Source organism: Streptomyces sp. NPDC002619 (assembly GCF_042889305.1).
Taxonomy (GTDB): Bacteria; Actinomycetota; Actinomycetes; order Streptomycetales; family Streptomycetaceae; genus Streptomyces.
Window position 1 is genome coordinate 57,672 of sequence record NZ_JBIAQV010000007.1, and the last position, 110,240, is coordinate 167,911.

Genomic DNA, 110,240 nt, shown 5'->3' on the forward strand with positions numbered 1-110,240 from the left:
CGCAGCCCCCGCCCCGATCGCGTGGCGACCATCTGCGGCACCACGGCGAGGCCCAGCCCCGCCCGCACAAACCCGAGCACCGCGTCCATCTCGCCCCCCTCCACCGCGAGCGTCGGCTCGAAGCCCTCCGCACGGCAGGCCGCCACGGTCAGCTCCCGCAGGTCGTAGCCGTGCCGGAACATCACCAGGCGCTCACCCTCCAGGTCGGCGATCCGCACGTGCCGCCCGCCCCGGCCGGGCGGCTGCGCCTCCGGTGACGACACCACCACCAGGTCCTCGCGCAGCAGTTCCACCGTGGTCAGGGCGGGGGACGGGGTCGGCAGAGGCAGGACGATCAGGGCGAGGTCGAGGGCACCGCGAGCGAGTTCCCGTACGAGGTCGTGGGAGCCGCCCTCCTCGATCAGCAGCCGGATGCCCGGATAGCGGTCGTGGAAGGCGCGCAGCACATCGGGCAGCAGGCCGGTGCACAGACTCGGCGTGGCGCCCAGCCGGATCCGGCCGCTGCGCAGCTGCACCAGCTCCTGCACCTCCTGCCGGGCCGTGTCCGCGTCGGCCAGGATCCGCCGGGCCAGCGGCAGCAGCGCCTCGCCCGCGTCGGTGAGCGTGATGTTGCCCCGCGCCCGCAGGAAGAGATCCGCCCCGAGCTCCCGCTCCAGCGCCTTGATCTGCTGGGACAGCGACGGCTGCGCGACATGGACCAGTTCGGCGGCCCGGGTGAAGTGCCGGGTCTCGGCGACCGCCACGAAGTACTGGAGCTGATGGAAGTGCACCAAGCCACCATAGCTCTGGCCTATGGAAACGAGGGATTCCATGTCTTGGACCGATGGGGCCGTTCGGCCCTAGCGTGCTGAGTCATGGCACTGGCAACGCGGACGGACCGACGGCCGTCCATGGCGCGCACGATGTGGGACAGCTCCGTCGGCAAGAAGGCCGTGATGGCGGTCAGCGGGCTGATCATGCTGCTCTACCTGGTCGTCCACATGATCGGCAACCTGAAGATCTACTTCGGGGCGGGCGACTTCAACTACTACGCCCACTGGCTGCGCACCATCGGCGAGCCGTTCATGCACTATGAGTGGACGCTGTGGATCATCCGCGTCGTCCTGGTGGTCGCCGTGGTCGCCCACGCCACGTCCGCGTACCAGCTCAGCAGGCGTGACATCAAGGCGCGCCCCACCAAGTACGTGCACAAGAAGCCGAGCGCGAGTTACGCCACGCGCACCATGCGCTGGGGCGGGATCATCCTCGGCCTGTTCATCGTCTGGCACATCCTGGACCTGACCACCGGCACCGTGCACTCCGGCGGCTTCCAGGAGGGGCACCCGTACCAGAATGTCGTGGACACCTTCTCCACCTGGTACGGCAACGTGATCTACATCGTCGCGATGCTCGCGCTCGGCCTGCACATCCGGCACGGCTTCTGGAGCGCCGCCCAGACCCTCGGCGCCAGCAGCCGCACCCGCGCCCTGAAGACCGTCGCCGACGTTCTCGCGCTGCTGCTCACGGCCGGCTTCATCGCCGTACCCGTGGGCGTCATGACCGGAGTGGTGAGCTGACATGACTACCTACGTGGACTACGAGACCGGCGCGCCCGTCACCGACGGCAAGGCGCCCTCAGGACCGATCAACGAGCGCTGGGACACACGCCGTTTCGAGGCCAAGCTGGTCAACCCGGCCAACCGGCGCAAGCACACGGTGATCGTCGTCGGTACCGGCCTCGCGGGCGGCTCCGCCGGTGCCACCCTTGCCGAACAGGGCTACCACGTCGTCCAGTTCTGCTACCAGGACTCCCCGCGCCGCGCCCACTCGATCGCTGCGCAGGGCGGCATCAACGCCGCGAAGAACTACCGCAACGACGGCGACTCCGTCCACCGCCTCTTCTACGACACCGTCAAGGGCGGCGACTTCAGGGCGCGCGAGTCCAACGTCCATCGCCTGGCCCAGATCTCGGTCGAGATCATCGACCAGTGCGTGGCGCAGGGCGTGCCGTTCGCCCGGGAGTACGGCGGTCTGCTCGACACCCGCTCCTTCGGCGGCGTCCAGGTGTCGCGCACGTTCTACGCCCGCGGCCAGACGGGCCAGCAGTTGCTGCTGGGCGCCTACCAGGCGCTGTCCCGGCAGATCGCCGCCGGCAACGTGGAGATCCACCCGCGCACCGAGATGCTCGACCTGATCGTCATCGACGGCCGGGCCCGCGGCATCGTCGCCCGCGACCTGATCACCGGGAAGATCGACACGTACTTCGCGGACGCGGTCGTCCTGGCGAGCGGCGGCTACGGCAACGTCTTCTATCTGTCGACGAACGCCATGAACTCCAACGCCACCGCCATCTGGCGGGCACACCGGCGCGGCGCCTACTTCGCCAACCCGTGCTTCACCCAGATCCATCCGACCTGCATCCCGCGCACCGGCGACCACCAGTCCAAGCTGACGCTGATGAGCGAGTCGCTGCGCAACGACGGCCGGATCTGGGTGCCCGAGGCCAAGGGCGACACCCGGCCGCCGAACCAGATCCCCGAGGAGGAGCGCGACTACTACCTGGAGCGCATCTACCCGTCCTTCGGCAACCTGGTCCCGCGCGACATCGCCTCCCGCGCCGCGAAGAACGTCTGCGACGAGGGCAGGGGAGTGGGCCCCGGCGGCCAGGGCGTCTACCTGGACTTCGCGGACGCGATCAGGCGCATGGGCCGTAAGGCCGTCGAGGCCAAGTACGGCAACCTCTTCGACATGTACCAGCGGATCACCGACGAGGATCCGTACGAGGTGCCGATGCGCATCTACCCCGCCGTGCACTACACGATGGGCGGCCTGTGGGTCGACTACGACCTGCAGACCACGATCCCGGGCCTGTTCGCGATCGGCGAGGCCAACTTCTCCGACCACGGCGCCAACCGCCTCGGCGCCTCCGCCCTGATGCAGGGCCTGGCGGACGGCTACTTCGTCCTCCCGGCCACCATCAACGACTACCTGGCCCGCAACCCGCACCAGGAAGCGGTCACCGCCGAACACCCCGCCGTACGCGAGGTCGTGGCCGAGACCGAGGGGCGGGTCGAGAAGCTGCTCGCCGTCGACGGCGACCGCACTCCCGACTCCTTCCACCGCGAACTCGGCGAACTCATGTGGGAGTTCTGCGGCATGGCGCGCACCGACTCCGGACTGCGCAAGGCGCTGGAGCGCATCCCGCAGATCCGCGAGGAGTTCTGGCGGCGCATCAAGGTGCCCGGCACCGGCGAGGAGTTCAACCAGTCGCTGGAGAAGGCCAACCGCATCGTCGACTACCTCGAGCTCGCCGAGCTGATGTGCCTCGACGCACTGCACCGCGCCGAGTCCTGCGGCGGCCACTTCCGCGAGGAGTCGCAGACCCCCGACGGGGAGGCCGCCCGCAAGGACGACGAGTTCTCGTACGCGGCCGCCTGGGAGTTCACGGGTACGGGCGAGGCCCCGACCCTGCACAAGGAAGACCTGGTCTTCGAGTACGTCCACCCCACTCAGCGGAGCTACGCATGAAGCTCACCCTGCGCGTCTGGCGGCAGCCGAACGCCGACGCCGACGGCGCCATGTCCACGTACGAGGTGGACGGCATCTCCTCCGACATGTCCTTCCTGGAGATGCTCGACACGCTCAACGAGGAGCTCATCCTCAAGGGCGAGGACCCGGTCGCCTTCGACCACGACTGCCGCGAGGGCATCTGCGGCGCGTGCTCGCTCGTCATCAACGGCGACGCGCACGGACCCGAGCGCACCACCACCTGCCAGCTGCACATGCGGTCCTTCAAGGACGGCGACACGATCGACATCGAGCCGTGGCGGGCGTCCGCGTTCCCGGTGATCAAGGACCTGGTCGTGGACCGGTCCGCGTTCGACCGGATCATCCAGGCCGGCGGCTACATCACAGCGCCGACGGGTGCCGCGCCCGAGGCCCACTCCACGCCGGTGCCGAAGCCGGACGCCGACTTCGCCTTCGAGCACGCCGAGTGCATCGGCTGCGGGGCGTGTGTGGCCGCGTGTCCCAACGGGGCGGCGATGCTGTTCACGTCTGCGAAGATCAACCACCTCAACGTGCTGCCGCAGGGTGCGCCCGAGCGGGAGACCCGCGTCCTCGACATGGTGGCGCAGATGGACGAGGAGGGCTTCGGAGGCTGCACGCTCACCGGCGAGTGCGCCACCGCGTGCCCGAAGGGGATTCCGCTCATGTCCATCACCAGCATGAACAAGGAGTGGCTGCGGGCCACCCGGAAGGTCGCCAAGCGTTAGACGCGATCCACAGACGTTCGCCGACACCGTGCGGACGGGCGGGGCCGGGGTGGTGCTCCCCGGCCCCGTCTCGCATTCCCGCGGCGGTTTTCCACGGCGGTTCACCGCTGGGAGTCGCGCCGGATCAGGGTGCTGCCCAGCGCCGCGGCCGCCGCGCGTACTGCCGTCGCCTGGCCCCCGGGGCGGAACCTGCTGGTGGGTCCGGCCACGCTGATCGCGGCCAGTGGCTCGTCCCGGCGGCCCAGCACCGGTGCGGCCACGCACACCAGCCCAACCGCCGACTCCTCCCGCTGGAACGCCACCCCCGTCTCGGTCACCCGCTGCAACTGCCGGCGCAGGATGCCCGGCGCCACCACCGTGTGCGGGCGTCCCATTCGAGAACTCGCTCTACCTGCCGGCGAACATCCGCGACACCCGGCTGGTGCTGCTCAACCACTGCGGCCACTGGGTGATGATCGAGCACGCCGACGAATTCAACCGGTTGGTCGTAGACTTCGTGGCGAACAACTGACCTGGAGTTCCCCGGACCCCACCCGTTCAACAACCGCACATCCGCTCTCCTGGCACAGGTCACGTGCCCGCCAACCGGCGTCGGAAGAACTGGGGTTGTCCCCGACGTCGCCGCACCGGCCCGTGACCAGGAGAGAGCCATGACCGGCGTTTCCACCCTCGACCGTCCCCCGCAGCCCGCGGCGCCCACCCGCTACACCGTCACGCTCGCCCGTGACGAGGCAGACGTGCGGGCCGCCCAGCGGCTGCGGCACGACGTCTTCGCCGGTGAGATGGGCGCCCTGCTGTCCACCCCGCAGCCGGGCCACGACATCGACCCCTTCGACGCGTACTGCGACCATCTGCTCGTGAACGACACCGTGACCGGGCAGGTCGTCGGCACCTACCGGCTGCTGCCGCCGGAGCGCGCCGCGGTCGCCGGGCGACTCTACTCCGAGGGCGAGTTCGACCTGAGCGCGCTCGACGGGATCCGGCCAGGCCTGGTCGAGGTCGGCCGCTCCTGCGTGCACCCCGACCACCGCGACGGCACCGTCATCGGCCTGATCTGGGCCGGCATAGCCCGCTACATGGTGGACCGCGGCCACGAGTGGCTGGCGGGCTGCTGTTCCGTCCCGCTCGCCGACGGCGGCGCGCTGGCCACCGGCACCTGGGAGCGTGTGAAGGACAAGCACCTGGCTCCGGAGGAGTTCCGGGTGCGGCCGCTGCTGCCCTGGATCCCGAACGCCGAGGCCCCGGCCGGCCGCACCGAGCTCCCCGCCCTTCTGCGCGGCTATGTGCGCCTGGGCGCCTGGGTCTGCGGCGAACCCGCGCACGACCCGGACTTCGGGGTCGCCGACCTGTACGTGCTGCTGTCGATGCGCCGGGTCAACCCGCGCTATCTGAAGCACTTCCTCTCGCTCGTGCCCTCCTGATGAGCGTCTGGCTGCCCAGCGCGCCCTGCACCCCCAGGGCGTGCGTGGAACCGACCGCGTCCGTCACGGCCGTACCGCGTGCCGTGCTGCGGCTCACCGGGGTCGTGCTCCTGGTCCTCGCCGGGGTCGTGCTGACGCCGTTCGGCGGGCGCATCCCCGCCGATCTCGTCGGGCGCTGGTGCCGGGCGATCGTGCGGGCCACCGGAGTCCGGGTCACCGTCACCGGCGCCGCGGCACCCACGGGCGGGCTGCTCCTGGTGGCCAACCACATCTCCTGGCTGGACATCCCGCTGCTGGGCGCCGTGCGCCCGGCGCGGATGCTCGCCAAGACGGAGATACGGCAGTGGCCCGTGGCCGGTGCGCTGGCGGCCCGCAGCGGTGTCCTGTTCATCGAGCGGGACCGGCTGCGGGCGCTTCCGGAGACGGTCGCCCGCATCGCCGGGGCCTTGCGGGACGGCGCGGCAGTCGTCGCCTTCCCCGAGGGCAGCACCTGGTGCGGGCGCGCGCACGGCCGCTTCCACCGGGCCGTCTTCCAGGCCGCGCTCGACGCCGGTGTCCCCGTCCAGCCCGTCCGGCTGCACTACCGGGTCGACGGGGGACCGGCCACCACCGCGCCCGCATTCGTGGGCGAGGACACCCTGTTGGCCTCGATGTGGCGGGTGGCCACGGCGCGCGGCCTGGTGGCCGAGGTGGAGGTACTGCCGGAGATCACGCCGGGCAGCCACCCCGACCGTCGCGCCCTGGCCCGCGCCGCGCAACCGACCGGGGGCGAGCCGGACTGGACCCATACGGCCCTGGTCAGCTCCCCGTCGCCGATCGGCGAGCCCGCACCGGAAGCCGCCTGAGCACGTCGGCACCGTGGTCGCCGCGTGTCCCCGGCCTGAGGAGTCTCAGCCCAGGACACGGGCCAGATACGGTGCCGTCGCGCTGCCTTCCGTCCGGGCCACCTCGGCCGGAGGCCCCGCCGCCACGATCCGCCCGCCCTGGTCGCCGCCGCCCGGACCGAGGTCGACCACCCAGTCGGCGCCCGCCACCACGGTCATGTCGTGCTCGACCACCACGACGGTGTGCCCGGCGTCGACCAGCCCGTGCAGCTGGCGCATCAGCACCTCCACGTCGGCCGGGTGCAGTCCGGTCGTCGGCTCGTCGAGCAGATAGAGGGTGTGCGCGCGCCGCCCCCGCTGCAACTCGCTCGCCAGCTTGATGCGCTGGGCCTCACCGCCGGACAGCTCGGTCGCGGGCTGCCCGAGTCGCAGATAGCCGAGCCCCACGTCGAGCAGCGTGCCGAGGCTTCGGGCCACCGCCGGGGTGTCCGCGAAGAACTCCGCGGCACCCTCCACCGTCAGGTCCAGGACCTGCGCGATGTTCCGCCCCCGGTACGTCACTTGAAGCGTCTCGGGGTTGTAGCGCGCCCCGCCGCAGTCCGGGCACGGCGCGTAGGTGCTCGGCAGGAACAGCAGCTCCACGCTGACGAAACCCTCGCCCTGACAGGTCTCGCAGCGCCCTCCCGCCACGTTGAAGGAGAACCGCCCGACGCCGTAACCGCGCTTCCGCGCGTCGTCGGTGGCCGCGAACACCTTCCGTACGACGTCGAACAGCCCTGTGTACGTCGCCAGGTTGGAGCGCGGGGTGCGTCCGATCGGCCGCTGGTCGACGGACACGAGCCGATCGACCCCTTGCCGTTCCTCGGTGATCTCGCCGATGAGCGTGGACTTCCCCGACCCGGACACGCCCGTGACCGCGGTGAACGCGCCGAGCGGGAACTCGGCGGTCACCTCGCGCAGGTTGTGCCGCGTCACCGGGCCGACCTTCAACCAGCCACGCGGCGTGCGCGGTTCGCGCACCGGGGCAGGGGCGCGGTCGAAGAGGAATCGGGCGGTCGCCGACTCCGGGACCGCCGCCAGGCCCGGTACCGGGCCGCTGTGCAGCACCTCGCCGCCGTGCTCGCCCGCGCGGGGGCCCACGTCCACCACCCAGTCGGCGCCGCGCACCACGTCCAGGTGGTGCTCGACCACGAACACCGAGTTGCCCGCCGCCTTCAGCCGCGCCAGCACCGTCAGCAGCGCAGCGGTGTCCGCCGGGTGCAGCCCGGCCGACGGCTCGTCCAGGACGTACACCACACCGAACAGACCGGAACGCAACTGCGTGGCCAGACGCAGCCGTTGCAGCTCGCCCGCCGAGAGGGTCGGGGTCGCCCGGTCGAGACTCAGATAGCCGAGGCCGAGTTCGACGACCGGCGCGATCCGCGACTTCAGGTCCTCGGTGAGGACGCGCGTGGTCTCGGGCCCGCCGTCGAGCCGGCCCGCCAGGTCCGCCAGCGGCAGCGCGGCCAGCTCGGCGATCGTACGGCCCGCGAAGGTGACGGCGAGGGCCTCGGGCCGTAGCCTGCTGCCCCCGCACACCGGACAGGGCGCGCTCGTCAGGAAGCGCTCGGCCTTCGCCCGCAGGGCCGGGCTCTTGGAGTCCGAGAACGTCTTGATCACGTATCGGTGCGCGCTCATGTACGTGCCCTGGTACGGCCGTTGGATGCGGTCGGCGTCCCGCACCGGATGCACGGTGACGACGGGCTGCTGCTCCGTGAACAGGATCCACTCCCGCTCCTCGGCGGGCAGTTCGCCCCACGGACGGTCCACGTCGTATCCGAGCGCGTCGAGGATGTCGCGCAGGTTCTTGCCCTGCCAGGCGCCCGGCCAGGCGGCGATCGCGCCGTCCCGGATCGACAGGGACGGGTCGGGGACCAGCAACTCCTCGGACGTCCGGTGCACTTGACCGAGCCCGTGGCACTCCGGGCAGGCACCCGCGGCCGTATTGGGGGAGAAGGCGTCGGAGTCGAGCCGCTCGGCGCCGGGCGGATAGTCACCGGCGCGCGAGAACAGCATGCGCAGGGAGTTCGACAGGTTGGTGACCGTGCCGACGGAGGAGCGCGAGGTGGGGGCCGAGCGGCGCTGCTGGAGCGAGACCGCGGGCGGCAGCCCGGTGATCTCCCCGACCTTCGGCGCGCCCACCTGGTGGATGAGCCTGCGGGCGTACGGCGCCACCGACTCGAAGTAGCGCCGCTGGGCCTCGGCGTAGATCGTGCCGAAGGCGAGCGACGACTTGCCCGAGCCGGACACCCCGGTGAACACGGCCAGCACGTCCCGCGGAATGTCCACGTCGACGCCCTTGAGGTTGTGCTCGCGGGCGCCCCGGACGCGGACGTAGGGGTCGTGGGGGCTGTGCATCAGGGGGAACTCCACAGGGGCCGGCCGGGCGGGACAAACCCTGCGATTCTAGCCCCTCGTCCCGCCCGCAGCCCCGCTGACCTGGTGGTTACGGATGCGGAGGGGTGTCCCGCTCCGAGCCGCCGAGTTCGTCCTTGAGCTTCTGCTGGGCGGTGTCGACCTGCGACTGGTACTTGTTGCCGGTCTTCTGGTCGCCGTAGTCGCCCGCCTTGTCGATGCCCTTGCCGGCCTGGTCCTCGTGGCCCTTGAGCATGCCCTTGATCTTGTCCATGAAGGACATGGCAACCCTCCTCACTGAGATAGAGGCTCCGTATCCCAGGGTCACCGTCTCCGCCCCGGTCCGCATCTCGGAGGGCATCGGCTTCAGGCGGTGGTGGGCTCCAGGCGCGCGATCCGGGCGAGCCGCCGGTAGGAGTCGATCAGGGCCGTGCGGTCGTACGTGCTGGTGGTGACGAGGACCTCCTGGGCGTCCGTCTCCTTCAGCACCGCCTCCAGTTCGTCGGCGACCTGCTCCTCCGTGCCTGCGAGCTGTCCGGCGAGACCTGACTCGTAGAGGCCGCGCTCCTTGGCGGTCATGGCGCGGGCCTCGACGTCCTCGGCTGGCGGCAGCGGCGGGAACGTGCCGTGCGTGCGCGAGTACGCCATCGACCAGGCCTCCGGGACCAGCAGCCGACGGGCCTCCTCGGGAGTGGCGGCCACCGCGATCGTGCCCGAGATGACCACATACGGCTCCGGCGCCCAGGGGGAGGGGCGGAAGCGGGAGCGGTAGTGGTCGATGCCGCGCCGCATCTTCTCGCGGTTCCTGAGGTCGCCGATGACCATCGGCAGCCCGGCGCGGGCCGCGATCTCGGCGCCCTCGCCCATGGCCAGCACGAACGGCGGGACGTACAGGCCCTCCGCCGGGCGGGCGTGCACCCCGGTCGGCGAGGTGCCCCGGAACCAGCCGAGGAGTTCGTCGAGCTGGGCCGCGAAGTCCTCGGCGTCGTCCTTGTCCCGGCCCAGCGCCTTGCGCACCCCCTCGGTGAAGCCCACGGAACGCCCGAGACCCATGTCGATCCGCCCCGGGAACAGTGCCTCCAACACCCCGAACTGCTCGGCCACCACCAAGGGTTGGTGATTGGGCAGCATGACCCCACCGGTGCCGACCCGGATCGACCGGGTCGCCCCGGCCACGGCGGCGGCGAGCACCGTCGGCGCGGACCCGGCGACCCCGGGCACCCCGTGGTGCTCGGAGACCCACACGCGGTGGTAGCCGAGCGCCTCCAGCTCCCGCCCCAGCACGACGGTGTCCCGCAGCGCTTCGGCGTGCGGGTACCCCTCGCGGGTGCGGGAACGGTCGAGGACGGAGAACCGGGTCCGATCGATCAGCGAGCTCACCCAAGGTTCAACACCCGCGCGGGCCCGGGATTCCCGCGGTCACCCGGCGTCCGTCCCCGGACACCGTGCGTGCCCTGCTTCTTCCAGCCGGACCGGTGGCCACAGCTAGTTCGTTGGAGTGCCGAATTTGCGATCGTGGCCCGGCACTTGATCGATCCTGCGTAGGATCCGGGCTGCGCGCAGACACAGAAGGAGGAGGTGCGGATGGCCACCTGCCGTGGCATCGACGTGTCCGCCTACCAGGGAACCCAGGACTGGGCCGCCCACAAGTCCGACGGTGTGGTGTTCGCCTTCGCCAAGGCGACCGAGGGACAGCACAGCCGGGACACCAAGTTCGACACGCACATCTCGGGAATCATCAAGGCCGGGCTGGTGCCCGGCGCCTACCACTTCGCATGGCCCAACCAGGACGTCGACCTCGAGGCCGCGAACTACATCGGCGCCGTCAAGCCGCACGCGGGCAAGGGGTTCACGCACTGGCTGGACCTCGAGCGCTACAGCGACGGCCGCAACTACAACGGCCGCAGCGCCGCCCAGATCAAGGCCTGGGCCACCGCCTGGATCAAGGCGGTCCGGGCCGCGTTCCCCGGCCAGCGCGTCGGCGTCTACACCAGCGCGTCCGACATCGCCGCCGGACACATGCCCTCCGCCGTGCCGCTCTGGTATCCCGCCTACCCCTGGGGCGCCGCCGACTTCAGCAGGGCCGAGGCCGCCGCCCGGCCCGCGCCCAGCGGAGTGGCCCCGCTCATCTGGCAGTTCACCAGCCAGCCCATGGACCGATCCATCGCCTATCTGTCCGCGTCCGGGCTGCGCGCCTGGGCCGCGGGCGACACCGAGGAGGACGACATGCCCCAGTACGTGAACCTCGGGCTGGCCAAGCCCTACACCCTCAACCCCGGCGGCTGGGACTCGATCGAGTACACCAAGGAGTGGACCGACGAGACCGGCGACCACGTCACCGGCGGCAGCGTCTTCGTACACGGCGCGTCCCGCTTCACCGGCAGCATCAGCCTGTCCATCACGGGGCTCCCGGTCGGCGCGGTCGTCCAGGCTCGTATGTCCGAGTACGAGGGCGACACCCACAAGGCCGACCACCCCATCCACGAGATCATCGGCACGCCCGGCGGCGCCTTCGCCGTCCTGCCCCTGACGAAGCGCCTCGCACGGGGCCACGGCATGCGGGTGAGGCTCCTGAACCAGTCCAGCGCCAAGGTGACCGTCGCCAGCGCCGTCCTGACCGCACTGGTCTGGAAGGAGAGCTGAACCCCTCGGCCACTCGTGATTCGGTGCGCTCACTAGGGTGAGCCGGGTGACAGACAGCAGCGGGCGGCCGGTCGTCGTGTTCGATCTCGACAACACCCTTGCCGACACGGCGCACCGTCAGCGGTTCCTGGAGCGCCAGCCGCGGGACTGGGACGGCTTCTTCGCCGCCGCCCCGCAGGACCCGCCGCTGGCCGAGGGTCTGGCGCTGGCCAAGGAGAGCGCGCGGGAGTGCGAGGTCGTCTACCTCACCGGCCGGCCCGAGCGCTGCCGGCGCGACACCCTCGACTGGCTGGCGGCGCAGCGGCTGCCCCACGGCCGCGTGTTCATGCGGCGGGACGCCGACAGGAGGCCCGCACGGCACAGCAAGCTGGAGACCCTGCGCCGGCTGGCGCGCGACCGGGAGGTCCGGCTGCTCGTGGACGACGACGAGCTGGTGTGCGATGCGGCCGAGCGGGCAGGTTTCACCGTCCTGCGGGCCCGCTGGGCCGACCGGTCCGCGGCGCTGGAGGACGCGCAGGAGCGGGAGGGGCGCACCTGAACCGCCCCGTCCTATCTGAGCCGTCGGCCGTATCTGAGCCGCAGCGGCGTCAGGACGCGTCCTCGATGCGGAAGCCCAGCTTCAGACACACCTGGTAGTGCTCGATCTGCCCGTTCTCGATCTGGCCCCTGACCTGGGTCACCTCGAACCAGTCCAGGTTGCGCAGCGTCTGGCCGGCGCGGGTGATGCCGTTGCGGATGGCCTGGTCGATGCCCTCGTGCGAGGTGCCGACGATCTCCGTGACCCGGTAGGTGTGGTCGGTCATGCGGGTGCTCCTCTCCGTACGCGACGGATGTGTCACGCGTCACTCCACGGTGCCGTATGCATGGGCGGACCGCGAGGCGTCGTAGACGATCCGCCGACAGCCCTTGACCCTCCGCATTGGTCCATACCAAAATCCAGACACCCGTGCGAGCGCTCGCTCGTCCCCCCACGTCGGGCCCCTTCCGCTGTCCGTCAGACAGAACAGGACCCCTCGTGAGACAGGTACTCGTACGACGTCGTCTGCTCGTCCTCGGCTGTGTGTCCGCCGTCCTCGCCGCCGGGTGCGGCGTCCTGCCGGGCGGGACGGAACGGCACACGGTGACCGTGTGGCTGATGAAGGACAGCGCGTCGCAGGAGTTCCTGCGCCGGTTCACCGAGGACTTCGAGCGCACCCACGACGACATCCGCCTCGACATCCGGATCCAGCAGTGGACCGGCATCGTCGACAAGGTGCAGAACGCGCTCAAGGCCGACCCGGACAACGCCCCAGACGTGATCGAGGTCGGCAACACCCAGGTCCCGCAGTACGTCGAGGACGGCCGGCTCACCGACCTCACCCTGGAGTCGCTGCGCGACTGGGACATGGACAAGTGGCTGCCCGGCCTCGCCGACCCCGGCCGCTGGGGCACACAGCAGTACGGCGTCCCCTGGTACGCCGCGAACCGCGTCGTCATCTACCGCAAGGACCTCTTCGAGAAGGCCGGCATCACCTCCCCGCCGAAGACCCGTGAGCGGTGGCTCGCCGACACCGAGAAGCTCAACTCCGGCGGCAACCAGGGCATCTACCTGGCCGGACAGGACTGGTACACCCTCTCCGGGTTCATCTGGGACGAGGGCGGCGACCTCGCCGAGGAGTCCGGCGGCCTCTGGAAGGGCACCATGGACAGTCCGGCCGCGCTGCGCGGCATGGACTACTACCGGCAACTGCAGGCCCTGGGCGAGGGTCCGGTCGGTGCCGACGAGGAACACCCGCCCCAGTCGGGCGTGTTCGCGGAGGGCCGGGTCGCGCAGATCGTGGCCGTGCCCGGTCTCGCCCAGGCCATCGTGGAGAAGAACCCCGAACTCAAGGACAAGCTCGGCTTCTTCCCTGTGCCGGGCCGGACCGCCGATCGGCCCTGTGCCGTCTTCACCGGCGGCTCCGACCTGATCGTCCCGCGCAACACCGACCAGCGGTACCGGGCCGTCGCCGTCGTCGCGGCGCTCACCGGCGCCAAGTGGGACACCGACCTGGCCCGCACCATGAGCTACGTCCCCAACAAGACGACCCTGGCGAGCGCCGTCGCCGGCGAGGAGGGGGCCGCCGCCATGGCGGCCGGAGCCGCGCACGGCCGGGCGACCCCCAGCACACCTCAGTGGACGGCGGTCGAGGCCGACAACCCCATCAAGGAGTACATGTCCAAGGTGCTCGGCGGCGCCGACCCGGTGGCCGAGGCCCGCCGCGCCTCGCAGCGGATCACCGAGGCGCTGGACCCGAACGTCGCGTGAGGCGGCGGCACTCGACCACCAGTCATCGGACCGCGCTCAGCGACAGCGCGAACCTGCCCTGCGCGTCGGTCCACCAGTGGGTCAACTCCAGCCCGGCGGCGGCCAGTTCCGCCGCCACTCCCTCCTTCCGGAACTTCGCGGACACCTCGGTGCGCAGTTCCTCGCCCGCCGCGAAGTCCACGGCCAGGTCGAGCGCGGGCACCTTCACGGTCTGCGCCGTACGGGAGCGCAGCCGCATCTCGATCCACTCGTTGCCGGCGTCCCACAGGGCGACGTGGTCGAAGGCGCCGGGATCGAAGTCGGCGCCCAGCTCACGGTTGACGACGGCCAGGACGTTCTTGTTGAACTCGGCCGTGACCCCGGCCGCGTCGTCGTACGCCCGGACCAGGACCTGCTCGTCCTTGACCAGGTCCGTGCCGAGCAGCAGGGTGTCGCCGGGCGTCAGCAGCGCCCGGACCGAGGCGAGGAACACGGCCCGCTCCGGCGGCAGCAGATTGCCGATCGTGCCGCCCAGGAAGACCAGCAGTCGGGGACCCGGTGTCTCGGGCAGCGACAGCCGGGCCGTGAAGTCGGCGATCAGGGCGTGCACGGACAGGCCCGGCCGCTCCTCGATGAGGGCCTGCCCGGCCTGGGTGAGCGCGCTCTCGCTGACGTCGACCGGGACGTAGGTGTCCAGGTCGGTGAACGCGTCGAGCAGGTAACGGGTCTTCTCGGAGGAGCCGGAGCCCAGCTCGACCAGGGTGCGGGCCCCGGCCGCGGCCGCGATCTCACCGGCCCGGTCGGCGAGAATCTCGCGCTCGGCCCGCGTCGGGTAGTACTCGGGCAGTTCGGTGATCTGCTCGAACAGCTCGCTGCCCCGGGCGTCGTAGAACCACTTCGGCGGCAGCGTCTTGGGGGTTGCGGTGAGGCCGTCGTGGACGTCGGCGCGCAGCGCGGCCTCCGTGGCGTCCTCGGGGAGTGTGCGGGTGACGTGCAGGGGACTCACGTACAAGGCTCCTTCGGTGCGGGTGCCTGGTCCTTCAGCGGAGTGAGCAGGACGCCGGTGCGGTCGGCGGTCAGCAGGGTGCGGTCGGGGACCTCCTGCCAGCGCGGATCGTCGTCGTACGGCTCGGAGGCGACGACCGCGCTGCGGCCGGGCTCCGCCAGGTACCAGAGGGTGTCGCCCCAGGTGGTGGCGGCGATGGTCTCGCCGTCGGTGAGCAGCAGGTTGAGCCGGGAGGCGGGCGCCGCCTCCGCGAGCTCGCGGACCGTCTCGCCCAGCGCGCGCCCGGCGTCGTCGCCCGCGCGCAGCCGGTGCAGGACCAGGGCCCAGACGAACGCCGAGTCGGTGCGCGCCTCCATCGACAGCAGCTCGACCGGGGGCAGCCCCGGGACGAGCGGCGCCGCCGACTGCGGCCAGCCCGCCACGGCGCCGTTGTGGCTGAACAGCCACCGGTCCGCGGTGAACGGCGCGGCCGCGGCCTCCCCGTCGGCACCCGGCACGGTCGCGTCCCGTACGGCGGCGAGCAGCGCACCGGTCCGTACGACGCGGGCCAGGTCCACGAAGGACACGTCCGCCCAGATCGGCCCGGCCCGCCGGTAACGGGCAGGTGCCGGGTCGCCCGGCGCGTACCAGCCCACCCCGAAACCGTCGGCGTTGACCGTCCCGTGTTGTTGCCGCCGAGGCGCCCACGACTGGCGGTACAGCGCGTGCGGGGGCTCCACGAGGAGTCGGCCGAGCGGCTCCTCGGGTCCCAGATACGCCAGATGCCGGCACATCAGACGTCCGCCGAGCGGGCCGTGCGGAACCCGGAGAAGATCTGCCGCCGGATCGGATAGTCCCAGTTACGGAACGTGCCCCGGCAGGCCACCGCGTCCACGGCGAACGAACCGCCGCGCAGCACCTTGTACTCGGACCCGAAGAACACCTCCGAGTACTCCTTGTACGGGAATGCGGTGAACCCCGGGTACGGCAGGAAGTCGCTCGCCGTCCACTCCCACACGTCGCCGATCAACTGCCGTACGCCCAGCGGTGATTCACCCGCCGGATAGCTGCCGGCCGGCGCCGGACGCAGATGCCGCTGTCCCAGGTTGGCGTGCTCCGGCGCCGGGTCGGCGTCGCCCCACGGGTAGCGCGTCGAGCGGTCCTGGTCGGGGTCGTGCCGGGCCGCCTTCTCCCACTCGGCCTCGGTGGGCAGCCGCCGCCCGGCCCAGCGGGCGTACGCGTCCGCCTCGTACCAGCACACATGCACCACCGGCTCCTCGGGCGGTACGACCTCGGTGACCCCGAAGCGCCGCCTGAGCCACTGCCCGCCCTCGCGGCGCCAGAACAGCGGCGCGGTGATGCCGTTCTGCCGGATGTGCGCCCAGCCTTCGGGTGTCCACCAGCGTTCGTCGTCGTAGCCGCCGTCCTCGAGGAACGCCTGGTACGCGCCGTTCGTCACCGGGGTCGTGTCGATGTGGAACGGCGCCACCTCGCGCCGGTGCGCCGGGCGTTCGTTGTCCAGCGCCCACGGCTCGGTGGAGGTGCCCATGGTGAACGGGCCGCCGGGGACCAGGACTTCGGCCGGGCCGGTGAACGGCGGCACCGGGTCCGGGTCCGGGGCGGTCAGTGCCTGCGGCCCCTTGCGGAGCTGATGGGTGATCAGCATGGTCTCGTCGTGCTGCTGTTCGTGCTGCGCGATCATCCCGAAGGCGAAGCCCGCCTCGGTCAGGCGCGCGCCGTGGAACGCGGAGCTCTCCAGCAGGTCGAGGACGTGCCCGCGCACCTGAGCCGCGTACCTGCGGGCCTCCTCGGGCGGCAGCAGCGGCAGCCTGGGCCGTTCGGCGCGCGGGTGCTCGAAGGCGTCGTACAGGTTGTCGATCTCGGGCCGCATCGCCTCGCGCCCGCCGACCGCCCTGAGGAGCCACAGCTCCTCCTGGTTGCCGATATGGGCGAGGTCCCACACCAGCGGCGACATCAGCGGCGAGTGCTGCGCGGTGAGGTCGGGCTCCTCGACGCAGCTGGTCAGCAGCGTGGTGCGGGCGCGGGCGGTGACGAGCGAGGACAGGGCGCGCTCGCGGACGGCCTCGACGTCCATCTCGGCGGCGGTCATGTTCGGGTGTCCTTCCCGTGGGTGCTGGCGCTTCCTCCGGCCGGGTGAATCCGGGATCGGAGGTGGACCGGGTCGCGCAGGTTGTCGAGCAGGTCGTCGGCGGGGCAACGGCCTTGGATGACGTAGCGGTCCAGATACGCCGCGACGGCGTCCGTGACCTCGGTGGTGGCGCCGATCCGGGGCAGAGCCTCCAGAGCCGCCCGGAAACACAGCTCGGCCGCCTCGCGCAACTCCGTGTCGCCCATGCCGCTGCGGGCCGCGTCGGCCCACAGCGGATTGTGCGGCGCGGGCAGCGAGAGCGCGCGCTCGGCCAGCGGTTTCATGGCCCGGTAGGCGGTCTCGGCGGCCTGCGGGTCGTCGAACAGCGCGGCCGTCACGGCGAGCGGCACGATCCAGCCGTCCTCGCCGGGCTGTGCGTCGATCATGCGCAGTTCGAGATGGCCACGCGGTCTGACCGGCGGGAACAGCGTCGTCAGGTGGTAGTCGAGATCCTCCCGGGTGGGCGGCCGGGGCGCCCCAGACCGGGCCCACTCGCGGAACGTCAGCCCGTCGGGTACGTCCCACGGGCCGGTGTCGCGCCGTATGCACATGACCGGGGCGTCCATGACGTGCTGGGCCCAGGCGGCGCGCGGATCCCCGTCCAGCGGGGGAGCGCCGGCCCGGCCGGTGCCGATCTCCATCCAGAACAGCTGCCGGGTGGACGCCCAGCCCGTCGGGCGCCCTCCCACCAGCGGGGAATTGGCGAACGCGGCCACCAGGACCGGGCCCAGTCGGTGCGCCAGCCACCAGCGCCGGACGTGGCCCAGCGGTCCCGGCGCCTCGTACCCGGCGTCCAGGCTCACCTGGACGGAGGCCGAGGCGCACATCATGTGGCGGCCGGCGCTGCCGGTGCGGTCCAGGCAGGTCTCCAGGGCGTCGTAGCGCGGCTCGCGCAGGAACCGGCGTGGCGCGTGCCAGGGATCGTGGCCGACGCCGACGAGGCCGAGGCCGTCGTCGGCCAGGACGGCGCGTACGGCGTCCAGGTCGGCGGAGACGGTACCGATGCACTCCATCAGAGAGTCGGCGGGCGGGGAGCTCAGCTCCAGCTGACCGCCGGGTTCGACGGTGAGCGCCGACTGCAGGGGCACGGTACGGAGTGCGGCGTAGGCCGCTTCGAGTCGTTCGGTTGTCACGGGGAGCCGCGGCCGGCGCAGCTCATGAATGAGCCATTCCACTTCCACCCCGAGGGTGCGGGGCGGTCCTGTCTTGAAGCAGATGCCGTGGACCAAGGCCTCCAGCTCTGCTGCGGCGAGCGAGGTACGGGGGTCCGTACAGTCGCTCGCCCCGGTACTTGAGGAATCAGACATGTCGGGATCCTCCTGAGATTCCACCATGCCACCCGATTTGTCGTCGGGCCGGGCACACACTCGTCCCACCCAAAACCCTCGGACCGATTCGCACAAGGGTGCGCAACGGCACGTTCCGGATCGGCAATCTCCGTTTTCATATGTGTTTCCGGAACGTTCCGGGGCCGGGAAACTCCGTTGCACCGCCTCACCAGCATCGCTCAGGATTCCTGCATGAGCACGACGGGGGAGAACGCGCGGCGCGCGTGCACGGCGTCCACGGGGGTGGCGCCGTGAGCGCGCGCCTGCGCGGCATCGCACAGGAGACGGAACTGATCGTCGCTGCGGGCGTCTATCGCGCACCCGGTGGACGCGAGGTGTCACTCGCGGCGGCGATCGAGGCCGCGCGCGCCGGAACACGCATGTACGGTCCGGGTCCGGTCGAGGTGCCCACGGTCGCGCCCGCGGACATGTCCGTGGAGGTCACGGGCGAGAGCAGCCTCGAAGCCGCCCGCCGCCTGGCCGCCACGGGACCGGTGGCCGTCCTGAACTTCGCCTCGGCCCGCAATCCTGGCGGCGGCTATCTCAATGGCGCCCAGGCCCAGGAAGAGGCCCTGTGCCGCGGCTCCGCCCTGTACACCTGTCTGCTGCGGGCCCCGGAGTTCTACGACCATCACCGCGCCCACCGAGACCCGTTCTACACCGACCGGGTCATCCACTCACCGGCCGTGCCGGTCTTCCGCGACGACAAGGGCCGCCTCCTCGACGAGCCCCACCCGGCCGGATTCCTCACGGCGGCGGCCCCCAACGCGGGAGTCGTGCTGCGTACGGCCCCGGACCGCGCCCCCGAACTGCCGGGCGCCCTCGCCGTACGCGCGCAGCGGGTCCTGGAGACCGCCGCCGCGCACGGCTACCGGCGACTGGTGCTGGGCGCCTGGGGCTGCGGGGTGTTCCGCAACGACCCGGCGCAGGTGGCGGGCGCCTTCCGGACCCTGCTGGGCCCCGGCGGACGGTTCGCGCGGTCCTTCGAGCACGTGGTGTTCGGGGTGCTGGACCGTACGTCGGGAAGGGTGGTCAGGGAGGCGTTCGTACGGGCGTTCCCGGCGCCTGGGCAGCGGCCGTGACCAAGCGGCCTTGGCTCCGGTGCGCTGCCGCGCCCCCAAGGGGCGCGGCATCGTCGATATGCGGCTCCGCCGCGGGGCGCGACCAGCCCTCACCGGCCCGAGAGTTCGTCACCGCGATTCCAGCGGAGCGCTCAGCGCCAGCCGTAGCGCTCCCGGAGCCGGTGCACGACCAGGTTGAACCGCATCCGGTCCAGCGCGCACGCCTCCCGGCGCATGCCCTCCTCGTGCAGCCGCAGCACCCGGTCCACGTCCACCCAGGAGTCGCGTCCCGAGCGGTCCCACGGCCCGCTGCCGATCGCCACCCACTCCCGGTCCCCGTCGTGCCGCTTGCTGGACAGCTGAACGGCGAGGAAGGTGCCCGCGGCCTCCCGGGCGACGACGAGGACCGGCCGGTCCTTACCCCTTCCGTCGTTCTCCTCGAACGGCACCCAGGTCCACACGATCTCCCCGGGGTCCGGGTCGCCGTCGTGCGCGGGCGAGTACTCGGTGCGCACCCGGCCCACCTCGCGCGGCTCGGCCTCGGTGGTGGCGGTGGGCCCGAAGCGACCGGGGATGTCTTCATCGGTAAAGGCAGTCACGTGGGGCACCTTAGAGCCTGGCCGCGCGGGGGCCGACGGCGGGCACCGGGGCGTCAACTGTCTTGTGCGGTCCAGGTGATCGCCGGTGGTACGACCCTTGCGCACAGCGGATGGCCGCACGGGTCGGTCAGCCCGAGCCGGCCGACCAGCAGCCCGGTACGTACGGCCGCGTCGAGCACGTCGGCGGGCACGGCACCGAGCATCAGCTTGGCGCGCCGGAACATCGTGAAGGCACCCGACGCCTCGACCGTGCCCCACGACAGATAGAGGAACCGCTCGCCCGGCCGGCCCTGCACATACGGGCCCTTCACATCGCCACCGGCACTGGAGCACTCCAGCGTCCAGCTCGCGGACGGGGCGTCGCCGGGCTGCGGATCGAGGAGTTCGGCCGGCCGGTTGCGCCGCTGGACGGCCACGTGGATGTTCTCGTACGCCCCACCGCCCGGCGCGGGCGCGCAGCTGAGGCCGGGCAGGTCGACGCCGTCGATGCGGATGCGCATGCCGACCATCATGGCCCCCTGCGCACGGAGCGGCACCGGGACCCTCGAAGCCGGGGATCCCGGTGCCGTCCTGTCAGGTGATCACTCCCCGTTGTTGTCCACCGGCACCTTCTGCGCCGGCGGGTTCGCGATCCCGTTGAGGGACGGTGAAGTCCCGTTCGGGCTCTGGCCGTTCTGGCCCATCGAGGCGAGCAGCTGCCGGGCCAGGCCGAGACCGGTGCCGCCCATCGTGAGCGCCTTGGCGAACATGTCCGCCATGCCGTCCGCGCCGTTGAGCAGCACCATGTTGTCCACGTTGCCGAACGCGGACGCACCAGCCTTCACGATCTCCGGCCAGTTCTCGGCGAGTTGCTGCGCGACCACGGCCTCCTGGTTCTCGGCGAGGGCGGCGGCCCGCGCCTTGATGGCCTCCGCCTCCGCGAGGCCCTTGGCCTTGGCCGCCTCGGCGTCCGCCAGGCCCTTCGCCTGGGCGGCCGCCGCCTCCGCCTCACCCGTGGCCCGGGTCGCCGCCGCCATGGCCGCACCCCGGGTTTTCGTCGCCTCGGCCTCGGCACCCGCGGCCGCCTTGACCCGGGTCGCCTCGGCCGCCGCCGCGAGCTCCGTCTCCTTGGCCTTGGCCTGCGCCGCGGAGATACGCGCGTCACGCTCGGCCTCGGCCAGCGTCCGCTTCTCGTACGCCTGGGCGTCGGCCGGCTTGCGCACATCGGCCTGGAGCTGCTGCTCACGGCGGTGGGCCTCGAGCTCGGCGACCCGTGTCTCCTGGACGACGACCTCCTGCCGGGCGGCCGCGTCGGCGAGCGGACCGGCCTGGCGGGCCTTGGCCCCGGCCTTGTCCCGCTCGGCCTGGTAGCCGGCCTGCAGGATCTCGCTGTCCCGGGTGGCCTCCGCCATCCGCGCGTACGACTGCTGCTCCGCCTCGGTGGCGAGACGGTTCGCCTCCGCCTGCGCGATCCGCGCGTCCCGCTGGACGGCGGCCGCGTGCGGCATCGCCAGGTTCTGGATGTACCCGGTCGGATCCTCGATCTCGTGGATCTGCAGCGAGTCGACGATCAGGCCGAGCTTCTCCATCTCCGTACCGCAGGCGGCGCGGGTCTGCCCCGTGAGCTTTTCGCGGTCGCGGATCATGTCCTCGACCGTCAACCCGCCCACGATGGACCGCAGATGACCGGCGAACACGTTGTGCACGCGCTCCGACATCATCCGCTGCTGGTCCAGGAACCGGCGGCCCGCGTTGGCGATCGACACGAAGTCGTCGCCCACCTTGAAGATGACCACACCCCGAACCTTCAACGGAATGCCCTGATGGGTCACGCAGTCCACCGACAACTCGGTCTCGTTCAGGTCGAGGGAGAGCTTGCGCACCGCCTGCACACCGGGCAGCACCAGCGTGCCGCGACCGGTGACGATGCGGAATCCCATGCCCTCCTCGAGGCCCTCGGTCCGGTGCTTCGAACCGGAGATGATGAGCGCCTCGTTCGGTTCGGCGACCCGCCACATCATCTTGAAGAGACCGATCAACACGAGAGCGGCCACGACCGCCGCACCCGCAACGACGCCGACAACCATCGGCATACGCCCCCTTTGCATGGTGCCCTATCGGCACCGAACGAAGGGAGTGTGCTCCTGCGCAACCCCACGGTGAAGACGCTGACGGATCCTTGTTGCAATCTTGACGCGTACGGCTCTCACCTGGGGCGGAGCATGCTCAACTGTCGTATGCGGGCGCCACGTAGACGGTTCTGGGCGGGAGGTATTCCACCACCATCACCACCGTGCCCGGCGTGATCCGGCCGGTCCCGTCGGCGGCGTACGCGAGGAAGTGCTCGGCGCCCCCGCGCACCCGGACGATCACCTCGCCGACGAGTCCGGGCCCGATCGTTCCGGTGACCCGCCCCATCAGCCCGACCATCGACGCATCGTCCATGGTCACAGGGTACGGGCGGAACGGGCTCACGCGGCCGGGCAGTCCACGGCCTCATACTCCGGCGGCCACCGCTCGTGCCAGCGCAGCTCCGCCTCCAACTGGGCGGCCAGGGAGATCAGCAGTGCCTCGCTGTTCGCCGGGCCGAGCAGCTGGGCGCCGACCGGGAGGCCACCGGCCACGAATCCGGCCGGCACGTTGACACCCGGCCAGCCCAACACGTTCCACGGCCAGGCGTAGGGACAGGCCGCGATCATGGCCCGGTCGGTGGCCGCCCCGCCGAGCGGCAGCAGCGCGCCGATCAGGGGCGGGGGAGCGGCCGTTGTCGGGGCGAGGACCACGTCGTACGACGTGAAGAACGCGCCGATGCGCCGGTGCAGCGCCGACTCCGCGCGCCGAGCCGCACGCAGCGGAGCCCCGTCGAGGAGCCGGCCCAGGCGGGCGGCGTCCCGGGTGCGCCGGTCGAGCAGGGCGGGGTCGGGTGCCTCGCGGACCCACTCGGCGATGCCGACGGTGGCGCGTGGGACGAAGGTCAGCCCGATCTGGCCGTAGGGCGGGTCGGCCTCCTCCACCGTGTGCCCCAACTCGGCGAGTTTCCCGGCGAGTTCAACGGTCCGGTCCCGTACCTCCGGCTCCAGACGGGCGGGGAGCGCGGTGAACGGAGGCTTCAGCGACAGGGCGATGCGCAGCCGCCCGGGCTCGCGGCGGGCCGCGTCCGCGGCGTTCAACCGCGGGGGCTGGTACGGATCGTCGGCGTGGTTGCCTGCGGCCGAGTCCAGCAGGAGGGCGGCGTCGGCGACGGTCCGGGCCAGTGTGCCGTTGACCGTGATCCCCTGGAAGGCCTCACCGCGCGGCCAGGTGGAGATGCGTCCGCGCTGCGGCTTGATGCCGACGAGATGGGTCCACGCGGCCGGGATACGAACGGAACCCGCACCGTCGGAACCGAGCGCGGCCGGCACCAGACCGGCGGCGACCGCGGCCGCCGAACCCCCGGACGAGCCGCCCGGGGTGTGGCTGGTGCTCCACGGATTGCGGGTGTCGCCGAATGCGGGCCCTTCAGTGAACGGCCACTGCCCCAGCTCGCAGGTGTTGGTCTTGCCGACGATCACCGCCCCGGCCGCGCGCAGCCGGCGTACCGCCTCGGAGTCCGCCGCCACCGGCGGGAAGTCGCCCCGGCAGCCGAAGGCGGTCGGCTCGCCCGCCACGTCCATGTCGTCCTTCACCGCGAGAGGCACCCCGAGCAGCGGGCGGCGCGCTCCAGCCGCCAACTCGGCGTCGGCGGCGTCCGCTTCGGCGAGCGCGGCCTCGGCCCGTACGAGCCGGAAGGCGTTCAGGGTGCCCTGCGTGGCCTCGATCCGGGCCAGGGTCCGCTCGACGAGCGCGCGCGAGGTCACCTCGCCGTCGGCGAGCGCGCGAGCGGTCTCAGCCAGGCCTGCGGCACGGTCGAGCGTCATTGCGGGGCACCTCCGGAAACACGTGGTCTACCGAACGGTAACGTCAGTGCGCACGAGGTGCACGTGTCGTGCGGCTGCAACCTGACCGTTGTTGTTCCCGCCGGTGGCGGCCGGGACCTGAGCGGGCGTCGTCACGGCTGTGGCGGGTAGTCGGTCGACCTGCTGCTCCGCGCCGCGCATGCGAACCAGCGCAGATGCTCCACCGTCCGTCCGATCACCGGTTGCCCTGGCCAAAACTCGCTCGACTCGCTCATCAGGGGACTCCTTCACGCGGGTGCGACCGCCATGGGGTACCCATCCGAAATCCGGACGAGCATCCGCCACGCGGTCAGACGTTGACGGGTGGCACTCTGGGGAGGGCCGGGGTTGCTGTCAAAGAGGTGCGCGGGGCCCGATCTGCCGACCGGATCCACTGCCCGCGCAGATGTGCGTCCGTATCCCGGCCACTTGTCGTACCGGTGAGTGATCCCGGAGCTGGGCGGAGGTCCGGGCAGTTGGCTGTGGCTTCCCTTCTCATATGGCTTGAGCTGGGATTATCCTGAGCTGGAGGTGTTGCGTGTGGCATCTGTACCTTCGTCCGGCAGGCGGACAGGTGCAGTAGGGTGACGCCGCCGCAGTCACCACACCCTTCGAAGGAGAAGCCATGGCGCGCGAGGGCACCGGACCGGATTTCATCGAGGCGCTGGCCCGTGGCCTGGAGGTGATCACCTCCTTCGCACCGCACCGGCCCGCCATGTCCCTGAGCGACGTCGCCGCCGCGACCGGTCTGGCCCGGCCCACGGTGCGCAGGATCCTGCTCACGCTCCAGGACTTGGGGTACGTGCGGGCCGACGGGCCGGGTTTCGCGCTCACCCCGCGCGTGCTGGATCTGGGGGTGGCCTATGTGCGGTCCATGGGGCTGTGGGACGTCGCCCGGCCCCACATGGAGACGCTGTCCCGGCAGACGAACGAGTCCGTGTCCGTCGCCCAGCTCGACGGCTCGGACATCGTGTACGTGGCGCGTGTCTCCGTGCCGAAGATCGTCGCCCTCGCCGTACAGATCGGCACCCGGTTCCCGGCCCTGCCGACGTCCCTCGGCAAGGTGCTGCTCGCGGCACTCGACCCCGGCGAGGTGGACGTCGTCCTGGCCGAGCCCAGCCGGTCCGGACTGACGCCGCTGTGGCAGCCGGAGCGCGCGGAGCGCGACGCGGAGCTGCGCGACGTCCGGGCGCGCGGCTGGGCGCTCACCGACGAGCAGCTCACCCGCGGCATCCGCTCGGTCGCCGTGCCGCTGCGCAACGGCTCGGGGCGGGTCATCGCGGCGCTGAACGTCAACGCCCACGCCGCCGAGACCTCCGTGGAGCACCTCCTCGACCGCCATCTGCCGCTGCTGCTCCAGGCGGCCGGCGAGATCAGCGCCGACTTCGCCCGGCTGGAGACCGTCCCGCACGTCGTGCGGAGCTGACCCGCGAGGCGCTGCCGTCCGGCAGGCCCTTGACGCACGGCGTGATCGTGCCGGAATCGGCCAACGGACAGTCGTCCGCACAGCGGACGAGCTGGTAAGGAGGCGGTCCCTGATGACAGCTGGCACCGGATCGGATCAGGCAGTCGGAGGCGGCCCCCTGTCAGGCGTGCTGGTGGCCGACTTCTCCCGGATCCTGGCAGGTCCCTACGCCACCATGCTCCTGGCGGACATGGGCGCCGATGCCCTACCCGGACATCGCCACCTGACGGCAGCGGCCCGTAAGGGCCGTCTTCCGGTCGGCGGCCATGGCGTTCCGAACCCTGGCTGTAGTAGAACCACGTGACCCAGCCGTCCTCATCGTTCACCGTTGCGCTCACGCAGCCAGCTCTCGAACTCGGCGGCGACGATCCGCTCGTCGTGCACCCCGGTCGCCGCGTCGGACGCCAGCCAGACGATGGGCGGGCCCATGATCGACGGCTCCAGGAACGTGACGCCCTCGGGCACGGAGTCGAGGGGCAGCATGCCAGTGACGGTTGCGCCGCCCGGCAGCAGCAGGTTGACGTTGACGCCGGTGCCCTGGAGGTCGGCGGCCATGATCCGGGACAGCGACTCGCTGCCGGCGCGCGACGGGCCGTACGGGACGAAGCCCGCTCTGCGCAGGGTCGTATCGCTCACGGAGATGTTGACGATACGGCCGCCGCCCGCGGCCAGCATCCGTGGCGTGACCTCGCGGGCCACCAGGAAGTAGCCGGTCAGGTTGGTGTCGATCACCGCGCGGAAGCCGTCGGGCGGCACCTCCCAGAAGCCCTGCGGTTCGGTCATGAAACGCGGGTTGACCGTGCGCATGCCGATCCCGGCGTTGTTCACCAGCATGTCGATACCGCCGAGCCGCGACCACGCCTGGTCGACCGCCCCGGCCACGGACGCCTCGTCCCGCACGTCCAACTCGATGCCCAGCGCCCCCGGCAACTCGGCGGCCATCGCCTGCGCACGGGCACCGGACCGCCCGGTCAGCGCGACCCTCGCACCCGCCGCGGCCAGCGCGGAGGCCATGGCAAGACCCAGCCCGCTCGTCCCCCCGGTCACCAGCACCTTCACCGGATCACGCTCCGGCGGCGTCGACGACGCATTCATGCCGACGACGCTAGGCCGTGGAGCGAACTCGAAGTCAAGCGACGACAGCCCGCCGGTACGCCGTTCGACGCGCGTGATCCGTTCGGAGCTGGTCTGCTGGTCTCTGGGGCCGTCGATATCTTTCGCGTGTTCGGAGAGACCCATGACCACCTATCGAGTCGCACAGGCGACCGCCACGGGCGGACCGTTCGAGATCGCCGAGCGTGAGGTGCCCCGGCCGGGGCCCGGGCATGTACGGATCGCCGTGGAGGCCTGCGGGATCTGCCACAGCGACGCCGCGTTCGTGAACGCCGGTGTACCGGGCATCCAGTTCCCCGTGGTGCCCGGGCACGAGATCGCCGGGCGCATCGAGGAACTGGGCGAGGGCGTGCAGGAGCGGGGCTGGCAGGTCGGTGACCGGGTGGCGGTGGGCTGGTTCGGCGGCAGCTGCGGCCACTGCACCCCTTGCCGCCAGGGCGACTTCATCGTGTGCGAGAACCTCAAGGTCCCCGGCTGGGCCTACGACGGCGGCTTCGCCGAGAAGGTGATCGCACCGGCCGACGCGCTGGCCCGGATCCCCGACGGGCTGACGGCCGTCGACGCGGGGCCCATGGCCTGTGCCGGCGTGACGACCTTCAACGGACTGCGGCGCAGCTCCGCCGAGCCGGGCGACCTGGTCGCCGTGCTCGGCATCGGCGGCCTCGGCCACCTCGGAGTGAAGTACGCGGTCGCGATGGGCTTCGAGACGGTGGCGATCGCCCGCGGCCAGGCGAAGGCCGACCTCGCCAAGCAGCTCGGTGCCCACCACTACATCGACAGCACGTCGGGCACCCCCGTCGCCGAGGCGCTGGGCTCCCTCGGCGGGGCCAGGGCGGTGCTGGCGACGGCGGGCAACTCCGAGGCCATCACAGCGGTCGTGGACGGACTGTCGCACCGCGGTGAGCTGGTGGTCATCGGGGCGGTCCCGGAACCGCTGGGGATCAACCCGGTCCAGCTCCTCATGAAGGGCAGGGTCGTCCGCGGTCACCCGTCCGGCACCTCGCAGGACGTCGAGGACACCATGGCCTTCAGCGCGTTGCACGGCATCCGCCCGATGACCGAGACCGTGCCGCTGGAGCAGGCCGGCGAGGCGTACGCGAAGATGATGTCGGGCGCCGCCCGCTTCCGGATGGTGCTCACGAACGGCTGACGCGCCACGGGGTGCGCACCGACTCCCGCCCGGTTGACTTGGAGCGCGCTCGAAGAGCTAGCGTCGCCGTCGTCGACGGAAAGTCGACGGAGATCCGGGCGAACGGAGACGGCCATGCGCGTCGGCGTGCACATCAACCGGTTCAACAACTCCGCGGGCGCGCCCGCGCTGGGCGCCGAACTGGCTGCCGCCGCTGCCGCGGCCGAGGCGGCGGGCGTGAGCTGGCTGTCGGTGATGGACCACTACTTCCAGATGGAGTTCAACGGCGGCGCCGAGGACCCCATGCTGGAGGCCTACACGACCCTCGGCTATCTCGCGGGCCGCACCTCCACCGTGCAGCTGGGTGCCCTGGTGACCGGAGTGACGTACCGCCACCCGGGTCTGCTCGCCAAGATCGCCACCACGCTCGACGTGGTCTCCGGCGGCCGGGCCACGCTCGGCATCGGGGCCGCCTGGTACGACCGCGAGCATCACGGGCTCGGTGTGCCCTACCCGCCGCTCGCCGAACGGTTCGAGCGGCTCGAGGAGACCCTGCGGATCTGCCGCCAGATGTGGGACCCGGAGAACAACGGCCCCTTCGAGGGCCGTTACTACCAACTCGCCGAGACGCTGTGCGTGCCGCCGCCGGTGAGCACCCCGCACCCGGAGATCATGATCGGCGGCGGGGGCGAGAAGAAGACCCTGCGGCTGGTCGCGCAGTACGCGGACGCCTGCAACCTGATCCCGTCGTCGCCCGAGGAGCTGCGGCACAAGCTCGACGTTCTGCGCGGCCACTGCGACACCGTGGGCCGTGACTACGACACGATCCGCAAGACGATCGCCTACACCGGGGACGCGGCCACGGACGGCGACCTCGACGCCTTCACACGCGACATCGAGGGGTACACGAAGCTCGGCGTCGACACGGTGATCGTCGGCCCGCGCCTGGGCGAGACGTCCGGGTGGATCGAGAGCTTCATCGCCCCGGCGGTCGAGCGGCTGGCCGGGCTGGACTGAGGCATACGCGAAAGGGGCCGGTGCCTGCGCGGCTCCGGCCCCTCCACTGGCCCGACGGTTCAGGCAGCCTGGCCCACGTTGCCGTGCACGCGGGCGACGACCTCGGTCAGCTGCGCGGCGACCTCGGCGTCGTCGGCCGGGTGGGTCTCGGCGAACCGCGTCAAGGAGCCCGGGATGGACAGCTTGACGTCCTCAAGCACCTTGCCGCCGGCGATGCCGATGGCCTTGCGGGTCTCGTCCTGCGCCCACACGCCGCCGTACTGGCCGAAGGCGGTGCCGACCACAGCGACCGGCTTGCCGCCGAAGGCGCTGTCGCCGTAAGGACGGGACAGCCAGTCGATGGCGTTCTTGAGGACGGCCGGGATCGTGCCGTTGTACTCGGGGGAGAAGAAGAGGAACGCGTCGGCGGCCTTGGCGGCCTCGCGCAGCTTCGCGGCGGCGGCCGGGACGCTGCCCGCGACGTCGATGTCCTCGTTGTAGAAAGGGATGTCGGCCAGGCCCTCGAACAGCTCGACCTCGGCACCCTCTGGAGCGAGCTTGACGGCCGCCTCGGCGAGCTGGCGGTTGTGCGAGCCAGCGCGCAGGCTGCCGACGAGCGCAAGGATACGAACGGACATGTGAACTCCAAAGTGCTGAAACATTGCTGTCACGAATCCGGACCGAGGTCCGCTTAGCTTTCTACCAGCCTAACCGGACCACGGTCCAGTTTTGTTCCTGATGCTTTACGCTGACTTCATGTCCAGCCCGCTGCCGCCCTTTCCGAAGCCCCAGGAACCCGTAGCCGCGCCCCAGTTGCTCGAACTCGGCGCCCGCGACGACGAGCCCTGCCTGCGCGCCGACGCCGCGCGCAACCGTGCCCGGCTGCTGGAGGCGGCGGCCCGGCTGGTGAAGGAGCAGGGCGCCGCGAACCTGACCATGGAGGCGGTGGCCGCCGCGGCCTCGGTGGGCAAGGGGACCGTTTTCCGCCGCTTCGGCGACCGCAACGGCCTGCTGACGGCACTCCTGGACCACTCGGAGAAGCAGTTTCAGGCCGCGTTCCTGAGCGGCCCGGCGCCGCTCGGTCCGGGAGCCGGCCCCGTGGAGCGGCTCGGCGCGTTCGGCGTCGAGATGGTGCGGCGGATGCACGACGAACTGGACCTGCAGCTGGCGGCCGAGCCGAACGCGGAGCGCCGGTTCTCCTCCCCGGCCCGCCGCGTCCTGTACAGCCATGTGGTCCTGCTGCTGCGGCAGGCGGTGCCGAACGCCGACAGCGAGCTCCTGGCGCAGACCCTGATGGGCTATCTCAACCCCGTCCTGATCCACCACCTGACACGGCAGTGCGGCATGACCCTGGAGCGGCTGGAGTCGGGCTGGCTCGACCTGGTCGCCCGCGTGGCCTGTACCGAGCCGCCCCGCTGAGCGCTGTGCACGCTCAGCCGTGGGCGGCGAACTGATCCACCAGTCCTTGCGGGGCGTCGGCACGCAGCAGCGTGGCGCCACTGAGCGCGGACGGGGCCGCGGACCACTCGCTCCGCGGGAACATCCGCTCCTTGTAGGCGGCCAGCGCGGCCTCGACGTCCCCCGGGTGCGCGGCGATCGCCAGCCCCAGTTCCGCGCCGTCGAGCAGCGCGAGGTTCGCGCCCTCGCCCGCGAACGGCGACATCACATGGGCGGCGTCACCGAGCAGCGTGACACCGGGGACCCGGTCCCAGCGGTGCCCGGTCGGCAGCGCGTGTATGCGCCGGGGCACCGGGGCGCCGTCCGCGTCCGCGACCAGCGCCCGCAGGCTCTTTTCCCAGTCCGCGAAGTGCGTGAGGACGGCCGCCTTCGCCGCCTCGGCGTCGGTGAAGTCGATGCCGTCCAGCCACTCCTCGGCGGCCTCCAGCGCCGCGTACACGTGCAGACTGCCGTCGGACTCGCGGTGCGCCAGGAATCCCCGGCCCGCACCGAGCGCGAACAGCATGCCGCCACCGACCACCTCCGCGCTCACCGGGTGGCGTACGTCGGCATCGAAGAGATCCACCTCGACGAACGACACGCCGGTGTCGGCGGGTTGGGCGGCGGACAGCAGTGGACGGATCCGTGACCAGGCGCCGTCCGCGCCCACCAGCAGATCGGTCGCGAAGCTTCCGCCGTCCGCGAGCGTCACCTCGTGACGGCCGTCGCCGAGCGGGCGCGCCCCGGTCACCTTGGCACCCCAGCGGACCGTGCCCTCGGGCAGCGAGCCGTGCAGCAGGTCGCGCAGCCGGCCGCGGTCGATCTCGGGCCGACCGCCGGTCCCGTCGTCGGCCGCCTCCATGCGGACCACGGCGTCCTTGTCGAGCATGTTCGTCGACTTCGCACCCGCCCCACGGACCCCCGCTCCGCCCTCACCGCAGCCGGACTCGTCGAACCGTGAACCACGTTCCCCCGGCCACTTTGCCGCCCCGGGCTTCTGCCAAGATGCGGTACGTCATGGTGCAGATACCGAACACGCCGTCGCCCGCGTCGCGCTCCGTTCCCACGAGTGCCGATGTAGCCCGTGTGGCCGGCGTCTCGCGCGCGACCGTCTCCTACGTCCTCAACAACACCAGCGCCGTGCGCATCAGCGAACCCACGCGCCGCCGCGTCCACGAGGCCGCCGAGGAACTCGGGTACGTCCCCCACGCGGCCGCCCGCAGCCTGCGCGCCGGACACAGCCGGATGGTCCTGATGCCCGCCCCGGCCGTCCCGGTCGGACCGCTCTACAGCCAGTTCATCAACGGGCTCCAGTGGGCCCTCGGCCGCCTCGACTACACGGTGGTGCAGTACGGCAGCGTCGGACTGCACGGCGACGAAGCCGCCCGCGCCTGGGCCGAGTTACGCCCTGTCGCCGTCCTCGTGCCCGGCGCGGGGCTCGGCCCCCAGGGCCTCGCCGTCCTCAAGCGTGCGGGTGCCCGGGCCGTGGTCACGTTCGGCCCCGGGCGCGTCGAGGGCGCCCATGCATTGCTGATGGACCACGGCAGTGTCGGCCACTGCGCCGGCGCCCACCTCTACGCCCGCGGCAGGCGCCGTATCGGCGTCGTCGTCCCCGACGAGCCCGGCCTGGAGGCCTTCTCCCGGCCACGCCTGGACGGCGTACGGCGGGCCCTGTTGGGCACGGACGCCTCCGTGGCCGAGCTGCCCCTCGCCTACGAGGAGCGGGCCGCAGCCGAACTCGCCACGCGCTGGCGGGAGTTGGACCTTGACGCGGTGTTCGCCTACAACGACGAGTACGCGATGCTGCTCATGCGCGCCCTCCAGGACGAGGGCATCCGCATCCCCGAGGACACGGCCGTGATGGGCGCCGACGACCTCATGCTCGGCCGGCTGCTGCGGCCCCGGCTCAGCACCATCCACATCGAACTGCCGTCCGGCCGCCACCTCGCCGAACTCGTCGACCGCGCGGTGCGCGACCCCGGTGCCACGCCCGAGGCCCACACGGTGCTGGGCGCGTCGGTGGTGCACCGGGACTCCACCTGAGCCGACCGGCCTACGCACCTCTGCGCGCATCGGCGCTCTTCCGGCGGCACGCACCTAGGATGTTGCACGCTCAATCAACGGCTCGCGGGTGCCGTGAGCCGTGCAGCCCCCGGTGACCGATCGGAGAGCCGTCATGCCGCTGCTCGACCCGAAGACCTGGCAGTCCCGCGCCCTGTCGGGCCCCGAGTACACCGTCACCGAGCCCGCCACCGGCGACACGCTCGGCGCCGTCACGCTCGCCACGCCCGAGGACGTCCATACCGCCGCAGGGGACGCCCGTACCGCCCAGCGGGAGTGGGCCCGCGCCCCGCACTTCGTCCGTGCCGCCGTGCTCCGCAGGGCCGGTGACCTGTTCATCGCGCACGGCGACGAACTGCGCGAGTGGCTCGTCCGCGAATCCGGCTCCATCCCCGGCAAGGCGGACTTCGAACTGCACGTCGCCGCCCAGGAGTGCTACGAGGCCGCCGCCCTCGCCTCCCGCCCGGCGGGTCAGGTCCTGCCGAGCGAGGCGCCCCGGCTGTCGTACACCCGCCGCGTCCCCGTGGGTGTGGTGGGCGTGATCTCGCCGTTCAACGCGCCGCTGATCCTGTCGATCCGCTCGGTCGCCCCGGCCCTGGCGCTGGGCAACGCGGTCGTCCTGAAGCCGGACCCGCGCACCGCGGTGTGCGGCGGGCTGTCCCTGGCCGCCGTCCTCGCGGAGGCGGGCCTGCCGGAGGGGCTGCTGCATGTGCTGCCGGGCGGTGCCGAGGTGGGACAGGAGCTCGTCACGGACCCGCAGGTGCCGGTCATCTCGTTCACCGGGTCCACCGCCGCGGGCCGCGCCGTCGGCGAGGCGGCCGGGCGTCACCTCAAGCGGGCGCACCTCGAACTGGGCGGCAACTCGGCGCTGGTCGTCCTCGAGGACGCCGACCTCGACGCGGTGATCTCCACGGCCGCCTGGGGTTCGTTCTTCCACCAGGGCCAGATCTGCATGACGACCGGCCGGCATCTGGTGCACGCCTCCCTGTACGAGGAGTACGTCGAACGGCTCGCCGCCAAAGCCGACTCCCTCGCCGTCGGCGATCCGCACCGCGCCCAGGTGCACCTCGGCCCGATCATCGACGAGGGCCAGCTGAGCAAGGTGCACGCCCTGGTCGGGGCGAGCACCACGCTCGGCGCCAAGCTGGTGGCGGGCGGCACCCACGACCGGCTGTTCTACCGGCCGACGGTCCTCGCCGGCGTCGACGAGCACACCCCCGCCTACGCGGAGGAGGTCTTCGGCCCGGTCGCGCCGGTGCGATCCTTCGCGACCGCCGACGAGGCGGCCGCGCTCGCGGCCGACAGCCCCTACGGACTGTCCCTGGGCATTGTCACCAGGGACACCGCCCGGGGCCTCGACCTCGCCGAACGCATCCCGACCGGCATCGTCCACGTCAACGACCAGACCGTGAACGACGAGGCCGTGGCACCCTTCGGCGGCGTCGCCGCGTCCGGCACCGGCGCCCGCTTCGGCGGCGAGGCCAATCTGGAGGCCTTCACCGACGTGCGCTGGACGACGGTGCGCGGCGACGTGGCGCCGTACCCCTTCTGAGGGAACGGCCGAAGGGCGCTGAGGGCCGGGCCTACTCGCCGCCCTCGGCCTGTGCCTGCTGGGCCGCGACCGCCTTGCGGACCTCGTCCATGTCGAGCTTCCGGGCCTGCCCGATGACGTCCGTCAGGGCGGTCTCGGGCAGGGCGCCCGGCTGTGCGAACACGGCGACCTGGTCACGGACGATCATCAGCGTCGGGATGGACTGGATGCCGAAGGCGGCCGCCAGTTCGGGCTGTGCCTCGGTGTCCACCTTGCCGAACACCAGGTCCGGGTTGTCCTGCGCGGCCTTCTCGTAGACCGGGGCGAACATACGGCACGGGCCGCACCAGGACGCCCAGAAGTCGATCAGGACGAACTCGTTCTCCGTGACCGTCTGGTCGAAGTTCTCCTTGGTGAGCTCCACGGTGCTGCTCATGGGTGATTTCCTCTTCCTGATGTGGGAGCGAAGCCGTCGGCACAACACGGTCGCCCGGGTACGTATTCCGCGCACGTACCCGTGTGGCCACCGGGCACACCACCCACCAGACTGATGCCATGACGGAAACGGAATCCATCGCGTACGACGTCGTGGTGCTCGGGGCCGGGCCCGTGGGGGAGAACGTGGCCGACCGCACCCGTGCCGCCGGTCTCACCACCGCGGTCGTGGAGAGCGAACTGGTCGGCGGCGAGTGCTCCTACTGGGCCTGCATGCCCAGCAAGGCCCTCCTGCGACCGGTCATCGCCCAGGCCGACGCACGCCGACTGCCGGGCCTGAGCCAGGCGGTGCAGGGCCCCCTCGACGCCGCCGCGGTGCTCGCACGCAGAAACTACTTCACCTCGAACTGGAAGGACGACGGCCAGGTTCAGTGGCTCGACGGCGTCGGCGCCGACCTGTACCGCGGCCACGGCCGCCTCGCCGGACCCCGCACGGTCACCGTGACGGGCCCCGACGGCGACCTCACGACCCTCACGGTTCGGCACGCCGTCGTCGTCGCCACGGGCAGCCGCGCGCTGCTGCCAGGCCTGCCCGGGCTCGCCGACGTCAAGCCCTGGACCAGCCGCGAGGCCACCAGCGCCCAGTCCGTCCCCGGCCGGCTGGCCGTGGTGGGCGGCGGCGTGGTCGCCACCGAGATGGCCACCGCCTGGCAGGCGCTGGGCTCGCAGGTCACGGTGCTCGTCCGCGGCAAGGGCCTGCTGTCCCGCATGGAGCCCTTCGCCGGCGAGCTGGTCGCCGAGGCGCTCACCGAGGCGGGCGCCGACGTACGCACCGGTACGTCCGTCGAGTCCGTGACCCGCGAGAACGGCAGCGTCGTGGTGGTCACCGACGCCGGTGACCGCGTTGAGGCCGACGAGATCCTCTTCGCCACCGGCCGTGCCCCGCGCACCGACGACCTCGGCCTCGAGACGATCGGGATGGAGCCGGGCTCCTGGCTGCCGGTCGACGACAGCCTGCGGGTCACCGGCAGCGAGTGGCTGTACGCCGTCGGCGACGTGAACCACCGCGCCCTGCTCACCCACCAGGGCAAGTACCAGGCACGCATCGCGGGCGCCGCCATCGCCGCCCGCGCCTCCGGCGTCCCGATCCTGGAGTCGGATCCGTGGGGCGCGCACGCCGCCACCGCCGACCATGACGCTGTACCCCAGGTCGTCTTCACCGACCCGGAGGCCGCCGCCGTCGGCCTCTCCCTCGCGGAGGCGGAACAGGCGGGCCACCGGGTTCGCGCGGTCGATGTCGAGTTCAGTTCGGTGGCGGGCGCCGGTCTCTACGCCGACGGCTACAAGGGCCGCGCCCGGATGGTCGTCGACCTCGAGGAAGAGATCCTGCGCGGGGTCACGTTCGTCGGCCCCGGAGTCGGCGAGATGATCCACTCCGCGACCGTCGCCGTTGCCGGGCAGGTCCCGATCAACCGACTGTGGCACGCGGTCCCGTCCTACCCGACGATCAGCGAGGTCTGGCTGCGGCTCCTGGAGGCGTACCGGGATCAGTGATCCCGACCGGTGCGTTCCCCGCGCGGGGAACGCACCGGCTGGTCAGTTTCCGTCGCTACGGCAGCTCGAAGTCCAGTGCCGCCGCGGCCTGTTCTGGCGTCGGCTGGGTCCAGCGCTCCGCCATCGCCGCGTTCGACGACAGCGAGCGCAGCTCCGCACGGTCCAGGTAGAGCATGCCGTCGAGATGGTCCGTCTCGTGCTGGACGATCCGCGCGGGCCAGCCCGTGAACACCTCGTCGACCCTGCGGCCGTGCTCGTCCTGGCAGCGCAGCCGTACCTCGGCGTGCCGGGCCACCACGGCCTGCCAACCGGGCACGCTCAGACAGCCCTCGAAGAACGCGGCCCGGCCGCCGCCGACCGGTTCGTACGACGGGTTGACCAGCACCCGGAAGGGCTGCGGCACTCGCCCGCGGGCCACGCGCACCTCGTCCGGCACGGTCGCCGGATCCTCGATCACCGCGATCCGCAGCCCCACCCCGACCTGGGGCGCGGCGAGTCCCACGCCCGGCGCCGCGTGCATGGTGCGGCGCATCGCCTCGACGAACCGGGCCAGCAGCGCGGGCTCCAACTGCCCGTCGAACGGCTCGATGCCGCGCCGCAGCACCGGGTCGCCGGCCGCGACAATGGGCAACGGGCCGTCACCGACGAGGAGTTCCTCGACACGCTCGGCCAGGGGCGCACGGTCACCGGGGGCACGATCACGGGGTGCGCGATCACTGGGGGATGCCATCTCGCCAGCATGACATGCCGGTTCGCACTCACCCGCGGACAGGGGAGCGGGACCGAGGTGAAGCAGGGTGTCCGGACACGCGACGCGTTCCTGGTCCTGTGCGCGGCGACGCCGCTGTGACCGGCATGCCAAGGGCCCGGTTCCTGCCGGAACCGGGCCCTTGGACCGTCGTACTCAGGCGTCCTGGAAGTCGCCCGCGAGCGCCGAGGCGAGCTTCAGGTGCGACTGGGCCTCCTCGTACCGGGCCTGCCGCTGGAGCGTGCGCCCCAGCATCAGCCGGGCGTAGTGCTCCACCGGGTCGCGCTCGACGATGACACGCAACTCGGCCTCGGCACGGCGCAGTTGGGCCGAGTGGTAGTAGGCCCGGGCCAGCAGCAGCCGGGGTCCGGTCTGCTCCGGCACCTCCTCGACCAGCCCGACCAGCACGCGCGCCGCGCCCGCATAGTCCTTGGCGTCGAAGAACTGCTGCGCGCGCTCCCAGCGCTCCGCCGCGGTTCCGTGGTCGTAGTACGTCATGTCCACTCGTGACCTCCTTCGACCCGATCAACGGAACCCATTGGTCGAATATTCCACTACCTCGGTCGGGCTTCCAGGGCCGCCAGTTCGGCGTCGGCGCGCTCGGTGATGAGGGTCAGGACGCGGCCCGTGACGGCCCGGTCCTGCTCGGAGATGCCCGCGTAGATCCGGGCGCTGACCGCCCCGGTCTCGGCGGTGACCTTGGCGTACAGCTCGCGCCCGGCGTCCGTGATGCCTGCGCCGGACGGCGCCTGAGGGGCCAGGAGCCCCGCCGTGATGAGTTCCTCGACGGTGTCCGCGACGTCGTCGGGGTCGGCCTTGAGGGCGGCGACGACCCCGGCGACGAGATGCGCGCGCTCGACCGGCCCGTCCGCGACGGCGGCGAGCCGCAGAGTGATCTGCTGCTGGAAGGTGAGGCCGTACGCGGCCAGGATGCGCTCCAGGACCGCGCGCGACGCGTAGTGGGCCAGGCCGATGACGCGGGGGTCGACGATGGGTGCGGTGGTGGTCATGACTGCTCCGTCTCGCTGTCGGATGTGCTGAACGGATCGAGTGGTGCGTCGAGCAGGGTCGTCAGCTCGCGGTTGAACGCGCGGGTCCGGTCGCTGTCGAGTCCGCCGAGCGGTGCCAGGAGTTGCTGGAGGAGCCCGTGGACGACCTTGATCGCCCGCCGCGTGACCTCACGGCCCTCCTCGGTGAGCGCGAGCTGCACGGCGCGGGGATCGCGTGGATCCTTGGCGCGCTCGACGAGCCCGGCGGACTCCAGACTGCGGGCCAGCTTGGAGACGTACAGGGCCTCGAGGCCGGTGTGGTCGGCGAGGCGGCGCTGGCTGGGCCGTTGGCCGGAGCGCTGCATGCCGTACAGCGACGCCACCAGCGAGTACTGCGCGTGCGTGAGCCCCAACGGGGCCACCGCGCGGTCGACGGCGACCCGCCACTTCATGGACAGCCGCCACACCAGGAATCCGGGCGTGGCTCCTTCGGAACCCTTGCTCATGACAGATACAGTACATGGCTACTATGTACATGGCTACTATTTCGGCAGATCCCCTCGGACGTCGGCCGGGGGGGGCAGGATGCGCGACGTGCGGCGGCCACTGTGGCTCGGGCCGCGGCCTTCGAGGCGTCGATGACGCTGCGGTCCTGCAGCAGTCGACCCGAGGCGAGCGCTCCGTCGATCAGGAGACGGAGGTGGCCGGCCAACGCTTCAGGGGCGTCGGCACCGGCCTTGCGGGCGAGCGAGGTGAGCCACTGTTGGCGGCGTTGTGTGTCCGCGATGGTCGCGGCGTGTGCGGGTGAGCCGGGTTCGGCTTCGACGGCCGCGCTGAGGAACGGACAGCCGAAGAAGCCGTGGCGGTCGAAGGATGCCATGAGCGCGTCGAACAGTCCCACCATCTGGTCGGCCGGGGCGGGTCCGGCGGCTGCGGACTGCGGCTGCTGCATCCATGAGCGGCGCCCTCCAGGTGCAGCGAGTGGCAGCGACGCCGGAGCTGGCAGAGGATGAGAGCGCTGCTCCCGCCCCGCTGAGGAGGCCCGGACATGCGCTGGTGGTCGTCGCTGGTCACGATCGGCCGTGAGGGGCTGCGCATTCAACGGGCATTCGCCGCGCCGTCGGTGATCGCACGAGCCGTACTGGCCGTGCTGCTCGCCACGGTCCTCGGCCTCCTGCTGGACGACCCGGTGGCCGGGGCCATGGCCAGCGTCGGTGCGTTCATCTGCGGCATAGGTACGCTGCTGAGCCCGCTGCGACACCCTGTGGTGAACGCGCTCGGGATGGCCGCGGCCTTCAGCGCAATGGCGGTGCTGGGGGCCCTGGTGCACGCCACCACCTGGCTGTTCCTGCTGCTCCTCGCGGTCGCGGCGTTCGCCACCGGGCTGTGGCGGACGATGGGCGTTGCGCCCGGCATCCGGGGTTGCCTCGCGGTCATCGGGCTGATGATCACGGCTGATCTCGCTCCCGACGTACATGGCGGCCTGGTGATGGCCCGCTGGATCGCGGTCGGGACCGGACTCGTCGTGGGGGTTCAACTGCTCCCGCCGTACGGTCCGCGGTTCGCCGCCCAGCGCCGTGCCCTTGCAGCCCTGTACCAGTCGCTCGCCGAGACTTCGGTCGCGGCCGACTCCGCCGCCCTGGGCGGGTCCGCTCCGTTCACGGCGGCCCGGCAGGCCCTGGAGCTGCTGCCGCAGTTCAGCCGACCGGCGGCAGCGGCCATGTTCGGACTGCTGGGAGAGGCCGAACGCATCGGCCGCGCGCTGCACGCTGTGCGGCTGACGGTACCCGCGGCAGCGGCCGGGAACCAGGAGGCACTGGCCGCCGCCGCGCAGGTGCTGGGCAACATCTCCCGTACGGTGGCCTCCGGCCGCGAGCACCGCACCCCCGAGGGGGTCCGCACCCTCCTGGAGTCGTGGGCTGCCGCCTCGCCCGTGCGCGGCCCGCGCGACCTGGCCGCGCGGCTGCCGCCGGCCGAGCAGCTGGCCCGGCGCTCGACCGACGACCGCCTCGGCGACGTACTGGAACCCCGCACCGAGGTGCCGGGCCTGTACGCGGGCACCCCCTCCGTAGCACGCACCGCCCGGCGGATCCGGGCACAGCTGCATCCCCAATCGCCGATCTTCCGCCATGCGGTGCGGCTCGCAGTGGGCGTGGTGGTCGCTGAGGTCATCGGCCGGTCGATCGGCGGATGGGGCGGGCTGGGCATCTCCGCGCACGGCTTCTGGGTGGCCCTGACCACCTTGCTGGTGCTCTTCCCCGAATACGGACACACCATCGCCCGCGGCTGGGGACGGGCGGCCGGGGCCATACTGGGCGGCCTCTTCGCCTGGGTGCTGTCCCTGCCGCACTGGTCACCCGTCGGCCTCGCGGTCCTGGCGGTGGTGCTGGCCGCCGCGTCGTTCGTGACCCTGCGGACCGGGCAGCTGATGCTCAACCTGTGGCTGACCACCTGGATCGTCTTCCTGATCCACCATGTCGGCGGGCTGCCCGGGCCCACGGCGTGGGCGCGCGCCGCCGACACTGTGGTCGGCGCCGCGCTCGCCGTGCTCATCTTCCTGGTCTGGCCGACCTGGTCCACCCGGCGGGTGCCGGGCCTGCTCGCGCAGTGGCTGCGGGTGCAGGACCGGCTGCTGCCCGAGCTGCTGACCGGCTACGCCGACGTCGGCGCGACCGACCCGGCAGCCGTCGACGCACTACGGGCGCGGTCACGGCAGGTCAGGGAGCACTTGGAGGCCGCGGTGGAGCAGTCGCACGCCGAGCCGGCCGAGCACCGCGGCCCCTGGTCGAGTGCGCAGCTGGAGAAGATCAGGACTCAGGTGTCCACGGTCGCCGGATGCGCCACCCTGCTGGGCGAACACCTGCCGCGTACCCCTCAGGAAACCGTGCCGGAGCTGACCGAACTGGTCGATCCGCTGCACGAACACCTCTCCGCCTTGGCCCGCGCCGCCGCCGGAGGCGAGACCGTGGCCCCGGGGGCATTGCGGTCGGTCTTCGACTCCTTCACGGCCCGCTCCGGCCTGCTGGCCGAGACGTCCGACGGCTCCGGCAGCGCCACGACCAGCCGCGCCGTCGCCCTGAGCACCGCAACCGTCGACGCCGTCGAGGCCCTGACCGCCACCATCGCCTCCCGCTACCGCCCCCGTCGCCACGCGGCAGCCTGACACTCCGCAGAGTCGCCGTCCGGCCTGACCATGGTCTCCCTGCCGGGACAGGGGCGAAGTCGGGTAGGCCGTGGTGATCGACGCCAGTGCACGGGCGGTGCGCTCACCTGCGGATGACGTGGTCCGACGGATACGGGGTTGTCGGCGTGACAGGTGGGCCTCCGGCCGCTGCCGCCATCGGTTGCGCGTAGAGATAGGGAACCGGAACCGGAGAGGTGGGAGGGAAGCCCGGCCTGGCGGCGTCGAGATGGGCATCCAGGCTCAGCGCGGCGGTGACGAGGGCGAGGTGGGTCAATGCTTGTGGGAAGTTGCCGAGTTGCTCGCCGGTCAGCCCGATTTCCTCGGAGTACAGGCCGAGATGGTTGGCGTAGGTGAGCATCTTCTCGAAGACGAGTCGCCCTTCACGCAGATGGCCGGCGCGAGCGAGGGCTTCGACATACCAGAAAGTACACGCAGAGAAGGTGCCTTCGGAACCGAGCAGTCCGTCGGGAGAGGCCGAGGGGTCGTACCGGTATACGAGGCCGTCCGACACGAGATCCTTCTTGATCGCGTCCAAAGTCGAGAGCCACCGCGGATCCTGCGGGGGGATGAACCCCACGGCGGGCATCCGGAGAAGCGCGGAGTCCAGAACGTCGCTGCCCAGGTACTGCGTGAACGCGGCACGCCCCGGACTCCACCCTCGCCGCATGATCTGCCAGTAGATGGCGTCGCGTTCCTTCGCCCAGCGCTGCACCTCGGCGGGGCGGCCGCTCCGGGCGGCCATGCGGGTGGCCCGATCCAACGCGATCCAGCTCATGAGCCGTCCATAGGTGAAGTCCTTGTCACCGCCCCGCGTTTCCCAGATACCGGCTTCGGGACGGTCCCAGTTCTCGCACACCCAGTCCACCGTGTTGATCAGCGCCTGCCAGATGCGGCAGGTTGTCGGCAGACCTCGCTCGTCGGCGAACTGGAGGCACTCCAGTGCCGATCCGTAGATGTCGAGCTGCAACTGGTCAGCGGCACCGTTGCCGACCCGCACCGGAGCGGAGCACCGGTAGCCTTCCCAGTGACCCAGGGTCTGCTCCGCCAGGTCGGAGGAGCCGTCGACGCGGTACATGACCTTCAGAGGGTGCTCGCTCGGACCGGTGTATTCCTGAACGCGGTCGCCCAGCCACTCGGCGAATGCCACGGCTTCCTCGGTGAATCCCAGCCCGAGCAGCGCGTGAAGGGACAAGGAGGCATCGCGTACCCACGAGTAGCGGTAGTCCCAGTTACGCTCACCTCCGACCTGTTCCGGCAGGCTGGTGGTCGGAGCCGCAACCATGGCCCCGGACGGGGCGTACGTCATGAGTTTGAGCGTCATGGCGGAGCGGTTGACCATCTCCCGCCACCGTCCGGTGTAGCGCGAATGCGCCAGCCAGTTGTGCCAGAAGGCGATGGTGTCCTCCAGAAGCCGCTCGCATTCCTCCGGCGGAACGATGCGTGGCGGACCGTCAGCGAACGTCTCCAGCACCAGGCCGCGGGTCATGCCGGCTCGCAGCCCTACGGTCATACGCACGTCACCGGCGCGAATCCTCCGGGCGCCCGCGCACTCATCGCCGAGTATGTCCACCACATGTACGGTCACATCTGTATCCCGGCCGACAAAATGCCAGCCGCCCACGCACGAGGTGACCTCATGCGGTTGCTGCGCGTAGTCGAACCGAGGGGCGATCTCGATGTCGAACGAGATCTCACCGCGAGTGCACCGCAGCATGCGGACCAATCGATGGTTGCTTGACGGATTGCGCGGCGAGGCAGGCGGCATGAAATCCACGACCGATCCGACGCCCTGCTCGGTCATGAATCTGGTGAGCAGCACACAGGTGTCCGGGTAGTAGAGCTGCCTGGTCGCATACGTCGGCGCTTGGGGAGCAATCGTCCAGTGGCCGCCGTTCTCACCGTCGAGCAGTGCTCCGAAGATACTCGGCGAGTCGAATCGCGGGCTGCAGAACCAGTCGATCGTTCCCTCGGTGGAGACCAGCGCGGCCGTCTGCAGGTCACCGATGAGTCCGTGGTCTTCGATCAGCGGATGTTCGTTCATGGGGCTCTTCCCATCTTGCCTGGCGTCAGCGGTGACATCGCTGCTACCGGCCGTGCCCGCCCCCACCTCCAGACTGCCCGGCATGCCCCGGGTTCGCATCACTCCCGGAAGCGGACCAACTGCGCGCCCGCACATACGCGCCTCGTCGCCGACGCGGCTCCCGCCTTCGGTCGACCGGGTCCCCTCGAAGCCGACCTCATCACCGGTCTGACCGCGCCCGGTGTTTTCGCAGGTCAGCGCACCCGTCCTCGGGGTTTCAGCGGCACTTGCGGCAGTTGTGGCGCGGGCAGCGGGTCCCCGTCGTAGCCCTTCACCTCGCCGAAACGGGTCCCCTTCATCCAGTCTTTTCGGGCCTGTACGACCTCCTCCTGAGACCGGCCGACGAAGTTCCACCACATGATGAGCTCCTCCTCGAACGGCTCGCCGCCGAGCAGCATCACGCCCGCGTCCGACTCGGCGCGCAGCGGCAGTTCGGTGCGGCCGCAGCCGAGGTAGAGCATCGAACCCGGCAGTACCGCCACCCCGTCGACGCGCACTTCGCCGGACATCGCGAGCACGCCGTACTCGAAGTCGGGGTCGAGGGGCAGCCGGACGTCCGCGCCGGAGGCGAGTGCGAGGTCGGCGCCGACGATCGGCGTGTACGTCGAGCCCGGCGAGACCGAGCCGTCGAGGGCGCCCAGGATCACGGTCGCCGTGAGGCCGGGTGCCGTGACCGTGGGCAGCTCGGCGTGGTGCTCGAACTTCGGCTCGGCGTGCCGGTGGGCGTCCGGCAGTGCGACCCAGAGCTGCGCGCCGTGCAGGAAGCGGGCGTGCGGCCGGGGGCTCTCCTCGGAGTGGCTGATCGCCCGGCCCGAGGTCATCAGGCCCAACTCTTTTGGCCGGATGGTCTGCAGGCTGCCGATCGAGTCGCGGTGCAGCACCTCGCCCTCGTGCAGCCAGCTGACCGTCTGCAGCCCCATGTGGGGGTGCGGTGGGACCTGCATGCCGGGTTCGTCGGCGATGTCGTCGGGGCCGTAGTGGTCGACGAAGGCCCAGGCGCCGATCATCCGGCGGCCCAGGTTCGGCAGCAGTCGGCGCACCTCGGTCGACTCGCCGAGTTTCACCTGGCGGGGGCTAAGCAGCTCGCGGACGGGTTCGGCGACAACGAATCCACGGCCGCCGCACACGCTCGGTACGGGCGCGCGGTCAAGGTTGCTCATACCGCCCAACTTAGCGGTCGCCGGTTCCGGTTGCCGGGTGCTCGGCCGGTCGTACGCCACGGGTTCGTGTGCCGGACTCTCCTTGCCTAAGTCAATCAACTGACTTACCGTCGGGGGGTCGTGCAGACCCGAGCACCCCCACGGAGGCCCGACCATGTCCCATGCACAACCCCGGCCCGCGTCTGCGGCGGAGGCAGGGGAGTCCGTGGTGCCGCGGACGAACCTCGTCGTCGCGGTGCTGGCCTTCGGCGGGATCGTGGTCTCGCTGATGCAGACCCTGGTGATCCCGATCGTGCCCGAACTGCCGCGCCTGCTCCATGCGCCGGCGTCGGACGCCGCCTGGGCGGTCACCGCCACCCTCCTCGCGGCCGCCGTCGCCACGCCCGTCATGGGGCGGCTCGGCGACATGTACGGCAAGCGGCTGATGCTGCTGACCAGCCTCGTGATGCTGGTCGCCGGGTCGGTCACGGCGGCCCTGAGCGACGCGCTCATCCCGATGATCGTGGGACGGGCGCTGCAGGGCCTGGCCGCCGGAGTCATCCCGCTCGGCATCAGCATCATGCGCGACGAACTGTCCGCCGAACGGCTCGGCTCCGCCACCGCCCTGATGAGCGCCTCCCTCGGTGTCGGCGGCGCCCTCGGGCTGCCCGCCGCGGCGCTCATCGCCGACCACTTCGACTGGCACATGCTCTTCTGGACCTCGGCAGGGCTCGGCGCGGTCGCCGCCCTGCTCGTCGTGCTGCTCGTGCCCGAGTCGAAGGTGCGCAGCGGCGGCCGCTTCGACCTGGTGGGCGCGCTCGGCATGGCGGCGGGCCTCGTCTGTCTGCTCCTCGCGATCTCCAAGGGCGCCGACTGGGGCTGGCGCAGCGGTACGACGCTCGGCCTGTTGGGGGCGGCAGTGGTCGTCCTGCTCGCCTGGGGATTCTACGAACTGCGCGCGAGGCAGCCGCTGGTGGACCTGCGCACCACCGCCCGCCGCCAGGTGCTGGTGACCAACCTCGCCTCGGTCGCCTTCGGCTTCTCCATGTTCGCCATGTCCCTGGTGCTTCCGCAGCTCCTGCAGTTGCCTCGGGCGACCGGCTACGGACTGGGCCAGTCCCTGCTCGACGCCGGCCTGGTCATGGCCCCGGCGGGCCTGGTGATGATGGCGATGGCGCCGGTGTCCGCCCTCGTCTCGCGGACCTGGGGTCCCAAGGTGACCCTGATGTGCGGTGCCGTGATAGTGGCGGCGGGATACGGCCTCAACATCGTGCTGATGGACGCCGTCTGGCAGCTCGTCATGGTGTCCTGCGTGATCGGCGCGGGAATCGGCTTCGCCTACGGCGCGATGCCCGCGCTCATCATGGGCGCGGTGGACCCGTCGGAGACGGCCGCGGCGAACAGCCTCAACACCCTGATGCGGTCCATCGGCACGTCGACCGCGAGCGCGGTCGCGGGGGTGATCCTGGCTCAGATGACCACCACGTTCGGGTCCACCCCGCTGCCCTCGGAGAACGGCTTCAAGGTGGTCATGGCCGTCGGCGCCGGTGCGGCCGTCCTCGCGCTCCTCGTCGCGTCGTTCATCCCGCGCCGGCGTGTTGCTGCGCCCGCCCCGGTCTTCGAGGTTCCGGCCGCCGCGGAGGTGGAAGAGCCGGACCGCGGCATTCTGGTGCGCGGGCATGTGCGGGGCGCCGACGGTGTGCCGACGGCGGGCGCGGCGGTGACGCTGATCACGCTCGAAGGGCGGCAGTTGGGCCGGTCGCTCGCCCACGCCGACGGCTCCTACACCATCGCCGCGCCGGACGAGGGGACGTACGTACTCATCGCCTCCGCCGACGGCTGCAGGCCGCAGGCGACCACTCTGGTGATCGGCGCCGAGCCCGTGACGTACGACCTTCTGCTGAGCGGCTCCAGCGGGCTGGCCGGTGCGGTGCGCTCCGCCGACAGCGGCGCCCCGGTCACCGGGGCCGTGGTCGTCGTGGCCGACGTGCGCGGCGACGTCCTCGCCACCGGGCAGACGGACACCCTCGGTGAGTTCCTCGTCGCTGATCTGGTGCCGGGGACGGTGACGGTCGCCGTCAACTCGGTCAAGCACCGGCCGCTCGCGCTGCCCGTCGAGGTCGCCGGCACCGGAATCACTCGGATAGAGGTCGAGTTGCGGCCCGGTGCACATGTGCGGGGCACCGTGCGCGGCGGGGGTGCGCCGCTCGGCGACGCGCGGGTGACGCTGGTGGACGCCGCGGGCAACGTCGTCGCCACGACCACCACCGGGAGCGACGGGGCGTACGCCTTCACCGACCTGGACACCGGCCAGTACACGGTCCTCGCGACCGGCTACCCGCCGCAGGCCGCCGGGGTGCGCGTGGCCGGCGCCGACGTCGAGGACCACGACATCGAACTCGCCTACCCCCAGGCGTAGTTCAGGGACCCTGAGCCGTTGTGGTGGACGGTGCCGTCCGCGTCCATGGCAGGATGGATCTGCATCGGGCCGTACTCGTCGTGGTCCGTCGGGCGGGGCGGTTCCGGGCCGTCGGGGCCCGAGCGGACCATCCGCTGGATACGGCAGTCCGCGAGGCGTCACACCCCCTCCAATCGCCACTCCTGCGTAGCCGCGTCGCTCACCGTCCGCTGCACCACTGCCGTGCCGCTCGTGGTGACCGTGAGGTCCAGGGCCTTGCCGTCGGAGCTGTTGACGAGGCGGTGGTGGTCGTCGGCGGACGGTCGCAGGGTCCATTTCTGGGCGTGGGTGCCGTTGTGTGCGCCCAGGGTTGGAACGGTGGCGCTAGGTGCTTCCAGCACCTTGCCGCTGTGGAGGTTCGTCAGCTTCACGTAGTCGCCCGAACTCGTCGTGATCCAGCGCTGGTTGGGGTCGCTGTGCGGGGAGCGGGCGGTCACCGTGGTGTCGCTCACGTCCAGTACCAGGCCCGTCGCCCGGTTGCGCAGGCGGAACGTGCCGCTGGGCGTGGGTGCCGCCACCCGGTTGGCGCCGCTCAGTACGTTGCCCTCGGTGGTCAGGTAGTTGGTGGTGTAGTCGAAGCGCGGGGTGCCCGACCACAGCAGGTAGAAGTACTTCATGTTCTCCGAGAACCAGTAGGCGGGCGTCAGATCGCCCTTGGTCACCGGGGTCGTCGTCATGTCCGTCACGACCGTGTAGCCGTTCGCGACCTTGCAGTGCCTCTTCTGTGCGTCCCACAGCCATCCGGCCCGGTCCCGGTAGACCTCCCTGCCGGTCAGCAGCCACAGGAACAGCGCCGAGTCCAGGTATTCCGGGCGGAGTTGGTACGCCGTACTGGTCGCGGACAGCGTTGTGTAGTCGAGCCCCTCCGGCGGCAGCCGGAACCGTCCGAGCGCGGCCGCCCAGGACGCGTGGTACGACTCGCCCTCGCTCAGGTTTCCGCCCTGTGCGAGCAACCCGGCGTAGAACGCCGTGAGTTCGGACTGCCGGCGGCCGACCGTCGCACCGGTGCGCATGTCGGCCGACCTCAGCCACAGCCGCCCGTTGTACGTCTCGGCGAGATGCCGCAGCACGGCGGAGGTCAGCGTCCGGTACCAGCCGAGGATCTCGGTGTCGCCGAAGAACTGGTAGGCGTCCCACAGATACTCGAAGTACGAGTCGACGGGCGGATCGAGCCGCGCGGTCGGATCGGTCCAGGCACCCGTGTCCACGTCGAGCGTCGTACCGACCAGATCCAGCGCGGAGCGCCGCTCGTACGGTGCCTTCAGCGCTCTCTTCGCCGCGTCGAAGTATCGCTTGTCACCTGTGAGTTGGGACAGTCGTCCCAGTTCGGTGATGTTGCTGCCGATCTCGGCGAGCGGCACCCGCTTGCCGCTGACCGCGCCCGTGCGCAGGTTGACGTACCGGTACGGGGCACCGGTCGGGGAGGACGTGAACGCGGGCAGCAGCCGGTCGGCGAGGTCGCGTGCCTTGGTCAGCAGAACGGGGTTGCCCGTGCAGTGGTGGCCGGACAGCAGACCGCCGACCAGCCGGATGATCGCCTCGAAGACGTGGACGTCCGCGTCGCGGTCGAAGTCCAGGCTGTCGTCGACCCAGGCGACGGCGGCGTCCAGTTCGCCGTCCAGCTCCATCAGGTACAGCGTGTCCAGCGACTCCACCACGGTCAGCCCCAGCGGCACCCTGCCGATGAAGAACTCCGAGCCGGTTCCGCTCATCGGACGCAGCTCGTCGCGGCCCCAGGCCAGCCTCCGGTACGCGGTCCATGCGGTGAGGAACTCCTGGCGTACGTCCTCGGCGAGCGCGAGGTCGGCCGGGCCGGGCGCCCCGGATCCCGGTGCGGCACCCGGGCCGCCGGGCAGGGCGGACGCCCCTGTGGTATCGAGGCCGCCGAGCGCCGCGAACGAAGCCACTGCGGTGCGCAGCAGGGAGCGCCGGGTAAATCGGGTGTCCGGCAGTGAAGACAGAGGAGGCATGGGCATGCCGTACCGGGAGCACGGTCCCGCACGCCCCGGACGCGCCCGCCGCACCCCCCGATTCACCCGAATGGCGGTGCCGAACCGGCGGGCAGACGATCATGTCGTGGCGTGTGGCCGCCGCCGGAGCGCCGGTGCCGCCCGAGGCCGCCGGGAGGCGGGGACCCGCAGCGCCACCAGCACCGCCCCGACGGCCGGGCATCCGGGAGGTGCCGTAATTCCGTGGAAGGACCCGCGAGTTGGCGGAGACCGGTCGGGCGCCGTCAGCCTTCGTAGACGGCGGCACCGTCCTCGGCGTACGCGACGGCCTCCGCGTGCCCGAACAGACCGGGCAGCCCGCCGGTGTGCACGAACACGGTCCGCTCGCCCGGCCGGACGTCCCCGTCCCGGACGGCCGCGACCAGTCCGGCCAGGGCCCGTCCGGTGTAGGTGGGGTCGAGGACCAGACCCTCGGTGCGCGCCGCGAGCCGCAGCGCCTCGCGCACCGGCCCGGTCAGGGCCGCGTACCCGGCGCCCACCTGGTCGCGCCGCACCCGCAGCCGCTCCGGGGCGAGGGCCTCCGCGGTGAGCGGCGCCGCGAACCGGACGACGGCCGCCGCCGGCTCGGCCAGCGCGCCCACGTCGACGCTCAGCACCGCCTCCGACCCCAGCGAGGCGACCAGCCCAGCCGCCGTACCGCCGGAGCCCAGTGCGACGACGGCCGTCCGCAGGTCGGGTACCTGCGCGCGCAGTTCCTCGCCGCATCGCACATAGCCGCGCGCGCCGAGCGTGCTGGACCCGCCGAAGGGGATGAGCGCGGGCCGGGCGCCGCCCTTGCGCAGCCGTTCGCAGACCTCGGCCGCCGCCGCGTCCAGGCCCGCCTGGTCCACGTCGCCGGCCCAGGCCAGCCGCGCGCCGAACAGGCCGTCCAGGGCGAGGTTCCCGGACCGCGACGCGCCGGGTGATCCGCGCAGCACCAGTACGGCGTCCAGGCCCGAGCGGGCCGCCGCGGCCGCCGTCAGCCGGGCGTGGTTGCTCTGCGGGGCCCCCGTGGTGACCAGCGTGTCGGCCTCCTCGGCGAGCGCGGCGCCGACGGTCCACTCCAGCTTGCGGATCTTGTTGCCGCCACCGCCGAGACCGGTCAGGTCGTCACGCTTGACCCACAGGTCGTCCGTGCCGAGGCCGATCGCCCTCGCCAGCCGGGGCGCCGGCTCCATGGGGGTGGGGAAGGTGCCGAGTTCCACGATCGGGTCGCTCATGTCGTACGTCCTCGTCTGCGGGTGGATGCAGGGCAAGTCGACCACAAGTGCCCGCCGTTGGTCACACCGGAAGCAGCCGTGCAATCAGTGCGCCGACCTGCCGCGCGGTGCGGCACTCGCGCATCTCCACCAGCTCCGCGTAGGCGGGCGCAGCGGAGTCGCCCGTACCCCACTGGGAGCGCTGCTCGGGGTTCAGCCAGTAGACCCGGCGGGCGCGCTCGGCGATGTGGCGTACGGCGGGCAGGTTCGGGTCGCTCATGTTGGTGCGGGCGTCACCGAGGACGAACACCGTCGTACGCGGGCCGACCGCGTCGCCGTACCGCTCCGCGAACTCGCCCAGCGCCACGCCGTAGTCGCTGCTCCCGTGCCAGCCGGTGAGCGTGGCCTCGGACCGGATCCGGGTGCTCAGTCCCTCGGGGTCGGCCCGCCCGTGGCCGAGGAGCCCGGTCACCTCGTCGATCCGGTTGACGAAGGCGAACACCCGCACCTTGCTGAACTGGTCGTGCAGCGCCTGCACGAGCAGCATCGTGAAGTCCGAGAATCCCGACACCGAGCCCGACACATCGCACAGCAGCACCAGTTCGGGCCGCACGGGCCGCCGCCGGCGCAGCACCGGCCGCATCGGCACACCGCCCGTCGACAGCGAGCCGCGCAGCGTGCGGCGCAGATCGATCGTGCCGCGCGCGGCCCGCCGACGGCGTGCGGCGAGCCGGGTGGCCAGCTTCCGGGCCAGCGGCTGAACCGTCCTGCGCAGCTCGGCCAGTTGGGACCGGTTCGCGAACAGGAAGTCCACCCGGTCCGAGGTCGGGGCCACCGCCCGCCGGGCGATCTCCTCCCGCCCGCGCCGCTCGGCGACCCGCCGCCGCGCCTCCGCCGCCACCAGCCCGCGGAATGCCTCGATACGGCGCCGGATCTCGTCGTCGAGCAGCCGGTCGGCGAACCCCTCGCCCCCGTCCCGCTCCCGGACGCTCGACCGCACCCGGGCCAGCAGGGTCTGCGGGCGCAGCCGGTCCAGCGTCTGGTACGACGACCAGCCGTCCGATCCCGGTGAACTCCCGTATCCTCCCAGGCCGTCGACGGCCTCCGCGGCCAGCCGAGCCATCAGCGCCCGGTCGTCGTCGGCCAGCGCCGCCGCGAGCCGGTTCCGCAACTCCTCCCGGTCCGCGGCCTGTTCGCCGGGCGCGCCGACACCGCGCGGGAAGTAGAGGTCGAAGACCGGGTCGAACACGGCGCGTTGAGCGGTGCCGTGCAGCAGCGTTGCGGCCAGCCCCTCGCGCAGCAGCTCCCGGTCCGTGAGACCCAGGGCCTCCACCGCGCGGGCCGCGTCGACGGTCTCCCCGGTGCCGATCCGCACGCCGTGCGCGCGCAACGCGCCGACCAGACCCGTGATCCGCGCGTCGACACCGGTCACAGGTTCTCCAGGTCGAGCTTGGCCGCCGCCTTCAGGACGTCGTCCTGGTGCTTGAGGATCACGCCCAGGCTGTCCCGTACGACCGCCTCGTCCAGGGTCTCGGCGCCCAGTTCGAGGAGTGTGCGCGCCCAGTCGATCGTCTCGGCGACCGAGGGCACCTTCCGCAGGTCCATCGCGCGCAGCGCGCCGATCACCCGCACGACCGACTCGGCCAGCGCTTCGCCCAGACCCGGCACCTTGAGCCGGACGATGCGCCGCTCCAGCTCCTCCTCCGGGAAGCCGATGTGCAGGAACAGACAGCGGCGGCGCAGGGCCTCGGACAGCTCGCGGCCGGCGTTGGAGGTGAGCACGACGAACGGGCGGCGCGTCGCGGTGATCGTGCCCAGCTCGGGGACGGTCACCTGGAAGTCGCTGAGCACCTCGAGGAGCAGTCCCTCCATCTCGACGTCGGCCTTGTCGGTCTCGTCGATCAGCAGAACCGTGGGCTGGTCGCCGCGGATGGCGGTCAGCAGCGGGCGGGGGAGCAGGAACTCCTCGCTGAAGACGTCCGTGCGGGTCTCGTCCCAGGTCTCGTCACGGCCCGCGCTGATGCGCAGCAACTGCTTGGCGTGGTTCCACTCGTACAGGGCGCGGGACTCGTCGACGCCCTCGTAGCACTGCAGCCGGACCAGCCGGGCGTCGGTGACCTCGGCGACGGCCTTGGCCAGCTCGGTCTTGCCGACGCCGGCGGGGCCCTCGACTAGCAGCGGCTTGCCGAGGCGGGCGGCCAGGAAGACGGTGGTGGCGACCGCGCGCGAGGCGAGATAGCCGGTCTCGGCGAGGCGTGCGGAGACATCGTCGACGGAAGTGAACAACGGGGCCTCCGGTGGGATCGGGGAGCGGCGTCCGGGTCCTGTCTGAGCACTCCTATCTAAGCGCTTGTTCAGTACCGCTGTCACGCGCGTTCTCGGCGGTGGAACAGCGTACACCGATCGGTTTTCTTTCGCCCGCGACGCGGTACCCTCGGCGGTATGGCCACCACCGACAAGGCGTCCCCCCGGGAACGGCTGCTCGACGCGGCCGCCGAGCTCTTCTACCGCGACGGCGTCTCCATCGGCGTCGATGCACTGTGCCGGACCGCCGGAGTGTCGAAGCGGTCGATGTACCAGCTCTTCGAGAGCAAGGACGAGATGCTGGCCGCGAGCCTGGAGCGGCGGAGGCCGTCGATCGAGGCCCGGTTCGTGCCGGCCGACGCGGAGAGCATGACGCCGCGCGAGCGGATCCTGTACATCTTCGAACGGCTGGAGCAGGCGTCCGGGGAGCCCGGGTACCACGGCTGTCCTTATCTGGCCGTGCTCGTCGAGCTCAAGGACCTCGACCATCCGGCGAGCGCGGTCGCCGGCAGCGCGAAAGAGAAGATGCGGGCGAACTTCCACGCGCAGGCGGAGCTGGGCGGCGCCGGGGACCCGGACCTGCTCGCGCGCCAGCTGATGATCGTCTACGACGGCGCAAGCGCTCGCGCGGGGTCCGGGGTGGAGCGGCTTGACGACGGCCTGGCGACGGCGACGGCGGCGGCGCTGCTGGACGCGGCGGGCGTGAAGTAGGCGGTACGGCGACTTGTGGTGAGGCGTGCACGGACGGCGCCCCCGGACGGAATGGTCCGAGGGCGCCGTGCGGTGAGCGTCAGACGAGGTCGAACCGGTCCAGGTTCATGACCTTGACCCACGCCGCGACGAAGTCGTTCACGAACTTCGCCTTGGCGTCGTCGCTCGCGTAGACCTCGGCGAGCGCGCGCAGCTCCGAGTTGGAGCCGAAGACGAGGTCGGCACGGGTGCCGGTCCACTTGACCTCGCCCGAGGAGTCACGGCCCTCGAACGTGGTCTGGTCCTCGGACGTGGACTTCCAGGTCGTGCCCAGGTCGAGCAGGTTGACGAAGAAGTCGTTGGTCAGCTTGCCCGGGGTCTCGGTGAAGACGCCGTGCTTCGACCCGTTGTGGTTCGCGTCCAGGACCCGCAGACCACCGACCAGGACGGTCGTCTCGGGAGCGCTGAGCGTGAGCAGGTTCGCCCGGTCGAGGAGCAGGTACTCGGCCGGCAGGCGGGTGCCCTTGCCGAGGTAGTTGCGGAACCCGTCGTACGTCGGCTCCAGCGCCGCGAACGACTCGACGTCGGTGTGCTCCTCGGTCGCGTCGACACGGCCCGGGGCGAAGGGCACCTCGACGTCGAAGCCGGCGTCCTTGGCCGCCTTCTCCACGGCCGCACTGCCGCCGAGGACGATGAGGTCGGCCAGGGAGACCTTCTTGGCACCGGAGTTGAACTCGCCCTGGACGTTCTCCAGGGTGCGCAGGACCTGCGCGAGCTCGTCGGGGTTGTTGACCTCCCAGCTGCGCTGCGGCTCCAGGCGGATGCGGGCACCGTTGGCGCCGCCGCGCTTGTCGCCGCCGCGGAAGGTGGCGGCCGACGCCCACGCGGCGCCGACCAACTGCGAGACGGTCAGGCCGGAGTCGAGGATCTTGGCCTTGAGCGCCGTGATGTCCGCGGCGTCGAGGGCCTCACCCGCTGCCTCGGGCAGCGGGTCCTGCCACAGCAGGGTCTCCGCCGGGACCTCCGGGCCGAGGTACAGCGACTTCGGTCCCAGGTCACGGTGGGTCAGCTTGTACCAGGCGCGGGCGAACGCGTCCGCGAACTCCTCCGGGTTCTCGTAGAAGTGGCGGGAGATCGGCTCGTAGATCGGGTCGAAGCGCAGCGACAGGTCGGTGGTGAGCATCGTCGGGCGGTGCTTCTTCGACGGGTCGAAGGCGTCCGGAACGATCTCCGGGGCGTCCTTCGCCACCCACTGGTGGGCGCCGGCCGGGCTCTGGCTGAGCTCGTACTCGTACTCGAAGAGGTTCTTGAAGAACCCGTTGCTCCACTGGGTCGGCGTGGTGGTCCACGTGACCTCGAGACCACTGGTGATGGCGTCCTTGCCCACGCCCGTGCCGTACGTGCTCTTCCAGCCGAGGCCCAGCTGCTCCATCGGGGCGGCCTCCGGGTCCGCCCCGACGTTGTCCGCCGGGCCGGCGCCGTGGGTCTTGCCGAAGGTGTGGCCGCCCGCGATCAGGGCGACCGTCTCCTCGTCGTTCATCGCCATCCGGCGGAACGTCTCACGGATGTCGCGGGCCGCGGCGATCGGATCCGGGTTGCCGTTCGGGCCCTCCGGGTTGACGTAGATCAGGCCCATCTGGACCGCGCCGAGCGGGTTCTCCAGCTCGCGGTCGCCGGTGTAGCGCTCGTCGTCGAGCCAGGTGGTCTCGGGACCCCAGTAGACGTCCTCCTCCGCCTCCCAGACGTCCTCACGGCCGCCACCGAAGCCGAAGGTCTTGAAGCCCATCGTCTCCAGGGCCACGTTGCCGGTGAGGATCATGAGGTCGGCCCAGGAGATGCTCTGGCCGTACTTCTTCTTGACCGGCCACAGTAGACGGCGGGCCTTGTCGAGGCTGGCGTTGTCCGGCCAGCTGTTGAGCGGGGCGAAGCGCTGCTGGCCGGCGCCGGCGCCGCCGCGGCCGTCGCTGATCCGGTAGGTGCCCGCGCTGTGCCAGGCCATACGGATCATGAGCGGGCCGTAGTTGCCGAAGTCGGCCGGCCACCAGTCCTGCGACGTCGTCAGCACCTCGGCGATGTCGCGCTTCACGGCCGCGAGGTCGAGGGACTGGAAGGCCGCGGCGTAGTCGAACTCCTCACCGAGCGGGTTGGCGACCGCCGGGTTCTTGGCGAGGATCTTCAGGTTGAGTCGATCGGGCCACCACTGGCGGTTGCCGCCACCCTGCGTCGGGTGCGGGGCACGCCCGTGCGCGACCGGGCAGCCACCTGCCTCCGCCGCCGCTGCGCTGACTGCTTCTTGGTTCTCAGACATGGGAATCCTTCCGAACTTAGGCGGATCGTGGTGCTCAAGAACTACGCGCGATGGAACATTCTGGACACAAGCCCCAGTAAATGACCTCGGCCTCGTCGATGGCGAAGCCGTGGTCCTCGGACGCGGTCAGACAGGGTGCCTGACCCGTGGCGCAGTCGACGTCGGCGACTACGCCGCAGGACCGGCACACGACGTGGTGGTGGTTGTCCCCGATGCGTCCCTCGAAGCGGGCCGGGCTGCCGGCCGGCTCGATGCGGCGTATGAGCCCTGCGGCGGTGAGCGCGTGGAGGGCTTCGTACACGGCTTGGAGGGAGATGTGGCCCACGCGATCGCGCACCCGGGTGGCGATCGCCTCGACCCCGAGGTGGTCACCACCCCGGACGGTCTCGAGCAGGGCGACGCGGGCGGCCGTCACCCGCAGGCCGGCACCGCGCAGCTCGTCTGCGGTGGTCGGAGTCTGGGATGAGGTCATGGCCCAGAACCTACCCCGCTAAACACGAACAATACAAGAAAACGAGCAGTTCAATTCAGATGTCGTGACGGGTGCGCGCCGCATACGAACGCCGTACGAACGCCGAAAGGGGCGGTCGCCGAAGCGACCGCCCCTTTCGTGTCCAGCCCCGTCACGCCACCGCAGCCACGGCCCCGATCGCCGGAGTCCGCAGCACCCGGCGGGCCGTGCCCAGGCTCGTCCCCAGCGTCACCGCCGCGGCGACCGTGGACACCGCCAGCCAGATCCCGAAGGTCTGGCCGGGCAGCACGGCGTCGGTGCGGACCAGCGCGAACGGGACGATCCCGGCCAGCGCGGCCACCGAGCCGAGCAGCACACCGACCCCCGCGAGGACCGCGCTCTCCACGCCCACCGTGCCCAGCACCTGCCCCGGCGTCGCGCCCGCCAGCCGCTCCTGGCCGAACTCCCGGCTCCGGTAGGTCGTCGCCGCATACAGGGAGTTGACCAGCATGACGCAGACGAACACCGCGATGATGCCGACGACCGTGAGGTTGAGCGTCTCGAGGTTCTTGGCGTCGACCGACTTCTTCAACCCCGAGGCCGCGACCGCGTCCGACTCCACCGACTGCATGGTCAGCGTCGCCGTGCTCACCGCCGTGAACAGGACCAGCGACATCAGGATCCCGGAGACGTGCTCGACCCGCCGGCGCAGATTGCGCACCGCGAGCCAGCCGCTCGCCCCGGTCAGGGACAGCCACGCCGGCAGCCGGTCAAGGAGCCGCGGCGCGAGCATCGCGAAGCCCACCGACAGCAGGATCGCCCCGTACGCCGGAGCCGCCATCAGCGCCGCGTCCGTCGCCGAGAACGCGAACGTCGTCGTCACCGACCCGGCACCGGCCACCAGCGCGCCGTACGCCAGGAACGTTCGCGCCCGGCCCCGCCGCACCGCCGGACGCGTCGCCCGCCGTACCGCGAGGAACGCCGCGCCCGCCGCCGCGAGCAGGGTGATGCCGACGCCCGAGACCAGCGCGACGCCGCCGAAGGCGGGGTCGACGGAGAGCGCGACCTGGCCGCTGTCCTGGAACACACCGAGCAGCGCCCGTCCACCGAGCACCGCCGGGCCGATCGCGAGGGCGGCGCCGGCCAGGGCCACGGCCACCGCCTCACCCACGACCATCCGTTTGATCTGCGCCGGGGTCGCCCCCGAGCAGCGCAGCAGCTCCAGTTCGGCAAAGCGCTGACGGACGTTGACCGTGAGTGTGGAGGCGACGGCGAAGAAGACGAGGAGGGTGCCGTACCCGCCGACGACGCTCGCCGACGTGGTCAGCGTCTCCGCGCTGACCGTGTCGACGCCGCGCTGTCCAGCCGTGTCGTGCAGCGAGTTGAACGTCATGATGATCGCCGCGCCCAGGAAGGCGGACAGCAGGGTCGCCAGGAAGCGTCCGGGGCGTCGCCGGATGGAACGCAGAGCCAGTACGAGCATCGGTCACACCCCCGCCGGCACGTCGTCGCCGAGGTGGGCCAGCCGCTCGGCGACCGCGTCGGCCGTCGGCGCGTACAGGTGTCCGGCCAGGCGGCCGTCCGCCAGGAACAGCACGGAGTCGGCGTACGCGGCGGCGACCGGGTCGTGCGTCACCATCACCACCGTCCGGCCGTGCACCTTCACCGCCTCCTGCAGCAGCCACAGCACCTCCCGAGCGCTGCGCGTGTCCAGCGCGCCGGTCGGCTCGTCCGCGAAGATCACCCGCGGTTCGGTGACCAGCGCGCGGGCGATCGCCACCCGCTGCCGCTGACCGCCGGACAGCTGGTCGGGCCGGTGGTCCAGGCGGTCGCCGAGACCGACGGCTGTGAGGATCTCCCGCACCCGCTTCCGGTCGACGCGCCGGCCCGCCAGCTTCAGCGGCAGCACCGTGTTCTGCGCGACCGTCAGCGTCTCCAGCAGGTTGTACTGCTGGAAGACGAACCCGACCCGGCTGCGCCGGAACCGCGTCAGCTCGGCCTCGCCGGAGCCCGTCACCTCCGTACCGTCGACCATGACGATCCCGCTGTCGGGCCGGTCGAGCCCCGCCGCGCACTGCAGCAGCGTCGACTTGCCCGAACCGGACGGCCCCATCACCGCGGTGAACGAACCGCGCGGCAGACTGAGCGTGACCCCGTCCAGCGCGGTCACGGCGTTGTCGGCACCGCCGTAGGTCTTGGTGACCTTCACCAGGCGCAGCGCCTCGGCGGCGGGTCCCGTGTCGTGCGTACGTCGCGAACCTGTCCGAAACATCGTCATCACCCTCCGTCCGGGCACCCCTTGTGCCCCACCGACGAAGCTACGGAGCGGCGGCGCGCGGCACATTGGGCGCAGGACCCGTATCGGAGGGTGTACACAGCGACACCCCGGACGGGCCACCACAACGAGCCGACCCGCTCGCCCTCCCAGTGCAATGGACCCGTGACCGCGCCCCCGGACGACTGCCTCGCCCGCAACGAGTGGATCTGCGGCGAGTATCTGAGCACCCGCCGCCGGATCCTGCTCGACGCGGTCCTCCAGCACCTCCAGCTGACCACGATCTCCGTGCTGATCGGACTCGTCGTCGCCGTCCCGCTCGCGGTCCTCGCCCGCCGCTGGGGCTGGGCCGCCGGACCCGTCCTCGGCGCCACGACGATCCTCTACACCATCCCGTCCCTGGCGATGTTCTCCCTGCTCCTGCCCCTGTACGGCCTCTCCGCCACGCTGGTCGTCGCCGGCCTGGTGCTCTACTCCCTCACCCTGCTCGTACGGAACATCCTCGCCGGGCTGCGCGCCGTCCCCGAGGAGACCCGGCAGGCCGCACGCGGCATGGGCTACGGCCCGATCCGCCTCCTGCTCACCGTCGAACTGCCCCTCGCCCTGCCCGCCGCGATGGCCGGGCTGCGCATCGCCACCGTCTCGGCGGTCTCCCTGGCGACGGTCGGCGCGATCGTCGGCTTCGGCGGACTCGGCAATCTCATCTACTCCGGCATGAACACCTACTTCAAGGCTCAGGTCCTCACCGCGTCGGTGCTGTGCGTGGTGATCGCGGTCGTAGCCGATCTGCTCCTGCTCGGGGTGCAGTGGCTGATCACCCCGTGGACGAGAGCGGCCCGAGGATGAACACCCTGGCCGACGCCTGGCAATGGCTCACCGACCCCGCCAACTGGGCCGGGGACGACGGCATCCGGCACCGGCTGCTGCAACACCTCGTGCTGACCGTCGTCTGCCTGGTCATCAGCTGTGTCATCGCACTGCCCGTCGCGCTGGTCCTCGGCCACCTCGGCAAGGGCGGCGCGCTCGCCGTCAACATCTCCAACGTCGGCCGGGCCGTTCCGACCTTCGCCGTGCTCGTCCTGCTGCTCCTCACCCCGATCGGCACCTGGGGCGAGGGCCCCACGGTCGTGGCGCTGGTGCTGTTCGCCGTACCGCCCCTGCTCACCAACGCGTACGTCGGCATGCGCGAGGTCGACCGCGACGTGGTGCGGGCGGCGCGCGGGATGGGGATGACCGGGCGGCAGATGCTGTTCCGCGTGGAACTGCCCCTGGCGCTCCCGATGGTCATGACCGGGGTGCGGATCGCCGCCGTCCAGCTCGTGGCCACGGCCACCATCGCGGCGCTGGCGGGCGGCGGCGGGCTCGGCCGCATCATCACGGCGGGCTTCAACCTGGCCAGCACGCCCCAGGTGGTGGCGGGCGCCGTGCTCGTCGCCGTGTTCGCGCTGATCGTCGAGGGCCTCTTCGAGATCGCCGAACGGCTGGCGCCCCGCTGGGCGAGGGGGACGCGATGAGATGCCGTACGGCGATCGTCGCGGCGGTGTGCGTCCTCTCCGGCTGCACCACCGGCCCCTCCCTGGAGAACCGCGGAGCGGTCACCGCGCCGCCGGGCGACAGCCGTCATCTGACCATCGGCTCGGCCGGTTTCACCGAGAGCGACCTGCTCGCCCAGATGTACGCGCTGCTCCTGAACAGGGCCGGCTACAAGACGTCCATCCTCACCGTCGCCAACCGCGAACTGTACGAACCCGCCCTGGAATCGGGCCAGATCGACGTCGTCCCCGAGTACGCCGCCACCTTCGCCGACTGGCTGGGCGCCAAGACCAACGGAGCCGACGCCCCGCCGGCCGGCTCACCCGACCTCGCGGCCACGATGACAGCCCTGCGCAAGCTGGCCACGCCCCGCGGCCTCACGGTCCTCGCCCCCGGGAAGGCCGTCGACCAGAACGCCTTCGCGGTGACCCGGGCCTACGCCGCCGAGCACCACCTCAGGACGCTCAGCGACCTCGGCGCCTCGGGGCTGAAAGTACGGCTCGCGGCGGGAGACGAGTGCGTGCAACGGCCGTACTGCGAACCAGGGTTGAAGAAGATCTACGGCATCGACATCACCGGCGTCGACCCCAAGGGCGTGGGCACCACGCAGGCGAAGCGGGCCGTGCAGAGCGGCCAGGACCAGATGGTCCTCACCACCACGACGGACGCCACCCTGGACGCGTTCGGCCTGGTCCTCCTCGCCGACGACAGACATCTGCAGAACGCCGACTACGTCGTCCCGGTCGTCAACCGCTCCCGCGCGGGCGGCGAGGGAGTCACCAAGGCGCTCGGCAGGCTCAACGACGTCCTCACCACCGCCGACCTGGCCTCCATGAACCAGCAGGTGGACAGCTGGCGCCGACTGCCTCAGGACGTTGCCCGCACCTATCTGCAGGACAAGGGCCTGATCAAGTAACGGTGGCGCTCAGGCGTCGGCCACCGAGTCGAACGGCACCTGACCGCGCGCCACGCCCCGCGCGTCCGCGTCCACGGAGCGGCGCAGCGCCTCGTGCAGCTTCGCCGGAGTCAGCACGCCCAGGAAGCGGGCGCCGTCCAGGACGGCGACCCATCCGGCGTCGTACTGGAGCATCACCCCGAACGCCTGCTTCAGCGGTGCGCCGACCGGCACCCACGCCGTCATCCGCCGGGCCAGGTCGCCGACCGAGCCGCCCGCCGCGAGGTCGTCGATGCCCACCCAGCCGTGCAGATCGCCGCTCCCGTCCAGGACGACCGCCCATCGGGCACCCTCGGCCCGCATCCGTTCCCCGGCGTGCTCGGCGCTCTCGTCCGGGCGGGCGACGGGCGGCTGTTCCAGGTCGTCCGGCTCGATCGCGGTGACGGACAGCCGCTTCAGGCCACGGTCGGCGCCCACGAACTCGGCCACGTACGGCGTCGCGGGCGTGCCCAGGACCGCCCCGGGTGTGTCGAACTGCTCGATCCGCCCCCGCCCGTACACCGCGATGCGGTCGCCGAGCCGGACCGCCTCCTCGATGTCGTGTGTGACCAGCAGCACCGTCTTGCGCACCGCGGCCTGCATCCGCAGGAACTCGTCCTGCAGCTGCTCGCGCACCACCGGGTCGACGGCGCCGAACGGCTCGTCCATCAGCAGCACCGGCGGGTCGGCCGCGAGGGCCCGCGCCACGCCGACCCGCTGCCGCTGACCGCCGGAGAGCTGGTCCGGGTAGCGCGACCCGTACGTGGCCGGATCCAGCCCCACCAGTTCGAGCAGTTCGGCGGCGCGCGCCCGGGCCCGCGTCCTCTTCCAGCCGATCAGCGCCGGGACGGTCGCGGTGTTGTCGAGGACCGTGCGGTGCGGGAAGAGGCCGACCTGTTGGATGACGTACCCGATGCGGCGGCGCAGCCGCACCGGGTCGACCGCGGCGATGTCCTCGCCGTTCACGAAGATCCGGCCGGAGGTCGGTTCGATGAGCCGGTTGACCATCATCATGGTCGTCGTCTTGCCGCAGCCGGACGGGCCCACGAGCGTGACCAGTTCGCCCTCGGCCACCTCGAAGGAGAGCCCGTCAACGGCGGTCGTACCGTCCGGATACCGCTTGGTGATCTGCTCGAACCGGATCATTCCCCCACGCTAACGGCGCCGGTCACTCCCCGCTCACCAGCACCACCTCAAGGGTGCGCGGACCATGCACCCCCTCCACCCGGTCCAGCTCGATGTCGCTGGTCGCCGACGGTCCGGAGATCCAGGTCAGCGGGCGGGTGGGGTCGAGGCGTTCGAGCGCCTGAGGGACGGAGGCGACGACCTGGTCGGGGACGCGCACCACGCAGATGTGGTGGTCCGGGATCAGAGTGATGCGGCGGCGGCCCTGGTCGGGGCCGGCGTCGAGGACGATGGTGCCGGTTTCGGCGATGGCGACGGCGCAGCCCGTGACCACGCTCTCCACCCTGTCCAGTTCGGCGGGCGTGCTCACCGCACGGTCGTGGACCCGGGTGGGATCGGCGGCCGACATCCACTCCGGCGGGAGCCCCGGGGGCACCAGGACGTACTGGGTCCCGCGCTGGGCGAGCAACCGCATGATGTCGTAGGGCAGTTCGTCTTCGGTGGTGCGGTGGACGATCGCCCGGTAGTCGGCCAGATTCTCCGCGAGCAGGTCCACCGTCTCGGCGGTGGTCCGCTCACCGTGTGCCCGCAGATAGTCGCGCGGTACGGCCCGCTCGTACGGCGTGTCGTCCTGCGGTACGTCCGCGAGCGCGCGCCGCACCCGGCCCAGGATCCGGTCCCTGCTGCTCACTTGTCGCCGTCCTTTCCGCCGTGCGTGCGCTGCCACCAGTCGCGGAACGGCTCCGCCGGTACGGCGGGCAGATCTCGGGTTGCGCTCCACGCCTTGCCCGGTCCCGGCAGTGACCGCGGATGCAATCGGCGGGTGCGCGAGGCGAGCCGCTGCCCGCTGCGCAGGGCTCCCGGATGTGTGAACGCCCAGCGTGCCGCACGCATCGCCGCCCGCTCGGCGGCGTGTCCCTTCGCGGGCTGCAGCACCACCTTGTTGCCGTGCCGGACCACCTCGCCGCCCTCCACGACCCGTTCCCTCAGATGCACCAGCACCTCGGGGATGTCGATGGCGACCGGGCACACGTCGTAGCAGGCCCCGCACAGCGAGGAGGCGTACGGCAGTGAGGCGTCGATCTCGCTTGCGATGCCCCGGAGTTGGGGGCTGAGGATCGCGCCGATCGGGCCGGGGTAGACCGAGCCGTATGCGTGGCCGCCCGCCCGCTCGTACACCGGGCAGACGTTGAGGCAGGCCGAGCAGCGGATGCAGCGCAGCGCCTGGCGGCCGACCTCGTCGGCGAGAGTGTCGGTGCGGCCGTTGTCGAGGAGGACCAGGTGGAAGTTCTGTGGCCCGTCCTCGTCCGTGGTGCCGGTCCACATGCTCGTGTACGGGTTCATGCGCTCGGCCGTCGAGGAGCGGGGGAGGGTCTGCAGAAAGACCTCCAGGTCGCGCCACGTCGGCACGATCTTCTCGATGCCGGCGACCGAGATCAGCGTCTCGGGGAGGGTGAGGCACATCCGCCCGTTGCCCTCGGACTCGACGACGACGAGCGTGCCGGTCTCCGCGACCATGAAGTTGGCGCCGGAGATGCCGACCTTGGCGCGCAGGAACTTCTCCCGCAGGTGCAGCCGGGCGGCCTCGGCGAGTTCGGCGGGCGTGTCGGTGAGGCCCTCGGGGGCCGGGCGGCCCCACGCGCCCATCTCGGAGCGGAAGATGTCGCGGATCTCGCCGCGGTTGCGGTGGATGGCGGGGACGAGGATGTGCGAGGGACGGTCGTTGCCCAACTGCACGATCAGCTCGGCGAGATCGGTCTCGTAGGCGTGGATGCCCTCGGCCTCCAGCGCCTCGTTGAGCTCGATCTCCTGCGTGGCCATCGACTTGACCTTGACGACCTCCGACTCGCCGGTCTCCTTGACGAGCCCGGCGACGATCCGGTTGGCCTCGTCGGCGTCGGCGGCCCAGTGGACGGTGCCGCCCGCCGCCGTGACCGATTCCTCCAACTGCTCGAGATACCGGTCGAGATGACGGAGGGTGTGGTCCTTGATCCGCTTGCCGGCGTCCCGCAGCGCCGCCCAGTCGGACACCTCGGCGACTGCCGTCGCGCGCTTGGCGCGGATGGTGTGTGTGGCGTGGCGCAGATTGCCGCGCAGGGTCTTGTTCGCGACCGCCTCGTGCGCGGCCACGGGAAACGCCGGCATCCCGAGATACGTCCCGCTCATACGGCCGTCTCCTCCTCCGTGCTCGCCAGGATCTCGGCGATGTGCACCGGCCGCATCCCGGTGCGCAGCCGGGACATGGTCCCGCCGATGTGCATCAGACAGGAGTTGTCGGCCGCGCACAGCACCTCCGCGCCCGTCGACTCGGCGTTGCGCACTTTGTCGGCGCCCATCGCTGCCGAGACGTCGGCGTTCTTCACCGCGAAGGTCCCGCCGAAGCCGCAGCACTCCTCGGCGCCCGGCAGTTCCACCAGCTCAAGCCCTTTCACCGCCTGGAGCAGCCGCCGGGGACGGTCGCCGAGCCCGAGGCTGCGCAGCCCGTGGCAGGTCGGGTGGTAGGTCACCTTGTGCGGGTAGTACGCCCCGACGTCCGTCACGCCCAGCACGTCGACCAGGAACTCCGTGAGTTCGTACGTCTTCGGGACCACCGGCGCCAGCGTCGCCGCGAGGGCGCCCCCGCGCCCTTCGGCCCGCGCCCGTTCACCCATGCGCGGATACAGCTCGCGCACCATCGCACCGCACGACCCGGACGGCGTGACGATCGCCTCGTACTTCCCGAAGACATCGGAGAAATGCCGGGCCAGCGGCTCCGCCTCGTGCCGGTATCCGGTGTTGTAGTGCGCCTGTCCGCAGCACGTCTGGGCCATCGGGAAGTCGACCTCGACGCCCAGTCTGGTCAGCAGTTTCACCACAGCACGGCCGGTGTCCGGATAGAGCGTGTCGTTGACACAGGTCAGGAACAGGGCGACACGCATCGCGGCTCCTTGTCGTCGATCATCGGATGAGTGCAGAGTACTGGGGCACAACCCACCGAGGGAGACCTCGGCTCACGGCGCGGCGAGCCGTGCGCTCGGTCCGCCAGCCGGCCGTCACCATGGGCGCCCTGGCGGCCGAGCTGCTCCTGGAGGAGACGGAGGCGCAGGCCACGCCGGAGGCGCATGGGCACCGGAGGGTGGTGCTCCAGCCGGAGCTGGTGGTGCGTCGCTCGAGCCTTGCCGGCCGCTGACCCTGGATTCAGTACGGATTCATGATCCCGGGGCTCCGGCCGCGCGGTGCCATGTGCTGAACTGGGACGCGACCATCCGTCCGTATCGGGAGACCTGTTGAGCCTCAGCTACCGCCAGCCCGGCGTCGTCCTCACCGACCGCCGCTTCACCGTGCCCCTGGACCATGCCGACCCCGGCGGCGAGACGATCGAGCTGTACGCCCGTGAGGTCGTCGCGAGCGACAAGGCGGCCAGGGACCTGCCGTGGCTGGTCTACCTCCAGGGCGGCCCCGGCTTCGGGGCGAATCGTTTCATCGGAAAGCAGGCCTGGCTCGAACGCGCCCTGGACGAGTACCGCGTCCTGCTCCTCGACCAACGCGGCACCGGCCACTCCACGCCCGCCAACCGGCAGACGCTCCCCCTGCGCGGCACCCCGGCCGAGCAGGCCGACTACCTCATGCACTTCCGCGCCGACTCGATCGTCCGCGACTGTGAGCTCATCCGCCCCGAGCTCACCGGCGGCGCCCCCTGGACCGTGCTCGGCCAGAGCTTCGGCGGCTTCTGTGCGGTGTCCTACCTGTCCCTGGCCCCGGAGGGCCTCGCCGGCGCCGTGATCACCGGCGGGCTGCCCGCCCTGGACGCCCACGCCGACGACGTGTACCGGGCCGCCTACCCGCGCATCGAGCGCAAGGTCACCGCGCACTACGCCCGCTATCCGCAGGACGTCGAGCGGGTCCGGCGTATCGTCGACCACCTGCTGAGCCACGACGTGGTCCTGCCGAACGGCTACCGCCTCACCGTGGAGGCCTTCCAGTCCCTCGGTCTCATGCTCGGCATGAGCGACGGCAGCCACCGCCTCCACTACCTCCTGGAGGAGGCCTTCGTCCGCACCGCGCACGGCCCGGAGCTGTCCGACGCCTTCCAGGAAGCGGTCCAGGGCCTCCTGTCCTACGCGGACCACCCCCTGTACGCGGTCCTCCAGGAGCCGACCTACGGCCAGGACAGCCGCCCCACCGCCTGGGCCGCCGAACGGGTCCGCGCCGAGTTCCCGCAGTTCGACGCCGCCAAGGCCCTCGCGGGCGACGCGCCGGTCCTGTTCACCGGGGAGACCGTCCACCCCTGGACGTTCGACACCGACCCGGCCCTGCGCCCGCTGCGCGAGACCGCCGACCTGCTCGCCGCGCGCACCGACTGGCGCCCCCTGTACGACCCGGCCCGGCTGGCCGCCAACGAGGTCCCGGTGGCCGCGGCCGTCTACCACGACGACATGTACGTCGATACCGCGCACGCGCTCGACACCGCCCGCGCCGTCCGCGGCCTGCGCACCTGGGTCACCGACGAGTTCGAGCACGACGGCCTGCGCGTCGGCTCGCCCCGCGTCCTGGACCGGCTGCTGGCCCTGACCCGCGACGAGGCGTGACACCCGAGACCGACCGAACGGGGGACGGCATGAACGACATGAGCGACACCTACGACACCCAGCTGCTGGCCGAGCGTTTCGAGGAACACCGCGGACAGTTGCGCGCGGTGGCGTACCGCATGCTCGGATCGCTCAGCGAGGCCGACGACGCCGTGCAGGAGACCTGGCTGAAACTGAGCCGGACCGACGCGGCCGCCATCCGGAACCTCGGCGGCTGGCTCACCACCGTCGTCGGCCGGGTCTGCCTCGACCTGCTGCGCTCGCGCACCGCGCACCGTGAGGAGCCGCTCGACGAGACGTTCGTACCGGACCCGGTGATCCGGCCGCTGTCCGAGATCGACCCCGAGGAAGAGGTGCTGCACGCCGACTCGGTCGGCCTCGCCCTGCTCGTGGTCCTGGAGACGCTGGAGCCCGCCGAGCGGCTGGCGTTCGTCCTGCACGACATGTTCGCCGTGCCCTTCGACGACATCGCGCCGGTCGTGGAACGCAGTTCGGCGGCCACCCGACAGCTGGCGAGCCGCGCCCGCCGCAGGGTCCAGGGGGCCACTCCGGCGGCCGATCCCGATCTCGGGCGGCAGCGCGAGGTCCTGGACGCCTTCCTCGCCGCCTCCCGCGGCGGCGACTTCGAGGCGCTCCTCTCGCTGCTGCACCCGGATGTGGTGCTGCGCGCCGACTCGGGCGCGCTGGTGCGGGGCGCCGCCGCGTCCAAGCTGGTGCGCGGGGCCCGGGCGGTGGCCGAACAGGCCTTCACCTTCCGGCAGTTCGCCGGGTTCGCGCGGCTCGCGCTGGTCAACGGCGCGCTGGGCGCCGTCACCGCGCAGGAGGGTGCGCCGCTGGCGGTCATGTCGGTCACGATCGCCGACGGCCGGATCACCGGCATGTACATCCTCGCCGACCCCGACCGCCTCGCCCGCCTCGGCCCGCTCGACCTGGGGGAGTGACGGTCAGGCGGCCACGGTCAGCGGGCCGAGGCCGCGGTGCGGTCCGACGGTCCGCCCGTCGGGCAGCACCTCCCCGGTGTCCTCGACGCCGCAGCCGAACCCGCCGTCCTCACCGAAGTTCATCGCCCCCAGACAGAACGGGCTCACCTTGAGTCCGGACCGACCGAGACCGACGTACGAGTCGAGTGCCATGAAACTGCTCCGTGTTCGTTGTGAGGGAATTGCCTTTCTTCGATCAAAACAGCGTGAGCAGCGCGATCGTTAGGGCGATTGCGTCGATGACTTGCACGATCCTCCCGGCGTTGCGGGGCTGCGCTCGGGGCGGCGGAACTTGCGCAGGTCGGTAGGCTGATCGGCATGCCAGATCGAAGAGCCGGTTCGCCCGAGCTGCGCGGTGACTGCGCGCGCTGCTTCGGACTGTGCTGCGTCGCCCTGCCCTTCGCCGCCTCGGCCGACTTCGCGCTCGACAAGCCGGCGGGCACTCCCTGCCGCAACCTCGCGGACGACCACCGGTGCGGCATCCATGCCGAGCTCCGGCAGAAGGGCTTCACCGGCTGCACGGTGTACGACTGCTTCGGCGCGGGCCAGAAGGTCTCGCAGGTCACCTTCGGCGGACAGGACTGGCGCACCGGTACGCGGGAGGACGCCCGGCGCATGTTCGACGTGTTCCCCGTCGTACGGCAGCTGCACGAACTGCTCTGGTACCTCACCGAGGCCCTCGGCCTGCCCGCCGCCCGCCCGCTCCACGCCGACCTGCGCGAGTTCCTGGACGCGACCGAGCGACTGACCCGCCGGAGTGCCGGGGAACTCGCCGCGCTCGACGTGGCCGCGCACCGGCAGGAGGTCAACGTTCTGCTGCTGCGCACCAGCGAGCTGGCGCGGGCCGGTGTGCGCGGGAAGAAGAAGGACCGCAGGGGCGCCGACCTCATCGGCGCCCGGCTGAAGGGCGCCGACCTGCGCGGCGCCAGTCTGCGTGGTGCCTATCTCATCGCGGCCGATCTGACCGGCGCCGATCTGCGCGGTGCGGACATGATCGGCGCCGATCTGCGCGGCGCCGACCTCACGGACGCCGATCTGACCGGCGCCTTCTTCCTCACCCAGCCCCAGCTCAACGGGGCCCGCGGCAGCATCGGCACCCGGCTGCCGGAGTCAGTCACCCATCCCGTGCACTGGGCAGCCGGCCGCTGACACGGCTTCCTCCGCGCCCGTCACCGGGGTGGCAGGCGCGGGTGCGGGGCGCTGCTCCAGGGCGAGCCGCAGCCCCTCGGGCATCAGGGTCAGCCGTTCCGTCACCCGCAGTCGGTAGGCGGGGTCGGACCGGAGGTCGTAGCGACGCAACAGCAGGCCGAGGACCAGCGTCGCCTCGTGCAGCGCGAACTGCCGGCCGATGCAGGCCCGCGCCCCGGTGCCGAACGGCTTGAAGGTGTGCGGAGCGCGCCCCCGGACGGCCTTCGCGTCGAACCGGTCCGGATCGAACCGCTCCGCGTCCGCGCCCCACACCTCCGGGTCGCGGTGCAGCATCGGCGTCAGCACGAGCGCCCAGGCGCCGCGCAGCATCGGGTGCTCGCCGCCCAGCACCGTGTCCTGCCGGGCCTCGCGGGCGAAGGCGGGCGCGGTGGGCCACAGTCGCAGGGACTCGTCCAGCACCCGCCGTACGTAACGGAGTTTGGCGACCTGGTCGTAGCCCGGCGCCGGGGTGTCGCCCCAGACGCGATCCACCTCGGCGCGGGCGCGGGCCGCCACCTCCGGGTGCTGGGAGAGGTAGTGCAGGGCGAAGGAGAGCGCCCCCGAGGTGGTCTCGTGACCGGCGACCAGGAAGGTGATCACCTGGCGCCGGACATTCTCGTCCGACAGCCGCTCCCCGGTCTCCGGATGGGCCGTCTCCAGCATCCGGTCGAGCAGGTCCCCGTCCCCGCGGCCCGACTCGCGCCGCGCGCGCACCAGGTCGTCGACGGTCCGGTTGAGGTACGCGATGTGAGCGGCGTTGCGGCGCGAGGCGTCCCGCATGAGGACCGGGGCGAGCGGCGAGGGCACGGTGTTCAGCCGCTGGGCGTAGGTCAGCGTGCCGACCATCGCCGCCACGAAGGGATGCGGCCGGCTCCGCTCGAACGAGCCGAAGTCGTGCCCGAAACCAGTACGAGCGATCGTCTCCAGGGTCAGCTTGGTCATGTCGCCCGGCACGCCCACGGTGTGCCCGGCCGCCAGCTCGCGGTCCCAGTGGTCGGTGAGCCGGCCGGCCACGGACAGCATCATCGCGTGATACCCCTCCATGGCCTCGCGGCTGAAGCCGGGGGCCAGGACGTCGTGCGCCAGCTGCCAGTTCGGCTCGTGGTTGTACGCCGTGAACAGGCCGTCCCCGGCCACCGGGCGCAGGTTGGCGACGCCCAGGCCCACATGTTTGGCGAACCGGGACTCGTCCGCGATGTCCGCCGCGAGCCGGGAGCCCCACACGAACACGAACTCCTTGCCGAACGCCTTGCGCCGGAAGACCGGGCCCAGCCTGCGGGCGAGGCGCACCGAGTCCTGCACGGGCGTGCGCCTGTTTGCACCGAGCACGTCGCCGAGCAGCGGGAGGCGGTATGGCGGATGCGGAATGCGGTGCAGCTCCGGCCAGCCCTGCTCGGCGCTGCGGAACCCCTTTGGCAGCGCGGCCGGCGTATCGGAATCGGTCTCCGCCATGACGCGATCTCCCTTGATCCTGCGGACCGTTGAACGATGTGCACACGTATTGTACGTGGGTTCAATAACGCATTCCAGTCTGGTGCCGTTGTTGAACCCACGTCAAGTAAAGTGCGAACATGGCCGCGAACCCCGGCGAGCGCACCCGCCGCAGACTCAGCACCGAGGAGCGCCGGGCGCAGCTCCTGTCGGTCGGGGCCAGGCTGTTCTCCGAGAGCCCGTACGACGACGTGTGGATCGAGCAGGTCGCCGAGATCGCCGGGGTCTCCCGCGGGCTGCTCTACCACTACTTCCCGACGAAGCGGGACTTCTTCGCGGCCGTCGTGGAGCACGAGAGCGAGCGGATGCTGCGCATGACGGCGGCGGTGCCCGGCGTGCCGGTGCGCGAGCAGCTCACGGCCGGTCTCGACACCTATCTCGCATACGTCGAGGCCCACGCCCACGGCTTCCGCGCCTTCCACCGTGCCGACGCGGCCGGCGACCAGGCGGTGCGCCGCGTCTACCAGCGTGCGCTGGCCGCCCAGGAGCAGCAGATCCTCACGGCGCTCTCCAGGGACCCCGAGTTCGGCCCCCGGTTCGCCGGGCGCCCCGACCTTCCGCTGGCCGTCCGCGGCTGGCTCGCCTTCACCACCGCGGTCTGCCTGGAATGGCTGCGCGGCTCGGACCTGTCCCGGGATCAGGTGCGGGACCTGTGTGCTCGGGCCTTGCTCGGAGTGATCGCGTAACAGTCGTTTTGTTGCCAGGAGGCCCTGTCCGGCCCGCCCTGTGGTTGGCGTGCGCCTCGATCTTCGATAAGTTAGGCAAGGCTTACCTAAGGAGGTTCGGATGGGGTTCGGGATGGGCGACAGTCAGGACTGGACGGCGGTGCCCGGCGCGGCCGAGCGGGCGCGTTCGATGCTCGCCACGACCTGGTCGTGCGCGGTGACGGCCGACGGCGGGCGCGAGGACCTGGTCGGAGCGCATACCGTGGCCGAGGACGGCCTGGTACTGCTGAGAGTGCCCGACGACAGCGCCCTGCGTACGGCCGCGATCTGCGCGCCGTGCGGGGAGCCGTCCGCCGTACTGGAGTTCGCCGACGTCGCACCCGTCCCCGTACGCAACCGCATCCGCGCCCGCCTCTGGCTCGCGGGCTGGTTCACTGCCGCCGACGAGCACCTCGCCTTCCGGGCCACGCGTGTGGTCCTGCGGCAGTCCTCCGGCGCGACGGTCGTCGCCCTCGACGAGTTCGCCGCCGCCGGACCCGACCCGCTGGCCCCGGCCGAGGCCCGGCTGTTGACGCACCTCGCCGACGCCCACCCGGACGCCGTCGAGCGTCTCACCCGCCTTGTCGACCCGGAGAGCCTGCACGCCGCGACCCGGGTCCAGCCCCTCGCCGTGGACCGGCACGGACTGACGCTGCGGATCGAGCGGACCCGCGCCCACAGCGACGTACGGCTGCCGTTCCATACGCCCGCCGGCGACATCGCCCAGCTCACCGAGCGCATGCACGTGCTGCTCACCCAGGCGAGCGCCGCCTCCTGCCCCCGCGCCCTACAGCGGCAGCGCGCAGACCGCGACCGGTGACGCGAACGGCTCGCCCGCGAGCCGCAGTTCACCGTTTGCCGCGTTCACGTGGAAGACGCTCACAGTGCCGGACCGCTGGTTCGCCGCGAACAGCAGCCGGCCGTCCGGCGAGAAGGCGATCTGCCGCGGAAAGTCCCCGGCCACCGGCACGGTGTCCAGCAGTCGCAGCCGGCTCCCGCCCGCCTCGACCGCATAGCGCGTGAGGCTGTTGTGGCCGCGATTGGCGAGGAACGCGTACCCGCCGTCCGCGGTCACCAGGAACTGCGCCGGATAGTTCGTGCCCTGGCCGGTGCCGGTCGGCTGCGGCGCGCCGATGGTCAGACGGCCCGACGCCGGGTCGTACGCGCAGACCGCGACCGTGTTGTCGACCTCGTTGGCGAGATACGCGTACCGCCCGCCGGGATGGAAGGTCAGATGGCGTGGGCCCGCGCCCGGTCTGGTGTGGGCCCGGGCGACCTCGGTGAGCGTGCCCTTCGTCGTGTCCAGCCGGTAGGTGTAGACGGTGTCGGTGCCCAGGTCGACGGCGAGGACATGGCCGCCGTCCGGGCTGGTGATGAACTGGTGGGCGTGCGGTCCCTGTTGACCCGGGCCGGGCGGCGGGCTGGAGTGCGTGACCAGGTCGGTGCGTTCGCCGAGTGCGCCCGAGGTGTCGATCGGGTGCACGGCCACGCTGCCCGAGGTGTAGTTGGCGCTGAGCAGCCAGCGCCCGGTGGGGTGCACGGACAGGTGGCAGGGGCCCGCGCCGCCTGTGCTCCGGGCGCCGAGGATCCGCCGGTCGGTCAGACGGACAGCGGTCACGCGCCCGTCGACGCGCTCGTCGACCGCGTACAGGGTGCGGCGGTCGGGGTGCACGGCGAGGTACGACGGGTCGGCGACGCCGGTGAGGGTTCCGGTCCCGGTGACTCGGCCCGTCGCCGGGTCGTACGTGGCCAGCCCGATCCCGGCGCCGCCGCCCTCGACCGAGGTGTAGGTGCCCAGGTACAGGGGGCGGGGCCCGGCCGGGCGCGCCGAGGCGCGGGGGTGGGGGGCGGCGGCCCGGGGTTCGGTGGGCTCAGCTGCGTCCGGTGTCTTCGGTGCTTTCGGTGCAGCCGGTGCCGGAACGATCACCACGGCGGCGGTTCCCGCCAGGGCCCCGACGAACCGGCGCCTGCTCCAGCCGCCGCGTGTCGCCTCCGCACCACTGCCCATGCCCGCACCTCAGGTCGTCGCTCGCCCCCGTCGTGACAGCAACCTTGGCGTGCCCCGGCCCTCGAAGGCAAGAACGGCAACGCCCGTTGCGCAGCGCGCAACGGGCGTGCGTGTCTACCAGTCCCCGTCCTCCACCGGCTTGCCCGGCGCGTCCTTCAGCGGCTTCACCTGGCCGGCAGACGGCTCCTGCCAGGGGTCGAGGTCGTCACCGAGCCAGTCGCCGACCGGCTTGACCGCCCCGAGCGTGTCCGTGGGGGCGAGATCCTCGGCGCCCTCGTCGTAGTAGTCGTACCAGGGCAGACCCGCCCGGGTGTACGCCGCCCGGTCCACCGGCGATGGTGGGGGCGCCTCGCCCGTGATGCGGCGCCACTCCGGTGGCGTCACCAGGTGCACGAACACCCGTCCCGCCGGTTCCTCGGCCCAGTCCTTGAGCTTGCGGTCGTCCTGATAGACCTCCTGGCGCATGGAGCCTCCGACGCCCAGCCCCATCGCGGCGGCCGCCGGAGCCGGAGCCCTGCCCGGAGCGGGCATGCCGCCCGGCGCGGGCGGTGCCGCCATCGGCATCGCTGACCCGTACCCGCCGGCGCTTCTCATGAGCGGCCGCCGCGCCTGCTGCTCCCGGCGCCACGCGGCGAGCGGCTCGTCCTTCAGCGGGAACGACTGCAACTGCACGCCGCCCCACACCTCCTCGCCCGTGACCTGCCCCTCCACCGTCGCCCCGAGCCCCAGCGGCACGGCCACGAACTGGCGCACCGTCCCCTTGCCCGAGTTGATGCCGTCGAGCCAGGGCTGCCGCGGCAGGACGACGTAGTTCTGCGGTTTCCGGGACAGCCGCCCGGTCCACCGCTTGCCCGAGACCGCGCACACCTTGCCCACGCCGACCTGCAACGCGGCCGGCTCCGTCGTGCCCGCGAAGCTCAGCCACATCGCCTCGCGCAGATACACCGGCAGCAGCACACCGCCGCGCACCCGCCACTGCTCGGGGACCGTGTCCGGGTAGTCGGACACCCGCCGGACCGGGAACTCGCCCAGCCCCGGCGGCAGCGCATGCGTGCCCGTCTCGGGCAGCCGCAGGGTGCGCACGAAGCGCACCGCCACCCCGCCCGGCAGCCGCAGTGTGTTCCCGTCGATCCGTACGGTCGAATCGGTCATCCGCACGCTCCCCTCCGCTCGCCCGGCCGTTCCTTCACGTCGTTCCCTCACAGAGAACGCCCGTCGCCACCGGGCCGGTTCCGCCGCAGCCGCTCCGGTACGCCCACGCGCTCGCGCAGCCAGGTCAGCCTGGGCCGTTTCGCGCGCTGTTCGCTGGAGACCCGGTCCAGCTCCTCCAGGAGACGGCGCGAGCGATGCTCGGTGTCGAGTTCGTCGAGGATCCGGTTCGCCTCGGTCAGAACCGCGCCGAACAACTGCCACTGTGCGGCGTCACGCTCGGCCTCCTCGCGCAGCAGCAGGGCCACCTTGTCCCGGGTGCCCGCGGCGGTGTGCAGTTCGGCGGTGAGCCGGGCCTCCGCGGACTCGGCGCTGACGCTCAGGTCGGTGGTCACCAGCACCGCGAAGCTGACCACGGCGTCGGCGATCTCCGACAGCAACTGCTCGACGGCGGCGCCGGTCTGCGACGTCAACAGCGGCTCGGGCTCGCGAGCCTTGGCCAGGTCGGTGAAGGTGCGGGCGAGCACCCGCAGCACGACCGTGCAGATCTCCAGGGTGTCCAGGCCGGTCCGCAGCACCACCCGGTGCAGCAGGCCCTCCCGTACGCGCGGATTGAGCCGCAGGCTGTCCTCGGCCTGCCGCAGGTCCGCGTCGACCCCGACGATCTCGTGGTCGAGCCGCCGCGCCTCGTGCAGCCGCTCGGCCGCCAGCTCCCACGGGGTGCGTCCCGCGGCCTGCTCGCCGAGCCGCAGCATGAGCTGCCGCACCCGGCGCGCGAGCCCCTCGATCGACTCGCCGGCCTCCTCCACCCACACCGGGGGCGGGATCAGCAGATTGCAGCCGAGCCCGACGACCGCACCGATCAGCGTCTCCACGATGCGTGCCCAGGCCGTGTTCCCGACGGCGGTGACCCCGAGCACCAGCATGGCGCTGATCGCGACCTCGGGGACGTATTCGTCGACGCGCACCAGATGCCCCACGGCCAGCGAGGCCACGATCAGCAGGGCGAGACTCCACCAGGTCAGCCCCACCAGCAGGCTGAAGGCGATGGCGACGAGGACCCCGGCCACCACCGAGTTCACCCGGCGGATGCCGTTGGTGAGCGTGGCGTAGAGGGTGACCTGGACGACGAGGAGGGCGGTCAGGGGTGCGGTCAGCGGCGCGGGTTCGGGGCTCAGCCGCAGCGCGACGACGTAGGCCAGGGTCGCCGCGACGGCGGACCGCAGCGTCGTCACGACGACGGGTTCCCGCCATCGCCTCAAAAACCGCCGCAGCCCCGTGACCCACTCCCGTACGTCTGGCATCCCTTGCCCTGTTCCCCTTCCGCGGCCCCGTAGAACGTACCCGCTGCACACCCCGGAGCTCGGCAACGAGGCTGGCCACGGCCCCGTCCGGGGGTCTGCCGGCCGGGCGCCGTTCAGATGGCGCCGGCGGCTTCGCCGCGCGACATTTCCGGCTGGAAGCGAACAGACCCGCCCCCGGACCGGGCTAGGTGTGCAGGTTGTCGACGAACGCGGACAGGTTGCTCACCGTGCGGGCGATCTGTTCCTCGGTCGTGAGGCTCTCCTCGATGCGCATACCGGACTCGGGCACCTTCCTCCCGCGCACATACAGCGAGCAAGCAAGGTCCGTGCACATGTACACGCCGACCGAATTGCCCTCGCGGCCCGCCGCGCCCGCCTTACGGGCCGTCATGAGCGACACACCGCCCCCGGGGTGGGTCGTCAGGCACAGCGAACACATGCTCCGGTGCAGGAAGCCGTGCCGCGCGGAGGGGAACCGCAGGGCGACACCGACCGGTTGGCCCCGCCGTTCGGTCACCAGATAGCTGCGGTCGGGCGCCCCCGGATCCCGCCAGCCGAGGAAGTCCAGCTCGTCCCAGGCCCGTTCACCCAGATCACGAGGGACCGGAAGACGCTTGGCCTCTCCCTTCGAGCAGTTGACGAACGAGGTGCGGATGTCCTGCTCGGTGAGTGATCTCACGGGAAGTCCTTCTGGCCACGGCCCGACAGAAACCTAGGGACCCTAGGGTTTTGCCTAGCCTAGATAGCCGACCTGGAGAGAGTCAGTGGATTTCCGGTACGGCCTTCGCCGTAGGTCCGCGCACCCCTCGGGAGCGCATGGAGCGTTCCGTACCCTGTACCGGGACCGTACGCCCGCCGCCGACGGCGCGGCGGGCATGGACGGCAGGGGGGAGGGGTGCACGGTGGTGGATTCCTGGGAACGGGTTCGGCAAGTCCTGGCGGGGGCGGGCATGTCGCCCGACTCGCCCGCCGAGGTGCGGCCGCTGGGTGGGGGCACCTACAACACGGTCGAGGAAGTCCGCCTCACCGACGGCAGTCGCTATGTGCTCAAGCTCGCGCCGACGGCTCCCGGGCTGCGGTACGAGTCCCGGCTCCTCGTCGCCGAGGCCGAGTTCTGCCGTGTGGCCGCCGAGGCGGACGTACCGGCGCCGCGCGTCGTGATCGTCGACGGCGTACGGCAGTTGCTGATGACGGCCTGCCCGGGCGAGCCCTGGGACGGCTCGCTCACGGAGACCGAACAGACCCTCCTGCGTGTGGAGTTGGGCCGTCAGGTCGCCCGGCTGCACCGGCTGGGCGGGGCCGGGTGCGGCTATCCCTCCGGCGCTCTCGGGCCGCTCGCGCCCGACTGGCGGACCGCCTTCACCGCGATGTTCGACGCCGTCCTCGCCGACGCCCGCCATCACGGGGCCCGGTTGCCGAGGTCCGCCGACGAGGTGGCCCGGGCCGCCCATGCCGCGCTCGACGAGGTCACCGTTCCGCGCCCGGTCCACTCCGACCTGTGGCCGGGCAACATCCTGGTCGACCGATCGGCGGGGGAGCCCCGCATCGGTGGACTCATCGACGGTGAGCGCACGTTCTGGGGCGACCCCCTCGCCGACTTCGTCTCCCTCGCCCTGCTGGGCGACATCAGGAAGGACGAGGCGTTCCTGGCCGGCTACCGGGAGGCCGGGGGCCGCGCCGAGTTCGACGTTCCGGCCCGGCTGCGGCTCGCCCTCTACCGGAGCTACCTCTACCTCATCATGCTCACCGAGACGGTGCCCCGGGCGGTGGGGGAGGAACGCGCTTGCCGGGTACGGGACTCGGTCGCTCCGGAGCTCGTCTTTGCGCTGGACGAGATCGAGGAGCTGGCCGCCGCTTAGCTCACAGCGTGAACTAAGGGTTGGACGAATGTCGCGCGAGGCCCGCCTGCGGGGGTATGTTGCAGGTCGGGCAGGGTTCGGAAGGAGCCACATGGCGGGGCGGAACGGGCGCACGGTACGCGACCTCAGACGGGGCAACCGCACGGCCGTGCTGCAACGGCTGTACTTCGACGGTCCCCTCAGCCGATTCGAGCTGGGCCCCGCGACCGGTCTGAGCTCCGGCTCGGTCAGCAACGTCGTCGCGGACCTGATCGCCGACGGACTGGTGGAGGAGGCGGGCAGCGTCGACTCCGACGGCGGCCGGCCCCGCACCCTGCTGCGCGTCGCCCCGGACAGCGGCCACATGATCGGCGTCGACGTCGGCGAGACCCGCGTCCGCGTCGAGCTGTTCGACCTCACCCTGACCGAACTCGCCCGGGTCGAACACCCCTTGACGCCGCAGCGCTACGACGTGGACGTCATCGTCGGCCACATCCGCGACGGCGTGGCCGAGGTGCTGCGCGCCGCCGGGATCGAGGCCGAGCGGCTGCTCGGCGTGGGCGTCGGTGTCCCCGGCATCGTGGAGCGGACCGCCGACCGCGGCGCCGTGGTGCACGGGCAGACCATCGGCTGGGACGCCGTCCCGCTGGAGGCCCTGCTCCGGTCCGGTTCCCAACTACCGGACGGCGTCCCGTATTTCATCGACAACGGCGCCAAGACCCTTGGCCAGGCCGAGATGTGGTTCGGCGCCGGACGTGGTGCCCGCAACGCCGTGGTGGTCCTCTTCGGCTCCGGCGTCGGCGCCTGCCTCGTCACGCCCGAGGTGGAGCACGGCCGGGCCGTGGAGTGGGGCCATCTGACGGTACGGGTGCGGGGACGCCGCTGCCGCTGCGGTGCGCTCGGCTGCCTGGAGGCCTACGCCGGTGCCGAGTCCCTGCTGTCCCGCTGGCGGGACGAGGGCGGGCGCCCGCCGGAGGGCACCGACGAGGAGACCTCGCTCACCGCGATGCTGGCCGCCGCCTACCCGCCCGAGGGCACCGCCGCCGACCCCGTCGCGCTCGCCGTCCTCGAGGAGACCGCCGAGTACCTCGGTGCCGGACTGTCCGACCTGATCAACCTCTTCCAGCCCGAGCGGATCCTGATCGGCGGCTGGGCCGGACTCCAGCTCGGTGCCCGGTTCCTGCCGGCCGTACGCCGCCACGCGACGACGTACGCGCTGCGGCATCCGGCCGAGAAAGTCACCATCGACCTGGGCCGGCTCGGCCCCGACGCGGTCACCGTGGGCGCCGCCATCCTGCCGCTCGCCGACTTCTTCGCCCGCGGCGGCCGCCGCGCCGAACCGGCGGCCGAGGACCGCCTCCCGGCATGGCGGGCGGCACTGCAGGAACGCGCCCCGCACTGAGGAAGCCGACGGTCACGCGGTGAAGGCGTTCACGCCGGTCAGCTCCGCCGACAGCTCCCACAGACGCGCCGCCTGCGCCGGATCGGTCGCCCAGTCCTTCACCCCGGACCGTTCGTCGCCGTCTACCGCGGGCTCGGCGATGTCGCAGTCCTCCAGGTACACCCCGCCCATGCCGTCGAGCTGGGGCGAGGTGGCCGCCCACACCTGGGTGGCCGCGCCCTGCTCGGGGTTCTTGAAGCCCTCCGGGTTCAGTACGTTGCCGTCCTCGTCGATCCAGCCGCGCTCGACCATCTCCTCCTTGGGCAGATGCCGCTGGAGCGGGGTCATGATGCCGCCCGGGTGCAGGGAGAACGCCCGTACTCCGGCGTCCCGGCCGAGCCGGTCGAGGTGGACGGCGAACAGCGCGTTCGCCGTCTTCGCCTGGCCGTACGCCTGCCACTTGTCGTAGCCGCGCTGCCACTGGACGTCGTCCCAGCGGATGCCGGAGAAGTGGTGGCCGCGGGAGGAGACGGACACGACCCGGGCGCCGCCCGGCTCGATGGCCGGCCAGAGCCGGTTGACCAGGGCGAAGTGCCCCAGGTGATTGGTGGCGAACTGGGCCTCCCAGCCGGGCCCGACCCGGGTCTCGGGGCACGCCATGATCCCGGCGCTGTTGATCACGTAGTCGACCGTGCGGCCGGAGGCGAGGAAGCGCTCGGCGAAGCCGCGCACGCTGTCCAGGTCGCCGAGGTCCATCTCGTCCACCTCGACGCCGTCGAGGCCGGTCAGGGCCTCGCGGGCGCTGCCGGCGCGCCGCGCGGGCACGACGACGCGGGCGCCCGCCTTGGTCAGCGCACGGGTGGTCTCCAGGCCGAGGCCCGAGTAACCGCCGGTGACGATCGCGAGCCGTCCGGTGAGGTCGATGCCTCGCAGGACGTCGTCGGCGGTGCTGTCCGCGCCGAAACCAGAACCGATCTTGTGCTGTGCAGTAGCGCTCATGCCTGGAACGCTACGAATTGGAGTGCTCTCGAAGTCAAACGGAAGTGTCGCAAGCGCCGCAACGAGAGAAGCCCCGACCGCGACGGGGGAATCACGGTCGGGGCGGCCAAGCGGTGGGCACGGTTGGCGGTCGCCTCTCGGCGAAAGGCTCCACAGGACTTCAGCCCAACGATCGTCCCTGTGGGCAAAAGGTGAGGCCCGGGGACACTGTCCCATCCGCACCCACGGCTTGCTCAACGGGCAACCACCCCTGGGTGTTCCCTCCGTTCGCACGGCCCAGCGGTGATTTGCGTCACCCCACCGTAATGCGGCCCTCCCGGGTCCAGGCCAGCAGCCGAGCCGCGGTCCACGTGTTCACCACCCGCTCGGCGGGTACCCCGCACTCCTCGGCGCGGGCGCACCCCAGGATCTGCCAGTCCAGCTGTCCGGGCGCATGGGCGTCGGTGTCGATCGAGAAGAGCACGCCCGCCTCGACGGCCCGGCGCAGCAGCCGCCTTGGCGGGTCGAGCCGCTCCGGACGGCTGTTGATCTCCACGGCCGTGCCCGACTCGGCGCACGCGGCGAATACGGCGTCCGCGTCGAACGTCGACTCCGGCCGCCGCCGCTCACCGGACAGCAGCCGCCCCGTGCAGTGCCCCAGGATGTCGGCGTGCGGATCGCGTACGGCGGTCACCATCCGGCGGGTCATCGAGGGGGCGTCCATCCGCAGCTTGGAGTGCACGGAGACCACGACCACGTCGAGCCGGTCGAGCAGCTCGGGCTCCTGGTCCAGCGAACCGTCCTCGAGGATGTCGCACTCGATGCCGGTGAGCAGCCGGAACGGCGCCCAGGCGGCGTTCAGCCGCTCCACCACGGCCAGCTGCTCGCGCAGCCGCTCCGGCGACAGGCCGCGCGCCACGGTCAGCCGGGGGGAGTGGTCCGTGAGCACCGCCCAGTCGTGGCCGAGCCAGGCCGCCGTACGCCCCATCTCCTCGATCGGGCTGCCCCCGTCGGACCAGTCGGAGTGCAGATGGCAGTCCCCGCGCAGCAGCTCGCGCAGTGCCGCTCCACCGGAGCTGAGCGGGCCGCCGGCCTCGTCCTCCAGGGTTCGCAGATACTCCGGCACCTGCCCGGCCAGGGCCTCGCGCACCACCTGCGCGGTTTTCGGGCCGATGCCCTTGAGCGACTCCAGCGTCCCGGCGGTGGCGCGCTCGGCGATCTCGGCGGCGGGCAGCGCCTCCAGCATCCGGGCGGCCGTACGGAAGGCGCGTACGCGGTACGTGGGGGCCAGGGACCGCTCCAGCAGGAAGGCGATCCGGTCCAGTGCCTCGAGGGGATCCATGGCCACCTCCACCACAAGGGTTCCCCAGCCCCCGCCGCACCGCACGACGGCCGGTGGCCGACGCCTCAGTGACTCACGTCACACACACTCGGCGGTTGCGTTCTACGCTCTATGCATGACCGAAATAGCCAGCCCACACATCTCCCACCCGCGGATCCTGGTCCTCGGAGTGATGCAGCGCAGGCCCGGGGACCCGCCCTTCCGCATCGTGGAGATCGACGGCGAAGTGGTCGCGGAGGCGAAGACCATCACCGATGTCCTGCAGGTCTGCTCGATCTTCGGCATCACCGTCCACGACCTGGACGACCCGGCGGTCGTCCGCTGGGTCGGCGGCGACAAGTTCACCTGGGTGGCCCGCTAGGGGGTGTCTTCCGGACCAGGCCCGCATGGTCCGGAAGACACCCCCTAGACCCCGTCCGGCTCAGCCCACCGTCCACTTCTGGTTGGCGCCGCCCGTGCAGGTCCAGATCTGCAGGCGTGTGCCGTTGGCGGAGTTGTTGTCCGTGACGTCCAAGCACTTGTTCGCCTGCGGGTTGACGATGTCGCGCGCGGCGGGCAGCGCCCACTTCTGGTTGGCCCCGCCCGTGCAGTCCCACAGCTGGACCTTCGTGCCGTCCGCGGTCCCGTTGCCCGTGACGTCCAGGCACTTGCCGAGCGCCCGCAGCGTGCCGTCCGAACCGACCGTCCACTGCTGGGCGGCGGTGCCGTTGCAGTCGTAGAGCTGTACGGGGGTGCCGTTGGCGGAGTTCGCCCCGGCCACGTCCACACACTTGCCGGCCAGGCCGTGGATGGCGCCGCCGGTCGCCGAGTCACTCGTCGTCACCGACACCGAGTCCACCACCAGCTGCTGCGGGAACTGGGTGGAGCCGTCCGGGTCGCCGGGCCAGTAACCGCCGACCGCCAGGTTCAGGATCAGGAAGAACGGCTTGTTGAACACCCACGTCTTGCCGCCCAGGTCGGCGGGTGTGCGCCGCTGGTAGACGTTGCCGTCCACGGACCAGGTGATCGAGTCCGGCGCCCAGTCGACGGCGAAGGTGTGGAAGGCGTCCGCGAAGGCCTGTCCGTTCGGCAGCGTGTAGCCCGCGCCGATACCGCCCGAGCCGGAGTAGCCGGGGCCGTGGATCGTGCCGTGGATCGTGGACGGCTCGAAGCCGACGTTCTCCATGATGTCGATCTCGCCGGAGTCCGGCCAGTTGACCGGCGTGCCGAGCATCCAGAACGCGGGCCACATGCCCTGGCCCCGCGGGATCTTCATCCGGGCCTCGACGTGCCCGTACTGCGCGGTGAATTTCCCGGAGGTGTTCAGCCGGGCCGAGGTGTACTGACAAGTGCCGTACCAGCACTGGTAGTTGGACGGATTCTCGCGCCGGGCGGTGATCACCAGATGGCCCTGGCCGTCCAGGGCGGCGTTCTTGTTGCCCGACGTGTAGTACTGCCGTTCGTGGTTGTTGACGTTGTCGCCGGTCTCGATCTGCCACTTCGAGGAGTCGACGGCCGAACCGGCGGCCCCGTCGAAGTTGTCGGAGAACGTCACGGCGGCGGCGCTGGCGCCGCCCGCGGTGTCCGCCTGCGCGGAACCGATCGCGGCGGACGCGACGAGCGCGGCGGACAGGGCGGCGAAAAGACATCTGCGGAGCAGGCGTGGGGCGGCCACTGCTCTCCCTTCCGTACGGCGGCCCGGGACACGGGCGCGCCGACTGAGGTGGGGGGTGAAGGCGTCGCCTCTTGATTTAAGAAGTGAGATAAGGGTCCGTCAATACTTTGGTCCGGACCAGTACTCGAGATTCACCGCTTCCTGCCGGCGCTGTGCACCACTCGTCCCAGTCGCCGCCCCAGAAGGAGGTAACCGATCAGCGCCCCAGTGGTGTTGAGGATGACGTCGTCGATGTCGAAGGCCCGCCCGGCGACCAGCGAGCCCTGCGCCAGCTCCACCAGCAGCATCACGGCCGCGGTGAGCAGCAGCACCCACACGACCCCGCGCGCCCGCGGCACGAGCACCGGCAGCAGCACGCCGAACGGGATGCCGAGGACGATGTTCCCGCCGATCTGCCTGACGGCGTCGCGCAGTTCGGGCTGGTCCAGATACGCCTTCATCGAGCGGCCCGGACGCAGATTGGTGTGTGCGAGCGCCACGGACGCGCGCGACGGCTCCAAAGTGACCCGGGCCAGCACGACCGCGAACGCGACCATGACCACGAAGGCGCACAGCATCGCCAGGAGCCGAAGGAGGAACGGGAGTACGCGGCGCAAGGACGTGGCGCTGCCTGCCATCTCGTCCGTCCCTCCTGTCGTCGACGTCCACGCTGTACGCGGCTGGGTCATGTGCCGTACGAGAGTCACGTGCCGTACGAGACGTGCACCTCCTCGAAGCCGAGCGAGCCCAGCAGACCGTCCAGCATGGCGGTGGTGTTGGTCTCGGCCCGTGTGGTCAGCCCGCTGTCCTTCGCCGCCGCGCCGATGTGCCGTACGGCGAGCTTCTGCACGGCCTGCTCGCTGTTGGGGTTGTCCGAGAAGAGGTCGCCGAGCCGGTCGAGCAGGCCGCGCTGCTTGGACACGGCGTAGGAGTGGTCGGGGTCGAGGGCCGGTGTGCCGAGTCGCGCGTGCGGCAGCCGGAGCGTGGCCGACGTACGGTCCGCGTCGACCGTCACGTCGCCCTCGTCGACCTTGCCGAGGTCGACGTACGCCTCGACGGTGCCCGCGCCGATGTACAGGGTGCGGGTGCCGCGGATCGCGTCGGGCAGGAACTTCGCGTCCTTCTCCAGGTCCACCACGACCTGGAAGGTGCCGGACGCCGCGTCGTAACGGCTCATGTCCTGAATGGACTTGAGCAGCGTGGGGCCGGAGCGGTCGCGCGTCTCGGTGCCGAACACGTCCTTGATGCCGGGCAGTACGGCCAGCCTGATGCCGGCGAACAGCACGCCGAGCACCAGCACGAAGGCGGTCACCACCTTCGCCCAGCCGGGCATACGCCTGGGCAGGCGCCCGAGGGTAGTCGTCATACGGACGGCCCTCCTTTCTGGAGAGCGAATGCCCATCAAGTCCCGTGCCAGACACGGCCGGACACGCCTGTTGACGAATTGGTACATCTGATGGAGGCGCGACCGGCGCAGGGCCGCGGCGGCAGGCCGACTTCGTGCGGCCGACCCAGTGCGGTCAAGCCCTTGCCGCGAGCTCCCGCAGCGTGCGGGCCGACGGTGATCCCGGGTCCGCCGTGATCAGGACGACCTCGTGGTCGTCCTCCGGGACCAGCAGGACGTCACAGTTCAGCCGGAGCCGGCCCAGCACCGGATGGTCGAGGGTCTTGGTGCGATGGCCGGGGGCGTGCACCGGGTGGGTCTCCCAGATCTGCCGGAACTCTTCGCTGCCCGCCCGCAACTCGCCCAGCAGTGCGGCGAGTTGGGCGTCGTGCGGATAGCGGACGGCGGCCCGGCGCAGCCGTGCCACCACGATGTGCCCGAACTGCTCCGCGCTGGAACTCTCGTACATCCGCCCCTCGCCGAGGAATCGCCGCCGGGCCAGGTTCGTCGTCCGCCGCCCCAGGTCGTCGCCGAGCAGGACCCGCGCCAGCGGGTTGAAGGCGACCAGCCCGTAGGCCGCGTCGGTGACGATCGCGGCCGTCTCCGGCAGCCGCTCCAGCATCCGGGCCACGTGCGGCCGCACCCGCCGTACCGCTTGACTGCCGGGCGGTACGGTCGATCCCGCCAGCCGGAACAGATGGCTGCGCTCGGGGGGCGTCAGCCGCAGCGTCTCCGCGAGCGCGTCCAGGATCGCGGGGGAGGGCCGGGGGCCGCGGGCCTGTTCCAAGCGGATGTAGTAGTCCACCGACATGTGGGCAAGTTCCGCGACCTCCTCGCGCCTGAGACCCGGGGTGCGGCGCGGTGTGTCCGCGGGCAGCCCCAGCTCGTGAGGGCGCAGACCCGCCCGGCGGTCCCGCAGGAAGCGGGCCAGTTCCTGCCTCGCCATGCTGCCTCCTCCGGCTGCCTGGTACGAACGGTCCCTGGCAGGGCGGCGGTGGTCAGGGAACCGTGGCTGTCATGAACGATCGCACAGCACTCGTCACCGGTGCCAACAAGGGCATCGGCCTGCATATTGCCCGCCTGCTCGCCGAGGAGGGCTTCACCGTCCACGTGGGCTCCCGGGACGGCGCGCGCGGCGAGTGGGCCGCCGAGGAGATCGGCGGCGACGCGCGTCCTTTCGTCCTCGACGTCACGGACGCCGCCGGCATCGCGCGAGCCGCCGCCCAGGTGGACCGCCTCGACGTCCTGGTCAACAACGCGGGCATCTCCGTCACACTCGACCTCCCCGCCGCCTCGAGCGCAGAGGAGTTCCGGCGGACGTACGAGACGAACGTGTTCGGAGTCGTCGAGGTCACCAACGCCTTCCTGCCCGCCCTGCGCCGCTCCCCGCACCCCCGGATCGTGAACGTCTCCAGCGGCACCGGCTCGCTCACCTGGAGCACGACCCCCAACCCGCAGTTCACTCCGGGAAACGGCGGCGCCGCCGCGTACCGCTCCTCCAAGGCCGCCCTCAACGCCCTCACCGTGCTGTACGGCCTGACCCTCGCCGACGAGGGCTTCAAGGTCAACGCGCTCGCCCCCGGGCTGCGCGCCACCGACCTCAACCCCAGAGCCGCCGCTTCGGACGGCGACCCGTCCGAGGCCGCGCGCGGCGCCGTACGGCTGGCCCTGCTGCCGGACGACGGCCCCACCGCCGGCTTCTTCTCCTGGGACGGCACCCCCGTGCCGTGGTGAGTCTCCTGGGGCGTCAGTAGCATGAACCGCAGCCCTTAATGATCAGGCGAGGAGCGGATCGTGCGAGACATCGCCGTGTTCAGCGGCAGCGCCCACCCCGAACTGGCCCGGGACGTGTGCACCCATCTCGGTGTGCCGCTCAGCCCCATCCGGGTCAGCCGGTTCGCCAACGACTGTCTGGAGGTACAGCTCCAGGCCAACTGCCGGGAGCGGGACGTCTTTCTGATCCAGCCCCTGGTCCGACCGGTCCAGGAGCACCTCGTCGAACTGCTGATGATGTGCGACGCGGCCCGTGGCGCCTCCGCGGGCCGCATCACGGTCGTCATGCCGCACTATTCCTACGCCCGCTCCGACAAGAAGGACGAGCCGCGCATCTCGCTCGGCGGGCGGCTGGTCGCGGACCTGCTGGTTGCGGCGGGCGCGAGCCGCGTCCTCGCCATGACCCTGCACTCGCCCCAGGTGCACGGGTTCTTCTCGGTGCCGGTGGACCATCTGCACGCGCTGCGTGAACTCGCCGCGCACTTCCGGAAGTACGACCTGAGCCGGACCACCGTCGTCTCGCCCGACCTCGGCAACGCCAAGGAGGCGGCCGCCTTCGCCCGGCTCATCGGCGCCCAGGTGGCCGCAGGCGCCAAGCAGCGGTTCGCGGACGACCGGGTGAGCATCAGCGCCGTGATCGGGGAGGTGACCGGGCGGGACGTCATCGTGCTGGACGACGAGATCGCCAAGGGCAGCACCGTGCTGGAACTCCTGGAGCGGCTGCGGGAGTTGGGCCCGCGCTCGATCCGGGTGGCCTGTACGCACGGGCTGTTCGCGGCGGGCGCGCTCAAGCGGCTGAGCGATCAGCCGGACGTGCTGGAGATCGTGTGCACCAACACCGTGCCGGTTCCGATGGCCGAACACACCGAGAAGTTCCGGGTGCTGTCCATCGCGCCGGCGCTCGCCGAGGCCGTACGGCGCATTCACAACGGTGAGTCCGTCAGCGCCCTGTTCGACGCACCTCGGGGCGAATAGATCCCGCACCGCCGGCTGTGACGGCGGAAGCGATCACAACGAGCCGGACGTGGCCTCGGGTTGCCCCAGGGCCGCGTCCAGCGTCGCGCGTGGCGGCAGAAGCCGCGACAGACCGGTGACCCGGAAGACGCGTAGGGTCAGCGGATGGGTGCACACGAGCTGTAACTGGCCGCCGCGGTCGAGCACCCGGCTGCGGGCCCGGTACATCAGCCGCAGGCCCGAGCAGTCGAAGAACTCGATGTGCCGCAGGTCGATCACCACCCGGGCGCCGGGCCGGTCCGTCACGCGGTCCAGGTACGGGCCGATCTCCGCGGCCGCCGCGATGTCGATCTCGCCCCGGAGCTCCACCACCGTGTGCCCGCGGTCCTCGTGGACGCGCAGGTGCCGGGGGAGCGGCGCGGGCTCGTGGCGCGGTTCCTGGCGCACGACGACATCACCTCCCACCCGTGCCGAGAACTCCGTACCCCGCCCATGCAAGTTACCCTCGATAGAAGGAATTTGAGCATGTTCGATTGACATATGTCTTCGGGTTTGAGGGGCAACCTTTTGATGGCCTGGCGGTTCAGGGTGATCAGCCCGAACAGTCTGCTCGGTCTGCTCGGTCCGGTCGGTCGGCTTGATCGGTCTGCTTGATCAGTCGGCCAGAAGAACCAGCTTCCCCGTCGTCCGACCGGTCTCGCCCAGTTCGTGCGCCTTGGCCGCATCGGCCAGCGGAAAAGCCCCTGCGATCGTCGCGCGCAAGCTGCCCGACTCGATCAGATCCGTGATCGCCCGCATGCCGGCCCGATCGGCGTCCACGAGCATCCGGACCGCGCGCACGCCGAGCCGTCCGGCCTCCTCGTAGAAGTCCTTCGAGCCGACCGGCAGGATCGACACCACGATCCCGCCCGGCCGCAGCACGCGCAGCGAGCCGAGCGCGTTGTCGCCGCCGATCGTGTCGAGTACGACGTCCACGTCCCGCACCGCCTCGGTGAAGTCGGTGCTGCGGTAGTCGATCGCCTCGTCGACGCCGATCTCCCGCAGGAAGTCGTGCTTGCCCGCGCTCGCCGTGCCGATCACCTGCGCGCCGCGCGCCTTGGCGATCTGCACGGCCACATGGCCGACGCCGCCGGCCGCCGCGTGCACCAGGATGCGCTGCCCCTCCCGCAGGTCCGCCGTCTCCACCAGTGCTTGCCACGCCGTCAGCGACACCAGCGGCAGCGCGCCCGCCTGCGTGTGGTCGATGCCGGCCGGCTTGTGGACGAGGGCGCGGGCCGGCGCGATGACGTACTCGGCGTGCGAGCCGTGGCCGAACGGGTAGGGCAGCATGCCGAAGACCTCGTCCCCGGGCTTGAACGCGGCCACGCCGATCCCGATCTCCTCGACCACCCCGGAGACGTCCCAGCCCAGCACGAAGGGCGGCGCGCCGAGGAAGCCGCCATTGGCGCGGTGCTTCCAGTCGGTCGGGTTGACGCCGGCCGCCCGCACCCGGACCAGTACCTCGTTGGGGCGCGGCGCAGGCCGCTCCACCTCCACCCACTTCAGCACCTCGGGGCCACCGAGGACGTCCTGGCTGATGACTCGCATGGTGTTCACATCGCTCATGGTCACCCAGCCTGCCGGGCCGCGCCCGTCCGGGAAACGGCACGATTGCCAAGCTTCGCTAGGATCGTGCCATGCGTGGTGTACGGAGAACGGAACGGGTCGTCGTGCTGGCCCTCGACGGCGTCTACCCCTTCGAGCTGGGCATCCCCAGCCGGATCCTCGGCGCGGCCGACGACCGCTACGAGGTGCTGACCTGCACAGTCGACGGCCGACCGGTGCGGACCAACGCGGACTTCTCGGTCGCCGTCGACCACGGTCCCGAGATCCTCGCCACCGCCGACACCGTGGTCGTGGCCTCCGTCGAGCCGTCGCGCATCCCCACCGAACTGTCCGCCGAGGTCGCCGCCGCGCTCGCGCGGATCCGCTCGGACGCCCGCATCGTCTCCATCTGCACGGCCGCCTTCGTCCTCGCCGCGGCCGGCCTCCTCGACGGCCGCCGGGCCACCACCCACTGGCAGGTGGCCGATTGGTTCCAGCGCGCCTACCCGCAGGTCGACCTCGACCCGGACGTCCTGTTCGTGCACGACGGCCGCATCCTCACCTCGGCCGGAGCCGCCTCCGGAGTCGACGTCTGCCTGCACCTCGTGCGCACGGACCACGGCAGTGAACTGGCCAACCAGGTGGCCCGCCGCTGCGTCGTCCCCCCGTTCCGCGACGGTGGCCAGGCCCAGTACATCGAGCAGCCCGTCCCGGTCACCGGCGCCGCGAGCACGGCCGCCACCCGGGCCTGGGTCCTGGAACACCTCGGCGAACCGCTCGCCCTGACCGACCTCGCCGGCCACGCCGGGATGAGTCTGCGCACCTTCGCCCGCCGCTTCAACGACGAGGTCGGCCTCAGCCCCGGCCGCTGGCTCATCCAGCAGCGCGTCGCCCGCGCCCGGCACCTCCTGGAATCCAGCGACCTGTCCGTGGACCGGATCGCAGGCCAGGTCGGCTTCGCGACCGGCGCCTCCCTGCGCCAGCATCTGCACGCGGCGATCGGGGTGTCCCCGCAGGCGTACCGGCGTACGTTCCAGACGGCCCGCTGAGCCCCGAACGTTTCCGCGCCCTCCCGCGTCGCAGGAGCGGAACACGGGTCGAGGAACAGGGGCGGGCATGCACAGAGGTCTGGTGGCGGTGACGGTGCTGGCGGCCGTGACGGCGGTGGCGTGCGGCGACGGAGGCAGGCAGGACCTGGTGGTCGAGGGCACGCCCCCGGCCGCGCCGTACAGGGGTCCGCTGTACGTCCCGACCGAGTTCCGCGACGAGAACACCCCCGAGGCCGAACGCGCCGCGTCCGGCGCCGCCGGCCGGGCGCTGGAGTGCGACGGGGAGATCTACCAGGGCGACGGCCCCGACGGCTGGAGCAGGAGGGACGGCGGCGCCACACCCGAGGAGGGGCTGAACCTCTGGTTCGACATGTTCGAGCCGGGCCTCCCCGAACAGGGCTACCGCGTCGAGCGCGAGGAGGCGGACCGCGTGCTCTACTCCTACGACGTCGGCGGCCGGACCAAGGTGGCGGTCGTGGTCGCCAAGGACCAGAAGGAGCGCCCCGGTTGGGGTCCCGAGACCAGCGCCTCCTGCGACCCGGCCGAACTCCCGGCGAGCTTCACGAACCACCAGTCTTACGAGATCTGGACCGACCGGGCAGGCCGGCGGGCACCCGTCGCCGAGATCAGCAGCTACCCGGGCGCCGAGCACTGCGACTGGCAGCGGGCGCACTTCCTGCACCTGGGCCGTGGCCAGGACGAACGCAGCTACGCCCGCGACCCCGACGGCGTGCTCGACGCCGACGTCATGCTCACGGCCCCGTACGACGGCGACGTCCGTATGCCCGCGGGCGCCCACGACACCGGATACCGGTACGGGGAGCGGCAGTTGTGGCTGACCGACGACCGTTCGACGGCGTACGTCCGCACACACGACGGCGTCGAGGCCTGGCCGCTGGTGAAGCAGGGCCTGGGCTGCCGCTGACCGGTCACCGGCTGCGGTGCAGGGCGACCAGCAACTGCCAGACCTGGTCGGCGACTTCGTCGGACGTGCCCGCCAGCAGTCCGTGCAGCCAGTCGGCCAGGACCCCCGCGAACGTGGCGGCCACGGCCGAGGCGACCAGCGGGGCGTCCGCGGCGCCCGCCAGCTCGCGCTCGGCCAGACTGCGGGCCCGCAGGTCCCGGTGCAGAACCCGGCCGAGCGGCCCGCCCCCGCCCGGCGCGAGCAGGGCCCGGTAAAGGCCTGCGTGCGGGGTGAGGCCCGCGAAGAACTGGCGCAGCGCGGGCGGAGCGTGTACCGGATCGGGCCGCCCGCGCCAGGCGTGCAGGGCGTCCACGGCCTCCCGTACGACGTCCGCGCAGGCGTCGACGGCCAGCGCCTCCAGGCCGTCGTAGTGCACATAGAACGTGGCCCGGCCCACCCCGGCCCGGCGCACGAGCGCCGCGACGCCCACGTCCGCCAGCGGCCGCTCGGCGCACTCCTCGAGCAGGGCCGCGCGCAGCCGCGCTCTGGTGCGAGCGGCCCGCGGGTCCTCGGGCGCCGGACGGCTCACCGGGCCGCGAGGACGGCGACGAGGGCGAGCGCGCCGGGCAGCGCCTGCGCGAACAGGATGCGGCGGTTCGCGGTGAGCGCGCCGTACACACCTGCGACCACGACGCACGACAGGAAGAACACCTGGGCGCGAAATCCGGTCGGATCCGCGGCGATGAGACCCCACACCAGACCTGCCGCCAGGAAGCCGTTGTAGAGGCCCTGGTTGGCGGCCAGTCGGGCGGTCGCCCGGGCCAACTCCGGGTCGAAGCCGTGCAGCCCCCGGCCCGGCTTCTTCTCCCAGAGGAACATCTCCAGCAACAGGATGTACGCGTGCAGCGCGGCCACCAGCCCCACCAGCACGTTCGCCACGATTTCCATGACCGACGGACCCCTCCCCGCTTCTTGGACAGGTGTCCATCATAGCGAGACAGCTGTCTAGGAGGGTCGCCAAGTTTCCTTGTCAGCAAGGGGGTTTGTCGACTCTTGGGCTCCTCCCGGAGAGTGGCGGATCCCTCACGCTCGTGGACCCTCGAGTTTGATCTTTCAGGGGTCGTACCCGATAGGCTCCTGTGCGTCACCGCGAGTTGACGTGACCGCCTGAAGTCGGCTCGCCGTGCGTACTCATGAGTGCGGCCTTTGCACACCCCCCTTTCTTCAGTCGTGTCGCGTTCGAAGGATGCAGATGGAAGTCGCCACTCCGCCACCGGCGGCGCGGGCCCCTGTCGCCTGGTACAGCTGGTGGCTGATGCCACTGGGCTTAGCCGGCGGGACGGTTGCCGCCACGTTCATGAGCTCGGAGCGAATAACCGCCGTCGTCGCCGGCGCCGCCGCGACGGCCGCAAGTGCCGTGTGCGTACGGCTCCTTGTCCGCACGCGCAAGCAACTCGGCCGGGCGGAAGGCAACTTCCGCACCACCCAGGCCGAGCGCTCCCAGCAGTGGCAGCAGCACGTCTTGGGACTGGAACGGAAGTTCAGCGCGGAGCGCGCCGGCCTGGAGGCGCAGCTGACCGAGCACACGGACGCCTACGAGGCCCGGCTCGATGACCGGACGGCGTCGTACGAGGCCCAACTCGCCGAAAACTCCCGCGCGTACGAGGAACGACTCGCCGACCAGGCCACATCCTACGAGGCCCAGCTCGCCGACCAGGCCGAGGTCTGGCAGGGCCAGCTCGCACACCAGCGGGCCTCGGTCACCCGGCTCGCCGACGAGCAGCTGCCCGAGGCGCTGCGCCGGCTGCGCGAGGGCGACGGCATCGACGACCTGCTGCCCGCCCCGGACGACTCCGGGAAGGTCGGTCAGGAGGTCCAGGCCGATCTGCGCCGGATCCTGCGGACCTCGCTGATCGGCGTCGAGGAGGAGTTCAACCGCTCCACCTCCGCCGAGCAGTCCGTGATCAGCATCGGCAACCGGATCCACGTGCTCACCAGCAAGCTCCGCGGCCGGCTGCACGAGATGCAGGGCGCGCACGGGCGGCTGCCCGCCGTGGCCCAGGGCCTGATGGAACTCGACCAGGAGATCGGCCCCGCCGACTGTCTCGCCGCCAGCATCGGCGTGCTCGGCGGCTCGGACCGGCCCGGACGCCAGTGGCAGGAGCCGCAGCGGCTGCTGAGCGTGGTACGCGGCGGTATCGGCCGGATCAAGGACTTCCACCGGATCGAGGTACGGCACCTGCCCGAACTCGGCGTCGACGGCGGCCTGGTGGACCACCTCACGCTGATTTTCGCCCACCTCCTGGACAACGCGGCCCGCTACTCGCCGCCCACGGAGCCGGTGCTCGTCTCCGGCAAGGAGGTGCCGAACGGGGTCGGCATCGAGATCCAGGACTCCGGCAAGGGCCTGAGCGAGGAGAAGAAGCGCGAGGCGGAGCAGTCCCTCGCGGGCACCGCGGCCGGACCCGGCCTCGGCGGTATCTCGGAGGACGCCAACATCGGCCTGCGGGTCGTCGGCATCCTCGCCCGCCGCTACGGCATCCGCGTCACCTTCGCCGACTCGCCCTGGCTCGGCACCTCGGTGGTCGTCGTGGTCCCGCACAAGTACTTCAGCCCGCTGCCGACGGCCAGCGCGCCCCCTGCGTCGGCCCCCTCGGTGACCGAGGCCTCGGCCCCCGCGGCGACCGGCGGCCCGGTCGTCGCCGAAGCCCCGGCCGCGACCCCCGACGCCGAGGACACCACGCCCGGCGGACTGCCCCGGCGCCGCAGCAGGCGGCGCGAGGAGGACGAGCAGCCCCGGTCCGGAACGGCGCAGACCGGCAGCGTCTCGGCCGTCCCGCCCGACGAGTCCTTCGCGGGCCTCGCCGCCTTCGCCACCGCGGGCCGCGACACCGCCGCCACGCCGTCGGCCTCTGTCGGCCACCGCCCCGGCGAGCACGAGCCGTCGGCCGCCGGACGCGAATCCGCCGGGCCCGGTACGACGGACCGCCCACCGGAGTCCGCAGCGCACGCGCCCGACGACCGACCGTCCGACGCCGGCGAGTCCACCGAGCACCGCACGGAAGAGAGCGACTAGTCCACATGACGCAACAGGGAACCGACGTGAGCTGGGCGCTCCGCGATCTGGTGGAGAGCATCCCGGAGATCCGCTTCGCCCTCGTGGCCTCCAGCGACGGCAAGGCCATCACCTCCTTCGGCGCCGAGGACCCCGACGACGTGGACCGCTTCGCGGCCGTGGTGGCGGGCCTGCAGGCGCTGGCCCAGCCGGTCGCCGAGCAATTCCCCAAGTACGCGGGCCAGTTGCGGCTCGCGATGATCGAGGTCGACGGGGGCCATCTGTTCGTCGTCCGCGCGGGTGTCGAGACATATCTCGGCGTCCTCGCCCGCGAGGGCCTCGACCAGGGCCTGCTCGGACACCAGATGAGGGACCTGGCCCGCCGTATGGGCGAGCTCCTCGGCACCACTCCGCGCCTGGAGGAGCACTCTGGATGAGTGCTCCCCGCCGGCCCACGGACCCACCCCCAAGCTCTCGGCTTCGCTCGAGCAGGGGGGACCCCCAAGGTCTCGAGCGCTACTACGTCCTGACCAAGGGGCGCAGCGGACCGAGCGGGTCGGCGTCGAGCCTCGACGTGGCGACCCTCATCGTCTCCCGCACCGCCCCCGTACAGGGCATGCAGCACGAGCACGAGGAGATAGTCCGGCGCTGCCGCGATCCGCTGTCGGTGGCCGAACTCGGCGCCCACCTCGGGTTGCCCTTCAACATTCTCGCGGTGCTGCTGACGGATCTGCTGGACGCAGGCCGTGTCGAAGCCCGCGACCCCATCCCGGCACACCACGCCGGACGCGGGCCCGACCTCGCGCTCCTTCAGGAGGTACTCAGTGGACTTCAAAGGCTTTGACCATCCCGGCCGGCCGACCACGGGGGGCACCCGTTCGGTCAAGGTGATGATCGCCGGCGGGTTCGGCACCGGCAAGACGACCATGGTCCGCTCCGTCAGCGACATCAAGCCGCTCACCACCGAGGAGACCCTCACCCAGGCGAGCGCCGGCTCCGACCGTCTCATCGGCATCGCCGACAAGGCCGAGACCACCGTCAGCCTGGACTTCGGCAAGATCAGCATCAACGACACCCTGATGCTCTACCTGTTCGGGACGCCGGGCCAGGAGCGGTTCTGGTTCCTGTGGAACGGCCTGTTCAAGGGCGCGCTCGGCGCGGTCGTCCTGGTGGACACCCGCCGGCTGGCCTCCAGCTTCCGGGCGATCGAGGAGATGGAGCGGCAGAACGTCCCCTTCGTCGTCGCTCTGAACGTCTTCCCCGACTCCAAGGACTACCCGGTCGACGAGATCCGGGACGCCCTGGACATCTCCCCGCACATCCCGGTCGTGGCCTGCGACGCCCGCGACAGGGCCTCCAGCCGTGACGTACTCGTCGCGCTGATACGCCACTTGCAGGACCGTTCGGCCGTCGCGCTGGAGTCCCGATGAACGACCAGCCCCACGGCTACGACGCCCGGGGCGGCGGTTGCCCCGTCGCGCACGGCGCCGGTGTCACCCGGCTGTACGGCCCACAGGCCGCGACCGACCCGCACGGCATCTACGCACAACTGCGTGACCGGCACGGCTCCGTCGCCCCCATCCTGCTGGAGGGCGACATCCCCGCCTGGCTGGTGCTCGGCTACCGCGAGAACCGGCGCGTGCTGGACAACCCGCTGCAGTTCAGCCGGGATTCACGGATCTGGCGGGACTGGAAGGAGGGGCGGGTCGCCGACACCTCGCCCCTCATCCAGATGCTCGGCTGGCGCCCCGACTGCGTCTCCCAGGACGGCGAACCGCACCGCAGGCTGCGCGCCGCCGTCACCGACAACCTCCACGGGGTGACCGGCCGTGGCATCCGCCGCCATGTCACGCACTTCGCCAACAAGCAGATCGACGCCTTCGCCGACACCGGCCGCGCCGACCTGGTGACGGAGTTCGCCGACCATCTGCCGATGCTGGTCCTCACCCGGGTCGTGGGCCTGGCCGAGAGCGAGGGGCGCAGCCTGGCCGAGTCCAGCCACCAGGTCATGAAGGGCGGCGCGGACGCGCTCACGCACAACGAGAAGATCATGGCCGTACTCACGGAACTCGCCGCCCGCAAGCGCGCGGAACCGGGCTCCGACTTCGCCAGCGGACTCATCGAGCACCGCGCGGGCCTCGACCAGGACGAACTCGTCAACCATCTGCGCCTGGTGCTGATCACGGGCCACACCATGACCAGCAACCTGCTGGCCCGGGCGCTCCATCTGGTCCTCACGGACCCCGCCCTGCGCTCCGGTCTTGTCAGCGGGCAGCTCACCCTGTCCTCCGTGGTGGAGGAGGTCATGTGGAACACCCCGCCGCTCGCCGTGCTGCCGGGGCGGTTCGCCACCTCCGACCTGGAGCTCGGCGGCTGCCCGATCAAGGAGGGCGACCTGCTGGTCCTCGGTCTCGCGGCGGGCAATACGGACCCCGAGGTACGCCCGGACACCGAGGTCTCGGTCGCCGGCAACCAGTCGCACCTGGCCTTCAGCGCCGGACCGCACGAATGCCCGGGGCAGAACCTCGGCCAGGCCATCATCGAGACGGCCGTCGACGTCCTGCTGCACCGACTGCCGGGCCTGCGCCTGGCAGTGCCCCCGGAGGAACTCACCTCGACGGCCTCCACCTGGGAGTCACGGCTCGACAGCCTCCCCGTCGAGTTCGCGGCCTGAGTGGAGCCGTGCGGGGCCGCCGTCCCACCCGACGGCGGCGCCGCACCGCCAAGTTCAAACCGCGAGCAGGTCGTCCACCGAGCCGCGGCCGGCCCGTTCGGCCGTGGCCGCGGGGCCTTCCTTGGCCGCCGCGTAGCGGCCGGTGGTCAGGGCCCATTCGTAGTTGCCGTTGATCCAGTGCCGGATGGCCTCCACTCCCAGGGCCACCCGGGACCGCTCGCTCTCGTCGAGGACCAACTCGTCGCACATCCGGGGGACTTGCGCCTCAAGCGTGATGTACTCCTCCAGACAGTCCGTCGTCATCCGGTACGCCTCGTCGGCCGCCTCCTGCCAGGAGCCGCGCCGCTCCCGCTGCAGGACGCATATCAGGTTGTGACCGTCTCCCCGGCGCCGCTCGCGCTCGAAGGAGTGGATGTCGTTCATGAACCCGATGGTGTCGGCGGCCAGATCACGCATCCGTTCCATCAGCGGATGCGCCTGTACCTGCGCGGGCACCTCGAAGCGGCGGCTGCGCTCGCCCGCGTCGATGCTGTGGTGGATGCCGACCGTACGGCGGCGGAAGGCGGCGTACTCGTCGAGGTTCAGCGTCCCGGCCAGCCCCCGGGCCGCCAGGTCCACCTCCTCGCAGTGCGCCACCAGGAACCGCCCCCAGGAGGCCGCGAACCGCGTCTGCCAGGTCAGGGACATGCCATCCGAGAGGCGTTCCCAGACCTCAGCCCATGCCACCGTGATCGGGCAGACCACCCGGGGACGGCTGCCGGCCGGGCGCAGCGGTGTCACGATCAGCTCGCGCGCTACCTCCGCGATCCGGTCGGCGCGGTCCGGCTGGTTGGCGTCGAACTGGTCGTCGAAGAGGAAGGCCAGCGAGAACCAGTTCATCAGGACGACCATGTCGTCCGCCGAGGCGTACGGGTAGGTGCGGGCGGCGGCCTGCGGCAGGTCCCAGGACCGGTACTCCTCGAACCCGGCCTGGCTGCGTACCAGGCCCATGTCCCAGATCCAGCGCAGATGCCGCGCCCGCGCTAACTCCAGATGCTCACTGACGGGTGTGTCGAAGGGCAGGTCGAAAGTGACGTCCTGAGGCATGTGTGTCCTTTCGGGAGACGGAACGCAGAGTCCCCCGGCCCTGCGAGCGGGCGGCAGGGTCACCGCCGGCGCACTCGAACTGCGCTTCGTGGCAAGCAAGTTGACCATGAAGTGCTACGAGGCTGCCCCGAGCCTAAATGATCTACACCGTGCCCTGTCCGTGACGTGTGTTACTGCTGATGCCTCATGAGCCGCGTACGCTCTCGCGCCCTTGTTCACAGGGGCCGAGCCCGCCCGTGAAGAGCGGATCGGGCGGTGACTGTCACACCGGACGCCGCCCCGACGTCATACCCACGACACCGCTCACGAGGAGGCCGTACGACGATGAACCAGCCGCCCGCCCGCACCGCCCAGCAGCGCAGACAGGACACCCTCCGGCGGCTCCGGGACGACGAGGACGTCTGGGTCGCCACCGCGGCCGCCGAGGGGGGAGCGCCGTACCTCGTGCCGCTGTCCTTCGTGTGGGACGGCTCGACCCTGCTGCTCGCCACGCCCGCCGCGAGCCCCACCGGCCGTAACCTCACGGCGACCCGCACCGCGCGCCTCGGCATCGGACCGACTCGGGACGTGGTGATGGTCGAAGGCGACGCCGAGCCGCTGACCCTCGCCGAACTCCCGGACGCGGAGGCCGACCGCTTCGCCGCGGAGACCGGCTTCGACCCGCGCCGCATGGAGGCCCGTTACCTGTACTTCCGGATCCGCCCGCGGCGCATCCAGGCCTGGCGGGAGGCCAACGAGATCGCGGGCCGCGACCTGATGCGCGACGGGAAGTGGCTCGTGGACTGACCGGGGCCGGGGCGAGGGGCAGGAAAGGGCCCCGCCGCGACGGGGGAGCGCGGCGGGGCCTGACGCACGGGTGCCCGGGCCGAAGACCGTTCATGCGTTCCGGGAACGGAATTTTCCGGAACACACGGATCCCCGGCCTGAATCAGCTCCCGGCGACCGGTTCGAGGACGAACACCGGGATCTCCCGGGACGTCTTCTCCTGGTACTCGGCATAGGGCGGGAAAGCGGCGACGGCCCGCTCCCACCACTGGGCCTTCTCCTCACCGGTGACCTCACGGGCGGTCATATCCTGCTTGACCGGCCCGTCCTGGAGCTCCACATGCGGCTCGGACCTGATGTTGAAGTACCAGACCGGATGCTTGGGCGCGCCGCCCAGCGAGGCCACCACGGCGTACGTGCCCTCGTGCTCCACCCGCATCAGCGGGGTCTTGCGGATCTTCCCACTCTTGGCGCCCAGGGTGGTCAGCAGGATCACGGGCAGTCCCGTGTCCAGGAGAGTCGTCCCCTTGGTGCCGCCGGAGCTCTCGTACAACTCGACCTGCTCCTGCACCCACTGGGCCGGACTGGGCTCGTACTCGCCCTCAAGAGGCATTGCTGTTCGTCCCCTCGTCGGAACACGGCTGTCTGACATCGTGATTCAACACCCGGCCGCGCGTGATTCATCCGTACCGCGCCGTCACAGGGGCGACAGCGCCATCCGTACGGCGAGCGCGAGCATGACACCGCTGGACAGCAGTGCCGTCACCAGCCGCCCCCGCCGCCCGGTCAGCGCGCGGCCGAGCAGCGCCCCGCCGCCGGCGAGCAGCAGCTGCCAGCTCGCGGAGGCCGCGAAGGCCGCCAGCACGAACACGGCCTCCTCCACGGGGCGGACCGCGTCGGAGGTGCGGGTACCGAGCACCAGCGCGGCGAAGTAGATCATAGTGGTGGGGTTGAGGAGGGTGATCCCGAGGAAGCCGAGATATGCCCTCGCGGGGCCCGGCACCGGCCGGTCGGGGCGGGTGCCGGGCCGGGGCTCGCGGTAGTGGCGCAGGGCGGAGACCGTGCCCAGCACTGCCAGTGCCACCAGCACCAGGGCCGACGCCCAGCGCAGGGGGCCGAGCAGCGGGCGCAGCGCCGCCGCGACGGCGGAGCCGCCGACCGTGGCCAGCAGGGCGTAGAGGCCGTCGGCGCTGGCGATGCCGAGCGCGGCGCAGGCCCCGGTCCGCAGGGACGTACGAGCGGTGAGGGAGACGAGATAGGTTCCGACGGCACCGACGGGTATCGCGATGCCGTAGCCGGCGATCAGGCCGGCGACGAGCGCGGCCGTCACGGGCGCGAGGAACCGGTCCTCGGTGGACGGCCGGGCTGCTGCAGGTCCGGCACCCGGCGAACGGCGGCGGACGTGGGCGGCAGGTAGGCTTCACAGGAGGACATACGCCGCATCCTGCGGCCCGCAGCTTGGCAATGGCAACCGAATTTCGGCGCGAATCCACGGCCGGACGTGTGAAGACGGGCCAGATCGGGCGGATCACCCATCTGGCCGAACTTGACGTCGCCCCCTGGGTGCCTGGGGCATCTAATGAAGATCGACACGACGTACTCGCACTCTTCGTCTGCGAGGTCTTCCATGACGGAACTGACGGACCCGACGGGCCTGACGCAACGCACCGCCCCGACGGAATCCACTGCCCCGACGGGGTCGGACGAGCCCGTCCGCTTCCCGCAGAGCCGCACCTGCCCCTACCACCCGCCGACCGCCTACGCCCCGCTGCGCGAGAGGCGCCCGCTGGCCCGCGGCACCCTCTTCGACGGCCGCCAGGTCTGGGTGGTCACCGGCCACTCCACCGCCCGTGCGCTGCTCGTCGACCCCCGGCTGTCCACCGACCGTACCCGCCCCGGCTTCCCCGCCCCCACGGCGCGCTTCGCCGCGATCCAGGACCGCCGCCGGGCCGCTCTGCTCGGCGTCGACGACCCCGAGCACCGGACCCAGCGCCGGATGATGATCCCCTCGTTCACCGTCAGACGAGCCGCGGAGCTGCGCCCCGACATCCAGCGGATCGTCGACGGGCAGTTGGACGCGATGATCGCGCAGGGCCCGCCCGCCGAGCTGGTGAGCGCCTTCGCCCTGCCCGTGCCGTCCATGGTGATCTGCGCTCTGCTCGGCGTTCCCTACGCCGACCACGAGTTCTTCGAGGAGCAGTCACGTCGGCTTCTGCGCGGTCCCGAGGCCGCCGACACCCTCGACGCCCGCGACCGGCTGGAGGACTACCTGGGCGGGCTGATCGACCGCAGGAGCGCACGGCCGGAATCCGGCGACGGCATCCTCGACGAACTCGTCCGCCGACACCTGCGCGACGGCACGCCGGACCGCGCAGAACTGGTCTCCCTGGCCGTCATCCTGCTCGTCGCGGGCCACGAGACGACCGCCAACATGATCTCCCTCGGCACGTACACGCTGCTCCAGCACCCCGAACGGCTCGCCGAAGTCCGCGCCGACCCCGCACTGCTGCCCGACGCCGTCGAGGAGCTGATGCGGATGCTGTCCATCGCGGACGGGCTGCTGCGCCAGGCCACCGAGGACATCGAGGTGGACGGCACCACGATCCGGGCCGGGGAAGGGGTGCTCTTCTCGACCTCGGTGATCAACCGCGACGCGTCCGTCTACCAGGAGCCCGATGACCTCGACTGGCACCGCCCCGCCCGCCACCACGTCGCGTTCGGCTTCGGCATCCACCAGTGCCTGGGCCAGAACCTGGCCCGCGCCGAGATGGAGATCGCCCTCGGCTCCCTCCTCGAGCGGCTGCCCACGCTCCGGCTGGCCGCCCCGCCCGAGGAGATCCCCTTCAAACCGGGCGACACGATCCAGGGGATGCTGGAACTCCCCGTCAGCTGGTAAGAGGCTTCCTCCCATGCACATCGAGATCGAGATCGACAGGGACCTCTGCATCGGCGCGGGTCAGTGCGCACTGACCGCCCCGAACGTCTTCACTCAGGACGACGACGGCTACAGCACGCTGCTCCCCGGCCGGGAGGACGGCGCCGGCGACCCGCTGGTCCGGGAGGCGGCCCGCGCCTGCCCGGTCAGCGCGATCAACGTGAAGGAGACCGAGACCGCGGCCTGATGTCAGCCCGCCGCTGCCAGCAGCACCTCCGCCGCCGCCCGGGCCTGCCCCGCCAGGTGCCGGGCGTGCGCGTGCCGGGACAGGAGCGTGATGAACGCCGTCGCGTCGGCGGCGGTCAGCAGATGCCGTGAGCGCGTGTAGCTGTCGTAGTTGTCCGGCTCGATGGCGTCGAAGCCCTTGTCCGCGCAGCCGTCGATCCAGCGGTTCACGCGCTCCGCGACGCGCTCGCGCTTGGCCGGGGTGCCGATGTCGAGCAGCGCCTCGTTCCAGTCCTCGTCCACGACGACGTTCCCGTGCGCGTCGCGCAGCAGCAGGTCGGCGGGCCAGGAGGCGTCCTCGTCCGGCTGGGCCTGGAAGGCGTTGACGTAGCAGACGTTGTAGAGCCCGGGGGCCGGGGAAGCCGTACGGTCCCGGCTGACGATCCGCACGCCGGAGGGCGGCGGGTAGGCGCCGCCGATCTGGTAGTCGAAACCGGCGTGGCGGGGCGGCAGGCGCACCTCGGTCGCGGTCCGGGCGGGCTTCGGCGCGTTCTCCTGCGGACCGCCGGAGGAACCGCATCCGGTGAGCGCGAGGACCATGGCCACAGCGGTGGCAGCGAAGGCCGGTGTGAGTCCTCGTGGCACGCCCAAGATCAAAGCGTCCCCGCGCAGCCCCGTCAACCGGGGCCCGTGCGACGTACGCTCCCAGTGGTAACCGACGCGAAGGAGCGGCAACGATGCAGTACGTGAAGCTCGGTTCGACGGGCCTGGACGTGTCGCGGGTCTGTCTGGGCTGCATGACCTACGGCGAACCGGACCGCGGTGTCCATGAGTGGACCCTCGGCGAGGAGGCGTCCCGCCCGCTGATCCGGCAGGCGCTGGAGGCGGGCATCAACTTCTTCGACACGGCCAACGTCTACTCCGACGGCACCAGCGAGGAGATCGTGGGCAGGGCGCTGCGCGACTTCGCCCGGCGCGACGAGTACGTCCTCGCCACCAAGGTGCACGGCAGGATGCGGCCGGGGCCGAACGGCGGCGGGCTGTCCCGCAAGGCGATCATGTCCGAGATCGACCACAGCCTCAGCCGTCTGGGCACCGACTACGTCGACCTCTACCAGATCCACCGCTACGACCACGAGACTCCGATCGAGGAGACGATGGAGGCGCTGCACGACCTGGTCAAGGCCGGCAAGACGCGCTATATCGGGGCGAGTTCGATGTACGCCTGGGAGTTCTCCAAGGCCCAGTACACGGCCGAACGGCACGGCTGGACCAGGTTCGTGTCCATGCAGAACCACTACAACCTCCTCTACCGCGAGGAGGAGCGGGAGATGCTGCCGCTGTGCGCGGACCAGGGCGTGGGTGTGCTGCCCTGGAGCCCGCTCGCCCGCGGCCGCCTCACCCGCGACTGGGGCACCGTCACCGGGCGCAGCGCCAACGACGACTTCGGCAGCCGCCTGTACATGGAGGGCGACCGCTCCATCGTCGAGGCCGTCTCCCGGATCGCCGGCGAGCGTGGCGTGCCGCGCGCCCAGGTCGCGCTGGCCTGGCTGCTGCACCAGGACACGGTGACCGCGCCGATCGTCGGCGCCGCCAAGTCGCAGCACCTCGAGGACGCGGTGGCCGCCGTCGAACTCGACCTCAGCGACAAGGAGATCGAGGAGTTGGAGCAGGCCTACACGCCGCGAGCGATCAGCGGTCACTGAAGCGCGCCGAAGGGGCGCGGGGCAGTATCGACGTGCGGCTCCGCCGTGTGGGCGCGATCAGCCACAACGGACCCGCACCCGATTCACGGCCCGACCCGCAGAGCAATCAGTGCGGTCCGTGCGGAGCGAACTCCGTGCCGCACGGACCCGCGCCCTCGCTCTCCGGGAGCGGGACCCGGGCGCCGGACATGGACAGCGTCCGGTAGTGACGGCCGACGCGCTCGGCCGAGCGGCCCACGTAGTGCGCGATGAAGGAACGGCGGAAGCGGTCCGTGGTGCGATTGGGCTGCGAGCCGTGCACCAGGCTGCCGTTGAAGAACAGGACGTCGCCCGGCTCCATGTCCACGGGTACGGCGCTCAGGCCGGGCGGCGGCGGCACGAACTCCCGGGCGAACGACAGCCGTTCGTCCGCCTCCTCCGGGCAGAACAGATCCATCCGGTGCGTGCCGGGGACGACCTCGAGACCGCCGTTGTCCCGGTCGATCACATCACAGGCCAGCCACGCGGCCACACAGGTGCCCGGCTCCACCCGCAGATAGAAGTTGTCCTGGTGCAGCGCCTGGCCGCGGGCCCCCGGCGGCTTGAAGTAGAACATGCTCTGCGCGGCCAGGACCTCCTCACCGAGCAACACCTCCAGGATCGACCGCAGCCGCCCGTCCAGGAGGACGTCCCGGGCGAGCGCGTTGATCTCGTGCGGGTGCATCACCCGCGGATGCGTCTGCAGCGGATCGGCCGGGCTGTCTACCGCGGATACCCGGGGCTCAAAGTGCCCGGGCACCGGACCGGCCGAGCGCAGCGCCGCGAACTCGGCACACAGACGGTCGGTCTCGTCCCGGCCGAACAGTCCGCGTACGACCGTGAAGCCCTGCTCCTCGAACTCCCCGGCCCGCCGTCGCAGCGGCTCGGGCAGGATGGGGGCGCCGGCGGCGCCGCTGTCCGTGGCTGTCATCCGTCCACTCCTCGGTCCGGTGTCCTCGCCCTTTCACGCTAGGCCGACGCCCGCGACCGGAGGATGCCCATGACCCCTGCGGAATTGCCCGAGACTGCCGCACCCGGCGATCCCTCACCGCCGCCGGGCCTCGTGGTGGTCGGCCGCTACGACCGCGACCCGGGCTACAGCGTCGACCGGCCCGCAGGTGCCGACAGCTGGCTGCTCACCTGGACCACGAGCGGACGCGGCCTGGTCCGTCAGGGCACGGCCGAGGCGTACGCCGGTGAGGGCGACCTGGTCGTGCTCGCGCCCGGTGTCCGCCACCGCTACGCGGTCGCGCCGGGTGCCCGGCACTGGGGCTTCTGGTGGGCGCACTGCCAGGCGCGTCCGGCCTGGGCGGCCTGGCTGCGGCCGTACGCAGTCGCCGACGGGCTGTACGCCGTCACCCCCGTTCCCGGCGCCCTGCACGACCGGATCGGCACGGTGTTCCGGCGCATGCTCGCTGACGCCCGCTGGATCGGTACCGGAGCACCGCCACCGGCCGGACTCGCGGACGGCGACCCGGTGGCCGTCGCCCACGGCAGCGCAGCGCGGGAGCTGGCCCTGTGCGCGCTGGAGGAGATCGTGCTGCTCACCGCCGCCGCGGCGCACGAGCCGGCCCCGCTGCCGGGCGTCGACGCGCGCGTGCGCCGAGCGGAGGAACTGATCGCCGCCGACCCGGGCGCCCCGCACACCGTCGGTTCGCTCGCCGCGGCCGTCGCCCTGTCGCCCTCCCGTTTCGCACACCTCTTCGCCCGGCAGACCGGCCGCTCGCCGATGCGTGCCGTGCGCGAGGCCCGGCTGCGTCATGCCGCCCGCCTTCTCGAAAACACCGACCTTACCGTCGAGCGGGTGGCCGCGGCGTCGGGATTTCCCAGTCCGTTCCACTTCAACCGGGTGTTCCGCGAGCGCTGGGGCGTTCCGCCGGGCGCATACCGGTCCCGGGTCAGGAACGGGCCGTAATGGGGATGTCGATACGGCGACAACCGACAAAAGCCCGCTCTTGACATTTCGTCAATTCGAGCGGCTGACCGAGTATTACGAAAAGTTTCGGGATCCCTTGTTGTGGCGTGCTGGCCTGTGCAAAGGTGAGCACTGTTCGCGTGCAGACAATTACTCCCCGACTTCTGCAGGCGCGTGGCCGCTCCCCGTACGCCCCCCACGCTTCAAAAGAGCTGCCGTAGGCGGACGTTCGAGTTGTCGCATACCTCTGGTACGGACTGATTTCCGCGTTGCGTCTGGGAGGAATGCAGCCGTGAATGACGCAGGCCTGTCGAATTCCCCGGGCTCCGCTCGACCGTTCGACATCACGGACGAGCAGCTGAGTGCTGAACTGAAGAAGTGGACCGGGGCGACACCCGCGCTGCACCCCGTGGGTGAACTCCTCGACCGGCACTGGGAAGCGGCCTTCGCCTATGCCCGGCTGTGCACCGACGGACCGCGCGCCGCCGGAATGCTCACCACGGCCGCATTCACGCGGCTCTTCGGCGAATCGCTCCGACAGGCGGGCCCGACCTCCGCGTGGCGCCCCCATCTGCTCGTCACCGTCCGGCGCATCGCGGCGGAATGGGACAACGACGGACGCCAGGAACTGCTCCACCCGCAACTGCGCTTCGGCACGAGACCCGGGGACCGCGCCGGTGCCCGGCTGCTGCCGCCGGCGGACCGGCGCCTGCTGTCCCGGGCGTTCCAGCGGCTGACCCAGTCCTCCCGCGCCGTGCTGTGGCACACCGAGGTCGAGGCCGAACCCCTCGCCGTACCGGCCGCCCTGCTGGGCCTCGACGCGGACGGCGTCCGTGTCGAACTGCACCGCGCCCGCGCCCGGTTGCGCGAGGAGTGCCTCCAGGTCCACCGCGAACTGGCCGCCGAGGACGAGTGCCTGCGCTACATCCGCATGCTCGACGTCACCTTCCGGCGCGGCGGGGCCCACGTCGACCCGGATCTCCAGCAGCACCTGAACCGCTGCACGCACTGCCGCAACACCGCCGACCAGCTGAACCGCTTCAACGCCGGTCTCGGACTCGCTCTGGCCGAGGCGGTCCTCGGCTGGGGCGCCCAGGCCTACACGGAGTCCCGGGCGGGGGCGGCCGAGGAGCCCGCCGGGCCGGAGCCCATCCGGACCGCACCCATGGCTCCGGCCGGCGGGGAGGCCTTCGCGGCGCCGACGCTGCCCCGCCCGCGTACCGGCGGGCGTCGCTCCGCGCACCGGGCCGCCCGCCGGGTCCGCCGCCGCAACCTGGCGCTGGCCGTGGCGACCGTGAGCGGCCTGGTCGTGCTGCCGCTGGTGCTGTGGGCCGTCCTCGGCTCCGGCGACGGTGGTGGCCCCGCCCCCGACGGAAGGCCTGCAGCCACGCCGGGCTCCGGCTCCTCGAAGTCCGGCCCGTCCTGGGCCGGCGCCGACGGGCCCTCCCAGGGGGTCCTGCGCGGACGGCTGCACAACCTCGGCTCCGGGCTGTGCGTCGACGTGGTCGGGGGCAAGGCGGTGAAGGGCGCGGAGAGCGCACTCGCCAAGTGCTCCACCGGCGCGAGCCAGCAGTGGACGTACGAAACCGACGGACGCCTGCGCAGCACCGCCGCCCCCGACCTGTGCCTGGACTCGCACCTCGGCTACTCGGTCCAACTGGCCCCGTGCACCAGCGCGTCCGCGAAGAGCGGCAAGAACGTGCGCTACGACTTCACCCTCCAGGGCGCCCTCGTACCGCGCTGGAACCAGGATCTGGCCCTCACCCCCGCCGCCACCGACGGCGCGGGCGCCCTCGTCCTCAAGAACCGCGCCGACACGGCCACCCAGCGCTGGGTCGTCGACACCTCCAAGCCCGACCTCCAGATGGAGGTGGTCAACTGGGACACCGACACCCCGCCCGCGCCCCGCCCCTCCGCCAGCCCCACCCCGAAGACGACCCCGACACCGTCACCGACTCCCTCGGTGACCACGCCGACCCCGTCGGACACCTGGCCCTCCGACCCCTGCGACGCCTACCCCGACTACTGCTACGGGGACGGGAGGAACGGCGGCTGGGGCTACGGCGGCACAGGGGGCGGCCGACACGGTCACTGAGGCGTGGCGCGTTCAGCGGTGGCGCGGTGGCGGCGGAGGGATCGTGGTGAGGTCCGGCGCCGCCTCCGGCCACACCAGCAGTACCGGGCAGGGCGCGTGATCGACGGCGAACCGCACGGCGTGGCCCAGGCTGCGCGGGCCCAGCCGGGTGCGATCGCCGTCGCGGGCCAGCACCAGCAGGCCGGCGCCCTCGGCCGCGGCCACCACCTCGCGTTCGACCCGCCCGGTCCGCTCCAGCCGGGAGCACGGCCGCCCCAGCCGCGCCGCCGCGGCCTCCAGGAGCGCGGCCGCCGACCTGCCGTCCAGCTCGTCCATCCGGTCACCGGGATCGTGCTCGCTGCCGCCGCGGCCGAGCAGCCCGGCGAACGCCCCGTGCGCGAGGCCCGGCACACCCGGCTCGGCCACGTGCAACAGCACCACGTCGGCCGCCGCCGGGACCTGGGCGCGCACGGCGTCCACACAGGCGGGCCAGGTCCCCTCGGTGACCCAGACGACCACACGCATCCCGACGCCCTCCCGCCTTCTCGGAACTCCCGGTCTCCGGGACGAAACCGCCGCGCGTGATCGGACGCTCCTCGTCAGACGCCGACGACCCGCAACGCCCCCCACAGTGCCACCACCGCGACGCCCAGCGCGGACGGCACGGCGACGAGCCCCAGTTTCGTGAACTCCCTGAGATCCACCCCGTGTTCGTGCTGATGCACGATCCGCCGCCAGAGCAGGGTCGCGAGCGAACCGGCGTACGTCAGGTTCGGGCCGATGTTCACCCCGAGCAGCACGGCCAGCACCGCGCCGGGCCCGGCCGGGGCGGTCAGCGGCAGCAGGACCAGCACCGCGGGCAGATTGTTGATCAGATTGGCCAGTACGGCGGCGAGCGCGGCGATGCCGAGCAGCGCGGGCAGCCCCGAACCCCCGGGCAGAACATGCCCGAGCGCGTCCGCGAGCCCGTTGTCGACGACCGCGCGGACCACGATGCCGAGCGCCAGCACGAACGCCAGGAACGCCGGTGCCGCCGCACGCACCACCGACGACGGTGTGGCCCGCCGCCGCAGCAGCGCCCGCCCGGCGAGCACCAGCGCCCCCGCCAGCGCCGCCCACACCGGCTCGACACCGGCGGCCGACGCGACCACGAACCCCGCCAGCGTGCAGCCCACGGTCACCAGCGCGAACAGCGGCAGCCCCGGGGCCTCGCCCGCGTCCCGCGACACCGGGGCCGCCGCCGACAGATCGCGGGCGAAGAAACACCGGAACACCACGTACTCGGCACCGATCGCGGCCAGCCACGGCAGCGCCATCAGCGCCGCGAACCGGGTGAAGCCGAGCCCGCTCGCCGCGAACGCCAGCAGGTTGGTCAGGTTGGACACCGGCAGCAGCAGCGACGCCGTGTTGGAGAGGTGGGTACAGGCGTACACGTGCGGTTTGGGCCGTACGCCGGTGCGGGCCGCCGTGGCGAACACGACCGGCGTCAGCAGCACGACCGTGGCGTCCAGGCTGAGGACGGCCGTGATCGCCGAAGCGAGCGCGAACACCGCGGTCAGCAGCGGCACCGGGCGCCCGGCCGCCCAGCGGGCCATCCACGCCCCGCAGGTCCGGAAGAGCCCCTCGACGTCGCAGAAGTGGGCGAGCACAAGGACGGCCGCCAGGAACCCGACGACGGGACCGAGCCGTTCGGCCTCCGCGCGGGCGTGGTCGAGCGTGATCGCCCCGGTACCGATGGCGATCCCCGCTGCCGGAACCGCCATCACCGCCTCGGGCAGACCGAAGGGCCGGACCACGGCCCAGGCGAGCACGGCGCCGAGCAGCACGACGGACACGGCCTCGGCGAGCGCTGTGTTCAGGGCTCCTGCCTCCGGGACGGAACGGGATCGGACGGTGCCCGTCCGTGAAGGGATTCGGACGGTGCCCGCCCATGAAAACAGACGCCCGCGCGGGCTACGACGACCGCGTCCCCGCCGCGCCCAGGAACTCCGCCCAGCCGCCCGCCGGGGTCTGACCCGGTGCCAGCGTGCGCAGTTTGCGCAGCATCGCCGGGTCCTGTGCCTCCAGCCATGCCACGAGCTGCTTGAAGGACACGAAGCGCACGTCGTCGTACTCGGCCATGCGGCCGATGGCTTCCTCGACGGCGTCCATGTAGATGCCGCCGTTCCAGCGCTCGAAGTGGTTGCCGATGAAGAAGGGGGCGCGGTTGCTCTCGTAGGCGCGCCGGAAGCCGGCCAGATAGGTGTCGCGGGCCTGGGCGCGCCAGGTGTCGTACTGGGAGCGGTCGCCCAGGGGATTGCCGCCGGACTGGTTGAACATCATGTTGTAGTCCATCGACAGCACTTGGAAGGAGTGGCCGGAGAACGGTATGGACTGCAGCGGGAAGTCCCAGATCCGGCCGCCCTGTACCCTCCCCGGCCAGATCTGGAGGCCGCCGGGCGAGCTCGCGTCGTACGTCCAGCCGAGTGCGGCGGCCGTGGGAAGCAGCGCCGACTGGCCCTCCAGGCACGGGGTGCGGCCGCCGATCAGTTCCTTGCGGTAGTCGAAGGGGAGCGGTGCGAGGTCGGTGAAGCCGGTGTTCGTCTTCCACTCGGTGACGAAGCGGACGGCCTGGTCGATCTCGCTGCGCCACTCGGCGGACGACCAGTTGCGCACCCCGTCCGCGCCGCAGAAGTGCCCGTTGAAGTGCGTGCCGATCTCGTGGCCCTCCAACCAGGCGGCGCGCACCTGCTGAAGCGTGGCGTGGATGTGCCGGTCGGCGAGGTAGCCGATCGCGGACGCGCCGACCGCGTGCCGCGGCGGACGGTAGAGGTTCTTCTTCGACTCGGGCAGCGTGTAGATGCCGCTGAGGAAGAAGGTCATCGCGGCGCCGTGGTCGGCGGCCACCTTGCGGAAGCGCGAGAACAGCTTGTTGCTGAGCTCGCCCGCGCCGTCCCAGGAGAACACCACGAACTGCGGCGGCCGGGCTCCCTCCGCCAGCCGCGTCGGCGTCGGCTGCTTCGGCTGCGGGCCGGTGTCGGCGGTGGAGCCGTCCCCGATCAGCCGTACGGGCCGGGCCTGCTCCGTGGCCGTACTGTCCGCGGAGCTGTCGCCACTGGCCGCGGAGCTGTCGCCGCCGACGGACCAGCCGCCCGCCGAGCAGGCGGAGAGGGCGCCCAGTGCGCCCGCCGTCGCCCCCGCGGTCAGCAGCCGCCTGCGTGAGATGCCGTTCATGTGCGTCCCCGATCCCCTCGTCATGGCTCCGGACGGAGCCTTCTCGCTGTGCGGTCGAGGGGTTCGATGGGCGGCTTCGGCGGAAAGATCGCGGCGGCCGGGACGTGTTGCCGTGCTGTGACAGTTGTGGCCGTGGCATGACGAACCCCGCTGCCCGGGAGCGGACAGCGGGGCCGGAAGGCTGTGGGTCAGGCGCCGGTGCCGGGGCTGAAGACCGTGAGGAAGGCGGAGGAGGAGTTGCCGGACACCGGCACCGTGCCGGCCGTCCACGTCACCTTCAGGGAGTCCCGCTCGTCGGGCGGGGTGAGGAGCAGCGCGGCGGGCGTCGCCGTCTTCGCGCCGCTGATCTCCGGGTTGGAGAAGGTCAGGCCCGCCCAGGCGCTCTGGCCCGGCTTCAGGGTGACCGTCGTGGGCGAGCCGGAGGAGCGCTTCGGGTCCGGGCCGAGCTGGTCACCCGACGCGTTCACGAACGCGGCGCCGGGATAGCCGTGCACGGTGCAGGTGCGGCCGGACTTGTTGGTGAGCACGAGGGGGAAGTTCTCCTGGCCCGCGCCCGGGTTGTTGCGGCCCACCGAGGCGCTCAGCTCGGAGGTGTGGCAGCGGGCGCCGGTGGTCGTTGCCGTCTTGGTGCCACCGCCGCTCGACTCGCTCGCCTTGCCACTGGACGCCGGGGACGAGGGCGACGAGTCGCCCGGCGCGGCGGCACTCGGCGACTTCGTCTCGCCGCCACCCGTCGCGCCGTCGGTCGCGGGCGCGGCCGTCCCCGAGACCTTCGAGGGACTGACCTGGACGCCGGATCCGTTGCCGCACGCGGTCAGGAGGCCCAGTACGGCGACCGAGCTCACGAACAGGGCCGCCCGTTGCAGGGACTGGGACGTGTAGGCCATGTCTCTCAACACTCCTGGATGTTCACGGCACGCGGCGGGGCGTGCCTGCGGCGCCTCGTGCGCCTTCATGACACTCCGATGCGCGGGCCACGGGAAAGGTTCGCAGCCCCAGTGGACTTTTTTCCCCGGCACAGCGAGGGGACAGCGACTTCCCTCCCGTCCCGTCAGGTGATCCGCAGCGAGCGCAGGACACGGTCGGTCGCGGCGGCCACGTCGTCGCCCCCGTGCTCGCGGACCTGGACGTACACCTGCGGCTGCGCGTCGCCGTCCGCCGAGGTCAGCGCGGTCTCGGTGACCGAACCGCCGCCGGTGCAGTCGCTCCAGGTCCGCGTCCGGCCCTTCCAGTCTGCGCCGGTGAAGGCCCGGCTGCCGTCGTAGTGGCAGTCCTGGTGGGCGAGGGCGTTCACCTCGGCCGTGACGTCGCCGTGCTCGCTCAGGCCGATGAACACCCCGTTCACCTCGGCCGTCAGATCCGGCCACTTCGCCAGGTCGTCCGCCACCGCCAGCCCCGGCTCCTTCCCCGACCGCAGACCGAGCGCCTTCGGGTTCCAGCCCGAGTCACGCAGCTGACGGCCCCAGCTCGCGGGCACCTC

Annotated in this window: 109 protein-coding genes and 4 pseudogenes (2 of these 113 cut by a window edge); 48 read left to right on the forward strand and 65 right to left on the reverse strand. The window is 71.6% G+C overall.

Translation table 11 applies throughout. The features are described 5' to 3' along the window. Positions 1–770 carry the 5' portion of a LysR substrate-binding domain-containing protein gene (locus tag ACFYXB_RS14540; protein ID WP_351359923.1) on the reverse strand. The gene continues 115 nt to the left of window position 1, outside the view, so the window shows 770 of its 885 coding nt (coding positions 1–770); the start codon lies at positions 768–770; the stop codon falls past the left edge of the window. Between the two features lie 120 nt (positions 771–890). Here ACFYXB_RS14540 and ACFYXB_RS14545 point away from each other — a divergent pair, with 120 nt between their 5' ends. The 3 genes from ACFYXB_RS14545 to ACFYXB_RS14555 are packed head-to-tail and all read left to right on the forward strand — an operon-like array spanning position 891 to position 4,253. Beyond that, positions 891–1,556: a succinate dehydrogenase gene (locus tag ACFYXB_RS14545; RefSeq protein WP_389582095.1), complete on the forward strand. Its 666-nt coding sequence runs from the start codon at positions 891–893 to the stop codon at positions 1,554–1,556. Position 1,557: 1 nt separating this feature from the next. Beyond that, positions 1,558–3,507 carry a fumarate reductase/succinate dehydrogenase flavoprotein subunit gene (locus tag ACFYXB_RS14550; RefSeq protein ID WP_389581657.1) on the forward strand — a complete coding sequence of 650 codons (1,950 nt, stop codon included), beginning with the start codon at positions 1,558–1,560 and terminating at the stop codon, positions 3,505–3,507. Then, positions 3,504–4,253 (forward strand): succinate dehydrogenase/fumarate reductase iron-sulfur subunit, encoded by a 750-nt coding sequence (locus tag ACFYXB_RS14555; protein WP_351359917.1) that lies wholly within the window; start codon positions 3,504–3,506, stop codon positions 4,251–4,253. Before ACFYXB_RS14550 ends, ACFYXB_RS14555 begins: the two co-directional genes overlap by 4 nt. 101 nt (positions 4,254–4,354) lie before the next feature. On the opposite strand, the gene ACFYXB_RS14560 is transcribed toward ACFYXB_RS14555, so the two are convergent. Next, a complete protein-coding gene (locus tag ACFYXB_RS14560) occupies positions 4,355–4,627 on the reverse strand; it encodes an IclR family transcriptional regulator C-terminal domain-containing protein (RefSeq protein ID WP_389581660.1) in 273 nt (90 codons plus the stop codon). 47 nt (positions 4,628–4,674) lie between these two features. Here ACFYXB_RS14560 and ACFYXB_RS14565 point away from each other — a divergent pair, with 47 nt between their 5' ends. From ACFYXB_RS14565 to ACFYXB_RS14575, 3 genes are all read left to right on the forward strand, one after another. Further along, entirely contained in the window at positions 4,675–4,764 is a 90-nt protein-coding gene (locus ACFYXB_RS14565; RefSeq protein ID WP_389581662.1) for an alpha/beta fold hydrolase, read from the forward strand. Between the two features lie 139 nt (positions 4,765–4,903). After that, positions 4,904–5,674, forward strand: coding sequence for a GNAT family N-acyltransferase (locus ACFYXB_RS14570; RefSeq protein ID WP_351359911.1), 771 nt, complete (start codon positions 4,904–4,906; stop codon positions 5,672–5,674). Then, positions 5,674–6,519, forward strand: a complete 846-nt coding sequence (locus ACFYXB_RS14575) for a lysophospholipid acyltransferase family protein (RefSeq protein ID WP_389581666.1) — start codon at positions 5,674–5,676, stop codon at positions 6,517–6,519. The genes ACFYXB_RS14570 and ACFYXB_RS14575 overlap by 1 nt, the downstream gene beginning before the upstream one ends. Positions 6,520–6,564: 45 nt before the next feature. On the opposite strand, the gene ACFYXB_RS14580 is transcribed toward ACFYXB_RS14575, so the two are convergent. The 3 genes from ACFYXB_RS14580 to ACFYXB_RS14590 all read right to left on the reverse strand — a co-directional run bounded on the left by ACFYXB_RS14580 (position 6,565) and on the right by ACFYXB_RS14590 (position 10,272). Continuing rightward, a complete protein-coding gene (locus tag ACFYXB_RS14580) occupies positions 6,565–8,895 on the reverse strand; it encodes an ATP-binding cassette domain-containing protein (protein ID WP_389581668.1) in 2,331 nt (776 codons plus the stop codon). 88 nt (positions 8,896–8,983) lie between these two features. Beyond that, positions 8,984–9,175 (reverse strand): antitoxin, encoded by a 192-nt coding sequence (locus ACFYXB_RS14585; protein WP_389581671.1) that lies wholly within the window; start codon positions 9,173–9,175, stop codon positions 8,984–8,986. Positions 9,176–9,258: 83 nt separating this feature from the next. After that, a complete protein-coding gene (locus tag ACFYXB_RS14590) occupies positions 9,259–10,272 on the reverse strand; it encodes an LLM class flavin-dependent oxidoreductase (protein WP_389581674.1) in 1,014 nt (337 codons plus the stop codon). Between the two features lie 204 nt (positions 10,273–10,476). Here ACFYXB_RS14590 and ACFYXB_RS14595 point away from each other — a divergent pair, with 204 nt between their 5' ends. Together ACFYXB_RS14595 and ACFYXB_RS14600 are read left to right on the forward strand one after the other, a co-directional pair. Next, positions 10,477–11,535 (forward strand): glycoside hydrolase family 25 protein, encoded by a 1,059-nt coding sequence (locus ACFYXB_RS14595; protein ID WP_389581677.1) that lies wholly within the window; start codon positions 10,477–10,479, stop codon positions 11,533–11,535. Positions 11,536–11,581: 46 nt separating this feature from the next. Further along, the gene (locus ACFYXB_RS14600) at positions 11,582–12,073 is read left to right on the forward strand and encodes a hypothetical protein (RefSeq protein WP_389581680.1); all 492 of its coding nucleotides are present in this window, start codon (positions 11,582–11,584) and stop codon (positions 12,071–12,073) included. 49 nt (positions 12,074–12,122) lie between these two features. On the opposite strand, the gene ACFYXB_RS14605 is transcribed toward ACFYXB_RS14600, so the two are convergent. After that, positions 12,123–12,338, reverse strand: coding sequence for a dodecin (locus ACFYXB_RS14605; protein WP_351361997.1), 216 nt, complete (start codon positions 12,336–12,338; stop codon positions 12,123–12,125). A gap of 212 nt (positions 12,339–12,550) precedes the next feature. Here ACFYXB_RS14605 and ACFYXB_RS14610 point away from each other — a divergent pair, with 212 nt between their 5' ends. After that, complete coding sequence (locus ACFYXB_RS14610; protein WP_389581682.1) at positions 12,551–13,822, forward strand: extracellular solute-binding protein; 1,272 nt, start codon at positions 12,551–12,553, stop codon at positions 13,820–13,822. A 22-nt stretch (positions 13,823–13,844) separates the two neighbouring features. Here the strand turns inward: ACFYXB_RS14610 and egtD are convergent, their stop codons facing one another. Genes egtD through egtA form a run of 4 tightly spaced genes read right to left on the reverse strand, consistent with a single transcriptional unit; the run spans position 13,845 to position 18,242 of the window. After that, positions 13,845–14,807, reverse strand: a complete 963-nt coding sequence (gene egtD / locus ACFYXB_RS14615; protein WP_351361991.1) for an L-histidine N(alpha)-methyltransferase — start codon at positions 14,805–14,807, stop codon at positions 13,845–13,847. Beyond that, the gene (gene egtC / locus ACFYXB_RS14620; protein WP_389581685.1) at positions 14,804–15,580 is read right to left on the reverse strand and encodes an ergothioneine biosynthesis protein EgtC; all 777 of its coding nucleotides are present in this window, start codon (positions 15,578–15,580) and stop codon (positions 14,804–14,806) included. The genes egtD and egtC overlap by 4 nt, the downstream gene beginning before the upstream one ends. Continuing rightward, positions 15,580–16,896, reverse strand: coding sequence for an ergothioneine biosynthesis protein EgtB (gene egtB / locus ACFYXB_RS14625; protein WP_389581687.1), 1,317 nt, complete (start codon positions 16,894–16,896; stop codon positions 15,580–15,582). The genes egtC and egtB overlap by 1 nt, the downstream gene beginning before the upstream one ends. After that, entirely contained in the window at positions 16,893–18,242 is a 1,350-nt protein-coding gene (gene egtA / locus ACFYXB_RS14630; RefSeq protein WP_389581689.1) for an ergothioneine biosynthesis glutamate--cysteine ligase EgtA, read from the reverse strand. The genes egtB and egtA overlap by 4 nt, the downstream gene beginning before the upstream one ends. A 272-nt stretch (positions 18,243–18,514) precedes the next feature. Here egtA and ACFYXB_RS14635 point away from each other — a divergent pair, with 272 nt between their 5' ends. Next, a complete protein-coding gene (locus tag ACFYXB_RS14635; RefSeq protein WP_389581691.1) occupies positions 18,515–19,345 on the forward strand; it encodes a TIGR02452 family protein in 831 nt (276 codons plus the stop codon). Positions 19,346–19,476: 131 nt separating this feature from the next. Here the strand turns inward: ACFYXB_RS14635 and ACFYXB_RS14640 are convergent, their stop codons facing one another. From ACFYXB_RS14640 to ACFYXB_RS14660, 5 genes are all read right to left on the reverse strand, one after another. Further along, positions 19,477–19,923: a type II toxin-antitoxin system PemK/MazF family toxin gene (locus tag ACFYXB_RS14640; protein WP_389581694.1), complete on the reverse strand. Its 447-nt coding sequence runs from the start codon at positions 19,921–19,923 to the stop codon at positions 19,477–19,479. 53 nt (positions 19,924–19,976) lie between these two features. After that, positions 19,977–20,423 (reverse strand): DUF5990 family protein, encoded by a 447-nt coding sequence (locus tag ACFYXB_RS14645; protein WP_389581697.1) that lies wholly within the window; start codon positions 20,421–20,423, stop codon positions 19,977–19,979. An 81-nt stretch (positions 20,424–20,504) separates the two neighbouring features. Beyond that, complete coding sequence (locus ACFYXB_RS14650) at positions 20,505–21,995, reverse strand: SPFH domain-containing protein (protein WP_351361970.1); 1,491 nt, start codon at positions 21,993–21,995, stop codon at positions 20,505–20,507. Positions 21,996–22,128: 133 nt separating this feature from the next. After that, a complete protein-coding gene (locus ACFYXB_RS14655) occupies positions 22,129–22,347 on the reverse strand; it encodes a hypothetical protein (RefSeq protein WP_351361967.1) in 219 nt (72 codons plus the stop codon). Positions 22,348–22,373: 26 nt separating this feature from the next. Continuing rightward, complete coding sequence (locus tag ACFYXB_RS14660) at positions 22,374–23,798, reverse strand: amidase (RefSeq protein ID WP_389581700.1); 1,425 nt, start codon at positions 23,796–23,798, stop codon at positions 22,374–22,376. Between the two features lie 643 nt (positions 23,799–24,441). On the opposite strand from ACFYXB_RS14660, the gene ACFYXB_RS14665 reads away from it, so the two are divergent. Both ACFYXB_RS14665 and ACFYXB_RS14670 read left to right on the forward strand, forming a co-directional pair. Continuing rightward, a complete protein-coding gene (locus tag ACFYXB_RS14665; protein WP_389581703.1) occupies positions 24,442–25,242 on the forward strand; it encodes an IclR family transcriptional regulator C-terminal domain-containing protein in 801 nt (266 codons plus the stop codon). A gap of 112 nt (positions 25,243–25,354) precedes the next feature. Beyond that, positions 25,355–25,489, forward strand: a pseudogene (locus tag ACFYXB_RS14670) (CoA transferase); the annotation flags it as partial. A 107-nt stretch (positions 25,490–25,596) separates the two neighbouring features. Here ACFYXB_RS14670 and ACFYXB_RS14675 read toward each other — a convergent pair. After that, entirely contained in the window at positions 25,597–26,376 is a 780-nt protein-coding gene (locus ACFYXB_RS14675; protein WP_389581706.1) for an SDR family NAD(P)-dependent oxidoreductase, read from the reverse strand. A 142-nt stretch (positions 26,377–26,518) separates the two neighbouring features. Here ACFYXB_RS14675 and ACFYXB_RS14680 point away from each other — a divergent pair, with 142 nt between their 5' ends. Together ACFYXB_RS14680 and ACFYXB_RS14685 are read left to right on the forward strand one after the other, a co-directional pair. Continuing rightward, a complete protein-coding gene (locus ACFYXB_RS14680; protein ID WP_389581708.1) occupies positions 26,519–27,544 on the forward strand; it encodes an alcohol dehydrogenase in 1,026 nt (341 codons plus the stop codon). A gap of 114 nt (positions 27,545–27,658) precedes the next feature. After that, on the forward strand, positions 27,659–28,540 hold the full coding sequence (locus tag ACFYXB_RS14685) for an LLM class F420-dependent oxidoreductase (RefSeq protein WP_389581711.1): 882 nt from the start codon (positions 27,659–27,661) through the stop codon (positions 28,538–28,540). Between the two features lie 59 nt (positions 28,541–28,599). On the opposite strand, the gene ACFYXB_RS14690 is transcribed toward ACFYXB_RS14685, so the two are convergent. Further along, positions 28,600–29,157 (reverse strand): NAD(P)H-dependent oxidoreductase, encoded by a 558-nt coding sequence (locus ACFYXB_RS14690; protein WP_389581714.1) that lies wholly within the window; start codon positions 29,155–29,157, stop codon positions 28,600–28,602. A gap of 118 nt (positions 29,158–29,275) precedes the next feature. Between ACFYXB_RS14690 and ACFYXB_RS14695 the strand changes: the two genes are divergently transcribed. Continuing rightward, on the forward strand, positions 29,276–29,938 hold the full coding sequence (locus ACFYXB_RS14695) for a TetR/AcrR family transcriptional regulator (protein ID WP_389581717.1): 663 nt from the start codon (positions 29,276–29,278) through the stop codon (positions 29,936–29,938). 13 nt (positions 29,939–29,951) lie between these two features. Here ACFYXB_RS14695 and ACFYXB_RS14700 read toward each other — a convergent pair. Continuing rightward, positions 29,952–30,851 (reverse strand): annotated as a pseudogene (locus tag ACFYXB_RS14700) (FAD-dependent oxidoreductase); the annotation flags it as partial. A gap of 110 nt (positions 30,852–30,961) precedes the next feature. Between ACFYXB_RS14700 and ACFYXB_RS14705 the strand changes: the two are divergent. Together ACFYXB_RS14705 and ACFYXB_RS14710 are read left to right on the forward strand one after the other, a co-directional pair. Then, a complete protein-coding gene (locus ACFYXB_RS14705) occupies positions 30,962–31,999 on the forward strand; it encodes a LacI family DNA-binding transcriptional regulator (RefSeq protein ID WP_389581719.1) in 1,038 nt (345 codons plus the stop codon). A gap of 133 nt (positions 32,000–32,132) precedes the next feature. Then, positions 32,133–33,569, forward strand: coding sequence for a benzaldehyde dehydrogenase (locus ACFYXB_RS14710; RefSeq protein ID WP_389582098.1), 1,437 nt, complete (start codon positions 32,133–32,135; stop codon positions 33,567–33,569). 31 nt (positions 33,570–33,600) lie between these two features. Here ACFYXB_RS14710 and trxA read toward each other — a convergent pair whose 3' ends face one another. Then, a complete protein-coding gene (gene trxA / locus ACFYXB_RS14715; protein ID WP_351349107.1) occupies positions 33,601–33,984 on the reverse strand; it encodes a thioredoxin in 384 nt (127 codons plus the stop codon). A 119-nt stretch (positions 33,985–34,103) separates the two neighbouring features. Here trxA and ACFYXB_RS14720 point away from each other — a divergent pair, with 119 nt between their 5' ends. Continuing rightward, on the forward strand, positions 34,104–35,537 hold the full coding sequence (locus ACFYXB_RS14720; RefSeq protein WP_389581723.1) for a dihydrolipoyl dehydrogenase family protein: 1,434 nt from the start codon (positions 34,104–34,106) through the stop codon (positions 35,535–35,537). Positions 35,538–35,592: 55 nt separating this feature from the next. On the opposite strand, the gene ACFYXB_RS14725 is transcribed toward ACFYXB_RS14720, so the two are convergent. From ACFYXB_RS14725 to ACFYXB_RS14745, 5 genes are all read right to left on the reverse strand, one after another. Further along, positions 35,593–36,267, reverse strand: a complete 675-nt coding sequence (locus ACFYXB_RS14725; protein WP_389581726.1) for a peptide deformylase — start codon at positions 36,265–36,267, stop codon at positions 35,593–35,595. A 174-nt stretch (positions 36,268–36,441) separates the two neighbouring features. Continuing rightward, on the reverse strand, positions 36,442–36,789 hold the full coding sequence (locus tag ACFYXB_RS14730; RefSeq protein ID WP_389581728.1) for a tetratricopeptide repeat protein: 348 nt from the start codon (positions 36,787–36,789) through the stop codon (positions 36,442–36,444). 50 nt (positions 36,790–36,839) lie between these two features. Then, on the reverse strand, positions 36,840–37,295 hold the full coding sequence (locus ACFYXB_RS14735; RefSeq protein WP_389581731.1) for a MarR family transcriptional regulator: 456 nt from the start codon (positions 37,293–37,295) through the stop codon (positions 36,840–36,842). Further along, positions 37,292–37,780 (reverse strand): MarR family winged helix-turn-helix transcriptional regulator, encoded by a 489-nt coding sequence (locus ACFYXB_RS14740; RefSeq protein ID WP_389581734.1) that lies wholly within the window; start codon positions 37,778–37,780, stop codon positions 37,292–37,294. The genes ACFYXB_RS14735 and ACFYXB_RS14740 overlap by 4 nt, the downstream gene beginning before the upstream one ends. Further along, positions 37,777–38,226, reverse strand: a complete 450-nt coding sequence (locus tag ACFYXB_RS14745) for a hypothetical protein (protein WP_389581736.1) — start codon at positions 38,224–38,226, stop codon at positions 37,777–37,779. Before ACFYXB_RS14745 ends, ACFYXB_RS14740 begins: the two co-directional genes overlap by 4 nt. A gap of 96 nt (positions 38,227–38,322) precedes the next feature. Between ACFYXB_RS14745 and ACFYXB_RS14750 the strand changes: the two genes are divergently transcribed. After that, the gene (locus ACFYXB_RS14750) at positions 38,323–40,437 is read left to right on the forward strand and encodes an FUSC family protein (protein WP_389581739.1); all 2,115 of its coding nucleotides are present in this window, start codon (positions 38,323–38,325) and stop codon (positions 40,435–40,437) included. 103 nt (positions 40,438–40,540) lie between these two features. On the opposite strand, the gene ACFYXB_RS14755 is transcribed toward ACFYXB_RS14750, so the two are convergent. Then, complete coding sequence (locus ACFYXB_RS14755) at positions 40,541–42,499, reverse strand: glycoside hydrolase family 15 protein (RefSeq protein ID WP_389582100.1); 1,959 nt, start codon at positions 42,497–42,499, stop codon at positions 40,541–40,543. 233 nt (positions 42,500–42,732) lie between these two features. Further along, positions 42,733–43,698: a pirin family protein gene (locus ACFYXB_RS14760; RefSeq protein WP_389581742.1), complete on the reverse strand. Its 966-nt coding sequence runs from the start codon at positions 43,696–43,698 to the stop codon at positions 42,733–42,735. 154 nt (positions 43,699–43,852) lie between these two features. Here ACFYXB_RS14760 and ACFYXB_RS14765 point away from each other — a divergent pair, with 154 nt between their 5' ends. Continuing rightward, positions 43,853–46,096: an MFS transporter gene (locus ACFYXB_RS14765; RefSeq protein ID WP_389581744.1), complete on the forward strand. Its 2,244-nt coding sequence runs from the start codon at positions 43,853–43,855 to the stop codon at positions 46,094–46,096. Here ACFYXB_RS14765 and ACFYXB_RS14770 read toward each other — a convergent pair. The 5 genes from ACFYXB_RS14770 to ACFYXB_RS14790 all read right to left on the reverse strand — a co-directional run bounded on the left by ACFYXB_RS14770 (position 46,081) and on the right by ACFYXB_RS14790 (position 51,608). Beyond that, positions 46,081–46,236, reverse strand: a complete 156-nt coding sequence (locus ACFYXB_RS14770) for a DUF5954 family protein (protein ID WP_389582101.1) — start codon at positions 46,234–46,236, stop codon at positions 46,081–46,083. The two genes, ACFYXB_RS14765 and ACFYXB_RS14770, sit on opposite strands and share 16 nt — an antisense overlap. An 18-nt stretch (positions 46,237–46,254) precedes the next feature. Further along, on the reverse strand, positions 46,255–48,105 hold the full coding sequence (locus tag ACFYXB_RS14775; RefSeq protein WP_389581747.1) for a glycoside hydrolase family 47 protein: 1,851 nt from the start codon (positions 48,103–48,105) through the stop codon (positions 46,255–46,257). A 263-nt stretch (positions 48,106–48,368) separates the two neighbouring features. Beyond that, the gene (locus tag ACFYXB_RS14780; RefSeq protein ID WP_389581750.1) at positions 48,369–49,343 is read right to left on the reverse strand and encodes a D-cysteine desulfhydrase family protein; all 975 of its coding nucleotides are present in this window, start codon (positions 49,341–49,343) and stop codon (positions 48,369–48,371) included. A 61-nt stretch (positions 49,344–49,404) separates the two neighbouring features. Next, positions 49,405–50,754, reverse strand: a complete 1,350-nt coding sequence (locus tag ACFYXB_RS14785) for a VWA domain-containing protein (RefSeq protein ID WP_389581753.1) — start codon at positions 50,752–50,754, stop codon at positions 49,405–49,407. Beyond that, complete coding sequence (locus ACFYXB_RS14790) at positions 50,751–51,608, reverse strand: AAA family ATPase (RefSeq protein ID WP_389581755.1); 858 nt, start codon at positions 51,606–51,608, stop codon at positions 50,751–50,753. The genes ACFYXB_RS14785 and ACFYXB_RS14790 overlap by 4 nt, the downstream gene beginning before the upstream one ends. Before the next feature lie 156 nt (positions 51,609–51,764). Between ACFYXB_RS14790 and ACFYXB_RS14795 the strand changes: the two genes are divergently transcribed. Next, positions 51,765–52,337, forward strand: a complete 573-nt coding sequence (locus ACFYXB_RS14795; protein ID WP_389581757.1) for a TetR/AcrR family transcriptional regulator — start codon at positions 51,765–51,767, stop codon at positions 52,335–52,337. A gap of 79 nt (positions 52,338–52,416) precedes the next feature. Here the strand turns inward: ACFYXB_RS14795 and katG are convergent, their stop codons facing one another. The 4 genes from katG to ACFYXB_RS14815 form a co-directional block, all read right to left on the reverse strand. Further along, entirely contained in the window at positions 52,417–54,624 is a 2,208-nt protein-coding gene (katG, locus tag ACFYXB_RS14800; protein ID WP_389581759.1) for a catalase/peroxidase HPI, read from the reverse strand. A gap of 34 nt (positions 54,625–54,658) precedes the next feature. Beyond that, positions 54,659–55,096: a Fur family transcriptional regulator gene (locus tag ACFYXB_RS14805; protein ID WP_389581761.1), complete on the reverse strand. Its 438-nt coding sequence runs from the start codon at positions 55,094–55,096 to the stop codon at positions 54,659–54,661. 151 nt (positions 55,097–55,247) lie between these two features. Beyond that, positions 55,248–56,558, reverse strand: a complete 1,311-nt coding sequence (locus ACFYXB_RS14810; protein WP_389581764.1) for an FtsX-like permease family protein — start codon at positions 56,556–56,558, stop codon at positions 55,248–55,250. A gap of 3 nt (positions 56,559–56,561) precedes the next feature. Further along, a complete protein-coding gene (locus tag ACFYXB_RS14815; RefSeq protein ID WP_389581766.1) occupies positions 56,562–57,347 on the reverse strand; it encodes an ABC transporter ATP-binding protein in 786 nt (261 codons plus the stop codon). Between the two features lie 168 nt (positions 57,348–57,515). On the opposite strand from ACFYXB_RS14815, the gene ACFYXB_RS14820 reads away from it, so the two are divergent. From ACFYXB_RS14820 to ACFYXB_RS14830, 3 genes are read left to right on the forward strand one after another with little or no spacing between them, the layout of a single operon-like run. After that, complete coding sequence (locus ACFYXB_RS14820; RefSeq protein ID WP_389581769.1) at positions 57,516–58,196, forward strand: ABC transporter permease; 681 nt, start codon at positions 57,516–57,518, stop codon at positions 58,194–58,196. Further along, entirely contained in the window at positions 58,193–58,864 is a 672-nt protein-coding gene (locus tag ACFYXB_RS14825) for an ABC transporter permease (protein WP_389582104.1), read from the forward strand. The genes ACFYXB_RS14820 and ACFYXB_RS14825 overlap by 4 nt, the downstream gene beginning before the upstream one ends. Beyond that, entirely contained in the window at positions 58,861–59,799 is a 939-nt protein-coding gene (locus ACFYXB_RS14830; protein WP_389581771.1) for an ABC transporter substrate-binding protein, read from the forward strand. The genes ACFYXB_RS14825 and ACFYXB_RS14830 overlap by 4 nt, the downstream gene beginning before the upstream one ends. Before the next feature lie 9 nt (positions 59,800–59,808). Here ACFYXB_RS14830 and ACFYXB_RS14835 read toward each other — a convergent pair whose 3' ends face one another. From ACFYXB_RS14835 to ACFYXB_RS14850, 4 genes are read right to left on the reverse strand one after another with little or no spacing between them, the layout of a single operon-like run. Continuing rightward, positions 59,809–60,963, reverse strand: coding sequence for a betaine/proline/choline family ABC transporter ATP-binding protein (locus ACFYXB_RS14835; RefSeq protein WP_351349175.1), 1,155 nt, complete (start codon positions 60,961–60,963; stop codon positions 59,809–59,811). 22 nt (positions 60,964–60,985) lie between these two features. Further along, on the reverse strand, positions 60,986–61,633 hold the full coding sequence (locus ACFYXB_RS14840; protein ID WP_351349178.1) for a lactate utilization protein C: 648 nt from the start codon (positions 61,631–61,633) through the stop codon (positions 60,986–60,988). Next, positions 61,630–63,108: a LutB/LldF family L-lactate oxidation iron-sulfur protein gene (locus ACFYXB_RS14845; protein ID WP_389581774.1), complete on the reverse strand. Its 1,479-nt coding sequence runs from the start codon at positions 63,106–63,108 to the stop codon at positions 61,630–61,632. Before ACFYXB_RS14845 ends, ACFYXB_RS14840 begins: the two co-directional genes overlap by 4 nt. Then, positions 63,105–63,860 carry a (Fe-S)-binding protein gene (locus tag ACFYXB_RS14850; protein ID WP_389581778.1) on the reverse strand — a complete coding sequence of 252 codons (756 nt, stop codon included), beginning with the start codon at positions 63,858–63,860 and terminating at the stop codon, positions 63,105–63,107. The genes ACFYXB_RS14845 and ACFYXB_RS14850 overlap by 4 nt, the downstream gene beginning before the upstream one ends. A 95-nt stretch (positions 63,861–63,955) precedes the next feature. Between ACFYXB_RS14850 and ACFYXB_RS14855 the strand changes: the two are divergent. The 3 genes and pseudogenes from ACFYXB_RS14855 to sigJ form a co-directional block, all read left to right on the forward strand. Then, a pseudogene (locus ACFYXB_RS14855) lies at positions 63,956–64,111 on the forward strand (LacI family transcriptional regulator); the annotation flags it as partial. Between the two features lie 97 nt (positions 64,112–64,208). Continuing rightward, positions 64,209–65,510, forward strand: coding sequence for an alpha/beta fold hydrolase (locus ACFYXB_RS14860; RefSeq protein ID WP_389581781.1), 1,302 nt, complete (start codon positions 64,209–64,211; stop codon positions 65,508–65,510). Between the two features lie 29 nt (positions 65,511–65,539). Then, positions 65,540–66,451 carry an RNA polymerase sigma factor SigJ gene (sigJ, locus tag ACFYXB_RS14865; RefSeq protein ID WP_351349190.1) on the forward strand — a complete coding sequence of 304 codons (912 nt, stop codon included), beginning with the start codon at positions 65,540–65,542 and terminating at the stop codon, positions 66,449–66,451. Between the two features lie 3 nt (positions 66,452–66,454). On the opposite strand, the gene ACFYXB_RS14870 is transcribed toward sigJ, so the two are convergent. Beyond that, positions 66,455–66,643, reverse strand: a complete 189-nt coding sequence (locus ACFYXB_RS14870) for a hypothetical protein (RefSeq protein WP_389581785.1) — start codon at positions 66,641–66,643, stop codon at positions 66,455–66,457. Between the two features lie 165 nt (positions 66,644–66,808). On the opposite strand from ACFYXB_RS14870, the gene ACFYXB_RS14875 reads away from it, so the two are divergent. Continuing rightward, complete coding sequence (locus ACFYXB_RS14875; RefSeq protein ID WP_389581787.1) at positions 66,809–67,639, forward strand: pentapeptide repeat-containing protein; 831 nt, start codon at positions 66,809–66,811, stop codon at positions 67,637–67,639. Here the strand turns inward: ACFYXB_RS14875 and ACFYXB_RS14880 are convergent. After that, positions 67,601–69,130: a cytochrome P450 gene (locus tag ACFYXB_RS14880; protein ID WP_389581789.1), complete on the reverse strand. Its 1,530-nt coding sequence runs from the start codon at positions 69,128–69,130 to the stop codon at positions 67,601–67,603. The genes ACFYXB_RS14875 and ACFYXB_RS14880 overlap by 39 nt on opposite strands. Positions 69,131–69,249: 119 nt before the next feature. On the opposite strand from ACFYXB_RS14880, the gene ACFYXB_RS14885 reads away from it, so the two are divergent. Both ACFYXB_RS14885 and ACFYXB_RS14890 read left to right on the forward strand, forming a co-directional pair. Beyond that, positions 69,250–69,855: a TetR/AcrR family transcriptional regulator gene (locus ACFYXB_RS14885; protein ID WP_351349205.1), complete on the forward strand. Its 606-nt coding sequence runs from the start codon at positions 69,250–69,252 to the stop codon at positions 69,853–69,855. A gap of 112 nt (positions 69,856–69,967) precedes the next feature. After that, positions 69,968–70,693: a DUF2470 domain-containing protein gene (locus ACFYXB_RS14890; RefSeq protein WP_389582107.1), complete on the forward strand. Its 726-nt coding sequence runs from the start codon at positions 69,968–69,970 to the stop codon at positions 70,691–70,693. Here the strand turns inward: ACFYXB_RS14890 and ACFYXB_RS14895 are convergent. The 4 genes from ACFYXB_RS14895 to ACFYXB_RS14910 form a co-directional block, all read right to left on the reverse strand. Beyond that, positions 70,661–71,881, reverse strand: coding sequence for a lactonase family protein (locus tag ACFYXB_RS14895; protein WP_389581791.1), 1,221 nt, complete (start codon positions 71,879–71,881; stop codon positions 70,661–70,663). The genes ACFYXB_RS14890 and ACFYXB_RS14895 overlap by 33 nt on opposite strands. A gap of 114 nt (positions 71,882–71,995) precedes the next feature. Next, the gene (locus tag ACFYXB_RS14900; RefSeq protein ID WP_389581794.1) at positions 71,996–73,033 is read right to left on the reverse strand and encodes a hypothetical protein; all 1,038 of its coding nucleotides are present in this window, start codon (positions 73,031–73,033) and stop codon (positions 71,996–71,998) included. Positions 73,034–73,080: 47 nt separating this feature from the next. Continuing rightward, the gene (locus tag ACFYXB_RS14905) at positions 73,081–74,334 is read right to left on the reverse strand and encodes an aromatic acid exporter family protein (RefSeq protein ID WP_389581796.1); all 1,254 of its coding nucleotides are present in this window, start codon (positions 74,332–74,334) and stop codon (positions 73,081–73,083) included. Positions 74,335–74,518: 184 nt separating this feature from the next. Continuing rightward, on the reverse strand, positions 74,519–75,013 hold the full coding sequence (locus ACFYXB_RS14910) for an FBP domain-containing protein (RefSeq protein WP_389581798.1): 495 nt from the start codon (positions 75,011–75,013) through the stop codon (positions 74,519–74,521). A gap of 223 nt (positions 75,014–75,236) precedes the next feature. Between ACFYXB_RS14910 and ACFYXB_RS14915 the strand changes: the two genes are divergently transcribed. Beyond that, positions 75,237–76,193 (forward strand): phosphotransferase family protein, encoded by a 957-nt coding sequence (locus ACFYXB_RS14915; protein ID WP_389581800.1) that lies wholly within the window; start codon positions 75,237–75,239, stop codon positions 76,191–76,193. A 91-nt stretch (positions 76,194–76,284) separates the two neighbouring features. Continuing rightward, positions 76,285–77,574 carry an ROK family transcriptional regulator gene (locus tag ACFYXB_RS14920; RefSeq protein WP_351349225.1) on the forward strand — a complete coding sequence of 430 codons (1,290 nt, stop codon included), beginning with the start codon at positions 76,285–76,287 and terminating at the stop codon, positions 77,572–77,574. A 12-nt stretch (positions 77,575–77,586) separates the two neighbouring features. Here ACFYXB_RS14920 and ACFYXB_RS14925 read toward each other — a convergent pair whose 3' ends face one another. Together ACFYXB_RS14925 and ACFYXB_RS14930 are read right to left on the reverse strand one after the other, a co-directional pair. Continuing rightward, positions 77,587–78,552, reverse strand: coding sequence for an SDR family NAD(P)-dependent oxidoreductase (locus ACFYXB_RS14925; RefSeq protein ID WP_389581803.1), 966 nt, complete (start codon positions 78,550–78,552; stop codon positions 77,587–77,589). A 292-nt stretch (positions 78,553–78,844) separates the two neighbouring features. After that, positions 78,845–79,873, reverse strand: a complete 1,029-nt coding sequence (locus ACFYXB_RS14930; RefSeq protein ID WP_389581806.1) for a PHP domain-containing protein — start codon at positions 79,871–79,873, stop codon at positions 78,845–78,847. Between the two features lie 115 nt (positions 79,874–79,988). Between ACFYXB_RS14930 and ACFYXB_RS14935 the strand changes: the two genes are divergently transcribed. After that, entirely contained in the window at positions 79,989–80,234 is a 246-nt protein-coding gene (locus ACFYXB_RS14935; RefSeq protein WP_351349234.1) for a hypothetical protein, read from the forward strand. Between the two features lie 60 nt (positions 80,235–80,294). Here ACFYXB_RS14935 and ACFYXB_RS14940 read toward each other — a convergent pair whose 3' ends face one another. The 4 genes from ACFYXB_RS14940 to ACFYXB_RS14955 form a co-directional block, all read right to left on the reverse strand. After that, positions 80,295–81,527, reverse strand: a complete 1,233-nt coding sequence (locus tag ACFYXB_RS14940; RefSeq protein WP_351349236.1) for a ricin-type beta-trefoil lectin domain protein — start codon at positions 81,525–81,527, stop codon at positions 80,295–80,297. A gap of 131 nt (positions 81,528–81,658) precedes the next feature. Beyond that, positions 81,659–82,144, reverse strand: coding sequence for a VanZ family protein (locus ACFYXB_RS14945; protein WP_389581809.1), 486 nt, complete (start codon positions 82,142–82,144; stop codon positions 81,659–81,661). A 65-nt stretch (positions 82,145–82,209) separates the two neighbouring features. Continuing rightward, complete coding sequence (locus ACFYXB_RS14950) at positions 82,210–82,872, reverse strand: DUF4230 domain-containing protein (RefSeq protein ID WP_389581812.1); 663 nt, start codon at positions 82,870–82,872, stop codon at positions 82,210–82,212. Positions 82,873–83,026: 154 nt separating this feature from the next. Beyond that, the gene (locus ACFYXB_RS14955; protein ID WP_389581815.1) at positions 83,027–83,836 is read right to left on the reverse strand and encodes a helix-turn-helix transcriptional regulator; all 810 of its coding nucleotides are present in this window, start codon (positions 83,834–83,836) and stop codon (positions 83,027–83,029) included. A 71-nt stretch (positions 83,837–83,907) separates the two neighbouring features. Here ACFYXB_RS14955 and ACFYXB_RS14960 point away from each other — a divergent pair, with 71 nt between their 5' ends. Both ACFYXB_RS14960 and ACFYXB_RS14965 read left to right on the forward strand, forming a co-directional pair. Further along, complete coding sequence (locus ACFYXB_RS14960; RefSeq protein WP_389581817.1) at positions 83,908–84,624, forward strand: SDR family oxidoreductase; 717 nt, start codon at positions 83,908–83,910, stop codon at positions 84,622–84,624. 60 nt (positions 84,625–84,684) lie between these two features. Beyond that, entirely contained in the window at positions 84,685–85,638 is a 954-nt protein-coding gene (locus tag ACFYXB_RS14965; protein ID WP_389581819.1) for a ribose-phosphate diphosphokinase, read from the forward strand. Between the two features lie 33 nt (positions 85,639–85,671). On the opposite strand, the gene ACFYXB_RS14970 is transcribed toward ACFYXB_RS14965, so the two are convergent. Both ACFYXB_RS14970 and ACFYXB_RS14975 read right to left on the reverse strand, forming a co-directional pair. After that, on the reverse strand, positions 85,672–86,064 hold the full coding sequence (locus tag ACFYXB_RS14970) for an anti-sigma factor antagonist (protein WP_351349253.1): 393 nt from the start codon (positions 86,062–86,064) through the stop codon (positions 85,672–85,674). Positions 86,065–86,271: 207 nt separating this feature from the next. Further along, positions 86,272–87,222, reverse strand: coding sequence for an NADP-dependent oxidoreductase (locus tag ACFYXB_RS14975; protein WP_389581821.1), 951 nt, complete (start codon positions 87,220–87,222; stop codon positions 86,272–86,274). A 71-nt stretch (positions 87,223–87,293) separates the two neighbouring features. On the opposite strand from ACFYXB_RS14975, the gene ACFYXB_RS14980 reads away from it, so the two are divergent. Together ACFYXB_RS14980 and ACFYXB_RS14985 are read left to right on the forward strand one after the other, a co-directional pair. Continuing rightward, a complete protein-coding gene (locus ACFYXB_RS14980; RefSeq protein ID WP_389581824.1) occupies positions 87,294–88,250 on the forward strand; it encodes a GlxA family transcriptional regulator in 957 nt (318 codons plus the stop codon). Positions 88,251–88,317: 67 nt separating this feature from the next. Next, the gene (locus ACFYXB_RS14985; RefSeq protein ID WP_389581827.1) at positions 88,318–89,175 is read left to right on the forward strand and encodes a hypothetical protein; all 858 of its coding nucleotides are present in this window, start codon (positions 88,318–88,320) and stop codon (positions 89,173–89,175) included. A 4-nt stretch (positions 89,176–89,179) separates the two neighbouring features. Here the strand turns inward: ACFYXB_RS14985 and ACFYXB_RS14990 are convergent, their stop codons facing one another. Together ACFYXB_RS14990 and ACFYXB_RS14995 are read right to left on the reverse strand one after the other, a co-directional pair. After that, positions 89,180–89,743: a TetR/AcrR family transcriptional regulator gene (locus tag ACFYXB_RS14990; protein WP_389581830.1), complete on the reverse strand. Its 564-nt coding sequence runs from the start codon at positions 89,741–89,743 to the stop codon at positions 89,180–89,182. Further along, entirely contained in the window at positions 89,740–90,102 is a 363-nt protein-coding gene (locus ACFYXB_RS14995; RefSeq protein WP_389581833.1) for a DUF1304 domain-containing protein, read from the reverse strand. Before ACFYXB_RS14995 ends, ACFYXB_RS14990 begins: the two co-directional genes overlap by 4 nt. Before the next feature lie 304 nt (positions 90,103–90,406). On the opposite strand from ACFYXB_RS14995, the gene ACFYXB_RS15000 reads away from it, so the two are divergent. Genes ACFYXB_RS15000 through ACFYXB_RS15020 form a run of 5 tightly spaced genes read left to right on the forward strand, consistent with a single transcriptional unit; the run spans position 90,407 to position 94,883 of the window. Beyond that, a complete protein-coding gene (locus ACFYXB_RS15000) occupies positions 90,407–92,230 on the forward strand; it encodes an ATP-binding protein (RefSeq protein WP_389581836.1) in 1,824 nt (607 codons plus the stop codon). A 5-nt stretch (positions 92,231–92,235) separates the two neighbouring features. After that, positions 92,236–92,646: a roadblock/LC7 domain-containing protein gene (locus tag ACFYXB_RS15005; RefSeq protein WP_030043913.1), complete on the forward strand. Its 411-nt coding sequence runs from the start codon at positions 92,236–92,238 to the stop codon at positions 92,644–92,646. Beyond that, positions 92,643–93,053: a DUF742 domain-containing protein gene (locus tag ACFYXB_RS15010; protein ID WP_389581840.1), complete on the forward strand. Its 411-nt coding sequence runs from the start codon at positions 92,643–92,645 to the stop codon at positions 93,051–93,053. Before ACFYXB_RS15005 ends, ACFYXB_RS15010 begins: the two co-directional genes overlap by 4 nt. Further along, a complete protein-coding gene (locus ACFYXB_RS15015) occupies positions 93,034–93,639 on the forward strand; it encodes an ATP/GTP-binding protein (protein ID WP_389581842.1) in 606 nt (201 codons plus the stop codon). The genes ACFYXB_RS15010 and ACFYXB_RS15015 overlap by 20 nt, the downstream gene beginning before the upstream one ends. After that, positions 93,636–94,883 (forward strand): cytochrome P450, encoded by a 1,248-nt coding sequence (locus ACFYXB_RS15020; protein WP_389581845.1) that lies wholly within the window; start codon positions 93,636–93,638, stop codon positions 94,881–94,883. The genes ACFYXB_RS15015 and ACFYXB_RS15020 overlap by 4 nt, the downstream gene beginning before the upstream one ends. 54 nt (positions 94,884–94,937) lie before the next feature. Here ACFYXB_RS15020 and ACFYXB_RS15025 read toward each other — a convergent pair whose 3' ends face one another. Next, complete coding sequence (locus ACFYXB_RS15025; RefSeq protein WP_389581847.1) at positions 94,938–95,969, reverse strand: 7-epi-alpha-eudesmol synthase; 1,032 nt, start codon at positions 95,967–95,969, stop codon at positions 94,938–94,940. A gap of 324 nt (positions 95,970–96,293) precedes the next feature. Between ACFYXB_RS15025 and ACFYXB_RS15030 the strand changes: the two genes are divergently transcribed. Continuing rightward, positions 96,294–96,755, forward strand: a complete 462-nt coding sequence (locus tag ACFYXB_RS15030; protein WP_389581850.1) for a pyridoxamine 5'-phosphate oxidase family protein — start codon at positions 96,294–96,296, stop codon at positions 96,753–96,755. 142 nt (positions 96,756–96,897) lie between these two features. Here the strand turns inward: ACFYXB_RS15030 and ACFYXB_RS15035 are convergent, their stop codons facing one another. Further along, positions 96,898–97,347: a nitroreductase family deazaflavin-dependent oxidoreductase gene (locus ACFYXB_RS15035; RefSeq protein ID WP_389581853.1), complete on the reverse strand. Its 450-nt coding sequence runs from the start codon at positions 97,345–97,347 to the stop codon at positions 96,898–96,900. Between the two features lie 84 nt (positions 97,348–97,431). Continuing rightward, entirely contained in the window at positions 97,432–98,064 is a 633-nt protein-coding gene (locus ACFYXB_RS15040; RefSeq protein WP_389581856.1) for a LysE family transporter, read from the reverse strand. A 297-nt stretch (positions 98,065–98,361) separates the two neighbouring features. On the opposite strand from ACFYXB_RS15040, the gene ACFYXB_RS15045 reads away from it, so the two are divergent. Both ACFYXB_RS15045 and ACFYXB_RS15050 read left to right on the forward strand, forming a co-directional pair. Further along, positions 98,362–99,630, forward strand: a complete 1,269-nt coding sequence (locus tag ACFYXB_RS15045; protein WP_389581858.1) for a cytochrome P450 — start codon at positions 98,362–98,364, stop codon at positions 99,628–99,630. A gap of 19 nt (positions 99,631–99,649) precedes the next feature. Further along, positions 99,650–99,856, forward strand: a complete 207-nt coding sequence (locus ACFYXB_RS15050) for a ferredoxin (protein ID WP_389582109.1) — start codon at positions 99,650–99,652, stop codon at positions 99,854–99,856. Between the two features lie 23 nt (positions 99,857–99,879). On the opposite strand, the pseudogene ACFYXB_RS15055 reads toward ACFYXB_RS15050, so the two are convergent. Continuing rightward, positions 99,880–100,434 (reverse strand): annotated as a pseudogene (locus tag ACFYXB_RS15055) (endo alpha-1,4 polygalactosaminidase); the annotation flags it as partial. Positions 100,435–100,571: 137 nt separating this feature from the next. Between ACFYXB_RS15055 and ACFYXB_RS15060 the strand changes: the two are divergent. Next, positions 100,572–101,540: an aldo/keto reductase gene (locus ACFYXB_RS15060; protein WP_389581861.1), complete on the forward strand. Its 969-nt coding sequence runs from the start codon at positions 100,572–100,574 to the stop codon at positions 101,538–101,540. Between the two features lie 106 nt (positions 101,541–101,646). On the opposite strand, the gene ACFYXB_RS15065 is transcribed toward ACFYXB_RS15060, so the two are convergent. Then, positions 101,647–102,489: a phytanoyl-CoA dioxygenase family protein gene (locus ACFYXB_RS15065; protein ID WP_389581864.1), complete on the reverse strand. Its 843-nt coding sequence runs from the start codon at positions 102,487–102,489 to the stop codon at positions 101,647–101,649. 69 nt (positions 102,490–102,558) lie between these two features. On the opposite strand from ACFYXB_RS15065, the gene ACFYXB_RS15070 reads away from it, so the two are divergent. Beyond that, the gene (locus tag ACFYXB_RS15070) at positions 102,559–103,473 is read left to right on the forward strand and encodes a helix-turn-helix domain-containing protein (RefSeq protein WP_389581866.1); all 915 of its coding nucleotides are present in this window, start codon (positions 102,559–102,561) and stop codon (positions 103,471–103,473) included. 292 nt (positions 103,474–103,765) lie between these two features. After that, the gene (locus ACFYXB_RS15075) at positions 103,766–105,568 is read left to right on the forward strand and encodes a ricin-type beta-trefoil lectin domain protein (RefSeq protein WP_389581869.1); all 1,803 of its coding nucleotides are present in this window, start codon (positions 103,766–103,768) and stop codon (positions 105,566–105,568) included. Positions 105,569–105,580: 12 nt separating this feature from the next. Here ACFYXB_RS15075 and ACFYXB_RS15080 read toward each other — a convergent pair whose 3' ends face one another. From ACFYXB_RS15080 to ACFYXB_RS15100, 5 genes are all read right to left on the reverse strand, one after another. Beyond that, on the reverse strand, positions 105,581–106,072 hold the full coding sequence (locus ACFYXB_RS15080; RefSeq protein ID WP_351349322.1) for a universal stress protein: 492 nt from the start codon (positions 106,070–106,072) through the stop codon (positions 105,581–105,583). 74 nt (positions 106,073–106,146) lie between these two features. Beyond that, positions 106,147–107,406 carry an SLC13 family permease gene (locus tag ACFYXB_RS15085; RefSeq protein WP_389582111.1) on the reverse strand — a complete coding sequence of 420 codons (1,260 nt, stop codon included), beginning with the start codon at positions 107,404–107,406 and terminating at the stop codon, positions 106,147–106,149. A gap of 94 nt (positions 107,407–107,500) precedes the next feature. Then, entirely contained in the window at positions 107,501–108,760 is a 1,260-nt protein-coding gene (locus ACFYXB_RS15090; protein WP_389581873.1) for a hypothetical protein, read from the reverse strand. A gap of 188 nt (positions 108,761–108,948) precedes the next feature. Then, positions 108,949–109,647 (reverse strand): DUF4232 domain-containing protein, encoded by a 699-nt coding sequence (locus ACFYXB_RS15095; RefSeq protein WP_389581875.1) that lies wholly within the window; start codon positions 109,645–109,647, stop codon positions 108,949–108,951. Positions 109,648–109,811: 164 nt separating this feature from the next. Continuing rightward, positions 109,812–110,240, reverse strand: the end of a protein-coding gene (locus tag ACFYXB_RS15100; protein WP_389581878.1) for a serine/threonine-protein kinase. The gene runs 1,107 nt beyond the window's last position; only the last 429 of its 1,536 coding nucleotides appear in the window; the start codon falls outside the window, past its right edge — the gene reads right to left on this strand; its stop codon occupies positions 109,812–109,814.

Bases quoted from the DNA above. Each gene is read 5' to 3' on its own strand.
- ACFYXB_RS14545 (WP_389582095.1), top strand. From the start codon at position 891: ATGGCGCGCACGATGTGGGACAGCTCCGTCGGCAAGAAGGCCGTGATG.
- ACFYXB_RS14550 (WP_389581657.1), top strand. From the start codon at position 1,558: ATGACTACCTACGTGGACTACGAGACCGGCGCGCCCGTCACCGACGGC.
- ACFYXB_RS14555 (WP_351359917.1), top strand. From the start codon at position 3,504: ATGAAGCTCACCCTGCGCGTCTGGCGGCAGCCGAACGCCGACGCCGAC.
- ACFYXB_RS14560 (WP_389581660.1), bottom strand. From the start codon at position 4,627: ATGGGACGCCCGCACACGGTGGTGGCGCCGGGCATCCTGCGCCGGCAG.
- ACFYXB_RS14570 (WP_351359911.1), top strand. From the start codon at position 4,904: ATGACCGGCGTTTCCACCCTCGACCGTCCCCCGCAGCCCGCGGCGCCC.
- ACFYXB_RS14575 (WP_389581666.1), top strand. From the start codon at position 5,674: ATGAGCGTCTGGCTGCCCAGCGCGCCCTGCACCCCCAGGGCGTGCGTG.
- ACFYXB_RS14580 (WP_389581668.1), bottom strand. From the start codon at position 8,895: ATGCACAGCCCCCACGACCCCTACGTCCGCGTCCGGGGCGCCCGCGAG.
- ACFYXB_RS14585 (WP_389581671.1), bottom strand. From the start codon at position 9,175: ATGTCCTTCATGGACAAGATCAAGGGCATGCTCAAGGGCCACGAGGAC.
- ACFYXB_RS14595 (WP_389581677.1), top strand. From the start codon at position 10,477: ATGGCCACCTGCCGTGGCATCGACGTGTCCGCCTACCAGGGAACCCAG.
- ACFYXB_RS14605 (WP_351361997.1), bottom strand. From the start codon at position 12,338: ATGACCGACCACACCTACCGGGTCACGGAGATCGTCGGCACCTCGCAC.
- egtC (WP_389581685.1), bottom strand. From the start codon at position 15,580: ATGTGCCGGCATCTGGCGTATCTGGGACCCGAGGAGCCGCTCGGCCGA.
- egtB (WP_389581687.1), bottom strand. From the start codon at position 16,896: ATGACCGCCGCCGAGATGGACGTCGAGGCCGTCCGCGAGCGCGCCCTG.
- egtA (WP_389581689.1), bottom strand. From the start codon at position 18,242: ATGTCTGATTCCTCAAGTACCGGGGCGAGCGACTGTACGGACCCCCGT.
- ACFYXB_RS14645 (WP_389581697.1), bottom strand. From the start codon at position 20,423: ATGCGCATCCGCATCGACGGCGTCGACCTGCCCGGCCTCAGCTGCGCG.
- ACFYXB_RS14650 (WP_351361970.1), bottom strand. From the start codon at position 21,995: ATGCCGATGGTTGTCGGCGTCGTTGCGGGTGCGGCGGTCGTGGCCGCT.
- ACFYXB_RS14655 (WP_351361967.1), bottom strand. From the start codon at position 22,347: ATGGACGATGCGTCGATGGTCGGGCTGATGGGGCGGGTCACCGGAACG.
- ACFYXB_RS14660 (WP_389581700.1), bottom strand. From the start codon at position 23,798: ATGACGCTCGACCGTGCCGCAGGCCTGGCTGAGACCGCTCGCGCGCTC.
- ACFYXB_RS14665 (WP_389581703.1), top strand. From the start codon at position 24,442: ATGGCGCGCGAGGGCACCGGACCGGATTTCATCGAGGCGCTGGCCCGT.
- ACFYXB_RS14675 (WP_389581706.1), bottom strand. From the start codon at position 26,376: ATGAATGCGTCGTCGACGCCGCCGGAGCGTGATCCGGTGAAGGTGCTG.
- ACFYXB_RS14680 (WP_389581708.1), top strand. From the start codon at position 26,519: ATGACCACCTATCGAGTCGCACAGGCGACCGCCACGGGCGGACCGTTC.
- ACFYXB_RS14685 (WP_389581711.1), top strand. From the start codon at position 27,659: ATGCGCGTCGGCGTGCACATCAACCGGTTCAACAACTCCGCGGGCGCG.
- ACFYXB_RS14690 (WP_389581714.1), bottom strand. From the start codon at position 29,157: ATGTCCGTTCGTATCCTTGCGCTCGTCGGCAGCCTGCGCGCTGGCTCG.
- ACFYXB_RS14695 (WP_389581717.1), top strand. From the start codon at position 29,276: ATGTCCAGCCCGCTGCCGCCCTTTCCGAAGCCCCAGGAACCCGTAGCC.
- ACFYXB_RS14705 (WP_389581719.1), top strand. From the start codon at position 30,962: ATGCGGTACGTCATGGTGCAGATACCGAACACGCCGTCGCCCGCGTCG.
- ACFYXB_RS14710 (WP_389582098.1), top strand. From the start codon at position 32,133: ATGCCGCTGCTCGACCCGAAGACCTGGCAGTCCCGCGCCCTGTCGGGC.
- trxA (WP_351349107.1), bottom strand. From the start codon at position 33,984: ATGAGCAGCACCGTGGAGCTCACCAAGGAGAACTTCGACCAGACGGTC.
- ACFYXB_RS14720 (WP_389581723.1), top strand. From the start codon at position 34,104: ATGACGGAAACGGAATCCATCGCGTACGACGTCGTGGTGCTCGGGGCC.
- ACFYXB_RS14725 (WP_389581726.1), bottom strand. From the start codon at position 36,267: ATGGCATCCCCCAGTGATCGCGCACCCCGTGATCGTGCCCCCGGTGAC.
- ACFYXB_RS14735 (WP_389581731.1), bottom strand. From the start codon at position 37,295: ATGACCACCACCGCACCCATCGTCGACCCCCGCGTCATCGGCCTGGCC.
- ACFYXB_RS14740 (WP_389581734.1), bottom strand. From the start codon at position 37,780: ATGAGCAAGGGTTCCGAAGGAGCCACGCCCGGATTCCTGGTGTGGCGG.
- ACFYXB_RS14745 (WP_389581736.1), bottom strand. From the start codon at position 38,226: ATGCAGCAGCCGCAGTCCGCAGCCGCCGGACCCGCCCCGGCCGACCAG.
- ACFYXB_RS14750 (WP_389581739.1), top strand. From the start codon at position 38,323: ATGCGCTGGTGGTCGTCGCTGGTCACGATCGGCCGTGAGGGGCTGCGC.
- ACFYXB_RS14755 (WP_389582100.1), bottom strand. From the start codon at position 42,499: ATGAACGAACATCCGCTGATCGAAGACCACGGACTCATCGGTGACCTG.
- ACFYXB_RS14760 (WP_389581742.1), bottom strand. From the start codon at position 43,698: ATGAGCAACCTTGACCGCGCGCCCGTACCGAGCGTGTGCGGCGGCCGT.
- ACFYXB_RS14765 (WP_389581744.1), top strand. From the start codon at position 43,853: ATGTCCCATGCACAACCCCGGCCCGCGTCTGCGGCGGAGGCAGGGGAG.
- ACFYXB_RS14775 (WP_389581747.1), bottom strand. From the start codon at position 48,105: ATGCCTCCTCTGTCTTCACTGCCGGACACCCGATTTACCCGGCGCTCC.
- ACFYXB_RS14780 (WP_389581750.1), bottom strand. From the start codon at position 49,343: ATGAGCGACCCGATCGTGGAACTCGGCACCTTCCCCACCCCCATGGAG.
- ACFYXB_RS14795 (WP_389581757.1), top strand. From the start codon at position 51,765: ATGGCCACCACCGACAAGGCGTCCCCCCGGGAACGGCTGCTCGACGCG.
- katG (WP_389581759.1), bottom strand. From the start codon at position 54,624: ATGTCTGAGAACCAAGAAGCAGTCAGCGCAGCGGCGGCGGAGGCAGGT.
- ACFYXB_RS14805 (WP_389581761.1), bottom strand. From the start codon at position 55,096: ATGACCTCATCCCAGACTCCGACCACCGCAGACGAGCTGCGCGGTGCC.
- ACFYXB_RS14810 (WP_389581764.1), bottom strand. From the start codon at position 56,558: ATGCTCGTACTGGCTCTGCGTTCCATCCGGCGACGCCCCGGACGCTTC.
- ACFYXB_RS14815 (WP_389581766.1), bottom strand. From the start codon at position 57,347: ATGTTTCGGACAGGTTCGCGACGTACGCACGACACGGGACCCGCCGCC.
- ACFYXB_RS14825 (WP_389582104.1), top strand. From the start codon at position 58,193: ATGAACACCCTGGCCGACGCCTGGCAATGGCTCACCGACCCCGCCAAC.
- ACFYXB_RS14830 (WP_389581771.1), top strand. From the start codon at position 58,861: ATGAGATGCCGTACGGCGATCGTCGCGGCGGTGTGCGTCCTCTCCGGC.
- ACFYXB_RS14835 (WP_351349175.1), bottom strand. From the start codon at position 60,963: ATGATCCGGTTCGAGCAGATCACCAAGCGGTATCCGGACGGTACGACC.
- ACFYXB_RS14845 (WP_389581774.1), bottom strand. From the start codon at position 63,108: ATGAGCGGGACGTATCTCGGGATGCCGGCGTTTCCCGTGGCCGCGCAC.
- ACFYXB_RS14850 (WP_389581778.1), bottom strand. From the start codon at position 63,860: ATGCGTGTCGCCCTGTTCCTGACCTGTGTCAACGACACGCTCTATCCG.
- sigJ (WP_351349190.1), top strand. From the start codon at position 65,540: ATGAACGACATGAGCGACACCTACGACACCCAGCTGCTGGCCGAGCGT.
- ACFYXB_RS14870 (WP_389581785.1), bottom strand. From the start codon at position 66,643: ATGGCACTCGACTCGTACGTCGGTCTCGGTCGGTCCGGACTCAAGGTG.
- ACFYXB_RS14875 (WP_389581787.1), top strand. From the start codon at position 66,809: ATGCCAGATCGAAGAGCCGGTTCGCCCGAGCTGCGCGGTGACTGCGCG.
- ACFYXB_RS14880 (WP_389581789.1), bottom strand. From the start codon at position 69,130: ATGGCGGAGACCGATTCCGATACGCCGGCCGCGCTGCCAAAGGGGTTC.
- ACFYXB_RS14885 (WP_351349205.1), top strand. From the start codon at position 69,250: ATGGCCGCGAACCCCGGCGAGCGCACCCGCCGCAGACTCAGCACCGAG.
- ACFYXB_RS14890 (WP_389582107.1), top strand. From the start codon at position 69,968: ATGGGCGACAGTCAGGACTGGACGGCGGTGCCCGGCGCGGCCGAGCGG.
- ACFYXB_RS14895 (WP_389581791.1), bottom strand. From the start codon at position 71,881: ATGGGCAGTGGTGCGGAGGCGACACGCGGCGGCTGGAGCAGGCGCCGG.
- ACFYXB_RS14900 (WP_389581794.1), bottom strand. From the start codon at position 73,033: ATGACCGATTCGACCGTACGGATCGACGGGAACACACTGCGGCTGCCG.
- ACFYXB_RS14905 (WP_389581796.1), bottom strand. From the start codon at position 74,334: ATGCCAGACGTACGGGAGTGGGTCACGGGGCTGCGGCGGTTTTTGAGG.
- ACFYXB_RS14920 (WP_351349225.1), top strand. From the start codon at position 76,285: ATGGCGGGGCGGAACGGGCGCACGGTACGCGACCTCAGACGGGGCAAC.
- ACFYXB_RS14925 (WP_389581803.1), bottom strand. From the start codon at position 78,552: ATGAGCGCTACTGCACAGCACAAGATCGGTTCTGGTTTCGGCGCGGAC.
- ACFYXB_RS14930 (WP_389581806.1), bottom strand. From the start codon at position 79,873: ATGGATCCCCTCGAGGCACTGGACCGGATCGCCTTCCTGCTGGAGCGG.
- ACFYXB_RS14935 (WP_351349234.1), top strand. From the start codon at position 79,989: ATGACCGAAATAGCCAGCCCACACATCTCCCACCCGCGGATCCTGGTC.
- ACFYXB_RS14945 (WP_389581809.1), bottom strand. From the start codon at position 82,144: ATGGCAGGCAGCGCCACGTCCTTGCGCCGCGTACTCCCGTTCCTCCTT.
- ACFYXB_RS14950 (WP_389581812.1), bottom strand. From the start codon at position 82,872: ATGACGACTACCCTCGGGCGCCTGCCCAGGCGTATGCCCGGCTGGGCG.
- ACFYXB_RS14955 (WP_389581815.1), bottom strand. From the start codon at position 83,836: ATGGCGAGGCAGGAACTGGCCCGCTTCCTGCGGGACCGCCGGGCGGGT.
- ACFYXB_RS14960 (WP_389581817.1), top strand. From the start codon at position 83,908: ATGAACGATCGCACAGCACTCGTCACCGGTGCCAACAAGGGCATCGGC.
- ACFYXB_RS14975 (WP_389581821.1), bottom strand. From the start codon at position 87,222: ATGAGCGATGTGAACACCATGCGAGTCATCAGCCAGGACGTCCTCGGT.
- ACFYXB_RS14980 (WP_389581824.1), top strand. From the start codon at position 87,294: ATGCGTGGTGTACGGAGAACGGAACGGGTCGTCGTGCTGGCCCTCGAC.
- ACFYXB_RS14985 (WP_389581827.1), top strand. From the start codon at position 88,318: ATGCACAGAGGTCTGGTGGCGGTGACGGTGCTGGCGGCCGTGACGGCG.
- ACFYXB_RS14995 (WP_389581833.1), bottom strand. From the start codon at position 90,102: ATGGAAATCGTGGCGAACGTGCTGGTGGGGCTGGTGGCCGCGCTGCAC.
- ACFYXB_RS15000 (WP_389581836.1), top strand. From the start codon at position 90,407: ATGGAAGTCGCCACTCCGCCACCGGCGGCGCGGGCCCCTGTCGCCTGG.
- ACFYXB_RS15005 (WP_030043913.1), top strand. From the start codon at position 92,236: ATGACGCAACAGGGAACCGACGTGAGCTGGGCGCTCCGCGATCTGGTG.
- ACFYXB_RS15010 (WP_389581840.1), top strand. From the start codon at position 92,643: ATGAGTGCTCCCCGCCGGCCCACGGACCCACCCCCAAGCTCTCGGCTT.
- ACFYXB_RS15020 (WP_389581845.1), top strand. From the start codon at position 93,636: ATGAACGACCAGCCCCACGGCTACGACGCCCGGGGCGGCGGTTGCCCC.
- ACFYXB_RS15025 (WP_389581847.1), bottom strand. From the start codon at position 95,969: ATGCCTCAGGACGTCACTTTCGACCTGCCCTTCGACACACCCGTCAGT.
- ACFYXB_RS15030 (WP_389581850.1), top strand. From the start codon at position 96,294: ATGAACCAGCCGCCCGCCCGCACCGCCCAGCAGCGCAGACAGGACACC.
- ACFYXB_RS15035 (WP_389581853.1), bottom strand. From the start codon at position 97,347: ATGCCTCTTGAGGGCGAGTACGAGCCCAGTCCGGCCCAGTGGGTGCAG.
- ACFYXB_RS15045 (WP_389581858.1), top strand. From the start codon at position 98,362: ATGACGGAACTGACGGACCCGACGGGCCTGACGCAACGCACCGCCCCG.
- ACFYXB_RS15060 (WP_389581861.1), top strand. From the start codon at position 100,572: ATGCAGTACGTGAAGCTCGGTTCGACGGGCCTGGACGTGTCGCGGGTC.
- ACFYXB_RS15065 (WP_389581864.1), bottom strand. From the start codon at position 102,489: ATGACAGCCACGGACAGCGGCGCCGCCGGCGCCCCCATCCTGCCCGAG.
- ACFYXB_RS15070 (WP_389581866.1), top strand. From the start codon at position 102,559: ATGACCCCTGCGGAATTGCCCGAGACTGCCGCACCCGGCGATCCCTCA.
- ACFYXB_RS15080 (WP_351349322.1), bottom strand. From the start codon at position 106,072: ATGCGTGTGGTCGTCTGGGTCACCGAGGGGACCTGGCCCGCCTGTGTG.
- ACFYXB_RS15090 (WP_389581873.1), bottom strand. From the start codon at position 108,760: ATGAACGGCATCTCACGCAGGCGGCTGCTGACCGCGGGGGCGACGGCG.
- ACFYXB_RS15095 (WP_389581875.1), bottom strand. From the start codon at position 109,647: ATGGCCTACACGTCCCAGTCCCTGCAACGGGCGGCCCTGTTCGTGAGC.